The 110,124-nt window shown below is 24.9% G+C and carries 100 protein-coding genes, 6 tRNA genes and 1 pseudogene (1 of these 107 cut by a window edge); 44 read left to right on the forward strand and 63 right to left on the reverse strand.

Annotation, left to right across the window (positions count from 1 at the left end):
* From leuS to rpoN, 6 genes are all read left to right on the forward strand, one after another.
* A protein-coding gene (gene leuS, locus BGIGA_RS02515) for a leucine--tRNA ligase (RefSeq protein WP_014726802.1) crosses the window boundary here: on the forward strand, nt 1–1,222 show its end. Its footprint begins 1,568 nt before the window's first position; the window shows 1,222 of its 2,790 coding nt (coding positions 1,569–2,790); its start codon lies off the left edge, out of view; it ends in the stop codon at nt 1,220–1,222.
* Between the two features lie 167 nt (nt 1,223–1,389).
* Complete coding sequence (locus BGIGA_RS02520) at nt 1,390–2,820, forward strand: Glu/Leu/Phe/Val dehydrogenase (RefSeq protein WP_014726803.1); 1,431 nt, start codon at nt 1,390–1,392, stop codon at nt 2,818–2,820.
* Nucleotides 2,821–2,859: 39 nt separating this feature from the next.
* Nucleotides 2,860–3,576 (forward strand): UMP kinase, encoded by a 717-nt coding sequence (gene pyrH / locus BGIGA_RS02525; protein ID WP_014726804.1) that lies wholly within the window; start codon nt 2,860–2,862, stop codon nt 3,574–3,576.
* 4 nt (nt 3,577–3,580) lie between these two features.
* Entirely contained in the window at nt 3,581–4,135 is a 555-nt protein-coding gene (frr, locus tag BGIGA_RS02530) for a ribosome recycling factor (protein ID WP_014726805.1), read from the forward strand.
* A 1-nt stretch (nt 4,136) separates the two neighbouring features.
* On the forward strand, nt 4,137–5,546 hold the full coding sequence (gene asnS, locus BGIGA_RS02535) for an asparagine--tRNA ligase (RefSeq protein WP_014726806.1): 1,410 nt from the start codon (nt 4,137–4,139) through the stop codon (nt 5,544–5,546).
* Between the two features lie 5 nt (nt 5,547–5,551).
* Nucleotides 5,552–6,988 (forward strand): RNA polymerase factor sigma-54, encoded by a 1,437-nt coding sequence (rpoN, locus tag BGIGA_RS02540; protein ID WP_014726807.1) that lies wholly within the window; start codon nt 5,552–5,554, stop codon nt 6,986–6,988.
* Here rpoN and BGIGA_RS02545 read toward each other — a convergent pair.
* From BGIGA_RS02545 to BGIGA_RS02570, 6 genes are all read right to left on the reverse strand, one after another.
* On the reverse strand, nt 6,983–8,341 hold the full coding sequence (locus BGIGA_RS02545) for an aldehyde dehydrogenase family protein (RefSeq protein ID WP_014726808.1): 1,359 nt from the start codon (nt 8,339–8,341) through the stop codon (nt 6,983–6,985). The genes rpoN and BGIGA_RS02545 overlap by 6 nt on opposite strands.
* A gap of 12 nt (nt 8,342–8,353) precedes the next feature.
* Nucleotides 8,354–8,797, reverse strand: coding sequence for a SufE family protein (locus tag BGIGA_RS02550; protein ID WP_014726809.1), 444 nt, complete (start codon nt 8,795–8,797; stop codon nt 8,354–8,356).
* Between the two features lie 40 nt (nt 8,798–8,837).
* Nucleotides 8,838–11,114, reverse strand: a complete 2,277-nt coding sequence (gene metE / locus BGIGA_RS02555) for a 5-methyltetrahydropteroyltriglutamate--homocysteine S-methyltransferase (RefSeq protein ID WP_014726810.1) — start codon at nt 11,112–11,114, stop codon at nt 8,838–8,840.
* Between the two features lie 101 nt (nt 11,115–11,215).
* Nucleotides 11,216–12,406 carry a putative sugar nucleotidyl transferase gene (locus tag BGIGA_RS02560; protein ID WP_014726811.1) on the reverse strand — a complete coding sequence of 397 codons (1,191 nt, stop codon included), beginning with the start codon at nt 12,404–12,406 and terminating at the stop codon, nt 11,216–11,218.
* A gap of 6 nt (nt 12,407–12,412) precedes the next feature.
* Nucleotides 12,413–12,667: a type B 50S ribosomal protein L31 gene (locus tag BGIGA_RS02565; RefSeq protein WP_014726812.1), complete on the reverse strand. Its 255-nt coding sequence runs from the start codon at nt 12,665–12,667 to the stop codon at nt 12,413–12,415.
* Nucleotides 12,636–13,772 (reverse strand): 3-oxoacyl-ACP synthase III family protein, encoded by a 1,137-nt coding sequence (locus tag BGIGA_RS02570; RefSeq protein WP_014726813.1) that lies wholly within the window; start codon nt 13,770–13,772, stop codon nt 12,636–12,638. The genes BGIGA_RS02565 and BGIGA_RS02570 overlap by 32 nt, the downstream gene beginning before the upstream one ends.
* Nucleotides 13,773–13,883: 111 nt before the next feature.
* Here BGIGA_RS02570 and ubiE point away from each other — a divergent pair, with 111 nt between their 5' ends.
* The 5 genes from ubiE (at nt 13,884) to BGIGA_RS02595 (ending at nt 19,603) form a co-directional block, all read left to right on the forward strand.
* On the forward strand, nt 13,884–14,642 hold the full coding sequence (ubiE, locus tag BGIGA_RS02575; protein ID WP_014726814.1) for a bifunctional demethylmenaquinone methyltransferase/2-methoxy-6-polyprenyl-1,4-benzoquinol methylase UbiE: 759 nt from the start codon (nt 13,884–13,886) through the stop codon (nt 14,640–14,642).
* A 20-nt stretch (nt 14,643–14,662) separates the two neighbouring features.
* Nucleotides 14,663–16,183, forward strand: coding sequence for a GH3 auxin-responsive promoter family protein (locus tag BGIGA_RS02580; protein WP_014726815.1), 1,521 nt, complete (start codon nt 14,663–14,665; stop codon nt 16,181–16,183).
* Nucleotides 16,184–16,213: 30 nt separating this feature from the next.
* Nucleotides 16,214–16,477, forward strand: coding sequence for a 30S ribosomal protein S15 (gene rpsO, locus BGIGA_RS02585; RefSeq protein ID WP_014726816.1), 264 nt, complete (start codon nt 16,214–16,216; stop codon nt 16,475–16,477).
* Between the two features lie 106 nt (nt 16,478–16,583).
* On the forward strand, nt 16,584–18,743 hold the full coding sequence (locus BGIGA_RS02590) for a polyribonucleotide nucleotidyltransferase (protein WP_014726817.1): 2,160 nt from the start codon (nt 16,584–16,586) through the stop codon (nt 18,741–18,743).
* Complete coding sequence (locus BGIGA_RS02595; protein WP_014726818.1) at nt 18,740–19,603, forward strand: RNA polymerase sigma factor RpoD/SigA; 864 nt, start codon at nt 18,740–18,742, stop codon at nt 19,601–19,603. The genes BGIGA_RS02590 and BGIGA_RS02595 overlap by 4 nt, the downstream gene beginning before the upstream one ends.
* A gap of 8 nt (nt 19,604–19,611) precedes the next feature.
* On the opposite strand, the gene BGIGA_RS02600 is transcribed toward BGIGA_RS02595, so the two are convergent.
* From BGIGA_RS02600 to BGIGA_RS02610, 3 genes are all read right to left on the reverse strand, one after another.
* A tRNA-Arg gene (locus BGIGA_RS02600) sits at nt 19,612–19,686 on the reverse strand.
* A gap of 29 nt (nt 19,687–19,715) precedes the next feature.
* Nucleotides 19,716–20,474, reverse strand: a complete 759-nt coding sequence (tpiA, locus tag BGIGA_RS02605; protein ID WP_014726819.1) for a triose-phosphate isomerase — start codon at nt 20,472–20,474, stop codon at nt 19,716–19,718.
* A gap of 49 nt (nt 20,475–20,523) precedes the next feature.
* Nucleotides 20,524–21,015 (reverse strand): DUF1599 domain-containing protein, encoded by a 492-nt coding sequence (locus tag BGIGA_RS02610; protein ID WP_014726820.1) that lies wholly within the window; start codon nt 21,013–21,015, stop codon nt 20,524–20,526.
* A 44-nt stretch (nt 21,016–21,059) separates the two neighbouring features.
* On the opposite strand from BGIGA_RS02610, the gene folP reads away from it, so the two are divergent.
* The 5 genes from folP to BGIGA_RS02635 all read left to right on the forward strand — a co-directional run bounded on the left by folP (nt 21,060) and on the right by BGIGA_RS02635 (nt 26,275).
* Nucleotides 21,060–21,893 carry a dihydropteroate synthase gene (folP, locus tag BGIGA_RS02615; protein WP_014726821.1) on the forward strand — a complete coding sequence of 278 codons (834 nt, stop codon included), beginning with the start codon at nt 21,060–21,062 and terminating at the stop codon, nt 21,891–21,893.
* A 22-nt stretch (nt 21,894–21,915) separates the two neighbouring features.
* The gene (locus tag BGIGA_RS02620) at nt 21,916–22,707 is read left to right on the forward strand and encodes a diadenylate cyclase (RefSeq protein ID WP_014726822.1); all 792 of its coding nucleotides are present in this window, start codon (nt 21,916–21,918) and stop codon (nt 22,705–22,707) included.
* An 8-nt stretch (nt 22,708–22,715) separates the two neighbouring features.
* Nucleotides 22,716–24,020 carry a UDP-N-acetylmuramoyl-tripeptide--D-alanyl-D-alanine ligase gene (murF, locus tag BGIGA_RS02625; RefSeq protein WP_014726823.1) on the forward strand — a complete coding sequence of 435 codons (1,305 nt, stop codon included), beginning with the start codon at nt 22,716–22,718 and terminating at the stop codon, nt 24,018–24,020.
* A gap of 92 nt (nt 24,021–24,112) precedes the next feature.
* On the forward strand, nt 24,113–25,117 hold the full coding sequence (pdhA, locus tag BGIGA_RS02630; RefSeq protein WP_014726824.1) for a pyruvate dehydrogenase (acetyl-transferring) E1 component subunit alpha: 1,005 nt from the start codon (nt 24,113–24,115) through the stop codon (nt 25,115–25,117).
* Nucleotides 25,118–25,135: 18 nt separating this feature from the next.
* Nucleotides 25,136–26,275, forward strand: a complete 1,140-nt coding sequence (locus BGIGA_RS02635; RefSeq protein WP_014726825.1) for a dihydrolipoamide acetyltransferase family protein — start codon at nt 25,136–25,138, stop codon at nt 26,273–26,275.
* On the opposite strand, the gene BGIGA_RS02640 is transcribed toward BGIGA_RS02635, so the two are convergent.
* Both BGIGA_RS02640 and BGIGA_RS02645 read right to left on the reverse strand, forming a co-directional pair.
* Nucleotides 26,267–26,977 (reverse strand): DUF475 domain-containing protein, encoded by a 711-nt coding sequence (locus tag BGIGA_RS02640; protein WP_014726826.1) that lies wholly within the window; start codon nt 26,975–26,977, stop codon nt 26,267–26,269. The genes BGIGA_RS02635 and BGIGA_RS02640 overlap by 9 nt on opposite strands.
* Before the next feature lie 11 nt (nt 26,978–26,988).
* Nucleotides 26,989–28,806: an ABC transporter ATP-binding protein gene (locus BGIGA_RS02645; protein ID WP_014726827.1), complete on the reverse strand. Its 1,818-nt coding sequence runs from the start codon at nt 28,804–28,806 to the stop codon at nt 26,989–26,991.
* Between the two features lie 113 nt (nt 28,807–28,919).
* On the opposite strand from BGIGA_RS02645, the gene secD reads away from it, so the two are divergent.
* Nucleotides 28,920–31,649, forward strand: a complete 2,730-nt coding sequence (secD, locus tag BGIGA_RS02650) for a protein translocase subunit SecD (protein WP_014726828.1) — start codon at nt 28,920–28,922, stop codon at nt 31,647–31,649.
* Nucleotides 31,646–31,912 carry a twin-arginine translocase TatA/TatE family subunit gene (locus BGIGA_RS02655; protein WP_014726829.1) on the forward strand — a complete coding sequence of 89 codons (267 nt, stop codon included), beginning with the start codon at nt 31,646–31,648 and terminating at the stop codon, nt 31,910–31,912. Before secD ends, BGIGA_RS02655 begins: the two co-directional genes overlap by 4 nt.
* An 8-nt stretch (nt 31,913–31,920) precedes the next feature.
* Here the strand turns inward: BGIGA_RS02655 and BGIGA_RS02660 are convergent, their stop codons facing one another.
* Genes BGIGA_RS02660 through BGIGA_RS02670 form a run of 3 tightly spaced genes read right to left on the reverse strand, consistent with a single transcriptional unit; the run spans nt 31,921 to nt 35,783 of the window.
* Nucleotides 31,921–34,044, reverse strand: a complete 2,124-nt coding sequence (locus BGIGA_RS02660) for a SurA N-terminal domain-containing protein (protein ID WP_014726830.1) — start codon at nt 34,042–34,044, stop codon at nt 31,921–31,923.
* A 1-nt stretch (nt 34,045) separates the two neighbouring features.
* Nucleotides 34,046–35,311 (reverse strand): hemolysin family protein, encoded by a 1,266-nt coding sequence (locus BGIGA_RS02665; RefSeq protein WP_014726831.1) that lies wholly within the window; start codon nt 35,309–35,311, stop codon nt 34,046–34,048.
* A 1-nt stretch (nt 35,312) separates the two neighbouring features.
* Complete coding sequence (locus tag BGIGA_RS02670; RefSeq protein ID WP_014726832.1) at nt 35,313–35,783, reverse strand: hypothetical protein; 471 nt, start codon at nt 35,781–35,783, stop codon at nt 35,313–35,315.
* A 107-nt stretch (nt 35,784–35,890) separates the two neighbouring features.
* Between BGIGA_RS02670 and BGIGA_RS02675 the strand changes: the two genes are divergently transcribed.
* Nucleotides 35,891–35,963: transfer RNA gene (locus tag BGIGA_RS02675), tRNA-Phe, on the forward strand.
* 13 nt (nt 35,964–35,976) lie between these two features.
* On the opposite strand, the gene BGIGA_RS02680 is transcribed toward BGIGA_RS02675, so the two are convergent.
* From BGIGA_RS02680 to BGIGA_RS02695, 4 genes are all read right to left on the reverse strand, one after another.
* A complete protein-coding gene (locus BGIGA_RS02680) occupies nt 35,977–36,483 on the reverse strand; it encodes an OmpH family outer membrane protein (protein ID WP_014726833.1) in 507 nt (168 codons plus the stop codon).
* A gap of 22 nt (nt 36,484–36,505) precedes the next feature.
* Complete coding sequence (locus BGIGA_RS02685) at nt 36,506–38,986, reverse strand: outer membrane protein assembly factor (protein ID WP_238526735.1); 2,481 nt, start codon at nt 38,984–38,986, stop codon at nt 36,506–36,508.
* Between the two features lie 63 nt (nt 38,987–39,049).
* Nucleotides 39,050–39,781, reverse strand: coding sequence for an isoprenyl transferase (locus BGIGA_RS02690; protein WP_014726835.1), 732 nt, complete (start codon nt 39,779–39,781; stop codon nt 39,050–39,052).
* Nucleotides 39,782–39,841: 60 nt separating this feature from the next.
* The gene (locus tag BGIGA_RS02695; RefSeq protein ID WP_014726836.1) at nt 39,842–40,738 is read right to left on the reverse strand and encodes an NAD kinase; all 897 of its coding nucleotides are present in this window, start codon (nt 40,736–40,738) and stop codon (nt 39,842–39,844) included.
* A 123-nt stretch (nt 40,739–40,861) separates the two neighbouring features.
* Here BGIGA_RS02695 and BGIGA_RS02700 point away from each other — a divergent pair, with 123 nt between their 5' ends.
* From BGIGA_RS02700 to BGIGA_RS02710, 3 genes are read left to right on the forward strand one after another with little or no spacing between them, the layout of a single operon-like run.
* Nucleotides 40,862–41,776 (forward strand): mevalonate kinase, encoded by a 915-nt coding sequence (locus BGIGA_RS02700; protein ID WP_014726837.1) that lies wholly within the window; start codon nt 40,862–40,864, stop codon nt 41,774–41,776.
* A gap of 16 nt (nt 41,777–41,792) precedes the next feature.
* Nucleotides 41,793–42,527 carry a pseudouridine synthase gene (locus BGIGA_RS02705; protein ID WP_014726838.1) on the forward strand — a complete coding sequence of 245 codons (735 nt, stop codon included), beginning with the start codon at nt 41,793–41,795 and terminating at the stop codon, nt 42,525–42,527.
* Nucleotides 42,505–42,930 (forward strand): type II 3-dehydroquinate dehydratase, encoded by a 426-nt coding sequence (locus BGIGA_RS02710; protein WP_014726839.1) that lies wholly within the window; start codon nt 42,505–42,507, stop codon nt 42,928–42,930. The genes BGIGA_RS02705 and BGIGA_RS02710 overlap by 23 nt, the downstream gene beginning before the upstream one ends.
* Here the strand turns inward: BGIGA_RS02710 and yihA are convergent.
* The 5 genes from yihA to BGIGA_RS02735 are packed head-to-tail and all read right to left on the reverse strand — an operon-like array spanning nt 42,897 to nt 46,597.
* Nucleotides 42,897–43,532, reverse strand: a complete 636-nt coding sequence (yihA, locus tag BGIGA_RS02715) for a ribosome biogenesis GTP-binding protein YihA/YsxC (protein ID WP_014726840.1) — start codon at nt 43,530–43,532, stop codon at nt 42,897–42,899. The genes BGIGA_RS02710 and yihA overlap by 34 nt on opposite strands.
* Nucleotides 43,507–44,295 (reverse strand): alpha/beta fold hydrolase, encoded by a 789-nt coding sequence (locus BGIGA_RS02720; protein ID WP_014726841.1) that lies wholly within the window; start codon nt 44,293–44,295, stop codon nt 43,507–43,509. Before BGIGA_RS02720 ends, yihA begins: the two co-directional genes overlap by 26 nt.
* Before the next feature lie 14 nt (nt 44,296–44,309).
* Nucleotides 44,310–45,041: a ribonuclease III family protein gene (locus BGIGA_RS02725; protein ID WP_014726842.1), complete on the reverse strand. Its 732-nt coding sequence runs from the start codon at nt 45,039–45,041 to the stop codon at nt 44,310–44,312.
* Entirely contained in the window at nt 45,031–46,284 is a 1,254-nt protein-coding gene (gene fabF / locus BGIGA_RS02730) for a beta-ketoacyl-ACP synthase II (protein WP_041178353.1), read from the reverse strand. The genes BGIGA_RS02725 and fabF overlap by 11 nt, the downstream gene beginning before the upstream one ends.
* Nucleotides 46,285–46,324: 40 nt before the next feature.
* Nucleotides 46,325–46,597 (reverse strand): acyl carrier protein, encoded by a 273-nt coding sequence (locus tag BGIGA_RS02735; protein ID WP_014726844.1) that lies wholly within the window; start codon nt 46,595–46,597, stop codon nt 46,325–46,327.
* An 88-nt stretch (nt 46,598–46,685) separates the two neighbouring features.
* Here BGIGA_RS02735 and BGIGA_RS02740 point away from each other — a divergent pair, with 88 nt between their 5' ends.
* Entirely contained in the window at nt 46,686–48,275 is a 1,590-nt protein-coding gene (locus BGIGA_RS02740; RefSeq protein WP_014726845.1) for a phosphoenolpyruvate carboxykinase (ATP), read from the forward strand.
* A gap of 14 nt (nt 48,276–48,289) precedes the next feature.
* On the opposite strand, the gene BGIGA_RS02745 is transcribed toward BGIGA_RS02740, so the two are convergent.
* Nucleotides 48,290–48,889 (reverse strand): riboflavin synthase, encoded by a 600-nt coding sequence (locus BGIGA_RS02745; RefSeq protein ID WP_014726846.1) that lies wholly within the window; start codon nt 48,887–48,889, stop codon nt 48,290–48,292.
* Between the two features lie 39 nt (nt 48,890–48,928).
* Here BGIGA_RS02745 and pdxA point away from each other — a divergent pair, with 39 nt between their 5' ends.
* Nucleotides 48,929–49,969 (forward strand): 4-hydroxythreonine-4-phosphate dehydrogenase PdxA, encoded by a 1,041-nt coding sequence (gene pdxA, locus BGIGA_RS02750; RefSeq protein ID WP_014726847.1) that lies wholly within the window; start codon nt 48,929–48,931, stop codon nt 49,967–49,969.
* Here the strand turns inward: pdxA and BGIGA_RS02755 are convergent.
* Nucleotides 49,964–50,203: a F0F1 ATP synthase subunit epsilon gene (locus BGIGA_RS02755; protein ID WP_014726848.1), complete on the reverse strand. Its 240-nt coding sequence runs from the start codon at nt 50,201–50,203 to the stop codon at nt 49,964–49,966. The genes pdxA and BGIGA_RS02755 overlap by 6 nt on opposite strands.
* Nucleotides 50,204–50,225: 22 nt before the next feature.
* Nucleotides 50,226–51,746 (reverse strand): F0F1 ATP synthase subunit beta, encoded by a 1,521-nt coding sequence (gene atpD / locus BGIGA_RS02760; protein WP_014726849.1) that lies wholly within the window; start codon nt 51,744–51,746, stop codon nt 50,226–50,228.
* A 73-nt stretch (nt 51,747–51,819) separates the two neighbouring features.
* Here atpD and BGIGA_RS02765 point away from each other — a divergent pair, with 73 nt between their 5' ends.
* Nucleotides 51,820–52,761 (forward strand): bifunctional riboflavin kinase/FAD synthetase, encoded by a 942-nt coding sequence (locus BGIGA_RS02765; protein WP_014726850.1) that lies wholly within the window; start codon nt 51,820–51,822, stop codon nt 52,759–52,761.
* Nucleotides 52,742–55,363, forward strand: coding sequence for a PD-(D/E)XK nuclease family protein (locus tag BGIGA_RS02770; protein ID WP_014726851.1), 2,622 nt, complete (start codon nt 52,742–52,744; stop codon nt 55,361–55,363). Before BGIGA_RS02765 ends, BGIGA_RS02770 begins: the two co-directional genes overlap by 20 nt.
* Here BGIGA_RS02770 and leuB read toward each other — a convergent pair.
* Genes leuB through BGIGA_RS02790 form a run of 4 tightly spaced genes read right to left on the reverse strand, consistent with a single transcriptional unit; the run spans nt 55,357 to nt 59,591 of the window.
* Nucleotides 55,357–56,415, reverse strand: coding sequence for a 3-isopropylmalate dehydrogenase (gene leuB, locus BGIGA_RS02775; protein ID WP_014726852.1), 1,059 nt, complete (start codon nt 56,413–56,415; stop codon nt 55,357–55,359). The genes BGIGA_RS02770 and leuB overlap by 7 nt on opposite strands.
* Nucleotides 56,412–57,011: a 3-isopropylmalate dehydratase small subunit gene (leuD, locus tag BGIGA_RS02780; protein ID WP_014726853.1), complete on the reverse strand. Its 600-nt coding sequence runs from the start codon at nt 57,009–57,011 to the stop codon at nt 56,412–56,414. The genes leuB and leuD overlap by 4 nt, the downstream gene beginning before the upstream one ends.
* Nucleotides 56,986–58,386 (reverse strand): 3-isopropylmalate dehydratase large subunit, encoded by a 1,401-nt coding sequence (gene leuC / locus BGIGA_RS02785; RefSeq protein WP_014726854.1) that lies wholly within the window; start codon nt 58,384–58,386, stop codon nt 56,986–56,988. Before leuC ends, leuD begins: the two co-directional genes overlap by 26 nt.
* Nucleotides 58,387–58,388: 2 nt before the next feature.
* Nucleotides 58,389–59,591: a 2-isopropylmalate synthase gene (locus tag BGIGA_RS02790; RefSeq protein WP_014726855.1), complete on the reverse strand. Its 1,203-nt coding sequence runs from the start codon at nt 59,589–59,591 to the stop codon at nt 58,389–58,391.
* Between the two features lie 144 nt (nt 59,592–59,735).
* On the opposite strand from BGIGA_RS02790, the gene BGIGA_RS02795 reads away from it, so the two are divergent.
* Both BGIGA_RS02795 and tyrS read left to right on the forward strand, forming a co-directional pair.
* A complete protein-coding gene (locus BGIGA_RS02795; RefSeq protein WP_014726856.1) occupies nt 59,736–61,298 on the forward strand; it encodes a hypothetical protein in 1,563 nt (520 codons plus the stop codon).
* A 429-nt stretch (nt 61,299–61,727) separates the two neighbouring features.
* Nucleotides 61,728–63,008 (forward strand): tyrosine--tRNA ligase, encoded by a 1,281-nt coding sequence (gene tyrS / locus BGIGA_RS02805; RefSeq protein ID WP_014726858.1) that lies wholly within the window; start codon nt 61,728–61,730, stop codon nt 63,006–63,008.
* Between the two features lie 2 nt (nt 63,009–63,010).
* Here tyrS and era read toward each other — a convergent pair.
* Nucleotides 63,011–63,897 (reverse strand): annotated as a pseudogene (gene era / locus BGIGA_RS02810) (GTPase Era).
* Nucleotides 63,898–63,911: 14 nt separating this feature from the next.
* Complete coding sequence (gene clpB / locus BGIGA_RS02815) at nt 63,912–66,536, reverse strand: ATP-dependent chaperone ClpB (RefSeq protein WP_014726859.1); 2,625 nt, start codon at nt 66,534–66,536, stop codon at nt 63,912–63,914.
* A 104-nt stretch (nt 66,537–66,640) separates the two neighbouring features.
* Between clpB and prfB the strand changes: the two genes are divergently transcribed.
* From prfB to menD, 6 genes are read left to right on the forward strand one after another with little or no spacing between them, the layout of a single operon-like run.
* Nucleotides 66,641–67,738: a peptide chain release factor 2 gene (prfB, locus tag BGIGA_RS02820; RefSeq protein WP_014726860.1), complete on the forward strand. Its 1,098-nt coding sequence runs from the start codon at nt 66,641–66,643 to the stop codon at nt 67,736–67,738.
* Nucleotides 67,739–67,746: 8 nt separating this feature from the next.
* Entirely contained in the window at nt 67,747–69,138 is a 1,392-nt protein-coding gene (locus tag BGIGA_RS02825; RefSeq protein WP_014726861.1) for a decarboxylase, read from the forward strand.
* Nucleotides 69,135–70,013, forward strand: a complete 879-nt coding sequence (speB, locus tag BGIGA_RS02830; RefSeq protein ID WP_014726862.1) for an agmatinase — start codon at nt 69,135–69,137, stop codon at nt 70,011–70,013. The genes BGIGA_RS02825 and speB overlap by 4 nt, the downstream gene beginning before the upstream one ends.
* Before the next feature lie 6 nt (nt 70,014–70,019).
* The gene (gene cmk, locus BGIGA_RS02835) at nt 70,020–70,715 is read left to right on the forward strand and encodes a (d)CMP kinase (protein ID WP_014726863.1); all 696 of its coding nucleotides are present in this window, start codon (nt 70,020–70,022) and stop codon (nt 70,713–70,715) included.
* The gene (fabG, locus tag BGIGA_RS02840; protein ID WP_014726864.1) at nt 70,712–71,446 is read left to right on the forward strand and encodes a 3-oxoacyl-[acyl-carrier-protein] reductase; all 735 of its coding nucleotides are present in this window, start codon (nt 70,712–70,714) and stop codon (nt 71,444–71,446) included. Before cmk ends, fabG begins: the two co-directional genes overlap by 4 nt.
* A gap of 7 nt (nt 71,447–71,453) precedes the next feature.
* The gene (gene menD, locus BGIGA_RS02845) at nt 71,454–73,133 is read left to right on the forward strand and encodes a 2-succinyl-5-enolpyruvyl-6-hydroxy-3-cyclohexene-1-carboxylic-acid synthase (protein ID WP_014726865.1); all 1,680 of its coding nucleotides are present in this window, start codon (nt 71,454–71,456) and stop codon (nt 73,131–73,133) included.
* On the opposite strand, the gene BGIGA_RS02850 is transcribed toward menD, so the two are convergent.
* The 3 genes from BGIGA_RS02850 to BGIGA_RS02860 form a co-directional block, all read right to left on the reverse strand.
* On the reverse strand, nt 73,122–73,643 hold the full coding sequence (locus BGIGA_RS02850; protein ID WP_014726866.1) for a vancomycin high temperature exclusion protein: 522 nt from the start codon (nt 73,641–73,643) through the stop codon (nt 73,122–73,124). The two genes, menD and BGIGA_RS02850, sit on opposite strands and share 12 nt — an antisense overlap.
* Before the next feature lie 71 nt (nt 73,644–73,714).
* A complete protein-coding gene (gene secA / locus BGIGA_RS02855; RefSeq protein WP_014726867.1) occupies nt 73,715–77,011 on the reverse strand; it encodes a preprotein translocase subunit SecA in 3,297 nt (1,098 codons plus the stop codon).
* Between the two features lie 35 nt (nt 77,012–77,046).
* Entirely contained in the window at nt 77,047–77,280 is a 234-nt protein-coding gene (locus tag BGIGA_RS02860) for a DUF2795 domain-containing protein (protein ID WP_014726868.1), read from the reverse strand.
* Nucleotides 77,281–77,411: 131 nt separating this feature from the next.
* On the opposite strand from BGIGA_RS02860, the gene fmt reads away from it, so the two are divergent.
* Entirely contained in the window at nt 77,412–78,380 is a 969-nt protein-coding gene (gene fmt / locus BGIGA_RS02865) for a methionyl-tRNA formyltransferase (protein WP_014726869.1), read from the forward strand.
* A gap of 101 nt (nt 78,381–78,481) precedes the next feature.
* Nucleotides 78,482–78,748, forward strand: a complete 267-nt coding sequence (locus tag BGIGA_RS02870; RefSeq protein ID WP_014726870.1) for an HU family DNA-binding protein — start codon at nt 78,482–78,484, stop codon at nt 78,746–78,748.
* 55 nt (nt 78,749–78,803) lie between these two features.
* Here BGIGA_RS02870 and pdxH read toward each other — a convergent pair whose 3' ends face one another.
* Nucleotides 78,804–79,451 carry a pyridoxamine 5'-phosphate oxidase gene (gene pdxH / locus BGIGA_RS02875; RefSeq protein WP_014726871.1) on the reverse strand — a complete coding sequence of 216 codons (648 nt, stop codon included), beginning with the start codon at nt 79,449–79,451 and terminating at the stop codon, nt 78,804–78,806.
* Nucleotides 79,452–79,549: 98 nt separating this feature from the next.
* Here pdxH and BGIGA_RS02880 point away from each other — a divergent pair.
* From BGIGA_RS02880 to pheT, 3 genes are all read left to right on the forward strand, one after another.
* Nucleotides 79,550–79,623 (forward strand) — tRNA-Met (locus BGIGA_RS02880).
* Between the two features lie 33 nt (nt 79,624–79,656).
* Entirely contained in the window at nt 79,657–80,796 is a 1,140-nt protein-coding gene (locus BGIGA_RS02885) for a DNA polymerase III subunit beta (protein ID WP_014726872.1), read from the forward strand.
* On the forward strand, nt 80,793–82,874 hold the full coding sequence (gene pheT / locus BGIGA_RS02890; protein ID WP_014726873.1) for a phenylalanine--tRNA ligase subunit beta: 2,082 nt from the start codon (nt 80,793–80,795) through the stop codon (nt 82,872–82,874). Before BGIGA_RS02885 ends, pheT begins: the two co-directional genes overlap by 4 nt.
* On the opposite strand, the gene BGIGA_RS02895 is transcribed toward pheT, so the two are convergent.
* Nucleotides 82,857–84,290, reverse strand: a complete 1,434-nt coding sequence (locus BGIGA_RS02895) for a glycine--tRNA ligase (protein WP_014726874.1) — start codon at nt 84,288–84,290, stop codon at nt 82,857–82,859. The two genes, pheT and BGIGA_RS02895, sit on opposite strands and share 18 nt — an antisense overlap.
* 5 nt (nt 84,291–84,295) lie before the next feature.
* A complete protein-coding gene (gene trxB, locus BGIGA_RS02900) occupies nt 84,296–85,246 on the reverse strand; it encodes a thioredoxin-disulfide reductase (protein ID WP_014726875.1) in 951 nt (316 codons plus the stop codon).
* 74 nt (nt 85,247–85,320) lie between these two features.
* On the opposite strand from trxB, the gene BGIGA_RS02905 reads away from it, so the two are divergent.
* The gene (locus tag BGIGA_RS02905; protein ID WP_014726876.1) at nt 85,321–85,755 is read left to right on the forward strand and encodes a type I restriction enzyme HsdR N-terminal domain-containing protein; all 435 of its coding nucleotides are present in this window, start codon (nt 85,321–85,323) and stop codon (nt 85,753–85,755) included.
* Nucleotides 85,756–85,771: 16 nt separating this feature from the next.
* Here the strand turns inward: BGIGA_RS02905 and gap are convergent, their stop codons facing one another.
* The 7 genes from gap to BGIGA_RS02940 form a co-directional block, all read right to left on the reverse strand.
* Nucleotides 85,772–86,776: a type I glyceraldehyde-3-phosphate dehydrogenase gene (gene gap / locus BGIGA_RS02910; RefSeq protein ID WP_014726877.1), complete on the reverse strand. Its 1,005-nt coding sequence runs from the start codon at nt 86,774–86,776 to the stop codon at nt 85,772–85,774.
* 26 nt (nt 86,777–86,802) lie between these two features.
* On the reverse strand, nt 86,803–88,593 hold the full coding sequence (gene lepA, locus BGIGA_RS02915; protein WP_041178398.1) for a translation elongation factor 4: 1,791 nt from the start codon (nt 88,591–88,593) through the stop codon (nt 86,803–86,805).
* Nucleotides 88,594–88,628: 35 nt separating this feature from the next.
* Nucleotides 88,629–88,701 (reverse strand) — tRNA-Arg (locus BGIGA_RS02920).
* Between the two features lie 4 nt (nt 88,702–88,705).
* The gene (gene pth, locus BGIGA_RS02925; RefSeq protein ID WP_014726879.1) at nt 88,706–89,296 is read right to left on the reverse strand and encodes an aminoacyl-tRNA hydrolase; all 591 of its coding nucleotides are present in this window, start codon (nt 89,294–89,296) and stop codon (nt 88,706–88,708) included.
* Entirely contained in the window at nt 89,293–90,177 is an 885-nt protein-coding gene (gene sucD, locus BGIGA_RS02930) for a succinate--CoA ligase subunit alpha (protein WP_014726880.1), read from the reverse strand. The genes pth and sucD overlap by 4 nt, the downstream gene beginning before the upstream one ends.
* Before the next feature lie 9 nt (nt 90,178–90,186).
* Complete coding sequence (locus BGIGA_RS02935; RefSeq protein WP_041178399.1) at nt 90,187–90,777, reverse strand: elongation factor P; 591 nt, start codon at nt 90,775–90,777, stop codon at nt 90,187–90,189.
* Nucleotides 90,778–90,781: 4 nt separating this feature from the next.
* Nucleotides 90,782–92,128 carry a bifunctional UDP-3-O-[3-hydroxymyristoyl] N-acetylglucosamine deacetylase/3-hydroxyacyl-ACP dehydratase gene (locus BGIGA_RS02940; RefSeq protein ID WP_014726882.1) on the reverse strand — a complete coding sequence of 449 codons (1,347 nt, stop codon included), beginning with the start codon at nt 92,126–92,128 and terminating at the stop codon, nt 90,782–90,784.
* Between the two features lie 311 nt (nt 92,129–92,439).
* Between BGIGA_RS02940 and rpmH the strand changes: the two genes are divergently transcribed.
* A complete protein-coding gene (rpmH, locus tag BGIGA_RS02950; RefSeq protein WP_014726883.1) occupies nt 92,440–92,589 on the forward strand; it encodes a 50S ribosomal protein L34 in 150 nt (49 codons plus the stop codon).
* A 2-nt stretch (nt 92,590–92,591) separates the two neighbouring features.
* On the opposite strand, the gene BGIGA_RS02955 is transcribed toward rpmH, so the two are convergent.
* Nucleotides 92,592–93,761: a M14 family zinc carboxypeptidase gene (locus tag BGIGA_RS02955; protein ID WP_014726884.1), complete on the reverse strand. Its 1,170-nt coding sequence runs from the start codon at nt 93,759–93,761 to the stop codon at nt 92,592–92,594.
* Nucleotides 93,762–93,918: 157 nt separating this feature from the next.
* Here BGIGA_RS02955 and BGIGA_RS02960 point away from each other — a divergent pair, with 157 nt between their 5' ends.
* The gene (locus tag BGIGA_RS02960; RefSeq protein ID WP_014726885.1) at nt 93,919–94,716 is read left to right on the forward strand and encodes a CPBP family intramembrane glutamic endopeptidase; all 798 of its coding nucleotides are present in this window, start codon (nt 93,919–93,921) and stop codon (nt 94,714–94,716) included.
* A 54-nt stretch (nt 94,717–94,770) separates the two neighbouring features.
* Complete coding sequence (locus BGIGA_RS02965; RefSeq protein WP_041178355.1) at nt 94,771–95,688, forward strand: ribonuclease Z; 918 nt, start codon at nt 94,771–94,773, stop codon at nt 95,686–95,688.
* On the opposite strand, the gene BGIGA_RS02970 is transcribed toward BGIGA_RS02965, so the two are convergent.
* Together BGIGA_RS02970 and BGIGA_RS02975 are read right to left on the reverse strand one after the other, a co-directional pair.
* The gene (locus BGIGA_RS02970; RefSeq protein ID WP_014726887.1) at nt 95,679–96,872 is read right to left on the reverse strand and encodes an ABC transporter permease; all 1,194 of its coding nucleotides are present in this window, start codon (nt 96,870–96,872) and stop codon (nt 95,679–95,681) included. The two genes, BGIGA_RS02965 and BGIGA_RS02970, sit on opposite strands and share 10 nt — an antisense overlap.
* Before the next feature lie 3 nt (nt 96,873–96,875).
* Nucleotides 96,876–97,196, reverse strand: a complete 321-nt coding sequence (locus tag BGIGA_RS02975) for a ribosome-binding factor A (RefSeq protein WP_014726888.1) — start codon at nt 97,194–97,196, stop codon at nt 96,876–96,878.
* Between the two features lie 81 nt (nt 97,197–97,277).
* Between BGIGA_RS02975 and BGIGA_RS02980 the strand changes: the two genes are divergently transcribed.
* Nucleotides 97,278–97,351, forward strand: a tRNA-Ile gene (locus BGIGA_RS02980).
* Nucleotides 97,352–97,365: 14 nt separating this feature from the next.
* Here BGIGA_RS02980 and BGIGA_RS02985 read toward each other — a convergent pair.
* The 15 genes from BGIGA_RS02985 to BGIGA_RS03050 all read right to left on the reverse strand — a co-directional run bounded on the left by BGIGA_RS02985 (nt 97,366) and on the right by BGIGA_RS03050 (nt 109,956).
* Nucleotides 97,366–97,440 (reverse strand) — tRNA-Arg (locus BGIGA_RS02985).
* Nucleotides 97,431–97,694, reverse strand: a complete 264-nt coding sequence (rpmA, locus tag BGIGA_RS03135) for a 50S ribosomal protein L27 (RefSeq protein ID WP_014726889.1) — start codon at nt 97,692–97,694, stop codon at nt 97,431–97,433. The genes BGIGA_RS02985 and rpmA overlap by 10 nt, the downstream gene beginning before the upstream one ends.
* Before the next feature lies 1 nt (nt 97,695).
* On the reverse strand, nt 97,696–98,028 hold the full coding sequence (gene rplU / locus BGIGA_RS02990; RefSeq protein WP_014726890.1) for a 50S ribosomal protein L21: 333 nt from the start codon (nt 98,026–98,028) through the stop codon (nt 97,696–97,698).
* Between the two features lie 7 nt (nt 98,029–98,035).
* Nucleotides 98,036–99,274: an aminotransferase class V-fold PLP-dependent enzyme gene (locus tag BGIGA_RS02995; RefSeq protein WP_014726891.1), complete on the reverse strand. Its 1,239-nt coding sequence runs from the start codon at nt 99,272–99,274 to the stop codon at nt 98,036–98,038.
* Between the two features lie 5 nt (nt 99,275–99,279).
* Nucleotides 99,280–100,572: a Fe-S cluster assembly protein SufD gene (sufD, locus tag BGIGA_RS03000; protein ID WP_014726892.1), complete on the reverse strand. Its 1,293-nt coding sequence runs from the start codon at nt 100,570–100,572 to the stop codon at nt 99,280–99,282.
* Nucleotides 100,573–100,594: 22 nt separating this feature from the next.
* Nucleotides 100,595–101,341: a Fe-S cluster assembly ATPase SufC gene (gene sufC, locus BGIGA_RS03005; RefSeq protein ID WP_014726893.1), complete on the reverse strand. Its 747-nt coding sequence runs from the start codon at nt 101,339–101,341 to the stop codon at nt 100,595–100,597.
* Nucleotides 101,342–101,382: 41 nt separating this feature from the next.
* The gene (sufB, locus tag BGIGA_RS03010; RefSeq protein WP_014726894.1) at nt 101,383–102,825 is read right to left on the reverse strand and encodes a Fe-S cluster assembly protein SufB; all 1,443 of its coding nucleotides are present in this window, start codon (nt 102,823–102,825) and stop codon (nt 101,383–101,385) included.
* The gene (locus BGIGA_RS03015; protein ID WP_014726895.1) at nt 102,826–103,155 is read right to left on the reverse strand and encodes an iron-sulfur cluster assembly accessory protein; all 330 of its coding nucleotides are present in this window, start codon (nt 103,153–103,155) and stop codon (nt 102,826–102,828) included.
* Between the two features lie 66 nt (nt 103,156–103,221).
* Nucleotides 103,222–103,707, reverse strand: coding sequence for a DUF192 domain-containing protein (locus BGIGA_RS03020; RefSeq protein ID WP_238526736.1), 486 nt, complete (start codon nt 103,705–103,707; stop codon nt 103,222–103,224).
* A 38-nt stretch (nt 103,708–103,745) separates the two neighbouring features.
* Nucleotides 103,746–104,627 carry a prolipoprotein diacylglyceryl transferase gene (lgt, locus tag BGIGA_RS03025; RefSeq protein WP_014726897.1) on the reverse strand — a complete coding sequence of 294 codons (882 nt, stop codon included), beginning with the start codon at nt 104,625–104,627 and terminating at the stop codon, nt 103,746–103,748.
* Between the two features lie 13 nt (nt 104,628–104,640).
* Nucleotides 104,641–104,859 carry a membrane protein insertion efficiency factor YidD gene (gene yidD, locus BGIGA_RS03030; RefSeq protein ID WP_014726898.1) on the reverse strand — a complete coding sequence of 73 codons (219 nt, stop codon included), beginning with the start codon at nt 104,857–104,859 and terminating at the stop codon, nt 104,641–104,643.
* An 8-nt stretch (nt 104,860–104,867) separates the two neighbouring features.
* The gene (locus BGIGA_RS03035) at nt 104,868–107,147 is read right to left on the reverse strand and encodes an aconitate hydratase (RefSeq protein ID WP_014726899.1); all 2,280 of its coding nucleotides are present in this window, start codon (nt 107,145–107,147) and stop codon (nt 104,868–104,870) included.
* 31 nt (nt 107,148–107,178) lie between these two features.
* On the reverse strand, nt 107,179–107,955 hold the full coding sequence (locus tag BGIGA_RS03040) for an alpha/beta fold hydrolase (protein WP_014726900.1): 777 nt from the start codon (nt 107,953–107,955) through the stop codon (nt 107,179–107,181).
* Nucleotides 107,939–108,679, reverse strand: coding sequence for a pyridoxine 5'-phosphate synthase (locus tag BGIGA_RS03045; protein WP_014726901.1), 741 nt, complete (start codon nt 108,677–108,679; stop codon nt 107,939–107,941). The genes BGIGA_RS03040 and BGIGA_RS03045 overlap by 17 nt, the downstream gene beginning before the upstream one ends.
* Nucleotides 108,673–109,956: a mechanosensitive ion channel family protein gene (locus BGIGA_RS03050; protein ID WP_014726902.1), complete on the reverse strand. Its 1,284-nt coding sequence runs from the start codon at nt 109,954–109,956 to the stop codon at nt 108,673–108,675. The genes BGIGA_RS03045 and BGIGA_RS03050 overlap by 7 nt, the downstream gene beginning before the upstream one ends.
* Nucleotides 109,957–110,124 lie beyond the last annotated feature (168 nt).

A 110,124-nucleotide genomic window follows, 5' to 3' on the forward strand; every position in this document is an offset into this window, starting at 1 on the left:
TATGAAGATAGTTCCTAATACTCTTATTGATCATAAACATGTATTTCCTATAGAAACAAGTACAATGCCTAGTTGGGCAGGATCTAGTTGGTATTTTCTTAGATATATGGACGCGCATAATAATCAATTTTTTCTTGATAAAAGAAAAGAAAATTATTGGAAAAATGTTGATTTATATATTGGTGGATCTGAACATAGTACAGGTCATTTGATTTATGCCAGATTTTTTCATAAATTTTTATTGGATAGAGGATGGATAACTACTGAGGAACCTTTCAAAAAAATATTGAATCAAGGAATGATTTTGAGTTATTCTGCTATTATACTGAAAGTGATAGGAGAAAATATCTTTGTATCTTATGGATTAAAAAATAAAAAACACGCATATTCTTCTTTACAAGAAGTATATGTGGATCTATCTTTAATTAAAGATAACAATGAATTAGATATTAACAGGTTTAAAAAATTTAGACCAGAATTTTATTCATCTATTTTTATTTTTGAAAAAGGGTCTTTTCTTTGTAAAAGAAAATTGGAAAAAATGTCAAAATCAAAATATAATGTAATAAATCCTGATGATATTTATGAAAAATATGGATCAGATATATTTCGTGTTTATGAAATGTTTTTAGGACCTATTCATCAATCTAAACCTTGGAACGAAGAAAAAATAAATGGAATAAAAAACTTTATAAATAAATTTTGGTGTTTATTTCATAAAAATAATATTTTTCAAGTCAATGAAAAAAATCCAACATTTCAAGAATTTCAAATTTTACATCGTACTATAAAAAAAATACAAAATAAAATACAATCTTTTTCTTGGAATACATCTATTAGTTTATTAATGATGATGACTAATCAATTAACTGTATTAAAATGTAATAAAAGAAAAATACTAGAGCCTTTGGTTCAATTGCTAGCTCCATTTGCTCCTCATATATCTGAAGAATTATGGTATAAACTGGGAAAAAGAAAATCTATCATATTTTACAATATTCCAGCTTTTAATACAAAATATATAGTAGAAAATGAAATAACATATCCGATTATGTTTAATGGAAAATTAAAATTTTTAGAAAAATTTGATTCGAATACATCAATTGATGAAATCAAAAATAAAATATTGAGTCATCCTAAAACAAAATTTTTTTTGAAAAAAAAGATTTTTAAAAAGTTAATTTTAATCCCTAAAAAAGTAATAAACATTTTATTTAAATAAATTTTTGTTTTAAATGATCTCATATTTTACTATTGCATAGTACAATATTTTAATTCTTATTTTGATAAAATTGAAATTTATAATACATAAAACGTAGATTTGTACTAAATAATGTAGCATTTATTTTTGTATTTTTCATTCTATAGAAATGTGTAAAAACTTTTTTTATGTCAAAAAACCAAAATAAAACTGGTGCATATAGTTTTTTTAATTGTATAGAAAAAAATTTTGATAAAGCTGCACGATTTCTTTCTTCTATTGAAAAAGGTCTTTTAGAACAAATTAAAGCTTGTAATGCTGTATATCGAATGCATTTTCCTGTGAAAATAGGAAAAGAAATTAGAGTCATTGAAGCATATAGAGTTCAACATTCTCATCATAAACTTCCTTGTAAAGGAGGGATTCGATATAGTATTAAAGTGAATCAAGATGAAGTCATGACTTTAGCTGCTTTAATGACCTATAAGTGTGCTATAGTAGATGTTCCTTTTGGAGGGGCTAAAGGTGGTATAAAAATTGATCCACAAACTATATCTACAGATAATATAGAAAAAATAACACGACGTTATACCTCTGAATTGATTAAAAAAAATTTCATTGGACCAGGAATAGATGTTCCAGCTCCTGATTATGGAACTGGAGAGAGAGAAATGAGTTGGATTTTTGATACTTTTTTATCACTTCGTTCTGGAGACGTAGACGCATTGGCTTGTGTTACAGGTAAACCCGTTTCTCAAGGAGGAGTAAGAGGAAGAAAAGAAGCTACAGGATTAGGGGTTTTTTATGGAATAAGAGAATTGTGTCATGTCAAAGAGGATATGTATTCTGTTGGTCTTGATGTAGGATTAGTGGGTAAAAAAATTATTATACAAGGCCTAGGAAATGTAGGATATCACGCTGCCACTTTTTTTCATGAATCAGGTGCTATTATCATAGCTTTAGCAGAACGGGAAGGAGCAATTTATAACGAAAAAGGATTAAATGTATCCAAAGTTTTTTCACATTTAAAAAACACTGGATCCATATTAAATTTTCCAGAATCAAAAAATATAGAGAATACAGAAAAGGCTTTAGAATTAGAATGTGATATATTAATACCAGCAGCTTTAGAAAATGTAATCCATAAAAATAATGCAAATCGTATTAAGGCTAAAATTATTGGTGAAGCAGCAAATGGCCCTATCACTCCTGAAGCTGATGAAATATTAGAGAAAAAAGGAGTAATTATTGTTCCTGATATTTATTTGAATGCAGGAGGAGTTACTGTTTCTTATTTTGAATGGTTGAAAAATTTAAGTCATGTCCGTTATGGACGGATGGAAAAAAAATTTAGCGAAAACATGAATGCAGAATTGTTGCAAGTTATAGAAACGATATGCAATAAAAAAATTTCAACAGAAGAAAAAAAAATTATTTTAAGAGGACCAAGAGAAATAGATTTAGTTCGTAGCGGATTAGAAGATACAATGATCAATGGATTCCACAAAATTCGTGATTTAAAAAAATCATCAAAAATAGAAAACATGCGTACTGCAGCATTTGTATTAGCTATAAATAAAATTATAGATTCTTATGAAAAACTAGGAATTTTTCCATAATATACTTTATTCTGAAAAAACGATAAAAATATATTTTTCATGAAGTACAAAAGATCATTATTGAAATTAAGTGGAGAATCTCTTATGGGAGAGAACGAATTTGGACTTCATTCTCCTCGTCTTCAACAATATGCTGAAGAAGTAAAAAAAGTAGTAGATATGGGAGCTCAAGTCGCTATAGTAATTGGAGGGGGGAATATATTTAGAGGTTTTTCTAGAATCAAAGAAAAAGCTATAAATCGGATCGAAGGAGATTATATGGGAATGTTAGCTACCGTTATTAACGGAATAGCCTTTCAATCGTATTTAGAAAATGTAGGAATATGTACCTATATTCAAACAGCTATTAGAATGGATGAAATTGCAGAACCTTTTGGAAAAGATAGAGCGATCCATCACCTTGAAAAAGGTAGAGTTGTAATATTTGTAGCAGGATTAGGAAATCCTTATTTCACAACAGATACAGCTGCAGTTTTACGTGCAATAGAAATAAAAGCTGATGTATTATTAAAAGGAACTAGAGTAGATGGAATCTACACAACGGATCCAGAAAAAGATAAATATGCTAAAAAATTTAAAAACATATCTTTTGATATGGCATATAAAATGAGAATTAAAGTAATGGATCAAACAGCTTTTATTTTAGGAAATGAAAATGATTTACCAATTATTATTTTTGATATTAACAGAAAAGGAAATTTTAAAAAAGTAATTTCTGGAGAAGAAATAGGAACTATGGTTTCTAAAAAAAAATAAAATTATGGATGAATTAAACGATATTTTTTTCTCTTGTAAAAAAGATATGGAAAAAATTTTGAAACAACTGAAAAAAGAAATTCATCGTGTTAGATTAGGCAGTAAATCTGTGTCTTCTTTTTTAGAAAAAATAAAAATAAAATGTTATGGAACTTTTTTTCCACTTATAGAAGTGGCCAATATTTCTATTATAGATAATATGAATATATCTATTCATCCTTGGGATCGTTCTATTATTTCAGATATAGACAAAGCTATTATTGATGCTAATTTAGGTTTTATGCCCACAAATAAAGGAGATTCTATTCATATACATTTGCCTGTAATTACAGAAGAAAATAGAAAAAATTTCATGAAAAAAATTAAGTTGCAAACAGAACATGCTAAAGTATTTGTGAGAAAAATTAGAAAAAAAAATAATCAACATATAAAAAAATTAAAAATATCAGAAGATGTTTCTAAAATCGGAGAAAATCGTATACAAAAAATAACGAATGAATACATACAAAAAATAGAAAATTTTTTTCTTCATAAAGAGAAAGAAATACTGAAAATATAAAATGGTAAAAAAATATTCAGTAAAAGAATTACTAAATAAAGAGAAATTATTCATAAATAAAAAAGTATTGGTTGAAGGATGGATCCGTTCTTTTCGTTATTCTATTTTCATCACTTTGAATGATGGATCTACAGTTAAAAACTTACAAATTATTTTATCCAATAAATTAGAAAAAAAAATTATAAAAAAAATAACAATTGGAAGTTCAATTAGAGTTATAGGAATAGTAAAAAAAAGTATTGGGACAAAACAATGTATTGAACTCCAATCTTTAGATATAATTATATATGAATCAATAAATACAGAAATTCTTCAAAAGTCAATCTTACAACCTAAAAAGCACAGTTTGGAAAAACTTCGTGAACAAGCTCATTTACGTTTTAGAACAAACATTTTTAGTTGCATTATGCGAATTCGTCATCATATAGCCTTTTGTATCCATAAATATTTTCATGAACATGGTTTTTTTTATCTTCATACTCCAATTATTACTACTTCAAATTGTGAGGGAACTGGAAAAATGTTTCAAATTACAACCATGGATTTTAAAAGTAAAACAATAGATTATAAAAAAGATTTTTTTAAATGTAAAACTTATCTAAGTGTATCTGGACAATTAGAAGCGGAAACCGCTTCTTTAGGATTAGGAAGAGTGTATACTTTTGGTCCTGTGTTTAGAGCAGAAAATTCCAATACTTCACGACATTTATCGGAATTTTGGATGATTGAACCAGAAATTGCTTTTTATCATCTAGAAGAAAATATCAATTTGGCTGAAGATTTTTTAAAGTTTATTATCAAATACATTGTTGAAAATAGCATGGAAGATTTAGTTTTTTTAAATCAATATTTGGAAAAATATAATCGAAAAAAAGACAATTTCCTTTTAGAAAAATTAGAACTTATCTTAAAATTTCCATTTAAAAAAATTAGTTATACAGAAGCTGTAAAAATTCTTGATCAAGAAGAAAAGGAAAAAAATATAAAATTTTTACATCCAATTATTTGGGGAATGGATTTACAATCAGAACATGAACAATATTTAGTAGATAAATATTTTAAAATTCCTGTAATTATATTTGATTATCCTTGTAACATTAAAGCTTTTTATATGCGTATGAATGATGATGGAAAAACTGTTAGAGCTATGGATATTTTATTTCCTGAAATAGGAGAAATTATTGGAGGATCTCAAAGAGAAGAACGTTATGATATATTATTACAACGGATGAAAGATACAAATACTGATCAAAACAAACTTTGGTGGTATTTAGATACACGTCGTTTTGGTTCTGTTCCTCATAGTGGTTTTGGGTTGGGTTTTGATCGTTTAGTTCAATTTATTACAGGAATGAATAATATTCGTGACGTGATCCCATTTCCAAGAACTCCAAACCACGCAGAATTTTAAAAAACATGTTAAAACAACAATTATTGCAAAAAGGACAACATAAACTTTCTCCACAACAAATAAGATTAATGAAATTAGTTCAATTATCTACTTTAGATTTTGAACAAAAAGTTCAACAAGAATTGGAAGAAAATCCGGCTTTAGAAGAAGAAAATTATTCGGAATTAGAAGAGAATTCAGATATATTAGAAAATGAGATCAATATCACAGAAGATCAAAATCAATCTGTAGATACATCACCTGAAATAAATGATGAAATAGAAGATGTTCAAATCAATAATCAAAATTATACTATGAAAAAGTATATTCCTATTATTTCTGGAATTTCTTTTCAAGAATATTTAAAAAATCAATTGCATACATTTCGTTTAAATGAAAAAGATTTATTAATTGCTGATTTTATATTAGGAAATATAGATGACGATGGTTATATTAGAAGAAAAATTCCATCTATAGCGGATGATATTTTTCTGATACTTGGGATGTCTGTTTCGACAGAAATAATAGAAAAATTACTTATAAATTACATACAAAAATTAGATCCTATAGGTGTAGGATCCAGAAATCTACAGGAATGTTTACTGATTCAATTAGAGAAAAAAAAAATCACTCAAGAAATTTTTTTATCAAAAAAAATTATACAAAATCATTTTGAATTTTTTGTAAAAAAACATTATCATAAATTGCAGAAAAGGTTGGGTGTTACAAAGAAAAATCTACGAAAAGCTATTGATCAAATCAAAAAATTAAATCCTAAACCAGGTAAAATTTATTCAGATAATACTAAAAATTTCGATCATATTATTCCGGATTTCGATATTTATATTTCAGATGAAAAATTAGAACTTTCTCTAAATCATAGAAATATTCCAGAATTAAAAGTATCATCTTTATATTTAGATATGTTAAAATCCTATAAATCAGTAAAAAATATAAAAAAAAATGAAAAAACAATTGTTTTTTTAAAACAAAAAATTGATTCAGCAAAATGGTTTGTAGATGCCATTAAGCAACGTCAAAATACGTTGATGATCACAATGAATGCTATTATGGATTATCAAAAAGAATATTTTCTAACTGGAGATCCAGTTAAAATAAAACCTATGATTTTAAAAAATATTTCCCAAAAAATTGGAGTTGGGGTTTCCACTGTTTCACGTGTAGCTAACAGTAAATATGTTAATACACCATATGGAACTTTTCTAATAAAAAGTTTTTTTTCTGAGAAGATGATAAACCAAGAAGGAGAAGAAATCTCCTCCATTGAAATAAAAAAACTTTTAAAAGAATCAATAGATAAAGAAAATAAAAAAAAACCTCTTACCGATGAAAAATTATCCAAAATACTCAAAAAAAAAGGTTATTTAGTAGCTAGAAGAACTGTTTCAAAATATAGAAATCAAATGCATATTCCTGTTGCAAGGATGCGAAAAAATTTATGATTTATTTATAATTACAGTTTTCCAATTCGAAAATTCTTTTATAGATAAAGATGATAATTCTCTACCATATCCAGATTTCTTTACACCTCCAAAAGGAAAACGTGGGTCTGATTTTACTATTTCATTAATAAAAACCATACCAGTATCTATTTTTTTTGATATTTCTTCTGCTTTTTCTAAATCTTTCGTCCAAATAGAAGCTCCTAGTCCGTATAAAGTATCATTGATAATATCAGGAATTATTTTTTCTTGGGAAAAAGAAAAAATAATTCCTATTGGACCAAATATTTCTTCTTTCTTTACTATACAATTATCATATTCTACCCTTAATAAAGAAGGAGAAAAAAAATTACCATCTTTGGTTATTTCTAAACATATTTTTCCTCCATTTATAATAATATCCTTGTATTGCTGATACAATTTTTCGGATAAATCATAACGAGAAATATAACCTATTTTAGTTGATTCATCATATAAATTTCCTCTTTGATATGTTTTCATTTCTTGTATAACTGCATCTATAAAATCATCTATTATAGTTTTGTCTACAATAAATCTTTTTGCAGAAATACATGTTTGACCTGTGTTATTTAATCTAGATTCTGTAGCTAATTTTGCTATTTTTTCTATATTTTCCACATCTTTCATTACTACAAAAGCGTCATTTCCTCCTAATTCTAAAATAGATTTTTTAATGTATTTTCCAGATAATGATCCTATAATGCTTCCAATTAAAGCACTTCCTGTAAAAGTCACTCCTTGTATGACAGGATGAGCTATAACAGGTTCTATTTTATTAACATCTATTAATAAAATTTGAAAAACTCCTTTAGGAAAACCAGATTCTAAAAATATTTTTTCTAAAATAAGAGAAGATCCTGTTGTATTAAAAGCTGGCTTAATGAGAATTACATTTCCCAATAACAAATTGGGAATAGTTGACCTGATCGTTTGCCAAATAGGATAATTCCAAGGCATAATTCCTAGTATAGCGCCTAAAGATTCAAATTTTACATAAGAAAATTCATATTCGGTATGAATTTTTTTCATAAAAATAGATTCTTTTAATTCACAATAATGTTTACACAAATCAATACTTTTATTGACTTCTGCATAAGATTGAGTAATAGGCTTTCCCATTTCTTGAGTAATGGAGTAAGCTATAATGTCTATAGATTTTTGCATACAAAAATATAGTTTCATTAAACATTGAACTTTATAATTAAAGGAAAAATTTTTCCATTTCATGTATGCATGATGAGCTTCAGACAATTTGATATTAATATCTTTATTAGATAATAAATAATAAGTTTTTAATACATTATCATCTACAGGATTAATAGTTTGAAACATCTCATTTTTTTTTTAAATTCGTCCATTCAAGCTAACAGAAATTTTTGCATTAAAAGCTATGGCGTAAAATTTTATTTTTTTTAAAAATAAAAGCATCCCATTAGCTCTAATAGGAGATAAAAAAGTTTGAAATCCGATTTCATAAATAAAATTAACATTAGAAGAAATAATTTCAAAAGGAAATAATCCTGAATATACTCGAATCATAAGAGCGGCCATTCCTTTAGGTAATAATGCGTCACTATCTGCTTCAAAAAAAATACGTGATCCATTAAATTTAGCTTCTAACCAAACTTTGGATTGACACCCATGAATTAATTTATCTTTAGATCTAAATTCAGGTGATTTTTTAGATAATTTTTTTCCTAAATCTATCAAATATTCATATTTTTCCTCCCAATTTTTAAGAATTTTAAATTCCTTTTTTATGATTTCTTCTTTTTTATGTAAAGTCATTTCCAAATTTTTATATCAACAATGAAAATATACATTTTTCTTATTTTTTTAATTTGAGTCTAGCCATTTTCGCTGCTTTTGTCATATTGTGAAGTGATATCAATACTTCCTTCCATTTCCTAGTTTTTAGACCACAATCTGGATTGACCCAAATATTTTTGATAGGTAATTTTTTTGAAGCTTTTTCTATTAAGTAAAATATCTCTTTTATAGTAGGAATTCTTGGAGAATGAATATCATATACACCTGGCCCTATTTCATTAGGATAAGAAAAAACTGAAAAGGCTTTTAATAACTCCATTTTAGATCTAGAAGTCTCCATAGTAATAACGTCTGCATCCATATCTGCTATATATTCAAATATATCGTTAAATTCACTATAACACATATGTGTGTGTATTTGAGTTTCATCTTTCACTCCGCTTGAAGAAATACGAAAAGCTTTAATAGACCAGTCAAAATAAGATTTCCAATTCTTTTTTTTCAAAGGTAATCCTTCTCTTAGGGCAGGTTCATCGATTTGAATAATTTGAATTCCAGATTTTTCTAAGGACAAAACTTCTTTTCGAATAGACCAAGCTATTTGGTAAGCCGTATGAGAAATAGGTTGATCATTTCTAACAAAAGACCATTGTAAAATGGTAACAGGACCAGTTAGCATCCCTTTCATTAATTTTTTTGTTTGAGATTGAGCAAAACATATCCATTCAACAGTCATATTGTCAAGACGATCTACATCTCCATAAATAACAGGAGGTTTAACACAACGGCTTCCATAACTTTGTACCCATCCATTATCAGTAGAAAGAATTCCTTTTAGTTTTTCTGAAAAATATTCCACCATATCAGTTCTTTCAAATTCACCATGAACTAACACATCTAAATCTATTTCTTCTTGCTTTTTAATAACATCTACAATAAAATTTTTAATTTTATTATCATATTCTTCTTGACTTAGTTCTTTTTTTCGAAATTTATTTCGCAAATTACGTATTTCTTTTGTTTGAGGAAAAGATCCTATAGTAGTAGTAGGAAATAAAGGAAGATGGAATTTTTCTTTTTGTTTTTTTTGTCTAATATAAAAATGATTATCTCTTTGTACATCTTTATCTGTTATTGTTATATTTTTAACTCTTTCCTTTATTTTATGATCACAAAAAACAGAAGAGTTAATAGATAAAATACTTTTATTTCCTTTGACTATTTTTTCTAAATCATTCAATTCATAAATTTTTTGTTTTGCGAAAGACATTCTGTTTTTTATATCTATATGAATAGAATGCTCATATTCTAGATCTATAGGAACATGCAAAAGAGAACAATTAGGTGCAATCATAATTCTATCTTCTCCTATAAATTCTATTGCTTTTTCTATCTTTTGAATAGAATTAAGATAATTGTTTTTCCATATATTTCTTCCATCGATAAGGCCCAAAGACAAAATCATTTTTGATTCTCTTGAAAAAAAAGAAAGTATTTTTTCCAATTGATCTGAATCTTCTACTAAATCTATATGTAAAGCTTTAACAGATATATTTTGAAAAAGAGATATATTTTCTGATATACCATCAAAATAAGAAGTTAACATAATATTAATTCCAGAACAAAATTTAGATATTTCATCATAAGCATATTTAAAAACTTCTTTCTCTTTTTCAGACATATCTAAAACTAAAATAGGTTCATCTAATTGAATCCAATTCACTCCTTCGTTTTTTAGTTTTTTAATGATTTTTATATAAATAGGAATAATATTTTCTACCAAATCCATCCTATTAAAGGATTTTTCTTTTTCTTTTCCTAAAAATAAATAAGATATAGGTCCAATGAATACAGGTTTAATTTTTTTGTAAGATTTCAATATTTTTTTAGATTCCTCTAATTCATCAAAAATTTTATTCGAAAAAATAGAAAATTTTTGATTTTTATCAAACTCTGGAACAATATAATGATAATTAGTATTAAACCATTTTGTCATTTCCATAGCTTTAATATCCCATTCATTTTTTTGAAATCCTCTAGCCATAGAAAAATACAGATCAATATTATTATGAATTATTGGAATAGAAAGATAAGATTCTGAAATAACGCCTAATAATAATGACATATCTAGAACATGATCATAAAAGCTAAAATCATTGCATGGAATTAAATCTAGATCAGCATTTTCTTGCGTTTTCCAATTTTCCATTCTTATTTTTTTTCCCACTTCAAACAAAGCATTAGAATCTATTTTGTTTGACCAATAAGCTTCACAAGCTTTTTTTAACTCTCTTCGTATCCCTATGCGAGGATAACCCAAATTATGTTTCAGCATAAAAACTTTTTATTATTTAAATTTTGTTTCCATTCATACATCTCATACATCATATCCATACATACAATAATATACTATGTAATATGATAAATAAAAATTAACTAAATATCCGATATTTGATATAAATATTCCAAAATTTTTTTGTCTAGAACAGAGAAATTTTTATTTCTTCTATTCATCACAATTTCAGCTGTTTCACAAACTTTATTTAAAGGAATTCTTTTTTTACTTTGAATTCCTCCCAAAAAGAAAGAAGGAATATATCTAGGAGGAAATCCATATCCAAAAATATTATCACTAACACCTACGATCGTCGCTGTATTAAATTGAGTATTTATTGCTGATTTTGAATGATCTCCCATTATTACCCCAAAAAATTGCAAATTAGTAGAACTAAAAATTTTTTTTTCATAATTCCAAACTGTTACTTTTTTATAATCATTTCTTAAATTAGATATATTAGTTCCAGCTCCTAAATTACACCACTCTCCCAAAATAGAATTTCCTAAAAATCCATCATGAACCTTATTGGAATAAGAAAAAATCACAGAATTAAAAATTTCTCCTCCTATTTTACAAAAAGGGGCTATAGTTGTTCCTCCATATATTTTTGATCCTACATTCAGGATAGCGTTTTTTCCAATTGATACGGGGCCCCTGATGACGGATCCTTCCATAATTAAAACTCCTTTTTCAATATATATAGGCCCATATTGGGCATTTAATACAATATTATTTGCTTTTATATCTTCTTCTAAAAATATTTTATCCTTACAAATAACATGATTGTTTCCCAACAAAGAAAAAGATTTTTTACCCTTTGTAAAAAATATAAAATCTTTTTTTAAGACCGTTTCATTATTTATAAATATATCCCATGGATATTGAATATGAATAATTTGTTTTACACAATATGTTTTTTTATATTTTTTTGAAAATAAAGAAAGAATATTTTCTTCTTCCAAAGAAAAATTCTTTTTTATAGCAATCATTTTTTCTTTAAAAAAAATGGTCTCGTTTTCTTTTAAAAAAGAAAGAATTTGAATTAATTCTTCATTAGGAAGAAATGAAGAATTAATTAACAATATATTTTCAAAAAATGAATACTCTTTTTTTGAAAATTTATCCGATAGAAATGGTTGTGTAATAACACAATCCACATTTTTTCCAATATATTTTTCCCATCTTTCTTTTATTGAAAACAATCCCAATCTGATTTCTGAGACAGGTCTAGTAAGTGTTATCGGAAATAATTTATTCCATTCTATTCCATCATATAATATAAAATTCATATGAATTTATAATTTTTTATATTTTTCATATTTTTTCTTAAATTTCTCTGCGGGACCTGTTTTTCCTAGGAACCTTTTTTCTCCGGTAAAAAAGGGATGTGAATAACTAGATATTTCCATTTTGTATAATGGATAATTATTTCCATCTATATGAATAGAATCTTTTGTTATGACTGTTGATTTACAAATAATCATGTTTTCATTATTAATATCTTTAAAAACAACAGGTCTATAATTTTCTGGATGTATTTTTTTTTTCATATTTATTTTTTTTGTTTGGAAAACGGTAAATCATTCCATTAATATTCATTCCAGCACCTAAGGAAGCCATGAGAATGATATCTCCAGGTTTAATCTCATGAGGCGGCATTTCTCCTTTCAGAATTAAATCTAATAAAGTAGGTACAGTAGCAACAGAAGAATTTCCAAATTTTTGTATTGTCATTGGCATAATTTTCGACAAAAAATCTTTATTAAAAGATGTATAATTATATAATTTCAACAATCTTTTTAAAATAGCATAATCCATTTTAGCATTAGCTTGATGAATAAGAATTTTTTTAATATCCTTAAGATGTAAATTAGCATGATCAAGTATATTTTTTAGCATATTTGGAACTTCTGTTAATGCATATTCATAAATTCTCCTCCCATTCATTCTAATATTCATCATTGATTTTTTATAATTAGGATTTAAAGAAGGACCATTTGTTAAATAATATAATTCTTCATTATTATTACATTGAGTATCATAATGAATAATTCCATGTTTTTCGTCTTCTAAATATTCTATAGCAGATAAAACAGCCGCTCCTGCTCCATCGGAAAAAATCATGGAATTTCTATCATGCGGATCTATAACTTTAGATAAAGTTTCAGAACTGGTAATCAATATGTTTTTAGCATGTTTAGATCGCAAAAGTTGATCGGCAAGAATCATTCCTTCTATCCATCCTGTACAACCAAAAATCATATCATATGGTCTACATTTTTTATTTTGTATTTTAAGTTTATTTTTTACTTTAGCCGCTATAGATGGCATAAAATCAGACTGATAAGAAATAGGATGAATATCTCCATAATTGTGAGCCGATATGATATAATCTATATCCTCTTGATAAATTTTAGAATTTTTTAAAGCTCTTTTTGCTGCAATAGTCGCAATATCAGAATTAAATAATCCTTTATTTATATATCTCCTTTCCTCTATTTCTGTAATTTTTTTAAATTTATTAATAATTTTTTCATTGGATTTTTCAATTTTTGATCCTTTTTTGTCGTAAAATTTATGTTTCAAAAAATGATCTTTTTTTATAATTTTTTTTGGTAAATAATGACCTGTTCCTGTAATGATTGATCGAATCATTTATTGATTTAATAAATTTAATGAAAAAGTAAAAAATAAAATTTTTAATTAAAAATAATGAAAAACCATTTTTTATTCATATTTTTCTGAATTTTAAAGTAAATTCTAAAAATGAAAAAAGATTCTGATTCTCTTTATTCTAAAGAAAAAAAATTGAAAAACATGTTTGATCATATTGCTCATAAATACGATTTAATCAATCGCATATTATCTTTTGGAATAGATTTGATATGGAGAAAAAAAACAATTCATTTATTATGCAAATTTAACAAAAAAAAAGTTCAAAAAATACTAGATTTAGCTACTGGAACTGGAGATATAGCTATTCTATTAGCTAATAAGTTTAAACACGCTTTTATTACGGGATTAGATCCATCTGATAAAATGATAAAAATAGCTAAACAAAAAATAAAAAATAATTTCTTTGAAAAAAGAGTTCAAATCATTCAAGGATATTCGCAAAACATTCCGTTTCAAAATGAAACTTTTGATATAGTTACCATCGCTTTTGGAATAAGAAATTTTCAATACATTCATGATTCTGTTAGAGAAATATACAGAATATTAAAACCTTCAGGAATTTTAGTAATTTTAGAATTTTCTAAACCTTCTAACTATTGGATAAAAAAAATTTATTATTTTTATTTTCACTTAGTAAAAAAAATAGGGAATTTTATATCTAAAAATCATTTTGCTTACAATTATTTGAAGGAATCTATATTGTCTTTTCCCTATTGCAACAGAAAAATGAATAAACTTTTAAAATATCATAAATTTGATACAATTCACATACAAAAACTAACATTTGGAATTGTTTCTCTTTACTTTTTTAAAAAAAAAAATGATAAAATTCATTTTTACAATATTTAAAACTAAAATATTTTTTCATAATGATCAAGTATTTATCTGGATATTTTACATCTACTTTTCTTAAAAGAAGAATTAAAAATATAGAGTTTTTTATGCGTTATCCAATAGAAATACAAAATCAATTAATCAATCAATTAATATTGTATGCAAAAAATACAGAATTCGGAAAAAAATATGGATTTTGTGACATCAAAAAATATAAGCAATTCTCAGAAAGAATTCCTATATGTAAATATACTGATTTACAAAATGTTATAAATAGAATTCGTAAAGGAGAAAAAAATGTATTATGGCCAGGAGAAGTCAAATGGTTTGCCAAATCCTCTGGAACTACTAACGAAAGAAGTAAATACATTCCTGTAACCAAATTATCAATGAATGCATGTCATTATAAAGCAGGAAAAGATATGTTATCCATTTATATTCATAATCATCCCAAAACAAAAATTTTTTTTGGAAAAGCCGTTCGTTTAGGAGGAAGTTACGAACTGCATAGAAAATATAATACATTTTATGGAGATTTATCTTCCATTTTAATTCAAAATATGCCTTTTTGGGTTGAAAATATTTGTGTTCCTAGAAAAAAAATAGCTTTAATGAGTGAATGGGAGAAAAAATTAGAAAACATAGTGAAAGAAACAGGAATAAAAGATGTTAGAATTTTATTAGGTGTTTGTTCTTGGTTATTGATTTTTTTAAACAAATTATTGAAAAAATTTGAAAAAAAAAAAATCGATGAAATATGGCCTAATATAGAGGTTATTTTTCATGGAGGAGTAAGTTTAAAACCTTATATTTATCAATATAAAAAATTATTTGATAAATCTATAAACTACTATGATGTATACAGTGCTTCAGAAGGTTTTTTCGCCATACAAGATCAACAAAATGTTGAAGATCTTCTGTTATTATTAAATCATGGTATATTTTATGAATTTATTCCTACAGAAGAAATAGATAATGCTGATCCTAAAATATTTTCTATTGAACAAGTAAAATTGAACAAAAATTATGCCCTTGTTATTTCTACTAATGCAGGATTATGGAGATATATAGTTGGAGATACTGTAAGATTTACTAGTTTATCTCCATATCGAATTTCCATTTCAGGAAGAACCACTCATTACATAAATTCTTTTGGGGAAGAATTAATTGTAGAAAATGCAGAAAAAGCTTTAAATAAAGCTTGCATGAAAACAAATTCTATGATTCATGAATATACTGCAGGACCTGTATATATGAATAAAGAAAATTCTGGAGCTCATGAATGGATTATAGAATTTAAAAAACGTCCAAAAAATTTATGTGACTTTAGAAATATTTTGGATCATGAATTAAAATCTTTGAATTCAGACTATGAAGTTAAACGATATAAAAATATGATTTTGGGTCCTCCTATTATATATGTAGCCAGAAATGGTTTATTTTATGATTGGTTAAAAAAAAATAAAAAATTAGGAGGACAAAATAAAATTCCTCGTTTATCCAATGATAGAAGATATATAAACTCTATTTTGGATATGGAAAAAAATAAAGACTAGTTTCAAAAAAATATTTTTAACTTTATTATTATGACAGTAGAAAAGAAAAAAGAAATATTTAAAACTTATGGAAGTTCTGTTTACGATACAGGATCATCTAAAGCTCAGGTTGCTTTATTTACTTATAGGATCAATCATTTAAACAATCATCTCAAAAACAATAAAAAGGATTTTAACACAGAAAGAGCTTTGGTAAAAATGGTGGGGAAAAGAAAAAAATTGCTAAAATATATAGAAAAGCATGATATTGATAGTTACAAAAATATAATTCAACATTTAGGATTAAGAAAATAAATATAATGAATATATTTCTTTACTGTCCTGTAACTACATACACTTACTAACTTAACTAAACTATAACTATATAAACTACAACTACTATATAATAGAAAATAAAAATATGCCAGATATAGTAAAAGAAACCATACATATGAAAGATGGTCGTACTATTATTATAGAAACAGGAAGATTAGCAAAACAAGCCGATGGATCAGTTATAGTACGTGTCAAAAATACAATGCTTTTGGCTACTGTGGTCGTTTCCAATGAAAAAAAAAACGAAACAAATTTTTTGCCTTTAACAGTGGATTATAGAGAAAAATATTCTGCAGGAGGTAAAATTCCTGGAGGGTTTATAAAAAGAGAAGGAAGACCTTCTGATGAAGAAATTTTGACAATGAGATTAGTTGATCGTGTTTTAAGGCCAACATTTCCAGATTGTTTTAATAGAGAAATACAAATTATGATTTCGTTACTTTCATATGACAAAACGGTTTTACCAGATGGTCTAGCTGGATTGGCCGCGTCAACAGCTTTATCAATAGCAGGAATTCCTTTTGATGGACCGATATCAGAAGTACGTATTATACGTTTAAACGGAAAATTTATTATTAATCCTAGTTTAGATCAGTTAAAAGAAGCGGATATAGATTTGATAGTAGGAGCTTCCAATCATTCTATTATTATGATAGAAGGAGAAATGAAAGAAATAAAAGAAAATGAATTTTTAGAAACAATAATTACAGCTCATCAAGCTATAAAACCACAAATAGAAGCTCAAATTCGTTTGGTTGATAAATTATCGAAAAATCGTATAATTTTCGTTGAAAATAAAGAATCAATAAATTCTTATCAAGAAAATAAAATATTAAAAAAAGAACTTTTCATATTTTCATATGAAAAAATTGAAAAAATTTATAAAAATTTTTTAAATAAAAAAACTAGATCTATTCAAGAAAAGATTGTATTAAATGATTTTAAAAAAAAGTTTTTAACAGAAGAAAAAATAGAGGAAAAAAAAGTTATTATTGACCATTTTTTTGAGGAAATTATAAAAAAAATAACTAGAAATTTAATTTTAAAGAAAGGAGTCCGATTGGATGGGAGAAATAATAAAGAAATACGTACAATATCTAGTTTCGTTGATTACTTACCTGGAGTACATGGTTCTGCATTATTTTCAAGAGGAGAAACTCAGTCTTTAACTACCGTCACGTTAGGATCGTCATTAGATGCAAATAGGATTGATAATGTTATTATGGAAAATCAGGAGAAATTTTATTTACATTATAATTTTCCACCTTTTTCTACAGGAGAAATTCGTTCTATTAGAGGAGTTTCTAGACGTGAAGTGGGGCATGGAAATTTAGCTCAACGTGCATTGAAAAATATTATACCTAATAATCCATATACCATTCGTGTTGTTTCGGATATTCTAGAATCTAATGGATCGTCTTCTATGGCTACAGTTTGCGCGGCTAGTTTAGCATTAATGGATGCTGGAATCCCTATAAAAAATCCTGTTTCCGGAATTGCTATGGGATTGTTTATGGAAAAAGAAAAAAAAGTAATCGTATCAGATATAATGGGAGAAGAAGATCATTTTGGAGATTTAGATTTCAAAATAACAGGAACTAAATTTGGAATGACAGCTTGTCAAATGGATGTAAAAAAAATGCAAGGAGTAACATACGATCTTTTGAATCAGATTTTAATGCAAGCTTTAGAAGGTCGTCTTTTTATTTTAAAAAAAATGTTAGAAACTTTACCTAAATATAGGAAAAAAATGAAGCCTAATACTCCAAAAATATATACTTTTAATATTCCTAAAGATTTTATAGGTTTAGTTATAGGCCCTGGTGGAAAAGTTATTCAAGAGATACAATCATATACAAATACAAATATCTTAATTGAAGAAAAAGGAGACTTGGGTTACATTGAGATCATCGGAAAAGATGATGAAAAAATAGAGAAAGCTATTAACAGAATTAAAAAAATTGCTTTTGTCCCTGAATTAGGAAAAGTTTATAAAGCAAAAGTAAAATCTATAAAAGATTTTGGTGCTTTTGTGGAAATTTCTAAAGGGGTAGAAGGGTTGTTGCATATTTCAGAGATAGGATGGAAAAGATTAAATAATATAGAAGAAGAATTGCATATAGGAGATATTATTGACGTTAAATTTATGGGGATGGATGAAAAAAATAAAAAAATGAAACTATCTAGAAAAATACTTTTACCTCGTCCTGGTAAAAAAAATGAACAAAAAGAAAAAAAAATATGAGACAACTTAAAATTACTAAACAAGTAACAAATCGTGAATCCGAGTCATTGGATAAGTATCTTCATGAAATAGGTAAAATTCCATTATTAACTCCAGAAGAAGAAGTAGAATACGCTCGTAGAGCAAGAGAAGGGGATGCTACTGCCATAGATAAACTTGTCAACGCCAACTTACGTTTTGTTGTTTCTGTTGCTAAACAATATCAAAATCAGGGATTAAGTTTATGTGATTTAATTAATGAAGGAAATTTAGGTTTGATAAAAGGAATATTACGTTTTGATGAAACAAGAGGATTTAAATGCATTTCCTATGTTGTTTGGTGGATTAGACAAGCAATTTTACAGGCTATTGCTGAACAATCACGTTCTATTAGACAACCTACAAATAAATTAGCTTTATTAAATAAAATACTGAAAACTCTTGCTCAATTAGAGCAAGAATTGCAAAGAACTCCTTCTGCAAGAGAAATTGCAGAATATTTAGATATGAACGAAAAAGATGTAGAAGATTCTATAAAAAATTCAGGAAGACATGTTTCAATGGATGCCCCATTAATAGAAGGAGAAGATTCAAATTTATATGATTTGGTTAGATCTGATGAATCTCCTCGTCCAGATGAACATTTGGAAAAAGAATCTTTACGAAAAGATATAAAAAGAATTTTAGAAACTTTGAGTGAAAGAGAACGTCGTGTTATTATTTTACATTTTGGATTAAATGGATCACCTCCTATGACTTTAGAGGAAGTAGGACAATTTTGCGATTTGACAAGAGAACGTGTTCGACAAATTGAAAGTATAGCTTTAAAAAGATTAAAACATTCTTCTAGAAGTAAAATCTTAAAACCTTATTTAGGATAAAAAACATAAGACCTCGAAGGGATTCGAACCCATAACCTTCTGATCCGTAATCAGATGCTCTATCCAAATTAAGCTACGAGGCCAAATACTTATACAAGTCTATATACTTATGTTATGATTGAACTATTTTCAAGAATTTTTCAAGTTTAAGAGATGAGTTTCCTATCAGACCTCCATCTATATCTTTTTGATAAAAAAAATCTTTTGCATTAATATCATTAAGACTTCCTCCATACAAAATAGATATTTTGTTAGAAATACTTTCTCCATATTTTTCTAAAAATAAATTACGAATAAATTTATGCATAGTTTGAGCTTGTTCAAATGTAGCAGTTTTTCCTGTTCCAATTGCCCATATAGGTTCGTATGCGATATAAAAAGATTTTATCTTATCTGAAGAACATTGAAAAACAGTTTCTTTTAATTGATGTTTCACTATATGAAATTGTTGATCATTAGATCTTTCATAAAACGATTCTCCTACACAAAAAATAATATTTAGATCATATTTTAATGCTATTTTTATCTTTTCTGATAAAACATTATTTTCTTCAAAAAAAAATTCTCTGCGTTCACTATGTCCTAATATAACATTTTTAACTCCTATAGATTTTAACATATAAGCTGATACTTCTCCTGTATAGGAACCTTTATCCTTATGATGTATATTTTGAGCCGCAATATTTAAATTTGTACCTTGTAAAATCTGATTTGAAATATGTAAAAAAGGAAAAGAGGGTGCTAAAATAATTTCTTTATTATGATTTATTTTTCTTTCAAAAACAATTTTTAATAAATTTCTGATAAAAAAAGTTGTTTCATGAAAATCATAATTCATTTTCCAATTTGCGATGAAAACCTTTTTTCTCATTTTTTTTCACGAGAATATTTGCAAATATAAATATAAAAATTGTTTTTTTTTAAAAATTTTTTTTTAACAAAAAAATGGTTTCAACTACTATTTCAAAACAAAACTTTTCTAATTCTTCGAATAAAATTTTTTCTTTATTATTTTTTAAATATGAAATATTTTCTATAATATTATTTATGGAAAATTTATCTAAAGTTTTATTTGTACAATCTATATAATTTTTTATTTTTTTTAGTTTTTTATTATAGATTAAAATTACATCATTGTGTGATATTTCATGAAAATTTGATTTAAAAAAAATATCTAATTTTATTAAAATAATTATTAAATAATTTACAATATCTATATACGTATCTGTTATTTTTTCTTCTTTAATTTTTTGATATCCTTTTGATTGAATATTTTTTATACGGATTGTTTTAATCAAAATTTGATCTATTATAGAATAATTATGAAAAAATTTCCATGATAATCCATAATCTTTTAATTTTTCTAAAAAAAGTTTTCTACATTTTTGAATAACAAAATCAGTAAGATTCATGTCATTTAATTTTTTTTAAACAAATTACAATAAATAGTTTTTCAATGATAATTAATTGTGCAGGTTCTTTATTGCATTTAAAAGAACCCAAAATAATGGGAATCGTAAATTTAACTCCTGATTCATTTTATGATGGAGGAAAATTATGTTCTGAATATAAAATATTACAACATATAGAAACTTTATTAAATGAAGGTTCTGATTTTATAGATATTGGAGGTTGTTCTACTAGACCGGGATCCAAATCAGTAACAGAAAAAGAAGAAATTAAAAGAGTCATAAAACCTATTCGTATTATAATAAAAAATTTTCCAAATATTAGAATATCCATAGATACCTTTCGCAGTGAAGTAGCTAGAATAGCAGTAGAAGAAGGCGTCATCATGATAAATGATATATCAGGAGGGAAATTTGATAAAAATATGTTCCCTTTGTTAGGGAAACTTAAAATTCCATATGTATTAAATCATATGATAGGAATTCCTGAAAACATGCAAAAAAATACATATTATCATGAAAATATAATAACAGAAATAAATAATTTTTTTTCTGAAAGAATTTACTATTTAAAAAAATATGGAATTCAAGATATCATTTTAGATCCTGGATTTGGTTTTGGAAAAACACTAGAACAAAATTTTAAATTATTAAAACACTTATCTTTATTAGGATTTCAAGATTATCCAATTTTAGTTGGTATTTCCAGAAAATCCATGATAAAATTTATTTTAAAAACTTCTTACGAAGAATCGTTAAATGCAACTTCCATAATTCATACTATAGCACTTTTAAACGGATCCAAATTTTTACGTGTACATGATGTTAAAGAAGCTGTTGAATGCATTAAATTAGTGCAATATTACAAAAAAATTTTATAATTCACTAATACTTGTATTATTTTTGCGTAAAGCTTTTTTTTCATTATTACATTTATTGAAAATTTCTTTCATTGATATTTTAGATATTTTTTTAGTAACCATTATTCTATTTCAAATATACAGATTGGTTTACAGAACTGCTGCTTTAAATATTTTTTACGGGATCATTGCAACTTTTATTTTCTGGAAAATAGTAGAAATTTATCAAATGAAACTCCTTAGCATAGTTATAAGTGCCTTTTTTAAAGGAGGTTTTTTAGCTTTAATCATTGTATTTCAACCAGAAATTAGAAAATTTTTACTCATAGTAGGAAGCAGGATATTTTTCAAAAAATTTATATTTTCCATTTTTAAAAAATCAGGAGTATCAATTAAAACTGAAACTATAGATAGCATTGTAAATGCTTGTGCTATTTTTTCCGGAGATAAAACAGGAGTTTTAATAGTTATTCAACTACATCAAGATTTAAAAGAATTTATACAAAATGGAGATGAAATGGATGCTAAAGTGAATATTTCTATTTTAGAAAGTATTTTTTATAAAAACAGTCCATTACATGATGGAGCTGTAGTGATTACAGGAAATAAAATAATAAAAACAAGAGCAATTCTTCCTGTTTCTTACAATAAAGAAATTCCATCTCGTTTAGGATTACGACATAGAGCTGCCATTGGTTTATCTGAAAAAACAGATGCTATATGTCTTGTTATATCCGAAGAAACAGGTTACATATCTTATATAAAAGATCAAAAAAGAACTGTTATTACTAACATTAATAATTTAAAAATGAAACTTGAAGAAGATTTACTTTAATTATTATTATGAATATTCAAAATATATATCAATTGTATTCTATTTCTTCTGGTATAGAAATCAACAGTAAAAAAGTTAAAAAAGGATCTATTTTTGTAGCTTTGAAAGGAAAAAATTTTGATGGAAATCAATTTGCATATGAAGCAATTTTAAATGGAGCGTTATTATCTATCGTCGATAATAAAAAATATGTTTTTTGCAAAAAAATTATTTATGTATACAATACATTATATTTTCTACACGAATTAGCAATATATCATAGATATAGATTCCATCATATCCCTATTATCGCTATAACAGGAAGTAATGGAAAAACTACTACAAAAGAGCTAACAACAGCTATTCTTTCTAAGAAATATAAAAAAAAAGTTCATTGTACCAAGAATAATTTAAATAATCATATAGGTGTTCCATTAACTATACTTTCCATGCCCATGGATACAAAAATATGTGTTATGGAAATTGGAGCTAATCATGAAAAAGAAATAGAAAAAATGTGTGATATTATTAGGCCAGATTATGGATATATTTCTAATTTTGGAAAAGCTCATTTAGAAGGATTTAAAAATATAGAAGGAATCATCCGTAGTAAATTAGAGTTATATGATTTTTTAAAGAAAAATAAAAAGATAGTATTTATAAATGGAGATGATCCTATCCAATTATCTAATAGTACGGGAATGAACAGATATATTTTTTCAGAAAAACATAAAAAAAAAAAATCGGATATAAACATTAAATACTTATGGGAAAAAAATAGTCTTAAATCTACTTTATATATTAAAAATATAAAAATTGTTTCTCCTTTAATAGGAAACTATAATTTATATAATATAGCTTCTGCTATAACTATTGGAACGTATTTCAAAGTCCCTTTAAAAAAAATAAAAGAAGCAGTAGAAGAATATGTTCCTAGTAATTATCGTTCTCAAATTTTGAAAAAAAATAATATAAAAATTATTATAGATTGTTATAATGCAAATCCAACTAGTATGATCGAGGCTCTTACCTTTTTAAATAACATAGAAGGAGTAAAAATCGTTATATTAGGAGACATGTTAGAATTAGGATTATTTTCTAACGATGAACATGAAAAAATTATTTCTTTTATAAAAAAAAGTAATATTAATATTGCTTTTCTAATCGGAAATATTTTTTTTAATACTAAAAAAACTTCCTACAAAATCAAAAAATTTATTAACAAAAATAAATTTTTTGAATGTATTAAAAAATATTCTATTCAAAAAACGGATTATATTCTTATCAAAGGATCTAGAAAAATGGCATTGGAAAGTATTATTGATTTAATTTAAATTCTTTTTTCTTTGTGTTCTTTGTGCATATTGTTTGCATATTGAATTTGAAAGATTAAATTTGTATTTATTTCATAAAAAATTTTTTTTTAATGAAAGAAATTACCACAGTAACCTATCTAAAGTGGTTTAAGGATATGTCTTTTTGGAGAAAATTTGAGGACAAATGTCGTTCTTTATACCTAAAACAAAAAATTAGAGGGTTTTTGCATTTGTATAATGGGCAAGAAGCGATACCTGCTGGATTAACTCATGCAATGGATTTATCTAAGGATAAAATTATAACCGCTTACAGATGTCATATTTTACCTATTTCTATGGGAGTTGATCCAAAAAAAGTAATGGCTGAACTTTTAGGAAAAAAAACAGGAACTTCTCATGGTATGGGTGGATCTATGCATATTTTTAGCAGAAAACATCGTTTTTATGGAGGACATGGAATTGTCGGCGGACAAATCCCGTTAGGAGCAGGAATTGCTTTTGCTGATAAATATTTTAATAGAAAAGCAGTGACTATCACAATTATGGGAGATGGAGCTGTTAGACAAGGTTCTTTACATGAAACGTTTAATATGACTATGATATGGAAACTTCCTGTTGTTTTTATATGTGAAAATAATAAATATGCTATGGGAACTTCCGTAAAAAGAAGTAGCAATATAGAAGAAATTTATAACATAGGGAAATCATATGATATGCCTTCTTATCCTGTTGATGGAATGGATCCAGAAAAAATAGCACAAGCAGCATATATCGCTATAGAAAGAGCTCGAAAAGGAGAAGGTGCTACTTTTTTAGAAATTAAGACATATAGATATAGAGGTCATTCTATGTCTGATTCTGAGTTATATCGTAGTAAAGAAGAAGTTTTTTTTTACAAAAAAAAAGATCCCATTTTAAAACTAAAAAATATTATTATACAAAATAAATGGGAAACTGTAGAAAATTTAAATGCAATAGAAAATAAAGTGAAAAAAGAAGTAGAATCCTGTGTTGAATTTGCAGAAAATTCAGATTTTCCTTCTTTAGAAGATATGTATAATATAGTTTATCACGAAAAAAATTATCCTTTTTTAGACAAAGTTTTACCTTCATAAAATAAAATTAAAATAATAATGGCAGAAATAATATCTATGCCCCAATTAAGTGATACAATGAAAGAAGGAACTGTAATCAAATGGAATAAAAAAATAGGGGAAAAAGTTTCAGAAGGGGATATTTTGGCTGAAATAGAAACTGATAAAGCTACCCAAGATTTTGAGATAGATGTTAGTGGAATTTTACTTTTTATCGGAGTAAAAGAGGGAGAAACCACTCGTGTAAATGATGTATTAGCAATTATAGGAAATGAAGGGGAAGATATCAGTCATATAATTTCTAAATTAGAATCTAAAAAAATAGAACAAGAGGATCAAAAAAAAAATAACGAAAAAATATTTATCTCTCCTATAGCAAAAAGAATGGCAAAAAAAATGGGTATTTCTATAAATAAAATAAAGGGAAGCGGAGAATATGGAAGGATTATTAAAAAAGACATAGAATTTTATGAAAAACAAAACCTAGATAAAATAGAAGCCCAAAATACTATTCATTCTTCTATTAGAAAAAAAATAGCAGAACATTTGACTTATTCCAAATTCTCAGCTCCACATTATTATTTGTTTAGTGAAATTAATGCGGATAAATTAATTGAATTTCGAAAAAATTTAAATGATAAATTTCCCTTAGAAGAAAAAATATCATTCAATGACATCATTATCAAAGCTGTGGCTCAATCTTTAAAAAAACATCCTGATATAAATGTATCATGGAACGATGAAAAAATTATAATACATCCACATATTCATATTGGTATTGCTGTGGCTATAAAAGACGGATTAATTGTACCAGTTATTAAAAATGCAGATCAAAAATCATTGCTACAAATTTCCAAAGAAATTAAGGATAAAGCATCTCGTTCAAAATTAAAAAAAATACAACCGGAAGAAATAGAAAATAGTACTTTCACCGTTTCAAATTTAGGAATGTATGGAATAGAATCTTTTACTTCTATTATAAATACACCTAATACATCTATATTATCTGTAGGATCTATTATGATTCGTCCTATCGTGAAAAATTATAAAATTGATATAGGAAATATCATGAAAATTACATTATCTTGTGATCATCGAATTATAGACGGAGCTAAAGGAAGTGAATATATTCATTCTCTTAAAAATTTTTTAGAAGATCCTATTACTATATTATTTTAATTTATTTATGGCTTTTTTTATCCATGATAAAAAAATGGGAAATATGAATACTAAAAAAGTTAATACAGAAAATGTTTTTTCTGAAAAAAAAAACGAGTAAGGAATATGTTTTTTTGAAAAAAAAATGAGCTTGATTCCGAGAATAATAATTACTAAAAAAGCAGAATGTTTTAATTCTGTAAATTTATCCATTAATTGGACAAAAAACTGTGCAATTAATCTTATCGATAGAATTCCTATACACACACCTAAAAAAATTAATATCAAATTTTCTGATAAAGCAACAGAAGCAAAAATATTATCAATAGAAAAAGCTAAATCCATCATTTCTATCGTGAAAAGAACTTTCCAAAAAGAATTTTGTGTTTTTTTATTTTTATAACTATTTGATATGAAATTTTTTTTCAAAAAATGATTTAATCCTATAAAAATCAAATAAATACCTCCTAATGGTTTTAACCACCATATTTTTATTAGTATGGAAGTAAATAATAGACACAAACCTCGGAAAAAATAAGCACCGATAATTCCATATTTTATAGCTTTTTTTCTATCTTTTTTTTTAAGATTTATAATCATAGAAGCTAATACCGCGGCATTATCTATAGACAAAATACTTTCTATGAAAAATAAATTTACTATAATAGAAATAGATAAAAGAGGATGATGAATAATTTCTGTAAAATATTTTTCAATATTCATTTTTAAAAACTTTATAGAGCCATTAACTTACTATAAGTCCCTTTTTTTGAAATTAGAGAATTATGTTTTCCTTGTTCTATAATTTTTCCTTTTTCTAATACTATAATATGATCTGCTTTTTGTATAATAAAAGAAGATAGTTTATGTGTTATTATAAGATATGTTCTATTTTTCATCATTTCATTTAAAGCTTTTTGAACTGTAATTTCAGACTCTGTATCTAAAAATGAAGTTGCTTCATCTAAAATCATAATTGGAGGATCTTTAAATACAGCTCTAGCTATGCTTATACTTTGTTTTTGTCCTAAGGATAATTTATTGCCGTTATATCCTATAATTGTATCATATCCTTTTGGGAGTTTTTTTATAAAACTATGTGCATTAGCAATTTTAGCAGCTTCTATTACAGAATGTTTCGACATTTTTTTTTCTGATCCTAATACTATATTATTAAAAACAGAATCATTAAAAAGAACTGGTTCTTGAGTTACTATTCCTAATAATTTTCTATAATCTTTAATTTTTAAATCTTTAATATTAGTTCCATCTACAGTAATTTCTCCATATGTTGCATCATAAAAATTAGCAACCAAATTAGCAATAGTAGATTTTCCACTACCTGATCTTCCGACTAAAACTACAGTTTCCCCTTTCTTTAAAGAAAAACTTAAATTTTGTATCAATATCAATTGATTATGAATAAATGATACATTGCGAAATAAAATTTCATTTTCAAAATGAAAAATAGATTTATATTTAATTTTATCATTTGATACACATTTAGTATTCAATATTTCTACAATTCGTTCTGCCGCGGCTTTTCCTTTTTGAATATTAGATATAGAATTAACTAAACTTTTCGCTGGATTAATAATTTGGAAAAATAGTCCTATAAAAGGAAAAAGTATTTCTGGGCCCATTCCTTTTTTTTCCAAAAAAAGTTTTCCACCATACCAAATAATTAAAATCATAGTAATAGAACCTAACAATTCGCTTATAGGAGAAGCTAATTCTTTTTTTCTGTTAACACGAGATGAAAGTACTTTTTGATATTCAGATACTTGTTCAAAACGTTTTTGCATTTGATTTTCAGCATTAAAAATATTTATAATTTTAGTAGAATTTAAAGTTTCTTCTATAACAGAAAATAATTTTCCTAATTGATTTTGAGCTCCTCTTGCATCTTTTTTCAAATTATTTCCTATAATAGATAAAAATATTCCCATTAAAGGAAGCAATAAAAAAGCAAATAGAGTTAATTTATAATTCATAAAAAATAAGGTCAGTAAATGGAAAGTAACCATTATAGGAGAACTGATCAAATTAGCTAAAGAACTAACAATAGAAACTTCAATTTCATTAACATCATTAGATAATCTAGACATTAAATCTCCATTTCTCTTATTTGAAAAAAAAATTATGGGTAAAGAAAGTATTTTTTTGTGAAAATCGTTTCGAATATTTCGAACTATAGAAGTTTTTATTCCTATTAGGAAATATTCTGACAAATATCGAAAAATATTTCGAATGAAAAAAAGTAAAATAATGAAAATACAAAATATAGCTAAAGTGTTTATTTTTCCATATTTATCTGATAATGTTTTTATATAATCATGAAAATATTTGATGATAAAATCAAAAGATACATTAAAAAAAAATGTTGTTTTATTTTTGTATTCAGAATATTCAAATAAAATACTCAATATAGGTGAAATAGATATTATGGATATAACTGAAAATAAAGAATATAAAAAATTACATAATATATTAATAATATAATGATATTTGTAGGGCTTTGAATAAGCTAAAATTTTTTCAAGTGCATTCATTTAATTTAATTCATCCTAATAAAGATAATTATAAAAATTTTTTAATCTTTTGACAAAAGAATAATTTCACATATAATAACATATAAATTTTTATCTAAATCAATAGAAAAAAAATGCATGTAAGAAACTTTTTTACAATTTTTGTAACCTTAATATTGACCACAATTTGTTTATATTACATATCATATAGCATATATTCCGAAAAAAAAAGTAATAAAAAAACTTTAAATCTAGGATTAGATTTAAAAGGAGGGATCAGTATGATTTTAGATGTATCTGAAAAAGATTTATTAAGGAAACTTTCTGAAAATTCGCAAAATTATTTTTTTACAAAAGCATTAGAAAAAGCAGATATTAAAAAAAAAGAAAATCCAAATATAGATTATTTATCATTTTTCATCAATTTTTTAAATCAAGAAATTAAAAATAAAAAATTAAATATAAATCTATCTTCTCCAAATTTATTTGGAAATAAATCAAATATTGAAAATATTAATTCTAATAGTTCTGATTTAGAAGTAGAAAAATTTTTAAAAAAAAAAATAGAATCATCTATAATTTCTATTCAGAACATTTTAAGATCTAGAATAGATAGATTTGGAATTATACAGCCTAATATTCAAAAAATAAAAAATTCTAATCGAATTTTAATAGAATTATCTGACATAAAAAATATAGATAGAATAAAAAACATTTTAGAAAAAAAAGCGGAATTACATTTTTTTGAAACTTATAGTTTTCAAGAAATTATTTCATACTTTGAAACAATAAATAAATTTTATAATAAAAAATTTCACGGAAAAAAATCTTTTATAGATTTTTTGAATCTCACTCATATTAAATCTCCAAATTTAGTTGGATTAGTTCATATAAAATATAAAAAAATCATTTCTGATTTTTTAAACTCTATGGTAGCTAAAAATTCTTTACCATATCATTTACATGATGTAAAATTTTTGTGGGGATATAAAAAAAATTTAGATAATTTTTTGCAATTATTTGCTGTAAAAATACATGATGAAGAAGTATCTCATTCTTTGAATGGAGACATGGTAACTCATGCTTATAAATCTTTTGGTCCTTTAAATGAAATATTTATAAATATAAAAATGAATCAAGAAGGAACCAAAAAATGGAAAATATTCACAGAAAAAAATATGGGAAAAAGCATTGCAATAGTACTTGATGATTTAGTTTATGCTGCTCCCGTCGTAAATTCAGTCATTCCAAATGGAATGTCTCAAATATATGGACATTTTTCAACACAAGAATCTAATGATTTAATAAATGTATTAAATACAGGAGAATTGCCTACCTCTGTAAAAATTATTCAAACTGACATCATGGGACCTTATTTAGGAAAAGAATCTATTCGAAGGGGAATTATATCTTTTTTCATAGCCTTACTTTTTATATTTATTTGGATGTTTTTTTACTACTCAATTCCAGGATTATATGCTGATGTTATCTTATTTTTTAATCTCATATTTATTTTTGGTATTCTCATTTCTATGAATGCAGTGTTAACTTTTCCTGGGATTGCTGGAATTATACTCACATTAGCAATGTCCATGGATACTAATATTATTATTTATGAAAAAATTAAAGAAAATATTAGAAATAATATTTCCATATTAACATCTATTAATAATAGTTACACATTACAGGGAGCCTTATCTTCTATTATAGATGGACAAATGACAACTTTATTATGTGGAGTTATTTTATTTTATTTTGGAATAGGACCAATTCGAGGTTTTTCTACTACCTTAATTATTGGAATTCTTATATCTATGTTTACTTCTATTTTTTTAGGAAGATTATTTTTAGAATGGCATTTAAAAAAATATAAAAAAATTTCTTTTCGAAATTTGAATCAAATGAAAAACATGCAATGTGATTTTTTATCCAAAAGGAAATGGGTTTATATGATTTCTTGTATTCTTATAATTCTTAGTATATTTTCTTTTTTATTCAAAGGATTCAATCTGGGATTAGACTTTGTTGGAGGCCGTTCTTATGTAATTCTTTTTGATCGTAAAATGGTTCCTGAAAAAATTTCAGAAATTTTATCAAAAACATTTACAGAAAACGGAAAACCTTCCTTTCCTAGAGTAGGAACATTCGGAGATGAAAATCAACTCAAAATAGTAACCAAATACAAAATTTTTGAAGAAAACAATCAAGTAGATGAAGTTGTTTTAAAAAAAATGTTTATAGCTTTAAAAGCTTTTTTTCCTATAAATTTTGATAACTTTAAAAATATAAAAAAAGATAAGTCATTAGGCATTTTATCTTTTGAAAAAGTTGGCCCTATAGTAGCTAAAAATATGATTCATAAAGCTTTTATTTCTATTATAATTTCTTTAATAGGAATTTTTACATACATCTTTATAAGATTCAATAAATGGCAATTTGGATTAGGTGCAGTAATTTCTTTAATACATGATTCAATTATTGTACTTGGAATATTTTCTTTTTTTCACGAAAAATTCCCTATTCTAGAAATAGATCAAACTTTTATAGCTGCTTTATTAACGATAATAGGTTATTCTATAAATGATACCGTAATTGTATATGATAAAATTAGAAATATTTCAAAAAAAACATCATTCATGATGAAAGAAACCATAAATCAAGGAATCTGTAGTTCTCTTACCAGAACCATAAATACTTCTTTTATCACTTTATTAGTAATTTCTATTATTTTCTTATTTGGAGGAAAAGTTATTCATAGTTTTATGTTAGCTTTATTTATTGGAATTAGTGTTGGAACTTATTCCTCTATATTCATAGCTCCATCCATAGTATATGATTGTTATAAAAAAAGTGTAAAAAAATGAAAAATTTTTTATTTATTAGTATAGAAGAAAGTTTTTTTATCATTATTATAGCTATACTTGTTTTTGGGCCTAAAAAAATACCAGATATAGCTCGTGGATTAGGAGAAGGAATCCGATATTTAAAAAACGCTAAAACAAAAATTAAAAATGAAATTATTAAAAATAATATTGATCAACCTGTGAAAAAAAAAGAAATTTCTGATTATGAAAAAAAAAAAGGAAACAAACATATGCCTCCTTATTCTATAAAACGAAATAATTAAATATTATATTACATATTTTTTCTATAATCTTTAATATCAGATTTCTCAATTAACATATTTCCTATTTTTTCTAAAATATTTTTTCTTAAGTCAGTATTCAAAGATTCTGTTTCTGAAGAAAAATAAGAAAGCTTTTTATATGTATTAAAACGTTTTAATGGTCTTACAAAAAAAATACCCTTATCTCCCAAAATTGGTTTAGAAGTTTCATATAATTTTGAAGAAAAAACATATCCTACTACTTTAGGTTCTTTATGATTTTCAATTATAGATTGATAAAAATTAATTTTGCAAGATTTATTTATTTTTTTAGAAAAATGAAAAGCTATTTCTTCTAAATTTTTATACTTATTTTTTGTTATATTATATAAATAATGATCTATTTTTTTATTCATTAGAAAAGGGATGATATGATTTTTTATTTTTTCAATAGGAAATCCTTTTTTTTGAATTTTAGATAAAAAAACTATAATATAATCTTTATTTGAAGTATAAAAAATATTTATATCTCCTTCTTTTCTATTTTTTTCGTAAGACCAATTTATAATTTCTTTGTCCAATTCTGTATTTAAATCATCAATATTCCATTGATAGTTTTTTATTTCTTTCAAAAAAATGGTTTCATACCTTTTTTTTCTTGCATTATTAATAAATGTATTAAGACTTGAGTTTTTATTCTCTTTCAAAAATTGAACAACTTTCTGATAAAGAATATCTTCTGTTTTTTTTGATGGAATCAGTGTTTTTATTATTATGGCAAATTGATAAGTAGGTTTGAGATCTTTAACTTCGTCAATTCTAATAATATGGTATCCAAATTTAGTTTCCGTCAAACCTATTGTTCCTTTTTTGTTTTTTGAAGAAAAAAAATCAAATGATCCCTTAAATGCTTCATTTTGTTCTTCATATTTAATCCATCCTAAACTTCCTTTATTTTTTTTTGCATTAGTGACATCATCAGATTTTTTCGATACTAATAAATTAAATTTATTAGGATTTTTTATTACAATATCATATATTGTTTTAGCTATTTTTTTAGCTTTTTTTTTAGTTCTATTATTAGAAAAACGTATGGAATCTTTATGAGAAATCAATATATTACTAGATAAAACAGTGTTATATACCATTTTTTTTCCAGTTAGTTTTGCCATAATATAAATATTATTGTCTTTAATCGGACCAAACATACTTCCAACTTTATTTTTTTTATTCAAAAAATGTTGTAAAACAACAGGGAGATTTTTTTTTAAATAAAAATTTGAATCAAAAGGTTTTTCAGATTGATTAGAAACAATTGCAAAATTATGATTGGAAAGTTTAAATTTTTTAAATAATTTTTCTATTTCAGAATCCATGTTTTTTTCATCATATAATGATGGATGAGAACGAAAAATTACAAAGCTAAGATTTCTCAAATTTTCTTTTTTATAAAGAAATTTATTTTTTTTAATATAATCATAAATATCATGACTTTTTATTTTTTTATATTTTTCTTCTATTTCTGAATAAGGAATAAATACATAATCAATGACAGAAAATGAATTTTTATCTCTATAATTTAATTTAGCTTCTAAAAAAGATGTATTTAGTCCATACATCAACATTTCTACATATTTTTTTGCAATTATTCTTTTTGGAAGACTATTTTTTTCATAAGACCAAATATTTTTTTCTACTTCTATTTTAGGATTAAAATTCAGAGGTAATTTTTCTAAATTTCTTAAATACAATCTAAATTTTTTCATATCCATTTTTCCTTTTTCATCTTGAAAATCAATTATTTTACTATATATAGATTGCTTTTCTATTGCTTTCCAAAAATCTTTTTCTGTACTTTGTATTCCTAATTTTCTAGCTTGTTGATTCAATACTTTTTCATGAACTAATAATTTCCAAGCATCATTTTTTAAAAAATAATCAGGCTCATTTTCACGAAATCGTTTCAAAAATTGAAAACAATCAAGATATTCTTTTAAAAAAATGGGATCTCCATTTACTTTTCCAACAATAGTGGAATTTTCAGTAAAAAATTTCAGAATAATATTAGGATCTAATATAAAGAATATCAAGAAAATGCTTATGAGAAAGAAAATTATCCATGTATTTTTTCTTATTTTTTCTAAAAAACTCATTTTAAAATTTCTTTTTAAGAAAGACTTCTTCTATTTTATTTTTGGATACTTTTTTAATTTCAATATAAAAATTGTTATTGATAACAATTTGATCTCCATTTTTTGGAATATCCCCTGTATAAGTAACTATCAAACCTCCCAAAGTTTCATATTTATCAGATTTAGGAAGACATAAATTATATTTAGCATTAATAAAATCAATTTCTAAACGTGCAGAAAATAAAAATTCATGATCATTTAATTTATAATCCAGTAATGAATTTTCATCATGTTCATCCCTTATATCTCCAAGAAATTCTTCTAAAAGATCTTCTATAGTAATCATTCCTGCTGTTCCACCATACTCATCCAAAACTATAGCAATACTTCTTTTTTTTTTAATTAAAAGATCCATGATTTCTCTAACAGGTGTTGTAACATAAACTAATTCTACTGATCTAATTATAGACTCAATATTTTTTGGTTTTTTCAATAATTCTAAATAATGAATATAACCTATAATGTTATCTATATTTTTTTTAAAAATTACTATTTTAGATAATCCACTTTCAGTAAAAATATTTCTAACATTATCTATAGAAGAAAAGTCAGAAGAAACTATTTCCTTTCTAGGAACCATACATTCCCGTGCTTTTTTTTCAGAAAAATCCAAAGCTTTATGAAAAATTTCAATTTCAGATTCTATAAATTCTTTTCCTTTTACATTTCTATCTATATTTTCTGATAAAAAGTAAATTAAATCTTCTTTATCAAAAAATTTTTTTTTATCATTTTCTTGTTCTCCTAAAATTTTTAAAAAAACATTAGAAATCCAAATAATAGAGTTCGTAATAGGATAAAATATTGTATATATTATATATACAGGAATAATGAATAAACTCAATAATTCATTTGAATATACACTGAATATTATTTTTGGTATAAATTCTCCAATAATTAAAATAATAGTAGCAGAAAAAACTGTTTCTAACAAAATTATCCATAAAGAATTATCTAAAAATTCTTTTGGAAAAACAGACAAAAATAATTTTCCCATATAAATACCATATATAACTAAAGAAATGGTGTTACCAATTAGCATTGTTGTGATAAATTTTTTAGAATTACTAATACTTTTTGAAAGTAGTTTAGAATGAAAAGATCCCTTTTTTTTTTCTTTTTCTAATTCTATTTTAAACAAACTAGAAGAAATAAAAGCCATCTCCATTCCAGAAAAAAAAGCAGACACAAGTATAGTGATAAAAACTATACTAGTATAAAAAATCATATTATTTAATAGGAAAAGTTCCACTAATATTTTTTAGTCTAATTTTTTTTAAATTTTCAGAAGCTTCTATCCCATTCGTTGCATGTAGTATAATTCCATATGAATTAGATATAATTGTATATTTTTTATTAAAAATTTTTTTATTTTTTCTATCCCAGAAAATCTCATCCGTTTTCAAAAAATATCCTTCATAACTTACTATTTTAATATTTCCTTTTATGTGATAAAATACTTTATCAATTGATTTTACCCAGTCAGCTTTAATATAAGTATATTTGTTAGTGTTTTTATTATTATAAATGAATAAATTCAATCCATTCGGAAATAAAGTGTAAGAAATATATTCTTTAATAACTGGAGAATAAATAATGAATTTCAATAATCCTTTTTCTTTATAAAAAAAACTTGTTTTAATAAAAATATTTTTAGGCACTTCTTTCCTGTTTTTTTTTGTTAAAGGTTCTCTGTTCATGTTTACACAACAACAAAATAGAAAAAAAAATAAGAAAAAAATATGATAATAAAATTTATTCCTGATTATTTTATTTTTTATTTATTGTACTTTTGTTTTTGTGTTTTGGTATCTTAGCTCAGTTGGTAGAGCAAAGGACTGAAAATCCTTGTGTCCCCGGTTCGATTCCGGGAGATACCATTCACTTTTCTATCTATTTGACTCCCAATTCTTTTTTAACCTCTTCAGTTATGTCTTCTCCTTTATTCACTAATACTCCTTTTCCAGGACTACAATCATCAACTCTTATAATATCTTTGTCTTTATCTATTACTTTATGAATAGCCTTCTCTATTTTCTTATATATAGGATTTAATAGTTTATTTTGATTTTTAGTCAAATCATCTGCAGCTGCTTTTTGGTAAGCATGAGCTCTTGCTTGTAAAATTTCTAGTTCTTTTTTAAGAATTGGATTTTTATTTTTTTGAAATTTTTCTGCTTTCTTATGGAATTCTTTTGCTAATTTGTCTAATATATTTTCATGAACTCTACTAATTCTATCTAATTCTTTTTGAGCAGTAGAAAATTCTGGCATTTTCTCTATCAAAGCCATGCTATTAATACAAACTATTTTATCACGACATTCTTTATTCTTAGAATATGAATATCCAAAAAATAAAAATAGAAATAATAAAAAATAAAAAATTGTGTTTTTTTTCATATGATTTTTTTATATTATTGTCTTACAAGTCTTTTCCTACTATAAAATGTGTTTTCCATTTTGATTTGTTTAAACCATGAACTATATCATTGTCTATAGGATATCCAAAATCTATTCCTAAAAAACCTATTGGAGGCCAAAATAAACGAAATCCAAATCCAAAAGATTTATTCAATGTATTTAATTTTTGATAAGAATCACTAATATTTCCTCCTTCCAGAAAATAAATTGTCCAAATTTTTAAATTTGATAAATTTTTAATTAAATAACGAATTTCAAAAACAAGTTTGTTATAAATTTTTCCTCCATTATTAAAAATTGGATGTTTAAAAGAATATCCTCTTAATGGAATAAGATCTTTATTATATAATTTTAATCCTGATAAATTATTATGCACTCCACCCATATAAAATTTTTGAAACGGAAGTAATTCTTTTGAATGGTTATATTGTCCCAAATAACCTAATTCCCCTCCTATTTTCAATATCATGTTATCCATAATTTTATGATACCTAAATAGAATTATTTTCAATTTAAAATACTCCATCCATTCATGATTTCTATTATTTTTTAAAATTACGGAATATGGAAGAGTAAATATACTGTTCAATTGCATTTTTGATCCTCGAAATGGAAAAATGATATTTGGTTCTGTAGAAACCCTTTTAAATGAAATTAAATAGCTCAGATTATTGAATTTATGCTTTTGATATAAGTTTTCAAAGGTTTTTTTTTGATAAATGAATTGTTCGTAATTTAAAGATGTCAAAATTTTTGAATAAGGATCCAAAAAAATTAAAAACTTATTTAAGTTTACAGAAAACTCTATTTTTTCTAAAAATTTCTTTTCTTCAATTTTTATATCCTTGTTGGAATCCTTAGTCTCTTTATATATTTGAGATAAAAAATCTAAATCCTCTTCGTTTTTTATTTTTTTTATTGAATATTGACTTTGCAAAGTCATAGAAGTAGGATTGTTTTTTTCTATCCAAGGTTCTGTAAAAGAAAATCCATAAGATGTAAAATCTTTTCCTAATTGACTATGAATAACTAATTTTTGACCATCTCCTTGAGGAATAGGTTTCCATAAATTCCACTTTAAAATATTTTTAAAAGAAAAATTTCCAATATTTAATTTAAAATTCCCAATAACTTTTCTAATATCTTTTCCTCCAAACCCTCCATGAAATTGAAATTCATTAGTATTTTTTTCTACAACATGCCATTCTATATCTATAGATTCATTTTTTTCATTTGGCTTAAGTTCATGATATATTTTTTCAAAAAAATTTAGATTTTCTAAATTTAATAAACTATGTTTAATTTTATTAATAGAAAAAATATCTCCCGGATAAGTTTTCAATTCTCTTCGAATAACATGATCTTTAGTTATTAAATTTCCTGATATGATGACTTTATTTATATATACAGGTTTATTTTCTTCTATTCGAATTTCAAGATCTATTTTTTCATCTAAAATTCTTTTTTCTGTAAAAGTAATATTAACAAATAAGTATCCTAAATTTAAATAAGAATATAAAATACTCTTGGGATCAGAAGAATTAAAAATATTATTTTTAATACCAATTTGATTATATATGTCCCCCTTTTTGTAAAAGAAAATTTCATTTAAAAAATCTGTTTTTAATTTTTTATTTCCTAATATATTAACGTCTCCTAAAAAATATTTTTTCCCTTCTATAATTTTTATTTTGATTCCGTAATTTCCTGATTTTTTTATCCATACAGAATCTAAGAATACTTGAATATCAATAAATCCCATAGATTTGTATTTATTTATAATATTTTTTAAATCTTTTTTTATATTCTCTTGAACAAAGAGAGATTTTTGAATTTTGGAAATTATGGGATAAAAATTTCTTTTAGTTGTTATCATTAAGGAATGTAATTCCTTCTCTTGAAGAACTTGATTTCCATCAAATAATATTTCTTCTATTTCAATTTTTTTTCCTTTATTTATATATAAATATAATACATTTTTGTTTTGATTTCTATTTATTTCACTTTTTATATTAATTTCATGATACCCTTTTTTTGTATAATATTCTTGTATATCATTTTTTACAATTTGAATCAAATCACCAGAAATTTTGTCTCCAATTTTTATTTTTTTTATTATATCCTTAGGAAGTTGATCTTCTTTTATTCCTTTTATTTTTATTTCATGAATTTCTTCCAAATCTTCCAATTCAAAAAATAATTGAATTTCATTTTTATGTATATTCTTTTTATGAATGGATATGTTTTTAAAAAGATTACTTTTCCACAACTTTTTTATAGCATTATCCGTTTTTATTCCATAAACATCAATTGATTCTCCAGGATAAATCCCTGATAATTTAGAAATAAAATGACTATCATATTTAGTTTTTCCTATAATATGTATTTCTTTTACAATAAAATCAGAATTTTCTTCATAATTATTTGTAACAGAATAATTTTCATTACGAACAAAAAATGAGTATCCCTGTTGTATTTGCATTATTATTATGAATAAATAAAAAATGCTGTTGATAAAAATATTTTTTTTCATGAATTCAAAAAATTATTCTATGTTTCCAAAACGACGTTTTCTTTTTTGATAATTTATTATAGCTTCGAAAAAATCTTTTTTTCGAAAATCAGGCCATAAAATATTTGTAAAATATAGTTCTGCATAAGCAGACTGCCAAAGTAAAAAATTACTAATACGTTGTTCTCCACTTGTTCTAATGATTAAATCTACATCTGGTAAATCTTTAGTATATAAATGATTTTGAAAAAAAGAACAATCTATATCTTTTAATGAAAACAGACCATTGTATATTTTTTTAGCTATATTTTTTGTTGCTCTTAAAATTTCTTCTTTAGCACTATAACTCAATGCTAAAATCAAAGTACCAGATGTATTATGTTTTGTTTTTTTTATAAAAAAACATAGTTCTTTTTGAATGACTTTAGAAAATCTTTCCACTTCTCCTATAGTCATAATTTTAACATTTTTTTCATGAATTTCTTCTAAATGAATTTTTAAATTAGTATGAAATAAATGCATTAAATTATCTATTTCCTGTTTAGGTCTATTCCAATTTTCTGAAGAAAATACATATAAAGTTATATAAGGAATTCCCAATTCTTTACATCCATTTATAGTGTCTCTTACAGATTGTCTTGCTTTTTCATGACCAAATGTTCTTATTTTTCCTCTTTTTTGAGCCCAACGACCATTTCCATCCATTATAATAGCAACATGATGAGGGATGTTCTTATAATCTATTTTATCTAATAATTTTTTCATACAAAAATCATAAATACATTTTTTACAAAAATTACAAAAATAAAAATAAAGATTTTTTTTTCACATTTCATTTCGTTGATCCATTCCCCATAAAAGTTTTTCTCTCAATGTTTGATAATATGTATTTCTTTCTTCTTGAATAAGATATATGTAAAAAGGAGCTTTCTGAATATGTAATTTATTATCCTGATTTAAATTTAAAGAAGTTAATCTTGTATCCATAGATAAAGAATATGATTTTACACGACTATGTATTTTTAAATAAATTTTTTGATGATCCGATATGATTAATGGACGTGAGAATAAATTATGTGGAGATATAGGTGTTAAAACAAAATTTTTATTTTCAGGACTAATAATAGGTCCTCCACAACTTAGAGAATATCCAGTAGATCCAGTAGGGGTAGAAATAATTAAACCATCTGCCCAATAAGAAGTCAAAAATTCATTATCTATATAAGCATCTATAGTGATCATAGATACCGTTTCTTTTCTAAGAATAACAATTTCATTTAATGCAAAATTAAAAAATCTTTGATGATCTTTTATAGAAGTTTCCAACGATAATAAACTTCTAGGCATTATATGAAGTTTTTTATTAAAAATTTTATCTATCTTTTTTATAAAAACGTCTTTATTAAAAGTAGCTAAAAAACCTAAATTCCCTGTATTCACTCCAACTATAGGAATTCCAGAATCTCTGATGAATGTAATTGCGGACAATATAGTTCCATCTCCTCCAAAAGTAAACATTAAACTAAAATCTTTAGTTAATTCTTTATAATGAGAAAACACAGGAATATTTAAATTCCTGAATTCTTCAAAAGAAGACAAAACATTAAAAAATGATTTTTCCATATAGATTTCTATAGAATGACTAGATGCATAGCCCATGAATTGATTTAAATATGGTATGTTTTTTTTAAAAAATTTTTGTCCATACACGGCTATTTTCATTGTTATAATTTTCTTTTGGGAAAATTACGAAATTATATATTAATCAATCATATACACAAATAAAAATAAATAGTTTTATTAAATTTGTTTTTTTGAACACAAAAAAAGCATAATTCACACAACATGAAAGAATCTTTGTTTCCCGCAAAAATACTACTATTTGGAGAATATGGAATTTTGAAAAATGCAAGTGGACTTTCTATTCCTCATAATATTTACAAAGGAACCTTAAAAATTCATACTGAGTTTAATCAAAAAGTTTTATGTTCCAATTACAAAATCGGAAAATTTTATAATTTCTTACTAAAAAAAAAACTCATTTCAACGAAACTTGATTTAAATCAATTACATGAAGATATACAAAGAGGTCTATTTTTTCATTCGAATATTCCTAAGGGATATGGATTAGGGAGTTCTGGAGCATTAGTTGCCGCAATTTATGATAAATACGCAAAAGATAAATTGAAAGGTATAAAAAAAAATATCATAATATTAAAAAAAATATTCAGTCAAATGGAGTCTTTTTTTCATGGAAAAAGTTCAGGTATAGATCCTTTAATTTCTTATTTAAATAAACCTTTACTCATTCGATCTGAAACAGATATTTCTGTAATAGATATACCAACCAAAAAAAATAAAGGAAAAGGAGCTATTTTTCTATTAAATTCTGGAATTTCTAGAAATTCTAATTCTATGATAAAAATTTTTTTTAGAAAATTAAAACATGAAAGTTTTCAAATTCTTCTTATAGAATTTATAAAATATAATGAAAAATGCATTGAAGCTTTTCTAAAAGAAGATTTTAACATTTTGTTAAAAAATGTTAGACGGTTGTCTATTTGGGTTTTTAATCATTTACGTTCCATGATTTCCAAAAATTTTTTGAAAATATGGGATGATGGGATCTATAATAATATTTATTATTTAAAATTGTGTGGTTCTGGAGGAGGAGGTTTTATTTTAGGATTTACACCAAATTATAATTTATCCAGAAAAAAATTGTATAAATATACAATGGAAGTCCTTTTTCGTTTTTAATTTATTTCATTTTTTTATGTATCACAAAATTAGATTAAATCATTACTTGTCCGATGCAGGAATTTCTTCCAGAAGAAAAGCGGATAAACTTATTCAATCTGGAGCAATAGAAGTAAATGGGAAACCTGTATTCAAATTAGGAACTATTATTCGGACAGATGATATTGTTAAATTTCATGGATCAAAAGTAAAATCTAAAAATAAAATTTATATACTCATTAACAAACCTAAAGGTTTTATCACTACAACACGAGATCAATTTAATAGACAAACAGTAATGAATTTAATTCCATGTTTATTTGAATATAGAATTTATCCTGTAGGAAGATTAGATTGTTCTACTACAGGAGTTTTACTTCTAACAAATGATGGATATACAGCTGAAAAATTGACTCATCCTAAGTATCATGTAAAAAAAATATATCGTGTATCACTAAATAAAAAAATTAAAAATGAAGATTTAGATAAAATAAAAAAAGGAAAAATTTATCTAAAAGAAGGAAAAGTAAAAGTCATTTTTGTAAGAAAAATAAGAAATGCTAAAAATCAAATAGAAATAGGATTGGATATAGGATGGAATAGAGTCATTAAACGAATTTTCAAAAAATTAGATTATCAAGTTGTTAGATTAGATCGTATAAATTTTGGTGGACTTTCAAAAAAAAATCTAAAAATAGGAGATTGGTGTTTTTTAAAAACAAAAGAAATAGAAAATATTACTAAAAAATATGAAAAAAATAATCATTATTAATGGTCCTAATTTAAATCTTTTAGGAATCAGGGAACCTGAATTATACGGAAATGAAAATTTTTTAGATTATCTTAATAAATTAAAAAAAAAAAAAATATTTTCTGATATAAAAATTATTTATTATCAAAATAATAGTGAAGGAAAAATTATAGATATCCTACACTCTGTAGGATTCAAGTCAGATGGAATTGTACTCAATGCAGGAGCTTATACTCATACTTCTATAGGAATAGCTGATGCTATAAAATCTATACATTCTCCTGTTATAGAAGTTCATATTTCTAACATTTATTCCAGAGAATCTTTTAGAAGAAAGTCTTTTCTTTCTCCTGTTTGTTACGGAACAATTTTTGGATTTGGATTAAAATCTTATGAATTAGGAATAATGAGTTTTTTCTTATGATTCTGATCTTGATAAGAATCATTTAGTTTTTTGATATATTGAATCAAATTATTAATTCCATATTTATTTTTTGCGGATACTTTAAACCATATAGGCATATAAAATCCATTTTTCTCAATTTCCTTAATACATAAAGAAATATTTTGATCAACAAATCTATGATTTTTTAATTTATCCGTTTTTGTAAAAACAATGCAAAAATGTGTTTTTATATCATTTAGTTTTTGTATAAAATATAAATCTATTTTCTGGATAATAAATCTGCTATCTATCAATAAAAATAAATAAGTGATATTTTTTTTATGAAAAATATAATTTTTAATTAATTTTTGCGTTTTTTTTTTATCTCTTTTTACAGAAAAAAATCCATATCCTGGTAAATCTACCAAATACCATTTATGATTTATTAAAAAATAATTCATGCATTGTGTTCTTCCAGGGGAAGAAGAAACTTTAGCTATTTTTTTTTTAGCTATGCTATTTATTAAACTAGATTTTCCAACATTAGAACGGCCTATAAAAGCATATTCAGGAAAATTATGAACAAATAATTGATTCATATTTTTTAAACTTACTTTAAATTTTACAGAAGTAATCTTCATAATTAAAATCAAATTTAGAAAGCCATTTTTCTAATATTTCTATAAATATTTTTGGATGTTCCATCATAGGAACATGTCCACATTTATCTATCCAATGTAATTCCGAATGAGGTAATAATCTATGAAATTCTTTTGCGATTTCTGGAGGAGTGACATGATCTTGTTTCCCCCAAATTAAACAAATAGGTTGTTGAATCACAGATAAATCTTTAGACATATTATATTTCATAGCACTTTTTGCAATATATAAAGTTTTAATTCCTTTTTTTTTATCATTTACAATATGAAAAACCTCATCTACTAATTCTTTAGTAGCTATATTAGGATCATAAAATACTTCTTGTGACTTTTTTCTAATATATTCATAATTTTCTCTTTTAGGAAAAGCATATCCAAAAGCTTTTTCAAATAAACCTGAACTTCCTGTTAAAACGACAGAATGTACTAAATCTATTCTTTTTTTTGCTATGATTAAAGCAATGTGTCCTCCAAGAGAATTTCCTATTAAAGTTGCTTTTTTAATTCCTATTTCCATTAAAAATTTGGTTATATATTTGGATATGTTATAAATATTAGTCAATAACAATGGCATATTATAAAGAGGCAATGAAGGAATAATGACTTTATAACCTTTTTTTGGAAAAAAATCTAAAAGAGCTTTAAAGTTGCTCAATCCACCCATTAATCCATGAAGAAGAATCAAAGGATGACCTTTCCCTTTTTTTATATAAGAAAATTTTTTTTCTTTATTAAGATTAAACATAACATCATACTATTTTAAGTATTTTTTTTGTACAGTTTCTGAACTATAAAATAAGCTTCTTTAGCAGCTATTTCTTCTGATTTTTTTTTAGAATAACCTCTTCCTTTAGTTTTAATTCCACATTCTGATATTGTAAATTCAGACAAATAAATGATTTTATTTTGATTTTTATCTTCTCTAAAAGTTTTAAAATTTATAAAAAATTTATTTTTTTGAGACCATTCGATAATCCATACTTTATAACTGAAAATTTCATTTTGTAACTTTTCAATATTTACATGAGTATGTAGAATTTTTTTATGTACAAAATCTTCACATTCTTGATATCCCACTTCAAAATAAATAAATCCTATTAAAGCTTCAAGTATATTTCCAAGTGTATTGTCAGATATCATAGATTTATCGAAAAAAATGTCTTCAATCGTTAGTTTTTTAGATATTTCATTTAAATTTCTTCTACATACAATTTTAGATCGTATTTGAGTTAATTCCCCTTCTTTTTTTTCAGGAAATCTTTTACACAAAAAATATGATATTATAGAATTTAATACAGCATCTCCCAAAAACTCTAATCTTTGAAAATTAAGATAATAATTTTGATTAAAATTTCTTTTATAAAAACTATATATGAATACTTCCTTTAAAAATACCGTATTTTTTGGACAAAACCCTAATATTTTTATCAATTTACCTACTAATACAGAATAGTCATTTTTTTCAAAAAAAGTACTATTTTCAGATAACATTTTTAAATAAAATACAAACATTATGTCCTCCAAAACCAAAAGTATTGCATAGACTAATTTTAACTTCTTTTTTTATTGCTTGATTCGGAGTTAAATTAATTTTTGAATCTATATTTTGATCTATATGGAATAAATTTATAGTTGGAGGAATAATCCCTTTTCTTAAAGGAAGAATAGAAGCAATTGCTTCTATTGCCCCAGCAGCACCTAATAAATGTCCAGTCATAGATTTTGTAGAATTAATATCTATATTATGTATATTATCATGAAATACTTCTTGAATTGCTTTTATCTCTGCAAGATCTCCTAATTTAGTAGATGTTCCATGAGAATTAATATGATCAACTTCTTTATATTCAATACCTGCATCTTTTATAGCTGATTTCATAGCTAAAACAATTCCTTTTCCTTCCGGATGGGGAGTTGTAATATGATAAGCGTCTCCAGACATTCCTACTCCTGCAATTTCAGCATATATATTTGCTCCTCTGTTTTTAGCGTGTTGATATTCTTCAAGAACAAGACATCCTGCTCCTTCTCCTAATACAAAACCATCTCTGTTTTCGTCAAAAGGACGTGATGCTGTTTTATAATCTTCATTTCTGGTCGATAATGCATGTAAAGCATTAAAACCACCTACTCCACTTTGTGTTATGGCGGCCTCAGATCCTCCAGTGATCATAATATCAGTTTTCCCTAAACAGATTAAATGATAAGCATCTACTATTGCATTAGAAGATGAAGCGCAAGCAGATACCGTTGCATAATTCGGTCCATGAAGACCATAATTCATAGAAATAACCCCAGCAGTAATATCTATTAGCATTTTAGGAATAAAAAACGGACTAAATTTAGGATATTTTCCTCCACGTACATAATCGGAAATAGACTCTTCTAAATTTAAAAGACCTCCAATTCCAGAAGCCCATATGACCCCTATTCTTTCTCTTTTTTCTTTTGAAAAATCGATTCCACTATTTTTTATCGCTTCTTCAGAAGCGATAATGCCATATTGTGCACAAGGGTCCAATTTTCTAATTTCTTTTTTTTTAAAAAAAATACTTGGATCATAATTCTTCAATTCACAAGCAAATTTAGTCTTATATTTTTTAGTATCGAAATAAGTAATGGGACCACAACCATTTTTTCCGAAAACAAGAGAACTCCAATACTCCTCTACAGTATTCCCTATAGGAGTAATAGAACCGATGCCAGTAATCACTACTTTTTTTAATTCCTCCATATTCATTCATACATAATACATAAAAAAAATGTCTGTCTAATCAGTTTTTTTTTTTTTCTGTATTTTCTTTCTTTTTCTCCATCAAAAGATTTTCTATAGCTTGTATAGCTTCACCTACTGTTGTGATTTTTTCAGCTTTTTCATCTGAAATACTTATATTAAATTCTTTTTCAAACTCCATAATGAGTTCTACTATATCTAGTGAATCTGCTCCTAAATCATTGGTAAAACTAGCAGTAGGAGTGATGTCACTTTCTTCTACACTCAATTTCTCTACAATAAGAGCATTGACTTTGGATGCAATATCAGACATAGATTCATAATTTTTTTTATGATACAAAATTAGTAAACTTTTGTAAATCATATATAAATTTGCTTCACGTATAAATAGAACATGATATATGATCTCTTTTTCTCTTTCTCTAAAAAATTATGGAATTTTGAATTCTTCATATAATTGGCAATTAACCCCTGAAAAACTACAAAAAATCATTATTCAAAAAAAAATGGGAGTTGAAACAAAATCAGGCGTTATATCCATAAATACAGGGGTCTTCACTGGAAGGTCTCCTGAAGATAGATTTATTGTAAAAGATAATATTACAGAACAAAAAGTTTGGTGGAATGAAAAATTTAATCAATCTTTTGATTCAAAAAAGTTTGATTGTTTATATCAAAAAATGGCCCGATATTTATCAGGAAAAACATTATATATTCGAGATGGATATCTTTGTTCCGATAAACGTTATCAATTAAATGTTCGTTCTATTAGTGAATATCCATGGTCTGATCTATTTATTCATAATCTTTTTTTAAGATTTCAAAAAATGGAAAAAATTTTTCCAGATTGGTTATTATTATGTGCTCCAGGATTTCAGGCTAATCCCATAAAAGATGGAACACGAAACAAAAATTTTTCTATATTAAATTTTTCTAAAAAAATAATCCTTATTGGAGGGTCAGGATATACAGGTGAAATTAAAAAATCTATATTTTCTGTTCTAAATTTTATACTTCCTATGTATAGGAATGTTTTTCCTATGCATTGCGCCGCAAATGTAGGAAAATATAAAAAAGATACGGCTCTTTTTTTTGGATTATCCGGAACAGGAAAAACTACAATTTCTAATGATATCAATAGAAATTTAGTTGGGGATGATGAACATGGATGGACTTGTGATAACATTGTTTTTAACTTCGAAGGAGGATGTTATGCTAAAATATTAGGCATTTCTCAAAATAACGAACCTATGATTTATCATGCTATAAAAAAAGGAGCTATGTTAGAAAATGTAATTTTAAAAAAACAAACTAGAGAAGTAGATTTTTTAGATGATACCATTACTCAAAATATGAGAATTAGTTATCCCATTAATTTTATAAAAAATATAGAAAAAAAGTTATTGTCTTCTAACATAAAAAATATTTTTTTTCTAACTTATGACGCTTTTGGGGTTTTACCGCCTATATCTAAACTTAATAAAGCACAATCTTCTTATTATTTTTTATTGGGATATACTTCTAAAGTAGCTGGTACTGAATTAAATATAAAAAAACCAAAAGCAACTTTTTCTTCTTGTTTTGGAGCTCCATTTATGCCTTTACATCCCGTTCAATATACAAAAATGTTAATGGAAAAATTAGATGAGACTGAAATCAATGTTTGGATGGTTAACACCGGATTGATATCGGGAGGTTATTCATTTGGATATCGTATTAAATTAGATGATACACGTAAAATCGTAAAAAATGCTTTGGATGGAGTTCTATCAAAAGTTCCTTATGAAAAATATCCTATTTTTAATTTTAAAATACCAAAATATTGTCCTGGAGTCTCTTCTAATATATTGAATCCTAAAAATTCATGGAAAAATAAAAAAATGTATCAAAATCAAGTAAAAATACTTGCAAAAAAATTTATTCAACATTTTGATATATATAAACAATACATAAACAAAAATATCTCGTCTGGAGAACCTATTTTAGAATAGGTGATTTATCTATTTTATTTTTGATAATATAGCTGTATAGATTTTTTAATATATTTTCCTAAAATATCAAATTCTATATTTACAATATCACCTATTTTCATCAAGTGTAGGTTTGTTTTATCATAAGTGTAAGGAAGAATAGATACATTAAATATATATTTATGGCATGTTATTATAGTAAGACTTATTCCATTAATAGCAATAGAACCTTTTTCTACAACTGCAGAATCCAATTTTTTTTTAGATTTAAAAAAAAATAACCAGCTTCCATTTCTATTTTCAATTTTAATAATCATAGCAATCGTATCTACATGTCCTTGAACTATATGTCCATTCAATCTTTTATGTAACGTAATGCCTCTTTCTAAATTCACTTCATCTTTAATTTTTAAAAAATTTAAATTAGTACATAATAAAGTTTCTTCAGAAGCTATGACTGTATAAGTTTTTTTATTGATATTCATAATACTTAAACAAATTCCATTATGACAAATACTTTGATTGATTTGAATTTCGTTATCCAGAAATGGGTTATCGAAAGTTATATGAAGATTATTTTTATCACGATTTAATTTATGCACTTTTGCCGTGCATTCCACGATCCCAGTAAACATATTTATAGTTTCTTCAAATTTTAGTATTATTATAATAATATGAATTATAGAAAAAAAAAAATAAAAGTGGGATTCACCACAGGTGATATTAACGGAATAGGAATAGAAATTTTTTTGAAAGTATGTTGTAAAAAAAAACTTTTAGATTTTTTTACTCCAATATTATTTGGATCTACTAAACTATGTTTTTATTATAAGAAAATTTTAAATATGGAAATTAATAATATACGAGAAGTAAGAAATTTTAAAGAAGTTGTTGATTATAAAATCAATGTATTTAATATATGGAAAGAAGATATTAAATTTGAATCTATAAAAATCAATCATCCCGAATCAGGAAGATATCCCTTTTCATCTTTGAAAAAAGCTGTAAAAGCCTTAAAAGAAGGAAAAATAGATGTACTTGTAACTGCTCCAGTTAATAAAAAATGCATGAATTTCAAAAATTTTTCATTTGTTGGTCATACTGAATATTTACAAAATGTTTTAGAAGGAGAATCCTTAATGTTTATGATTCATGACATTTTAAAAATTGCTTTAGTCACTAATCATTTAGCTTTGAAAAAAGTAAGTTCAGAGTTAAATATAAAAAAAATAATAAAATCAATTAAAATTTTACGTAAATCTCTCCTCATAGATTTTTCTATAGAAAAACCTAAAATTGCAGTTTTAGGATGTAATCCGCATTCAAGTGATAATGGATTAATAGGAAATGAAGAAAGAACAAAAATTAAACCAGCTGTTGATAACTTATTTCAAAAAAAAGGATGGTTAGTTTTTGGCCCTTATTCTTCAGATAGTTTTTTTGGAAATCAAAGCTATCGTAATTTTGACGCAATTTTAGCTATGTATCATGATCAAGGATTAATTCCTTTTAAAACCCTAACTTTTCATCAGGGAGTAAATTTTACAGCTGGTCTTTCTCATATTCGAACATCTCCTGACCATGGAGTTGCTTATGATATAGCTAAAAAAGGAATTGCCAATGAAAATTCATTTGAAGAAGCGATTTTTAGTGCTATAAAAATATTCAAAAATAGAAAAGAATATATGAAATTCAGTTTCAAAAAATTATCATAGAATTACAATCACCATGTTTTTTTTTACTTGTAAAAATCCACCTTTTATTTTAATTTCCTTTTTTCCATTTTTTTTTTCATCTAATTCTAATTTTATAGAACCACTTTTTAATATAGATATGAATGAAGCATGATTTTTTAATACTTGAAAATATCCATGATATCCAGGTGCTATAACAGAAGTTATATCTCCTTGATACAAAATTTTATGAGAGCTAACAATTTTTATTATCATAAGTTAGTTAATTGTTAATTTGTTAATTAATGATCGATAACATTTTTTTTCCACTTTCTATAACTTGTTCAATTGTTCCTTTTAAATTAAAAGCCGCTTCTGGAACTCCATCTAACTTTCCATCTATTATCAAATTAAATCCTTTTATAGTATCTTCAATTTTTACAAATTCTCCTTCTATTCCCGTAAATTGTTTCGCCACATGAAACGGTTGAGATAAAAAACGTTGAACACGTCTAGCTCTAGAAACTATTAATTTATCTTCTTCACTTAATTCTTCTACACCGAGAATAGCTATAATATCTTGTAAAGAATTATATTTTTGCAAAATTTCTTTCACTCTTTGTGCACAATTATAATGATTTTCGTCTATAATCTCTGGAGATAAAATACGTGAAGTAGAATCTAAAGGATCTACTGCAGGATAAATTCCTAAAGATGCAATTTTTCTGGAAAGAACAGTTGTTGCATCCAAATGCGAAAATGTAATAGCAGGGGCTGGATCGGTTAAATCATCTGCAGGAACATAAACCGCTTGCACGGAAGTTATAGACCCTGTTTTTGTAGATGTTATTCTTTCCTGCATAGCTCCCATTTCAGATGATAAAGTAGGTTGATATCCTACTGAGGAAGGGATTCTTCCTAATAATGCTGAAACTTCTGATCCTGCCTGAGTAAAACGAAATATATTATCTATAAAAAACAATACATCTTGTCCTTTTTTTCCTTTTTCTTCTAAATATTGATCTCTATAATATTCAGCTAAGGTTAACCCTGATAAAGCAACTCTTGCTCTAGCTCCAGGAGGTTCGTTCATTTGACCAAAAACAAAAGTAGCTTTGGATTCTTTCAAAGATTCTTTATCCACTGTAGAAATATCCCAATATCCTTTTTTCATAGATTCCATAAAAGATTTTCCATATTTTATAATTCCAGATTCCAACATTTCTCTTAATAAATCGTTCCCTTCTCTAGATCTTTCTCCAACTCCTGCAAAAACAGATGGTCCTCCATGTATTTTTGCTACATTATTGATTAACTCTTGTATCAATACAGTTTTTCCAACCCCTGCTCCACCAAATAATCCAATTTTACCTCCTTTAGGATAAGGTTCAATTAAATCTATAACTTTAATTCCTGTATACAAAATTTCTGTTTCAGTAGATAAATCTACAAATGCAGGAGATTCTCTGTGAATCGGTTTAGTTTGAGATCTATCAATATCTCCTAATCCATCTATACAATTTCCTAAAACATTAAAAACCCTACCATTAATAGACTCCCCGACAGGAACACAAATTGGTTGATCTAATGCATAAACTTCTTGACCTCTTTGCAATCCGTCCGTTACTTCCATAGAAATGCAACGAACATTATTTCCTCCCATATGTTGTTGAACTTCCAATATGATTTTATTATCTTTAGATAAATGGACTTCCATCGCATCATAAATTTTAGGAAGATAAGACCCTTCTTGAAAAGAAACATCAATAACTGGTCCTATAATTTGAGTAATTATTCCCTTAAATTTTTTTTTATTCATTATGCATCTCTTTTTTTTTAATATTTATACAATTACATTTGCACTTGTAAATGTAAGAGAAAAGATAAAAATTTTGAAAATTTATTCATTGATTGATGAATTTTCTTCTTTGTGTCCATGTGTATTTACACTTGGAATTTTTGATGGTGTTCATATAGGTCATCAAAAAATTATTAAAAATTTAATTTTAAAATCTCAAAAAAAATATTGTTCCGTTCTGCTCACTTTTTATCCACATCCAAAAGAAATTTTAAATTATGATAAAAAATTTTTTTATTTAAATACTCTTTCTGAAAGAATATATAACTTAAAAAAAACAGGAGTAGAACACTTGATTATTCATCCTTTTACTGAAAATTTTTCAAAATTAAGAACAAAAGATTTTTTAAAAAAAATTTTACATCCTAAATATAAAATTAGGAAAGTCATTACTGGATACGATTCCCATATAGGAAAAAAAAGAGTAAATTCTTACGAAGAATTTCAAAAACTATCCCATATTTATGGAGTAAAAGTTTATCAAATAAATCCTTACAAATTAAGAAAAAAAATAGTTAGTTCTACTCACATACGTGAATCCCTTTTATTAGGAAATATACAATGGGCAAACCAAGCTTTGGGATATTATTATACATTATCTGGTAATGTCATACAAGGAAAAGGAATAGGAAGAATGATGAATTTTCCTACAGCAAATCTAAAAGTAAACTCTAAAAAATTGATTCCTAAAAAAGGTGTTTATGCTGTAAAAATTAATTATTCAAATAATATATATTTGGGAATGTTAAATATAGGAATCAACCCTACCATAGAAAAAAAAAATAAAAGAATCAAGATAGAAGTTCATATCTTCAATTTTTTTGAAAATATATATGGAAAAAAAATAGATATTTTAATGATTCACATAATACGTGAAGAAAAAAAATTTAACTCTATTCAAGAATTAAAAAAACAAATATGTATAGATAAAATGAATATACAAAAATTTTTTTCTCGTGAAAAAACAAATCGATAGAATTATAAAATATATTTTGGAAAACTTGAATCATAAAATTATTTTTATATCGAAAAATTCTATTATTATAGAATACATAAAAAACAAATACAGTTCTAAATTTAGTTCAAAAACTAAATTTTTTCCAATAGAAAAATTTTTAGAAAAAATTTCTGGACTAAAAATTTTAGATAATTATTCAATACTACTTTACTTTTTTTCTCTTTTAAAAAAAGATGATTTTACAGAAAAAAAATTTCATGATTTTTTTAGTTGGGGCCCTAAAATATTAAATGATTTTCAGAATTTAGATTTTAATTTAGTTAATATTGAACATTTTTTTTCTTCTATTATTTCTACAGAAAAGATAAATAAATGGAATCTAGATTTTTTAGAACAAAAAAAATTTTTTTTTTGGGAAAAAATTCATGAATACTATTATATTTTGCAATCTCAACTCCTAAAAAAAGGAATGGCTTATCATGGAATGCTTTTTAAAACAGCAATTTCTCGTTTAGATTCCTTTTTATATCAAAATTTTAATATAAAAATTGTATTATTTCTTGTTGAAGAAATTGCATTTAATGAATGTGAAAAACTTTTTACTAAAAAAATTATTAAACAAGGATTAGTTTATGATTTATGTGAAAAAAATAGAAATTTTATAAATTCTAAAACATGTTTGCAATATGATAATTTAAAAATTATTGGAGTTTCAAAAGAAATAGAACAAGTAAAAATTGTAAAAAATATCATATGTAAATTAATAAAAAAAAATAAAAAACCTGAAAAAATACTATTAATACCAGGAGATAATTATTTAACTATTCCATTAGCTAATTCTATAAAAAAATTAGGAATTAATATATCTTTTGATATTGATTATTCATTAAATAATATTCCTATTTATTATACTTTTTATTATATATTTCAATTACTGTTAACAAAAAATAAATTCAAAAAATTTACTAGAAAAGATGTTATAAAAGTATTATCCAATGGATATATTCAAAAATTTTTCTTGAAAAGAAATTCAGTATTAAAAAAATTGAATGTAGAAAATGATTCTGATTTTGTTTGTGAATACGTAATAAAAAAACATTTATGCAGAAATGACTTGTGGATTATTTTTAGAATTCAAACTGATAATATAAAAATGATTCTTATAAGTATCATTAGCTTTATTAGAAAATTTAAGAAATTTCTTATTACGAAGAGAAAAAAACATTTTTTGGAATTGGAATTTATTTTTAAACTAGAAACTTATATCCAAAAATTAAGAATAATAATTAGAAAAAATAAAAGCTTATCTATAGGAATCAATGATATATTCAACATATATGAACAATTAACTCATACAGAAAATATACGATACATACAAAAAAATAAAAGAGGATTACATATAATAGGTTTTACAGACATTTTTTTTGACAATTTTGATCTTGTAATTATAACATCTTTCAATGAAGGAATCATTCCTCCAAATCATAAAGAAAATTCTTTCATTCCTTTTAGTATATGTAAAAAATTTAAGATTAATAATTACAATGAAAATTTTTATTTTCATCATTTAACGAGAATTATTCAATTTTCAAAACAAACATATTTAATATATAAAGATCAACCAGATGAAATTAATTCTGGAGAAAAAAGTCGTTTTATTTATAGAATAGAAATGAATTCTAAAATTTCAACAGAAAAAATAAATAAAACATTTTTTTCTATAAATTCAAAAATACGACCTATTGTAATTGATAAGACAAAATCTATAATTCAATGTTTACATGAATTGATCCATAAAGGGCTATCCCCTTCTTCCATTCATTTATACAATTATAATCCTCTTTTATTCTATTACAAGAAAATACTTAAGTTAAATGATCCAGAAAAAATGTCTTACAAAAAAAAAATAGGGAATATAATTCATAAAACATTAAAAATTTTGTATGATCCCATTAAAAAAAATTTTATAACTCTCGATTGTATTCATAAAATGAAAAAAAATTATGAATCTATTATAAAAAAAGTTTTTTTAGAAAGAAAAGAAATTATTGAAGGAAATAATATGTTTTTTTATTATGTTATAAAAAATTATGTAGAAAATTTCATTTCATGGGATGAAAAATTTGTTAAAAACGGACATAAAATTCTGATCAAAGAAATAGAAAGAAAAGTCTCTGCAATATTAAATATTGGATCCAATAAAGTAAACTTGCACGGTATTATAGATCGTATAGATGAGTATGATGGAACCCCTCGTATTCTTGATTACAAAATAGGATATTCAAAAATTAAAGAGATCAACATTTCTTTAAAAAATATTGAAAACATTTTTTATGATACCAATTATACGAAGACCATGCAATTGCTTATTTATGTTTATTTATGGTTTAAATCTTCCATATTCAAAGGGTGTAATAAAAATCCTCCTATCATAGGAATTGTTTCTCCCAAAATGAATGGAGATATATTACAAGTTCCCATCAACATTTTTCGTATTCACAAAAATCAAAAAAAAAATATAACATATGCAGATTATAAAATAAACGTTCTTCCATTCCTTATTAAAAGAATTTCTGATATACTAGATCCTAGTATTCCTATTATAGAAAAAATTTATTGATTCATAATATATTTTTTTATATAATCGCCTACTTCTTCAGTAGTAGAAGATAATTTTGAATCAATAATATCTGGTGTACAGATTTTTTTTTCAATAGAATTTTTAACAGCTTTTTCTAAAATATTTTTTTCTTTATGCATACCAAAATACTCTAACATCATAGAACCTGAAAGGATACATCCCAAAGGATTTGCAATATTTTTTCCTTTTGCTTTAGGATAAGATCCATGTATAGGTTCAAACATGGATTTATCATATCCTATAGAAGCCGAAGGTAATAGGCCTAAAGAACTTGTTAAAATACTAGATTCATCTGAAAGAATATCACCAAACATATTATCCGTTAAAATAATATCAAATTTTTTGGGATTCATAATAATTTGCATAGCTGCGTTGTCTACATATAAAAAATCAAGATCGACATCTGGATAATCCATCGATATTTTTTTAATGACTTCTCTCCATAATCTAGAAGTTTCTAATACATTAGCTTTGTCCACTAATGTTACTTTTTTTTTACGAGAAACAGCTGCTTTAAAAGCCATTTCACCAATTCTTTCTATTTCTTCTTTAGAATAAACACAATAATCATAAGCTTTTTCTCCGTTTTTACAACGACCTTTTTTTCCAAAATAAATTCCACCTGTTAATTCTCGATATATAATGAAATTCACTTCATGTAAGAATTCTTTTTTTATAGGAGATTTCTCTAATTTTGGGAATACCACTATGGGACGAATGTTACAATATAAATTCATTCTTTTTCTAAGTTTTAATAATCCATCTTCAGGTCTATTTCCTATTGGATTATGATCATATTTTGGGTCTCCTATACTACCAAATAAAACAGCATCTGATTTTAAACAATTGTCTATAGTTTCTTTTGGCATCGGATCTCCTAGTTTTTCTATGGCTTTAGATCCAGCTAAAACGTTTTTATAATGAAAATCATGACCATATTTTATGGTTATGGAATTTAAAACTTTTATAGTCTGTTTCATAACCTCAGGTCCTATTCCATCTCCTTCTATTACAGAAATATTTTTTATCATATTAAAAAAAATTTTCTATTTTTTTCAAAAATTTCTACATGATCTTTAATAGAAATCAAAAAATCTATATCATCATATCCATTTATAAAACAATTTTTTTTGTATGGATGTATATGAAATTTATCAAATTCTCCTGTTTTTAGGATTGTAACTTTTTGATTCATTAAATCAACTTTTATTTTAATCTTCGGATTTTTTTCAACTGTATTAAATAATTTTTTTAAAAAATATTCAGATATTTCTACAGTTAATAATCCATTGTTTAATGCATTTTCCTTAAAAATATCAGCAAAAAAGCTAGATATTATCACCCTAAATCCATAATCAAAAATAGCCCATACAGCATGTTCACGACTGGATCCACATCCGAAATTTCTTCCTGATAAAAGAATTTTTCCACTAAAATTACAATCATTTAATACAAAATCTTTATTTAAGGAGCCATTTTTTTGATAACGCCAGTCCATAAAAAGATTTTTTCCAGACTCTTCACGTTTAATTTCTTTCAAAAAACGAGCAGGAATAATTTGATCTGTATCAACATCTTCTATAGATAATGGAATCGCCTGACTAATTAACATTGTAAATTTTTTCATGAATATATTTATTAATGTCTACAATTTTGCCTTCAATAGCTATAATAGCCGCACTTAAAGGGCTTGCAAGTAAAGTACGAGATCCTGGACCCTGTCTTCCCTCAAAATTTCTATTAGATGTGGAAATACAATATTCTCCTGAAGGAATCTTATCTTCATTCATTCCTAAACAAGCAGAACATCCTGGTTGACGAAAATTAAATCCAGAATTTTTAAAAATCTTATCTAATCCTTCTATTTTAGCTTGTTTCACAACTTGATTTGATCCTGGTACAATCATTGCTTGTACATGATCTGCTTTTTTCTTTCCTTTTATTATAGAAGCTACCAATCTTAAATCTTCTATTCTAGAATTGGTGCAACTTCCTATAAAAATGTAATTAATTCTCTTTCCTATTAAAGATTCCCCTAATGAAAAACCCATGTAATCCATTGATTTAGAATCTATATTCGATTTTGGAATCCTTTCAGATATTTTTATTGACATTCCAGGATTTGTTCCAAAAGTTATCATAGGTTCAATATCTTCAACATTTAATATATATTCCTGATCAAATATTGTATTGTCATCTGTTCTCAAAGATTTCCAATATTCTATGATTTTTTTTATTTTTTTTTTAAACTTCTGTATGTTTTTACATTTTTTTATATAATCAAAAGTAATTTGATCTGGAGCTATTAATCCCCCTTTTGCTCCCATTTCAATACTCATATTACAAATGGTCATTCTTCCTTCCATGCTCATTTTTTTAATAATAGAACCTGTATATTCTACAAAATATCCAACTCCAGCATTCACTCCTAATTTTGATATGATATATAAAATGACATCTTTAGGGGTCACTCCTTTTCTTAAATTTCCATTTAATTGAATTTTCATTTGTTTAGGTTTGGATAACAACAAACATTGACTAGCCATAACCATGGCTACTTGACTGGTCCCAATTCCAAAAGCTATACATCCAAAAGCTCCATGAGTCGAAGTATGACTATCTCCACAAACTATTGTCATTCCCGGTAAAGTATGACCTAATTCAGGACCAATTACATGAACAATTCCATTATTTTTATCTCCTAATCCATATAATGTGATTCCAAATTTATTACAATTCTCTGTTAATAGGTTTATTTGTTTTCTAGACAAAGAATCTGAAATAGGTAAATGTTGATTAATTGTAGGCACGTTATGGTCTGCCGTTGCTATAATTTGATTGGGTCTAAAAACGGATAAATTTCTTCTTTTTATCTCTATAAAAGCTTGAGGACTTGTCACTTCATGTATATAATGTTTATCTATATAAAGAACATATATTTCATTTTCTAATTTTTTAATAACATGTGACTCCCAAATTTTATCAAACAATGATTTTGGCATTTTTATACAACATTTATTCTTCTATTATTCGTATTAGAATGCAATATTTTTATATTATTAGCTTTTTCTAATATTACTTTTAATTCCATATCAGTAATTTCTTTTTTTTCGTCTGCATATTTTAAAAAAATAGAATAAACCAAATCTAAAGAATTCTTGTTTAAAAAATATCCCAATTTTTTATAACGATAAGCTAAAGCTGCTCTTCCACTTCTAGCTGTAAGAATTATGGAAGATTGATTTATTCCAACATCTTCTGGATTAATACTTTCATAAGTTTCTCTTTTTTTAATGATTCCATCTTGATGAATTCCAGAAGAATGAGAAAAAGCGTTAATCCCTACTATAGCTTTATTTGCTTGTATTTTCATTCCTGTACATTTTGAGACTAAATCGCTTGTAGAAAAAATTAATTTTGTATTAATATTAGTAAATAAATTTAAATAAGAATTTTGCTTAATAATCATGACAATTTCTTCTAGAGAAGTGTTTCCCGCTCTTTCTCCAATTCCATTAATAGTACATTCTACTTGTTCCGCTCCATTTATGATTCCAGCTAATGAATTAGCTGTTGCTAATCCTAAGTCATTATGACAGTGAGTAGATAATATAATTTTATGAATCCCTTTCACATTTTCCTTTAAAAAACGGATTTTATTACCATATTCTTCTGGGAGACAATATCCTGTAGTATCAGGAATATTAATGACTGTTGCTCCATACTTGATCACATTTTCACAAACTTTTGCTAAAAATTCATTTTCTGTACGTCCTGCATCTTCAGCATAAAATTCTACATCTTCTACAAATTTTTTTGCATATTTTACCGCATGTACAGCTCTTTCTATAATTTTTTCTGGAGTACTATTAAATTTATAACGAATATGACAATTGGAAGTTCCAATTCCAGTGTGTATTCTAGGTCTTTTAGCCCATTTTAGGGCAACACCTGCTGTTTCTATATCTTTTTCTACGGCTCTAGATAAGGCACAAATTATAGACCGTGAAACGGCCTTTCCAATATCTTGAACTGATTGATAATCTCCTGGACTTGATGTAGGGAATCCAGCTTCTATCACATCTACTCCTAAAGTTTCCAATTTTTTAGCTATTCTTATTTTTTCTTTAGCATTTAATTTACATCCTGGAGCCTGTTCTCCATCTCGCAAAGATGTATCAAAAATTTGTATTTTCTTTTTTTCCATATCATTTCATTGGATTATTTTCGTCAAAACTATTTTTTCCAAAAAGAAAATAGAAATAAATTGTGAGAATCTTTACAATATCTAATTAACAAAATTATTTTATATTATTCTATTAATCAAATTAAACATCATTATAAAATTACAATGCCTAATTATAATAATAAATCAGATCATCTTTTTTTGTTAATTCAAACTTTATCAAAATCCGAAAAGAGAAATTTTAGAATTTATGCAAATCGTATAAAACAAAATAAAGATGCTAAGTTTATAAAATTATTTGAAATCATGAGCAAAATGAATTCTTACAATGAAGAAAAAATATTAAAAAACACACCTATAAAAAAAGAACAACTATCTAATATTAAAGCTCATTTATATAAACAAATTTTAATTAGTCTTAAAAAACTACAACATATTGTAGAAAACCATGATATACAAATACGTGAATATTTAGATTTTGCTAAAATTTTATATAACAAAGGCTTGTATCTTCAAAGCTTAAAATTATTAGGAAAAGCAAAAATTATTGCTAGATGTTATGAATTTAATACTATTCTACTAGAATTAGTTGAATTTGAAAAAATGATAGAATCCCAACATATAACTAGGAGTCTTTATTCTAGATCTGGAGAATTATACGCAGAATCAAATGAATTAATTGAAAAAATCCAATGTAATAATGCATTATCAAGCCTTTCTTTAGAATTGTATGGTTTATATTTAAAAGTAGGATATGTAAGAAATGAAAAAGATAAAATATTTATAGAAACATATTTTCGTACAAACCTTCCAAAATTTGATATTGATCGACTTAGTTTTTACGAAAAATTATTTTTGTATCAGGCTCAAGTATGGTATCATTATATTCGACAAGATTTCGTTATGTGTTACAGATCTTCTTATAAATGGGTAGAATTGTTTCAAAATCATACAAAAGCAAAAAAAATAGCTCCTGTTCGATATTTAAAAGGATATCATTATTTGTTAGACACTTTATTTTATTTGAATCATTATTCAAAATTTATTCGTGTGTTTAAACAATTTGAACAAGAAGTACAAAATAAAGAAATACTGATAAATGGAAACACGAAAATATTAATTTTTATGTATACATATACTAATCGTATCAACAAACATTATATGGAAGGAAGCTTTTCGGAAGGAGTTAAAAAAGTAATTCCACCATTATTTATAGAATTTAATAAAATTTTTAATCGTTTGGATTCCCATTATATTATGATTCTTTATTATAAAATTGCTTGTTTATATTTTGGGAGCGGAGATAATGAAAATACTATTCGGTATTTGTCAAAAATTATGGAAAATAAAAAAAAAAACTTACGACAAGATTTACAATGTTTTGCAAGACTATTACACTTAATAGCTTGCTACGAAAGTGGCTTAGATGAAAATATGGATCAGAAAATTCAATCCGCATATAAATTCTTTATTCAAATGGATGATTGGTACATTGTGCAAAAAAAAATTATTCATTTTTTTAAGAATTTAGGAAATGTATATCCACATCAAATTAAAAATCAATTTAAAAAATTAAGAGATAAATTAGTTAAATATTACGATCATCCTTATGAAAAAAGGACTTTTTTATATTTAGATATTATTTCTTGGTTAAATTCAAAAATAGAAAATAAATCTGTAGAATCAATTATAAAAGAAAAATTTTTAAGAACAATCAAAAATAATTGAAATAAAATTGTTTAATTCAATAAAAATATAACTCTAAAAAAAAGAGTCATAAAATATGAAAAAATAAAATGAATTAAAGCTTTCAATAAAAATGAAGAAGAGAAATTTGAAAGATCATAAGAATCAAAAATTGAATAAAAAAAAATAAGAACACTAAAAAATAATCTCATTGTATCACATAACATATAAATATATGTAGTGAATTTACATCTATTTTTTGTTGTAAATAAACAAAAAAGAAAAAACAAACTATTTACAGGAAATGAAAAAACATATATTTTTAATATGAAAATAAAATATATTTTAAAGAAAAAAATACTAAAAATCATGTGTATCAAACTGAAAAAAAAAGTGAATAAATTGTATATTGCAATTTTTTTTATCATGACCAAATGATTTAAAATTACTAATTGTTATTTTTTTTTTTATATGAAAAATAAAGATATTATTGATGAACTCTCATGGAGAGGTTTAATTAAAAACAAAGTTCCTGGGATAGAAAATCAATTAAAAAAACCTACAACTATGTATATAGGTTTTGATCCAACATCTGATTCTTTGCACCTAGGAAGTCTTTTACCTATTATTATATTAATTCATTTTCAAAAAAAAGGACACAAATCTTTAGCATTAATTGGTGAAGCAACAGGTTTTATAGGAGATCCTTCCGATAAGAAAGATAAGAGAATCTTTTTAAGTAAAAAAAATCTACAAAATAATACGGAATCTATAAAGAATCAAATATCTAGATTTTTAAAGTTTTATTCAGAAAAAATAGAATTGTTAAATAATTTCGATTGGATTCGAAATATTTATTTCATAGATTTTATTCGTGAAATAGGAAAACATTTTTCTGTAAATTATATGATATCTAAAGATTCTGTAAAAAAAAGAATTAATAATAAAAAAAACGGAATATCCTTCACTGAATTTTCTTATTCTCTTATACAAGGATATGATTTTTTGTATTTAAATCAAGTAAAAAATTGTCAATTGCAAGTAGGAGGATCTGATCAATGGGGAAATATCACAACAGGGATTGAATTGATTAGAAAAAAAACAGGAAAAAAAGCGTATGGAATCACTTTTCCTTTAATAATAAAACCTAATGGAATTAAATTTGGTAAAAGTGAAAAAGAAGAAAATATATGGCTAGATAAAAATAAAACATCTCCATACAAATTTTATCAGTTTTGGATGAATATTTCTGATTTTGAAATTGAAAAATACATAAAAATATATACTTTTTTTTCAAAAGAAGAAATTGAAAATTTAATTTATAAACATAGAAAATATCCAAATAAAAGATTATTACAGAGAAAATTGGCTAATGAAATAACTGAATGGATTCATGGAAATGAAATTGTAAAAAAAGTAATAGAAATCACAAATATATTATTTGAAAAAAAAAATGAATCCTTTCAATTGTTAGATGATAAAACTTTCATTTCTATATACAACCATATTCCACATATGCTTATATCTTGTGATGAATTTGATAAAGGAATTTTTTTATTAGATCTTTTAAAAAGAAGTAGTTTTTTCTCTTCAAAAAGTGAAGCAAATCGTGCTTTAAAAGCAAACTCAATTCACTTAAATAAAATTCTTGTGAAAGAAAATATTATGATTCAAAAAGAAAACATAATAGGAAAAAAATATATTTTATTCCAATTTGGAAAAAAAGAATTTTTTATTATAAAAATTGAATGAATTTAATATCCAAAATATTTCAATTTTTTATAATTATATCGCCAATTTTTACAAACTTCTACATTGAATTTTAATTCAATATTTTTTTTAAAAAAAAGTTCTATGCTTTTTATAGAAAACAACTTCAATTTATTAATTGCATGTCCTTTCTCTCCTATTAATATTCCTTTTTGAGAATCTCGTTCTACATATATAGAAGATAATATATATATAAAAGTATTTTTATCTTTAAAACATTTCGTATATATTTCTACGGAATAAGGAATTTCTTTTTTATATAAAAAAAATATTTTCTCTCTAATTATTTCATTTACAAAAAAACGTTCAGATTTATTACTTAAATAATCTTTTGGATAAAAAGGTGGATGTTTAGATAATAAAGATCTAATTTTATTCATTAATAGATCTTGATTCATTTTTTTTAATGCAGATATTGGTAATATTTCTGAATCAGGAAATAATTTATGCCAATAATTAATGGTATAATATAATGTGTTTTCTCCACATTGTGTTCCTATTTTATCTATTTTATTAATCAATATAATAATGGGAACATTTTTATTTTTTTTTTTATATGATTGAATATTGAAACATCTTCTGGTTTTCCTATCTCTGTAATGAATAAAATAATGTCTGCATCTTCTAACGATTTTTCTACATATTGCATCATAATTTTTTGCATAGGATAAATAGGATCAATTATTCCTGGTGTATCCGAAAATATAATTTGAAAATCAGATCTATTAATGATTCCCAATATTCTATGACGAGTTGTTTGTGGTTTATGTGTTATGATAGAAAGTCTTTCTCCTACAAGAGAATTCATTAAAGTAGACTTTCCTACATTAGGAGATCCTATAATATTAACAAAACCGGACTTATGAATCATTTATTTATTACGATTTAAATGTTAATGTTTTCAATTTTTTCTGATTTTCTAAATACAATTCCTTGTTCTTTGAAAAAATCTATTAAAATTTTATGATTTTTTTGTATTTTACCTATTATAATTTCCTTAGAAAGATTATTTAAAATATCATGTTGAATAACTCTTTTTAAAGGTCTAGCTCCAAAATGAGGATCGTATCCTTTTTCAGACAAATATTCTATAGCTTCATTCGTTGATTCTATACAAATATTTTTTTTATTATATAGTATTTCTCCTAATTTTTTCATTTGCAATTTAACAATGTCTCTTATTTCTTTTCTAGAAAGAGGTTTAAACAAGATAATTTCGTCTATACGGTTAATAAATTCAGGTCTAACAATATTTTTTAATAAATCTATTAAAGTTTTTTTTGTAGTCTCCATTCTATTATAAGAAATTTTTTTATCCAAATTATCCTGAAGAACATCTGATCCTATATTCGAAGTCATAATAATAATAGTGTTTGTAAAATTAACTATTCTTCCTTTATTATCAGTTAATCTTCCATCATCCAATATTTGTAGTAGGATATTAAATACATCTGAATGAGCTTTTTCTATTTCATCTAACAAAATAACACTATAAGGACGTCTACGTATAGCTTCTGTTAACTGTCCACTTTCATCGTAACCTATATATCCGGGAGGTGCTCCTATTAATCGGCTTACAGAATGACGTTCTTGATATTCGCTCATATCTATACGAACCATATTATTATCATCATCAAACAAATATTCTGCTAAAGTTTTAGCTAATTCCGTTTTTCCTACCCCTGTATTTCCCATAAACAGAAAAGATCCTATAGGTTTTTTTTCATCTTGTATTCCTGCCCTAGAACGTCGTATAGCATTGGCGATAGATTGAATCGCATGATTTTGTCCTACAACTCTTCTGTGTAATTTTTTTTCCAAAAATAATAATTTTTCTCTTTCACTTTGTAACATTTTAGTTACCGGAATTCCAGTCCATTTAGAGACAACTTGAGCAATATCTTCTCTACAAACTTCTTCTTGTATCATTTTATGCCCTTTATCTTCTTGTTTTTTTAACTCATTTTCTAACGCTTTTACTTTTTTTTCTTCTTCTTTTATTTTTCCATATCTTAATTCTGCAACCCTACCATAATCGCCTGATCTTTCTGCTTGTTCTGCTTCAAATTTATAATTTTCTATTTTATCTTTAGCTTTTTGAATCCCTTCAACTAAATCTTTTTCATTTTGCCACTGATCTTGCAACTGCATTTTTTTTTCATTCAATTTAAATAATTCTTTTTTTAAAGGAATTAATTGTTTTTCGTCATTTTCTCTTTTTAAAGCTTCTATTTGTATTTCCATATGCATAATTTTTCTGTGTAATACATCCAATTCTTCTGGTTTTGAATTGATTTCCATTCTTAACTTAGAAGCAGCTTCATCCACAAGATCTATAGCTTTATCTGGTAAAAAACGTTCATTAATATAACGTTTAGATAATTCTACAGCAGCTATAATAGATTCATCTTTTATTCTTACTTTATGATGACTTTCATATTTTTCTTTAATTCCACGTAATATAGATATTGCATCATCGATAGAAGGCTCATCTACGTATACTTGTTGAAATCTTCTTTCTAAAGCTTTATCTATTCTAAAGTATTTTTGATATTCATTTAAAGTGGTAGCTCCTATCGCTCTAAGTTCTCCTCTAGCTAATGCTGGTTTTAAAATGTTTGCGGCATCCATAGCTCCTTCCCCACCTCCTGCCCCAACTAAAGTGTGAATTTCATCAATAAATAAAATCACTTCTCCATCTAAAGATGTTACTTCTTTTATTACGGCTTTAAGCCTTTCTTCAAATTCTCCTTTATATTTAGCTCCTGCAATTAGAGAAGCCATATCCAAAGAAAATACTTTTTTATTTTTTAAATTATCAGGAATATCTCCACTAATAATACGATGAGCTAACCCTTCAGCAATAGCTGTTTTACCAACTCCGGCATCACCAATCAATATTGGATTATTTTTTGTTCTTCTAGATAATATTTGTAAAACTCTACGTATTTCTTCATCACGTCCAATAACAGGATCTAATTTTCCTTTATAAACCCATTCATTGAGATTTTTTGCATATTTATCCAAAGCATTATACATATTTTCTGCTGTAGAAGAAATCACTTTTCCGCTTTTTTTTCTTATGTTTTCAATAACTTTTTTTATTTTCTTTTCTGTTATTCCTTGATCTCTCAATAATTGCGAAGTAAGATCAAAACTCATAAAAATTCCATAAAAAATATGCTCTACAGAAATAAATTCGTCTTTTAATGTGTCCGCATAATTTTCTGCTATATTCAACATTTTTGTTACATGTAAATTGAAATGTTGAGTAAAAGGATCACTCATAATTTTTGGATAAGAGGAAATAATCCGATCTAATCCAAAAATTATTGATTGAGAATTTACTTGCAATTTTTTAAAAAAAAAAGAAATTATATTTTCTTCAATTTTCAAAATTGATTTTAAAATATGAGCATTTTCGATAGATTGTTGATTATTTTTTAAGGCAATATGTTGCGCTTCTTGTATTACTTCTTGTGACTTGATCGTTAACTTATTATAATTCATATAATAATATTATAAAATGAAGTTTATATTTTTATAATATAAAAAAAATTTTTGATCAACATAGTTGTTAAAACTAATTATTTCAAAATATTTATTTTCGCACTATGATAAAAAAAGAAGAAATACAATCTATTTCAGAAAAAATTCATAAAATTTATGATATACTAAAAATAGATAAAATACAGAAATATATAGAAGAAAAAACATCAAATCCTAATTATTGGAAAAATTATAAAAAATCTCAAAAATTTATAAAAAATATGCATAATATGAAAACATGCATAAAAGATTTTACGGAATTGAAAAATTCTTTTGAAGAATTAGAAATCATATTTTCTCTTTCTAAAGAAGAAAATTTAGAAAAAGAATTTGAAATTCAATTGTATAAAACTAAAAAATTACTTTCAAATATTGAGTTAAAAAATATTCTTTCTGAAAAAGAAGATTCTTTCAATGCTATACTCCAAATATCTTCTGGAGCTGGAGGGACTGAAAGTTGTGATTGGACTTCTATGTTAATGAGAATGTATTCCATGTGGGCAGAAAAAAAAAATTTTTTAGTTAAGAAAATTCACCATGTATCCGGAGATATAACTGGTATTAAATCTATTACTTTAGAAATAGATGGAATTTATGCTTTTGGTTATTTGAAAGGAGAAAATGGAGTACATAGGTTGATCCGAATTTCTCCGTTTGATAGTAATTCAAAACGTCATACCTCTTTTTCTTCTGTATATGTTTATCCTATGATAAATGATGATATTAATATAGATATTAAAATGTCAGATATACAATGGGAAACTTTTCGTTCTAGTGGATCAGGAGGTCAAAATGTCAATAAAGTAGAAACAGGAGTAAGATTACGTCATCATCCTACAGGAATTACCATAGAAAATACAGAATTCCGTTCTCAAATACAAAATAGACAAAAAGCTTTACAGTTGTTGAAATCTAGATTATTTGAAATGGAAATGATGAAAAGAAATGAAAAAAAAGAAAAAATAGAATCTACAAAAAAAAAAATTGAATGGGGTTCTCAAATCAGAAATTACATTCTGCATCCTTATAAATTAGTAAAAGATTTAAGAACTGGTTATGAAACCACACAAATTCAATCAGTTATGGATGGAGAAATAGATATTTTTTTAAAAAAATTTTTAATATATAATAGAGAAAATAAAAATACAATTTCATTATCTTAAGTTTTTCAATGAAAATCCGTTATTATGATCTTATAGATCAAACTTTTGATTTTCCCAATGAGGAATTTTCTATAAAAAATAATTTTTTAGAATTTCACGGAATTCCATTAATGGATCTTATAAAAAAATATGGAACTCCATTAAAGTTTACATATTTACCGAAAATATCTAAAAATATACGAAAAGCCAGAAAATGGTTTGAAAAAGCAATTCATTCCAATCAATATAATAACAAATATACTTATTGTTATTGTACAAAAAGTTCTCATTTTTCTTTTGTGTTAGAAGAAGCTCTGAAAAATAATATTAGTATTGAAACTTCATATGCTTATGATATAGAAATAGTAAAAAATCTTTATAAAAAAGGAAAAACAACTAAAAATATTGAAGTTATATGCAATGGATTTAAACCCAAAAATTATATTGAAAACATATCAGAACTTATTAATAACGGGTTCTATAATACAATACCAATATTAGACAATTCCGAAGAATTAGAAAAATTAAGTTTAGTTATTAATTATCCTTTTAAATTAGGTATACGTATAGCTTCTGAAGAGGAACCTAAATTTGAATTTTATACTTCTAGATTAGGAATTGGATATAAAGATATTATTGTTTTTTATTTAAATAAAATAAAAAATAATCCTAAAGTGGAATTAAAAATGTTACATTTTTTCATAAATACAGGAATAAAAGATACCGCTTATTATTGGAATGAACTTTTCAAATGCTTACATATTTATGCTAAACTAAAAAAAATAGCACCAGAATTAGAAATTTTGAACATAGGAGGAGGTTTTCCTATTAAAACATCTATGTCTTTTAAGTATAATTATGAATACATGACCAATGAAATTGTTTATCAGATAAAAAAATTTTGTCAAGAAGAAAATATTTCAGAACCTCATATTTACACAGAATTTGGAGCTTATACAGTAGGAGAAAGTGGAGGAATTTTATATAAAATACTTAATCAAAAACGTCAAAATGATAGAGAAAAATGGAATATGATAGATAGCTCTTTCATGACAACGCTTCCTGACACTTGGGCAATAAGTCGTAGATTTATTATGATGGCAATCAATCGTTGGAATGATTGTTATGAAAGGGTTTTTTTAGGAGGATTAACATGTGATAGTGATGATTATTATAATTCAGAACAACATATGAATGCAATATATCTTCCTTGTTTTCATCAAAAAATACCGCTTTATATTGGATTTTTTAATACTGGAGCTTATCAAGATACAATTAGCGGATATGGTGGAGTGCATCATTGTTTAATTCCTCAACCTATTCATATATTGATAGATCATGACGAAAAAGAAAATTTTGTATACAAAATTTTTCGTCAATCACAAAGTCCAGAAGAAATTCTAAAAATATTAGGATATTGAAATTTCATTATAGAAATAAAAAAAAAACTTTTGCGGGAATTCCTAAAAAGTACGCCACACTTGATCAATCTAAAACGGTGCTTATTCCAGTTCCATATGATTATACTCAAACATGGAAAAAAGGGGCTAAGAAAGGACCTAAAGCTTTTTTATCTGCCGCAGAACATATGGAATTATATGATATTGAAACCAATTCAGAAGTATATAAAAAAGGAATTTTTCTTGTTCCCTATATTATAAATTCTTCAGTTTCCACAAAAAAAATGATTGAAAAAGTATATAATGTTACAAAAAAATTTCTTTCTAAAGAGAAATTCATAACATTTATAGGAGGAGATCATTCTATATCAATAGGAAGTATTAGAGCTTTTGGAGAAAAATATACAAATTTAAGCATTCTTCATATGGACGCGCATACAGATTTGCGTCCTATGTATAAAGGAAGTCCTTATAATCACGCTTGTTCCATGTATGAAGCTTCCAAAAAATATCCTTTAATACAAATAGGAATTCGTAGTATGGATATAATGGAGAAAAAATATATTCAAAAAGAAAATATATTTTATATGCATAAAATTTATCAAAATGATTTATGGATGCAAAATGCTATTCATAAATTATCTAATAATGTATTTATCAGTATAGATATAGATGTTTTTGATCCTAGTATCGCCCCTTCTACAGGTACTCCAGAACCAGGAGGGTTATCTTGGTACACAACTTTAAAATTTTTGAAAAAAGTTTTTAATAAAAAAAATGTAATAGGATTTGATATTGTTGAACTTTTACCTAATAAAAATGAATCTTCTACAGATTTTCTAGCTGTAAAACTTTACTATAAATTATTATCATATAAACATGTAAATGTAAATTAATTATATATGAATCAAAAAATCATTATAACTATAGATGGTTATTCTTCATCAGGAAAAAGTACTTTAGCAAAAAAAATTTCTAAAAAACTAAAATATAAATATATAGATAGTGGCGCTCTGTATAGAAGTGTAGCTTTACTTGCTATTCGAAAAAAAATTTTTTATAGTGATTTGTGGAATACAAAAAATTTTATTCCTATTTTGAAAGAAACAAACTTAAAATTTAAATGGAATCAAAAATATAGTCAAACAGATATTTTTTTAAATGGGGAAAATATTCAACATAAGATTAGATCAAAACAAGTAACAAATAAAGTTAGTTTAATAGCTCAAATTCCAGAAATTAGAGAAAGATTGACTCTTATGCAAAGAAACATTGGAAAAAATAAAGGAATCGTTATAGATGGAAGAGATGCAGGTCACTATGTTTTTCCTAAATCAGAGTTAAAGATATTTATGAAAGGATCTATAGAGATTCGTTCTTACAGAAGATATCAAGATCTAAAAAAAATAGGAGAAAAAGTTTCTTATGAAGAAGTAAGAAAAAATCTAATTCATAGAGATATGATGGATATTTCACGAAATATTTCTCCACTTAAAAAGTCTGTAGATTCTATAGAAATAGATAATACATTTCTAAGTATAGAAGAACAATTAAATCTTATTTTTAAATTTATAAATAAAAGGACCTCCATCATATGAAATTATTAAATGGAAAAATAGCTGTAGTTACAGGAGGGTCAGGGGATATAGGTCAATCTATAGTCAAAACTTTTGTACAACATGGGGCTAATGTTATTTTTACATTTTTTTCCTCAATAAAGAAAGCAAAAGAATTAGAATTGAAATTCAAAAATCTCGTAGAAGCGTATAAAATAGATCTTTCAGATTTTAATTCATCAAAAAATTTAGTGCAAAAAGTTATAAAAAAATATGGGAGTATAGATATATTAGTGAATAATGCAGGGATTATAAAAGATAAGTTTTTGCTTAAAATTTCGAAAAAAGATTGGGATTATGTTATTAAAACTAATCTATATTCTATATTTAATTTAACTAAACATGCTATTTATCCTATGATGAAACAAAAAAAAGGAAGCATTATTAATATGAGTTCTGTTGTAGGATTAACAGGTAATATTGGACAATCTAATTATGCAGCATCTAAAGCAGGAATTATTGGATTCACAAAATCAATAGCCAGAGAATTAGGAAAAAAAAACATCCGTTGTAATGCCATAGCTCCTGGATATATCGTAACAAAAATGAATTCTCATTTTATACCTAAAATTAAAGAAAATTGGATAAAAAGTATTCCATTAAAAAGAGCAGGAACTCCTCAAGATGTAGCGAACTCGACTTTATTTCTCGCTTCAGATTTATCAAATTATATTACTGGAACTGTGTTAAATGTAAACGGAGGATTAATTTAAATTATAAATGTTATCAAATAAAAAAATTGTACAAAGTTTAGGTGAGATTTTAAAAGCAAAATCTATATTTAATATAATTATATCTCCAGGATCTAGAAATGCTCCAATCATTATACATTTTACTCAACACAAAAATTTTAAAACTTATAGTGTCGTAGACGAACGATGTGCTGCTTTTTTTGCTTTAGGAATTGCTCAACAAATAAGAAAACCTGTAGTTATTAGTTGTACTTCTGGATCTGCTGTTGTAAATTGTTATTCTGCAATAACGGAGGCTTTTTATCAAAGTATTCCCCTTATTTTAGTCACTGCAGATAGACCAAAAAGAATTATAGATGTATTTGAAGGCCAATCCATTCATCAGGAAAATATTTTTCAAAAACATGTAGAAACTTCTATTCAATTAACAGAAGATGAATCTGAATCAGGAATATGGTACAATGATAGATTGATGAATCAATCAATAAATAAGTGTATTTTAAAAAATAAACCTATACATATTAATATTCCATTTTCGGAACCACTTTATAATACCACAAATTATTTACAAGTAAAACCTAAAATCATAAAAACTATACCTGTTAAAAATTATATCGAAACTTGTAATTATAAAAAAGAACAGTATATATGGAAAAAATATGAAAAAAAAATGATCTTATTAGGATTGTATTACCCAGGAAATAAAAAGAAGATGGAAAATATTTTAAGAAAATTAAGCTTGGATCCTTCTATTGTCATTTTTACAGAAACTACATCTCATGTATATGGAAAACTTTTTTTCTCCAGTATAGAAAAATTGATTTTTAATATGAATCCTAAAAAATGGATGAGTTTAAAGCCTCATATTTTATTAACCATCGGAATAAATATTATATCAAAAAAAATAAAATTTTTTTTAAGAAAATATCCTCCTATATATCATTGGCATATAGGGGAACATTACGAATGTTATCCGGATACCTATTATAGGTTAACTACTTATTGGCCTATCAATCCAGAATTATTTTTAAAAATTTTTTGTAATTATAATAATACTGTTTCAGATTACAGGAAAAAATGGGAAAAATTGAGAAAAGAAAAAATAAAAAAACACAAATTTTTTTTAAAAAAAGAAAAAAGTTTTTCAGATTTAAAAGTTATATTTTCTGTATTTAAAGCTATACCTAATAATACAGTTTTACAATTAGGAAATAGCATGATTGTAAGATATTATCAACTTTTTGATGAAAAAAAATATTCTATTAAATCTTATTGTAATCGAGGTACTTCAGGAATAGATGGATGTGTTTCAACGGCTGTAGGTTCTGCTATGATAATAAAAAAAACTGTTACATTGATTGTTGGAGATATTAGTTTTTTTTACGACAGTAATGCTTTATGGAATAATTATATTCCAAAAAACTTTCGTATTATACTTATTAATAATGGAGGAGGAAATATTTTTAGATTTATTTCAGAAAAAAAACTTCCAGAAAAAATATTTAATTTTTTTGAAACAAAACATATCTTTTCTGCAAAAAAGATATGCGAAATGCATAATTGGAAATACAAAAAAGTATCCGATCAACATGCTTTAAAAAATAGTTTATCATTTTTTTGGAAAAAATCAAATCACCCTTTTTTATTGGAAATCAATACTAAAAAATCAAATAATGCTAAAATTTTGAAAAAATATTTACGATCCTGAATATGAAATAATATCCCATAAAGCTTTAATCCTTGCAAAAATTTCTCTAAATTGTATTTTACTGTCAAAAGTGAAGCTTTTGGCATTAAATCCAATTACATCTAATCCCAAACAATTTCCAATAAAAATAGCTCTTTCATTGTGAAACTTTTGAGATATAATCGTAAATTTTTTTTTGTGAAAAATTTTATAAACTCTAACAATAGAATGTAAAGTATTAATTCCATAAAAATCTTCATATATAAAATGAGAAGGAATCCCTTTTTTAATTAATTCCTTTTTCATCATTTTTGGTTCATTATAGTTTTTTTCTCTATTATCTCCACTTACAATGACATAACGTATTTTTTTATGAATAAAAAGTGAATAAGCTGCATCTATTCTATATTTAAAATAAGCGTTAATTCCTCCTCCATGTAAATATTTAGAAGTCCCTAAAACTACACCAAACGTATTATATGGAATATAATTAATTGAATCGTAATTTTTTTTTAGAGACCAATAGCTCATTACAATATAACAAAATGTAATAAATAAAATAATAAGAAAAAATGTACGTTTTATTTGTCCAATCTAACTAACTAAAAAGAATCATCTTCTATAACCCATTCTCCTTTTTCTAAAAAAAATTCTATCTGTTTGAATTTAATATTTTTAGTTTCTCCCGTAATTAAATTACGAATATTAATTCTATTGTTTCTCCCTAATTTTTTTTTATCTTTTCCTTTCCTGAGATTTGTTTTCAAATTATTATTTTTTTTTGGTAAACACAAGATATCTCCTCTTATGATAACGGATTTAAGTAAGAAAGAAACAATTTTTTTGTTTATATCATAAACTCTTTCTTGAAATAAATTAAAAGCATTTTGTTTATAAACAATAAGAGGATCTTTTTGTTCAAAAACAGCATTTTGTACAGAATATCGTAAACTATCCATTTCACGTAAATGTTCTTTCCATTTTTCATCCATGAAACATAATATGGTCTTTCTTTCAAATATAGATAATAAAGATTTACCTTTTGTATTATAGAAATCTATCAAATCTGATCCAATAACTATATTTTTAGACCCATCTGTTAAAACAATTCGTATTTGATAAAATTCATGATTTTTTTTATCAACATCGACAATGTGAGATATAATAGATTTTATGTCGTGATCAATCATTTTGATCTTCTTTTTTTCATAAAAATTCATAATTAAATCATGAAGTTTGTTGACAGAATTACGTTCTTTATTAGAAAAAAAATCATTTTCTTGTAGTGGAAATTTAATACCAAAAATATGAATAAATTCATATTCCAAATTTTTGAAATCATTTAGAGATTTGTTAACATTTATCATCACATCTAACAAAATATAGATCATGTTAGAAATGTCTAAACTCAATTCATTTCCACACAATGCATTTCTTCGTTTTTTGTAAATAAATTCTCTTTGTTTATTAATAACATCATCATAGTCTAATAAACGTTTTCGTATACTGAAATTATTGTCCTCTATTTTTTTTTGTGCTTTTTCAATAGATTTGGTTAACAAAGGATGTTGTATTATGTCCCCTTCTTTATGTCCAAATCGATCCATTAACTTAGAAAGTCTTTCTGAATCAATAAATAAACGAATCAAATTATCTTCTAAAGACACATAAAATTGAGAACTTCCTGGATCGCCTTGACGACCTGATCTTCCTCTTAATTGATTATCTACTCTTCTGGAATCATGTCTTTCAGTTCCTAAAACGGACAATCCTCCATTTTTAATGACTTCTCTTGATAGTTTAATATCTGTTCCGCGACCTGCCATATTAGTTGCTATGGTGACAGATCCAGGATATCCTGCTTTTGCTATGATTTCCGCTTCTTTTTCATGTAATTTAGCATTTAAAACATTATGTGGTATTTTCATAAATTTTAAAGCTCTACTTAGAAACTCTGAAATTTCAACAGAAGTTGTTCCAACAAGAACGGGACGTTTTTCATTTTTAGATAAAAAAATAATTTTTTCTATAATAGCATTATATTTTTCTCGTTTAGTTTTAAAAACAAGATCTTGCAAATCTTTTCTTTGTATTTTTTTATGTGTAGGAATTACGACCACATCTAATTTGTATATATGCCAAAACTCTCCAGATTCTGTTTCTGCTGTTCCTGTCATTCCAGATATTTTCCTATACATTCTAAAATAATTTTGTAAAGTGATTGTAGCAAAAGTCTGACTTGAAGATTCAATTTCTACATTTTCTTTCGCTTCTATAGCTTGATGCAACCCATCAGAATAACGTCTTCCTTCCATAATCCGACCCGTTTGTTCATCTACTATTTTCACTTTTCCTCCTAAAACAACATAATCTACATCTATTTCAAATAAAGTAAAAGCTTTAAGTAACTGATTTATAGTATGAATTCTTTGTGATTTTATAGAAAAATTTTTCAAAAGTTTTTCCTTCTCTTTTGTTTCTTTTTCTTTAGAAAAATTTTTTTTCTCTAACTCCGTTAGTTCAAGATTCACATCTGGTAAAACGAAAAAACCTATATCTTTCACATTTTTTGATAAAAATTCAATTCCTTTATCTGTTAATTCTACAGTATTATTTTTTTCATCAATAACAAAATAAAGATCTTTATCTACTTTATACATTTCTCTTCCATAATCTTGCAAATACTGGCTTTCGATTTTTTGTAGAATTAAACGCATATTATCTTCACTCAAAAATTTTATTAAAGATTTTTTTTTGGGTAATCCACGATGTGCTTGAAATAATTTAAATCCACCTAATTTTTTTTCTCCATTTTTGATTAAATTTTTTGCTTCCTGCAAAAAATTATTAACGATAACGTTTTGTTTGTTAACTAAAGTTTTTACTTTTTCTTTAAATAATTCAAATTCTTCCTTATTATCTTTTTTAGGATCAACAGGGCCTGATATAATTAAAGGAGTTCGTGCTTCATCTATCAACACAGAATCTATTTCATCTATAATAGCATAATTTAATTCTCTCTGGACTAATTCTTCTTTAGAACAAGCCATATTATCACGTAAATAATCAAAAACAAATTCATTGTTTGTTCCATAAGTAATATCTGCTTGATAAGCTTTTTTACGCATATATACATCAGAAGATGAATAATTATCAATACAATCAACTTTTAATCCATGAAATTCCATTAAAGGAGCCATCCAACTTGTATCTCTTCTAGATAAATAATTATTTACTGTAACAATATGCACTCCTCTTCCAGATAAAGCATTTAAATAAGCCGACAAAGTCGCTACAAAAGTTTTTCCTTCTCCTGTAGCCATTTCAGATATTTTTCCTTGATGTAAGACCACTCCTCCCATAAGCTGAACATCATAATGAACCATATCCCAAATTATATTTTTTCCATATGCATCCCACTCATTCTTCCAAATGGCTTGATTTCCGTTCAAATGAACATAAGACTTTATTTTGGATAATTCTTCATCAAAAGAAGTATATTTTACGATAAGTTGTTTCTTTTCTTTCAAACGTTTTGCTGTTTCTTTAATTATAGAAAAAGCTTGAGGTAAAATGTTTATTAATACTTTTTGTTCTATTTTATAACATTCCTCTTGAATATTTTCTACACTTGAGTATATTTTTTCTAGAACGCTAATAGAACAAAATTTATCTTGTATTTTTTTTAATAATTTTTTTTCTTCTTCATGAAATTTTTTTGTAGATTCTTGTATAATTTTTTTTAAATCTTGAGTTTTATTTCTTAATTCGTCGTCAGATAATAAGAATATTTTTTTCTCTTCTTTTTTGATTTGAATTAAAAATTCATTAACCTCTTTAAGGTCTCTATCATTTTTATTTACTAATAATTTATTTAAAATTTTTCTTATAAAACTCATTAAAGTAAGAAATATAATCGGTCATACAAAAAAATTTAAAGTTCATATTCATCTCTATTCCAATAAAAATCTTCGTCATCACGTGGATAATCTGCCCATATGTCTTCCATAGATTCAAAAACTTCTCCTTCCCCATTTTCTAATTGTTGAAGATTTTCAACAACTTCTAAAGGAGCTCCTGTACGAATAGCAAAATCAATCAATTCTTCTTTTGTAGCAGGCCAAGGCGCGTCTTCTAAATGAGAAGCTAATTCTAAAGTCCAATACATATTATTTTAAATTATTAAAAAATAAAAAATGATATTTTATTTTTATATATTTGATTTTCAAAAATCAATGAACTTTTTCATAATAAAAATCACAAGATAAAATTAGTGAATTTAAATTACAAATAAATTACATGAAAAAGTTTCCAAAAATTGTATTCATAGGATCAAATCATTTTTCTCTTTATTCTTTAAAAGAATTATGTATAAAACAATACAATATTATAGGAATTATAACAAGCCCTGATAATCAATTTTTTAAGAATCAAGGGGAAAAAGCATTTACTCCTGTAAAAATATACGCATTACAAAATAATATTCCCTTCTTACAACCTAAAAATCTGTTGAATTATTCTTTTTTAGAAAATTTAAAAAAATGGAATGCAGATATACAAATTGTTGTATCTTTTAGAATTTTACCTAAAGAAATATGGAATTTGCCTAGAATGGGATCTTTTAATTTACACGCATCTCTTCTCCCACAATATAGAGGAGCAGCTCCTATTAATTGGGTAATTATTAATGGAGAAGATAAAACGGGATTGACTACTTTTTTCATAAAAGAAAAAATAGACTCTGGAGAAATTATTTTACAAAAAGAAATTAAAATAAGAAAAGAAGAAACTGCAGGAGAATTGGAGAATAAATTAAAAATTATAAGTGGTTCTATGGTGATTCAAACTTTAGAAAATATTTTATTTAATAAAATAAAACTTGTTTCTCAAAAAAATATTGATTCTTCTTTATTAAAATATGCTCCAAAAATATCGACCAATGATTGTAGAATACAATGGGAAAATCCTTCTATAGAATCTATTTACAATAAAATAAGAGGATTAAGCCCTCATCCTACTGCATGGACATTGTTATTTTTTAATGAAAAAAAATTTGTTAGATTTAAAATCTTTGTTGTTGAAAAAATACGAAAAATACATACTTTTCCAATTGGTTTTATATTCATCATTTCATCTTATGAAATGCAAATTTCCGTTAAAGAAGGTTTTATCTCTATTATTGAAGGACAAATAGAGGGAAAAAAAAGAATGCATATTAAAAATTTAATTAATGGATTGAAAATAAGAGAAAATCTTTTTGTTCAATAAAAATATTGTTGATTTATCCTTTATATATATATTTGCTATTCTATTGCTATTGTTAATTATAATATTATTTTATAGTTAATTAAAATTAAATTTCATTATTCATGAACAAAACAGAATTAGTTAATTCAATAGCTGAAAAAACTGGAATAACAAAAATAAAAGCTAAAAACGTTACAGATGCATTCATTGAAACTGTAGTTGAATCTTTAAAAAAAGGTGATAAGGTCACTTTGGTAGGATTCGGAACCTTTTCTGTAGTAGAAAGACATCCTAGAAATGGAGTAAATCCTAGAACAGGAAAAAAAATACATATTCCAGGTAAAAAAGTAGCCAAATTTAAAATAGGAGCAGAATTAACAAAATTGTGACTTTTAATTTTAAAAAGATAAAGTTTGTTTTCTTCAAACTTTATCTTTTATTTTTTTATGGAGATAATCGATGAAAGATCCATTTTTTTTTATTTTCTAAAATATAAATAATCCGATCGTGAAGTCTATTAGGTTGCCCTTGCCAAAATTCCATTTTATATGGTTTTACAATATATCCTCCCCAATAAAAAGGACGTTTTATAGTTTTTTTATTGAAAAAATTATTCCATTTTTTATATTGTTTCAACAAATATTCTTTAGATGAAATAATCATACTTTGTCTAGAAACCCAACTTCCAATTTGATTTCCTCTAGGTCTATTATGAAAATATTCATCTGATTTTTTTCTTTTAATTTTTGATGTCATTCCTTTAATAATAATTTGTCTTTCCATATTTTTCCAATAAAAAGAAATACATACTTTTGGTATATTTTGAATTGCTCTCCCTTTCAAACTATAATAATTTGTATAAAAAATGAATCCATCTTCTGAGTATTCTTTTAACAAAACGATTCTAGTTTCTGGACCTCCATCTTCTCCTATAGTAGAAATAGACATAGCGTTAATTTCTTCGTTTTTTTTATGAAAAGATTTTTCTTGTTGAAACCAATTATCAAATAAATGAAAAGGTTTTTTTGGAACTTCAGATTCCAATAAGGAATTTTTTTCATAATTCTTTCTAAAACGATTCAAATCGACCATATATTATAATATTGATATAAAACAAAAATATACTAACTTTAGTTATCGATTGTATAAAAAAAACCTATAGTAGTGTATGGATAATAAAAATATACATCGGCGTGATAGCTCAGTTGGTTAGAGCATTGGATTCATAACCCAAAGGCCGGGGGTTCAAATCCCCCTCACGCTATCTATCTAAAAAAATAAAACAACACTACAGAATATGTATTTTTCTGTTTATAGTTGCTCTTTATTAAAGAAGTTATATATTTTATATAAAAGTATAAATATAAATATCTCAAATTCAATTATTTTTGAAATTTTAAAAAAAAATCAATTACAAATTATATGGAGATTAGATTCAAAAAACATAATTTATACAAATGTTAAGATATGTACTAAAAAATACACCAAAGAAAAAATAATTGTATCTATCAAATTTATGATAGATGTTCTAAGTACGTTTTCAAATGAAAAACTTTTCATAAAAAAGAAAGAAAATACACTTAACATTTATTCTCAACATGGAACTTATGAAGTTCCTATTCATGATTTTGATTCAAAAAATCATAAGAATATCCTTATGATATGGAGAAGTAAAAATTATTCTTTTATAAAAATTTATTCTAATATACTTTTAAGAGTCTTAAACAAAACTTTATTTCTTCTTGAAAGAGAAGAATTAGAATTGAAGCCTATACTAAATGGAGTATTTTTTAAATTTTTTCCTAATGAAGCCAATTTTATAGCAACAGATACTTATAGACTCGTCAAGTATACTGTAAAAAATTTTAAAACAGATCAAAATGTACAATTCACTATATCTAGAAAATATCTTTACATCATCAGGGAAATTTTGAAAAAAGAAAAAAAAAGTAATATCATTATTGAATATTGTGATAAAAAGAATATCATTTTCCGTTTTAAAAATTATATTTTTTCATGTCAACAAATTCATGAAGAATATCCAGATTATCATTCTATCATTCCTCATAATCATAAATGTAATACATCTATCGTTATCAACAAATTTTTATTTTTAAATACTATTAAAAGAGCTTCTATTTTTAGAATAAATTTTATTGATTTTCATTTTAGTCATAATAAATTAAAAATTTTCGATCAAAAAACGATTAATACTCCTATTTCAGAAATTAAATGTCAAATTGTTCAAAACAATTTGAAAAGTTTAAAAATAGGTTTTAATTCTAAATTTTTAATTGAAATTTTATCTTATTTAAATGAAGATTTTGTTTATTTTGAACTCTATGATAGAATGGGAGTTATAAGACCCTTCTCCTTATATAATAAGGAAAAAGAAGAGTCCATTTTTACATTGATCATGTCTACAATAAAAATATGAAAATATCATTGAACTGGCTGAATAAATATGTATTTCCTCTTAATATGGATGAAAACGAAATATCAAACATATTAGCTGATATTGGACTGCCTGTAAAAGGAATCAATAACGTGAATAAGGATTTTATTTTGGATGTGGAAGTGACCCCTAATCGTACAGATGCTATGAGTCATTATGGAATAGCTCGTGATTTATACGCAGTTTTGAAATTTAAAGGACATAAAGTTCATTTGGTCAAACCAATAATAAATGAAGAAAATAACAATAAATCCCATATTCAAATTTTTGTAAAAACACAACACGAAAAATGTATTATAAGATATTCTGGTATATTGATTTATGAAATAAAAATAGAACCATCTCCATATTGGTTAATTTCAAGATTAAAATCTATAGGCATAAAATCTATAAATAATATAATAGACATAATGCATTTTGTTATGCATGAATTGGGACAACCTATTCATATTTTCGATATGGATCAAATCAAGAATGGAAAAATTATAATAAAAAATGCGGAAAAAAATACATATTTTAAATCTTCAGATAATATTATAAGACAACTTGATGAAGAAGATTTAGTTATTTGTGATGCTGTAAAACCATTATCTATAGCTGGAATGATGAATCATGTAAAATCCAATATCCATATTGGAACCAAAAATATTTTTATTGGAAGTGCTTGTTTTAATCCTACTATTATACGGAATATTAGAAAAAAACATTTTCTAAAAATAGAAACACAACATCTTTTTGATAAAGATATGGATCCCAATCAAACTGTCTATGCTTTACAAAGAACAGCTTTTTTGATAAGAAAAATCATAAAAAATAAAATAATATGTTCTAATGTCGTTGATTTTTATCCTCATCCTATATTATTTTCAAAAATAAAACTTCGTTATAATAAAATTGTTAATATTATAGGAAAAAAAATATCTATAAAAAAAATTAAAAAAATTTTGTCATTATTAGAAATTATAATTGATTCCGAAAATGATAAACATTTATTTATTAGCGTCCCTTCTTATCGAACAGATGTTCAAAGAGAAATAGATGTAATTGAAGAAATATTACGAATTTATGGGATTCGTAATATTCCGATATATCATAACATAAAAATTTATACACTTCCTAAATTCTCTTACAAAACAGAATATAAAATACAACAAACACTTTTTGAACAATTAATTTGTTATGGGTTTCAAGAAATTATTTCTTCTACTATGATAAATGAAAAGAAATATTCTTTCTTACTTAATTCTTTTTTTAAAAGAAAAGAAATTAAAGTTCTTAATCCAGTAAATAAAAGTTACAAATTTATGCGCTCTAGTTTATTATCTAGTATGATAGATTGCATAGAATATAATTATAAGAATAATAGAATCGAAAATAATATGAAGTTTTTTGAATTAGGAAAAATATATTATGAAATAAATAATAAATTTTTAGAAAAAACCTATCTTGGAATAGTGATTTCGCAAAAAGAAAAAACTGAATATAAACCTTTTTTTTATTTAAAAGGAATCATAGAACAAATTTTTCAAAAAAGTGGTATATTCAACTATACTCAAGTGCTTTCCAAACATCCATTATTGGAAAATGTCATTTCTATATTGTACAATCATAAAAATTTAGTTGAAATAGGAAAATTTCAAAATAATGTTTTAAAAAGAAAAATTTTAACAAGAAATGAAATATTTTATGCAGAAATTGATTGGGAATATTTAATATCTATTATTCAAGAAAAAAAAATAATTTATGTTCCATTTTCAAAATATCCTACTTCAAGGAGAGATTTATCTTTATTAGTAGATAAAACTATTGCATTCGAAAAAATAAATCAACTAATCAAAAAAAAAGAAAATCATATAATTAAAAAAATTAAAATATATGATTTATATGAAGGGATAAATTTACCTACATCAAAAAAATCTTATACTATAAGTTTCTTTTTTGAAAGCAAAAAAGAAACATTAACTGATCAAATTATTAATAATTCAATGAAAGAAATTGAATTTTTTTTGAAGAAAGAATTAAAAGCTGAAATAAGAAAAAAATTATATAAAATGAGATAAGTTTTTCAAAACTTTTTTTAATCCAGTTTCTTGTTCGATAATTTTTGATATTTCTTTTATGTGAATTCTTTTTTGTTTCATGCTATCTCTGTTCCTCATGGTTACTGTATCTGTTTTTATAGTATCGTAATCTACAGTAAAACAAAATGGAGTTCCTATAGCGTCTTGTCTTCTATATAATTTTCCAATAGATTCTTTTTGATCATAAACTAATCTATGATGGATTTTTATATCATTAAATATTTTTTTTGCAATTTCTGGTAATCCATCTTTTTTAACTAATGGAAATATAGCAGCTTTAATCGGAGATAAATAATAAGGGAGTTTTAACACTGTACGAGTTTTTCCATTTTTTAATTTTTCCTTTTTTAAAGAAGAAGAAAATATAGCTAAGAAAATACGATCTAGTCCTAAAGATGTTTCTATAACATAAGGAAAATAATTTCTTTCTGATTCAAAAATTCTTAATTTTTTTTTTGATAAAAATTCATGATTTTTTAAATCAAAATCTCTACGAGAATGAATTCCTTCTATTTCTTGAAATCCAAAAGGAAAATAAAATTCTATATCTGATCCTGCACTAGCATAATGAGCTAAATGATTGTGATCACATAATTTATAATATTTTTCATCTCCTAAATTTAATTCTAAATGCCATTTTAATCGTATTTTCTTCCAATACTCATACCACTTGATTTCTTCTTCAGGAAGAATAAAAAATTGCATTTCCATTTGTTCAAACTCCCGCATCCTAAATATAAATTTTCTTGCAAAAATTTCATTTCTAAACGATTTTCCTATTTGTGCGATTCCAAATGGAATTTTCATTCTATTAGATTTTATAATATTCTGAAAATTAGAAAATATGCCTTGAGCTGTTTCAGGACGAAGATATAAATCTTTTTCATTTTTCATTTTAAACATCATATTGAAACAACGAATTTTTGTCCAATTTTTTGTTTTATAAACAGGATCACAAATGTTCAATTCATCAATTAAAACCTTTATATCTGCTAAATCTTTTTTTTTCAAAGATTTATATAAACGAGATAATATTTCTTTTTTTTTTTCGGGATCATTTAAAAATTTTTTTTCTATATATTCTTGAATTAAAATTTCAGGACGATATCTTTTTTTAGAATCTTTGTTATCAATTAATAACTCGTTAAATTTATCAACATGACCAGATGCTTTCCAAACATCAGAATGCATAAGAATAGAAGAATCTATTCCAACTATGTTTTCATGAAGTTGAGTCATTGACTTCCACCAAAATTCTTTAATATTATTTTTTAACTCCACTCCATATGGGCCATAATCATAAATAGCACTTAATCCTCCATAAATTTCGCTAGAAGGAAAAATAAAACCGTAAATTTTTGCATGAGAAATTAAAAAATCAAAAAAATGTTTCATATTATTTATGTTTGTAATAAATAATATTTTTCCAAATCTAATGCAGCCATACATCCAGTTCCAGCAGAAGTTATAGCTTGACGATAATCAGGATCTTGCACATCTCCTGCCGCAAAAACTCCAGGTTTACTAGTTATAGTTTTCCCTTTTTCTACAATAATATATCCTTTTTCATTCAAATCTAATTCATTTTTAAAAATTTCTGTATTAGGCGTATGACCAATCGCAATAAATAAACCACTAATCAAAATAGTTCGATTTTTTTTATTTTTTTTATTAAAAATTTTAATCCCTTCCAAGAAATTACCTCCAATAATTTCTGTTACATTAGAATAAAATAAAATATTGATATTTTTTTTTTTTAAAATACGACATTGTAAAATTTTAGATGCTTTAAAATAATCTTTTCTAACTATTAAATATACTTTTCTACAAATTTTTGCTAAATAACTTGCTTCTTCTAAGGCAGAATCTCCACCTCCTATTACTGCAACATCTTTTTCTTTATGAAAAAAACCATCACAAGTCGCACAAAAAGAAACTCCTAATCCAAGAAATTTTTTTTCTTTATTAATTCCTAAAAATTTAGGCCTAGAACCTGTTGCAATAATTAATCCTCTACTTTCTATACATTTTTTTTGATCAAAAAAAATGCGATGTATTCCTCCTTTTTTATTAGATAAAATAACACGATTCACAGATTCATTGATTATTTTAGTATTAAAACGTTCTGCTTGCATTCTACAATTCTTCATAAAATCGATTCCATTAATTCCTTCAGGAAATCCAAGATAATTATCCACATCAGTAGTAGTAGTCAATTGTCCTCCTGGTTGAAATCCTGTAAAAAGAAGAGGATTCATATCAGCTCTTGCCGTATATATAGCCGCAGAGTAACCAGCAGGACCAGATCCAATAATTACACAATTTTGTGTTTTTTTTTTGTTGAATAACATAAAAACATTTATTAATCTTAATAAAGAATTCTATAATACTATACTAATATTATTCTAATTTCATAAATTAAATTATGTATTGTTTAAATTTTTTTATAGAAAAACATTTACTTTTAAAAAAAGTAAAAAACAGAATTCATGTATTTTGCGTAATTAGAAAAAGATTTTATCTCTTTACTCAAGAAGAAATGATACGTCAATATATAATTTTTTTATTAAAACAAGTAAAAAATTATAAAAATTCCAATATATGGGTAGAATATCCTTTGAAAATAAATAAATTAAACAAACGATTAGATATTTTGGTTCAATTTAACAAAGAACCACATATACTCATTGAATGTAAAACTCCAAAAATTCCTATTACGCAAAAAACTTTTGATCAAATTTCTATATATAATAAAACGATTAAAGCTCCATTTTTAATGATAAGTAATGGAATAAAAAATTTCATTTTTCAAGTAGATAAGTCCAATAAAAAATTTTCATTTTTAAAATACATTCCATAACTACATATTATTATACTTACAAATCATGCATATAATCAATAAGATCTAATAATTTGGTAGAATAACCAACTTCATTATCGTACCAAGATACAATTTTTAAAAAATTCGAATTTAACATAAGACTAGAATTTGCATCAAAAATAGAAATTCTTTCATCTCCTATAAAATCTGATGAAACAACAGCATCTTCCGTATATCCTAATATACCTTTTAATGTAGTTTTAGAAGCTTCTTTCATACAACATTTAACTTTATCAAAATTTGTACTAGTTTTTAGATTAACTGTAAAATCCAAAACAGACACATCAGCAACAGGAACTCTAAAAGACATTCCTGTCAATTTACCATTTAAACTAGGAATAATTTTTCCTACGGCATTGGCCGCACCTGTTGATGCTGGAATGATATTAAGCAATGAAGATCTTCCTCCCCTCCAATCTTTATCAGAAATAGAATCAACAACTTTTTGAGTTGCAGTAGAGGCATGTATAGTTGTCATAAATCCTTTAGATATTCCAAAATTATCATTTAAAACTTTAACAATTGGAGAGAGACAATTTGTTGTGCAAGAAGCATTAGATACAATATTTTGATCTTTTTTCATATTTTCATGATTGACTCCCATGACAAACATAGGAATATTATCTTTAGGAGGAGCTGATAAAATCACTTTCTTCGCACCTGATTTTAAATGCGCATTAGCTAAATCTTTTGTTAAAAAAAGGCCAGTAGATTCAACAACATATTCTATATTCAAATTTCCCCAATTTAGTTTTTCAGGATATTTTTCATTAGTGACCTTTATTCGTTTTTCATTTAATATTAGATAATTATTATCTTCAATACGAACATTTCCTTTAAAATTTCCATGAATGGAATCATATTTTAACATATAAGCTAAATATTCTATAGAAACTAAATCGTTAATAGATACTACTTTAATATCCTTTCTATTTAAAGCCGTTAATAAAACCAATTTTCCTATTCTTCCAATTCCATTAATTCCTATTTTTATAGACATATTCAATAATTTTGATTGTTATAAAATTAATTTTTAACTTTCAAAAAAGTTATAAAAGTAGATGATGGGATTTCTACTTTTCCTATTTTACGCATTTTTTTCTTTCCTTTCTTTTGTTTTTCCAAAAGTTTTCTTTTTCTGGTAATATCCCCTCCATAACATTTATCTGTAACATTTTTTCTTAAAGCTTTAATAGTTTCTCTTGCTACAATTCTTCCAGATATAGAAACTTGAATAGGAATACTAAATTGATGTTTTGGAATTAATACAGATAACTCTTTACATATTTTTCTAGCCAAAAAAATAGCTTTAGTTTTATGAACTAAAATAGAGAAAGATTCTATTTTTTCTCGATTAATCAATACCGTAATTTTTTTTAAATCCGAACTTTTATAATCAATAAATTTATAATCAAAAGAAGCATACCCATTAGAAATGGTTTTTAACTTATCATAAAAATCAAATATAATTTCAGACAAAGGTATTTCAAATGTAATCTTTACTCTTTCTGAAGTTAGATAATTATGAGTTCCAATCATAACGCCTCGTCTTTCTATACACAATGACATTACGTTTCCTATGTAAATATTTTTAGTTATAATAGATACTAAAACATATGGTTCTTCCACTTTTTTTAAGTGTTCCATTTCCGGAAAATCTGAAGGATTATTAATTAAAACTTTTTTATCATTTTTCATATAAATTCTATAGGAAACGTTAGGAATAGTAAGTATTACAGAAATATCATATTCACGTTCTAAACGATCTCTCACAACTTCCATATGAAGAAATCCTAAAAATCCACAACGAAAACCAAATCCTAATGCTGGAGAAGATTCAGGACTAAAAGAAAGTGCGGAATCATTTAATTGCAATTTCTCTATAGAAGAACGTAATTCTTCATATTTATTGGAGTTTACAGGATAAATACTAGCGAAAACCATAGGTTTAAATTCTTCAAATTTTTGTATTGCTTTTGTAGCTGGTTTATCAGCATCTGTTATTGTGTCACCTACTTTTACTTCATTTGTATTTTTTATCCCAGAAACAACATATCCAACATCTCCTGTATTAATTTTATTTTTTGAAATACGTTTTATCTTCAAAGTCCCTATATCATAAGCATGATATACTTTCCCTGTAGACATAAATCGTAATTTTTGTCCTTTTCGTATACAACCATTTTTTATTCTAAATAATACTTCAATTCCTTTAAATGGATTATACGAAGAATCAAAAATCATAGCTTGTAAAGGGCCTTTTGGATCTCCTTTTGGTGCAGGAATACGTGTTATTATTTGATTTAAAACATTATTAATTCCTAGTCCAATTTTTGCACTAACAGAAATAATATCTTCTATTTTACATCCCACTAATTCTATAATCTCTTTCATTACGTCTTTGTGAATGGAATCCCATAAATCAATTTTGTTCAAAACGGGAATAATAACTAGATGATTCTTTAATGCTAAAGAAAGATTCGATATTGTTTGTGCTTGCACACTTTTTGTACAATCTACAACAAGTAAAGCTCCTTCACAAGCAGCAATAGAACGCGATACTTCATATGAAAAATCTACGTGTCCGGGTGTATCTATTAAATTAAGAATGTATATTTTATTATTATGTTTATATTCCATTTGAACAGCATGACTTTTAATAGTGATTCCACGTTCTCTTTCTAAATCCATATCATCTAATAGCTGATTTCGGTTTCCTTCTGAAACTGTTTTTGTGAATTCTAACAAACGATCAGCCAACGTACTTTTACCGTGATCTATGTGCGCAATAATACAAAAATTACGAATGTTATGAATCATAATTGATTGAGTTAAAAAAATAGTCAAATAAATAACCTTGAAGGGAATCGAACCCATACCATAGGAATCGGAATCCTATATTCTATCCTATTAAACTACAAGGCTATTTTTATTTTATTGTACGATTAAACATATTCATCGTTTTTTGTAGTCCATTTTTTACAAATGAAAAAATTATTTTTATCCCTATATCTAATCTAGAAAATATAAAGTCTATTTCTTCATTTTTCCAATTCTCTAATACATAAGATTTTTTGTCAAAATGACTTTTATTAATACCAAAACGAAGACGTGCATAATGAGATGTTCCTATTTCTTTTTCAATATTTTTCAATCCATTATGGCCTCCACTTCCTCCTTTACCTTTTAAACGAAAATCACCAAAATTTAAATAAATATCATCAGATATTATAAGAATATTTTTTAATATAATTTTTTCTTTTATCATCCAATATTTAACAGCTATACCACTATGATTTATATAAGTGGAAGGTTTTAAAAAAAAAAGTAATTTATCATCATAAATGAATTCAGAAATCAAACCTAGTTTTTTTTTTGAAAAAGAAAAAAAATATTTATTAGATATTTGATCCAAAATCATAAATCCTAAATTATGTCTAGTTCTTTTGTATAAATATCCTGGATTTCCTAATCCAATTATCAAAAATTTTTTTATGCTATGTGAATGAGTATAACTCATACTGATGAATGAAGAACTTCATACACGGTATTTCCTATATTATCTGGAGATTTTACAATATGTATTCCATTTTTTTCCATGATTTTCATTTTTTCCTGTGCTGTCTCTATTTCTTTTTCTATAATAGCTCCAGCATGTCCCATTGTTTTTCCTTTTGGAGCCGTTTGTCCAGCTATAAAACCTATCACAGGTTTCTTATTTTTCAATTTTTTCATCCATTCAGCCGCTTCAACTTCTAATCGCCCTCCTATCTCTCCAATCATAACAATACATTCTGTTTCTGAATCATGCAAAAATAGTTTCATAACTTCTTTTATATTCATTCCAATAATAGAATCTCCTCCTATCCCAATAGCAGTGGAAATACCACACCCTAATTTTACAATTTGATCTGCTGCTTCATAAGTTAGAGTTCCTGATCTAGAAATAATACCTACATTTCCTTTTTTTTTAAAAATTGAATTAGGCATTATTCCTACTTTTGATTTTTCTGGAGAAATAATTCCAGGACAATTTGGTCCTATTAAACAAGATTTTTTTCCTTTTAAAAAATGCTTGACTCGAATCATATCTGAAACAGGAATTCCTTCTGTTATACAAACAATAACTTGTATATTCATGTAAATAGATTCTAAAATAGCATCAGAAGCAAAAGCAGAAGGAACAAAAATTACGCTAACATTTCCTCCTGTTTGATTTACTGCTTCTTCAATAGTATTAAAAATTGGAACACCTAAATACATATGACCTCCTTTCCCTGGTGTTATTCCTCCCACTATGGAAGTACCATAATTTATCATTTGTTCAGTATGAAATAATCCTTCTTTTCCAGTTAATCCTTGTACAAGGACTTTTATGTTTTCATCTATCAAAATACTCATGATAATTAACTAATTTTTTTTATTACAAATAATTTTTCTAACTCTTTCTATATAAGATTTATTTTCTATATTTATTTTAACAAATTCTCCTATGTCGATAAAAGAAGGGACTAATAATCTAGTTCCTGTTTCTAAAACGGCTATTTTATTACTATTATTAATAGTATCTCCTTTTTTAACTGATTCTGTATGTTCCACTTTAAAAATAACTGTGGAAGGCATTTTTAAAAATAAGAAAATCTTTTCTTTTTCATTCTTCACATGAAAAAAAATCTTTACTTTCATTCCTTCTTTTAAAAACTCTATATTTGTATTTTTTATTAATTTTATTTCTATTTGTATTTGATCATAAGTTCTCTCATTCATAAAATAAAAAATATTTATTTCTTTATATAAATATCTATATGAATCAAATTCTATTTGAACTTTTTTCAATTTATGTTTTGCTGAAAAATTGTTTTCTAAAACATGACCTGTTATCAAATTTTTCAACTTTGTTCTAAAAAAAGCATATCCTTTTCCTGGTTTTACATGAAGAAAATCAATAATTTTATAGATTTCTTCATTCCATTGTATATACAAACCTTTTCTAATATTCATTGAATTAAAATTTGTCATAATTCTTAACTATTTTTGCAACAACTTCTGCTTCTACTACAAGTTTGTTGTTAACAAAACCTTTTCCTTTCATAAAAACAATTCCTCTTTTCATAGTTTCTAACAAACAAACTTGAAGAATAATTATATCTCCAGGAACTATTTTATGTTTAAATTTTACTTTATCTATTTTTAAAAAATAGGTAGAATATAATTCAGGATGATTTAATTTATTTAACACAAGGATCCCTCCAACTTGTGCAATCGCTTCTATTTGTAAGACTCCAGGCATAATTGGTTCTCTAGGAAAATGTCCTATAAAAAAAGATTCATTCATTGTTACATTTTTAATTCCTACAATACTATTTTCTGTTAAATCTATAATTTTATCTACTAAAAGAAATGGAGGTTTATGAGGTAAAATTTTCATAATATTTCTTATGTCTAAAATAGGTTTCTTTTTTAAATCAAATTCAGGAATATCATTTTTTTTAAATATTTGAATCTTATTCATTAATTCCTTTAAAAATTGCATAATGATATAATTATCTGGATTATAAAAAATGAATTTACCTTTTAATTTAGTTCCCAATAAAGTTATAAAACCTATAATATCTAAAAGAAAATGTTCAGCTATTTCATTAAATTTAAATACTTGTTGATCTTGATAAAAAAATGTATTATGCAAAAAAGAATACGTGGAATTTTCTTTCATTTTTTGAAATTTTTTTTTCAAAAAATCAACTTCTTTTTTTTGTTTTTTTTCTTTGTAAAGAAGACAAAAAATTCTTGAACTTGCAATTTTTTGAAATTGATATAAATGTTTAAAAATAGCGTTTTGTGTATATTTATAATTTAAATCTATAACGGTCATGATTTCAAGTTTACTATCAGGTAAAACTATAATTTCTCCTCCTGTTTCTTTTTTATTTTTATAAGAAATGATTTTCGTTATTGAATAATATTTTCTTATTTCGCTCTGTTCTATAATTCCTACTTTCTTAATTGCTTCTACAAAAAATTTAGAAGAACCATCCATTATAGGAATTTCAATATTATCTAATTCTATGATCACATTATCTAAATCCATACCTGTTAAAGCTGCTAAAACATGTTCAGTCGTATAAATTTTGAATCCATTTTTCTCCAAAATGATACCTTTATCTATACTTTCCTTTATGAAAAAAGAATAATGAGCTTCAATACAAGGTTTTTCTTTTATATCTGTTCTAATAAAAATAAATCCTGTATGGATTTGAGCAGGTTTAAAAGTAATAGTTACTTTTTCTTTAGTATATAAACCCAATCCTTGTAAAGAAATTTTTCCTGCAATAGTTTTTTGCTTTTCAAGCATATATTAATACTTTATTCTTTATTACTTAATAACTTAATAAATTTAAAATCATACTAGATATAAATTTTTTGAAAAAAAAATACGAGAAAAATAAAAACTTTATGTAATTTATGTTCTATGCTTGTTATTTTTTTATGTCATGAGTTTTTCAAAACGTATGATTTTCTTTTTTACAGGTTTTATCGTTGGTGTTTTGATATTACTTTTTTTTTCTTACACTTTTAAAAAAAGATTACTGAATATAAAAAAGAAAAAAATAGTAGAAAAAAAAGACGAAAAATATTTTTCTAAAAAAACAAACGGAAAAAAATATGAAAAGAACTTATCAACCATCAAATAGAAAAAAAGTAAATGTTCATGGATTCATGAAAAGAATGAATACAAAAACAGGTCGTATAATTATATATAGAAGAAGAAAAAAAGGAAGAAAAAAACTTACAGTGTCTAATTTCAAAAAATAAAATCACAAAATTTTGAAACGTTCTATATTTCCAATTTCAGGAAAACTTTCTCCCTTTTCTCCATAAAATTTTTTACCCATAACTATAGATTCCTCATAGGCAAAAAAATTGGATAAATCTCCTATGTCTACTATTTTTGTAAAAATGGAAAGATTTTTTTTTGTAAAATCAAATTTTTCAAAATTCATTAGTCCTATGTCTACTAAAAATTTATTTTTATTTTTTTGTATCTCTACCTTTCTATAAATCTTATCTAATAATATGTTTTTATTTTCTGGAATGGATAAATAAGATTCATAATTTTTCTCAATATTTTCTCTTTTATAAGAAATAAAATAAATACCCGCAAAAATAGATAATGCACTATATTTTCTAATGATTTCTTTTTTTAAATCTTTAGGATAATTTCCTGATTCAATTAAAACACAAGGATAGCCTAATTTTTGTAGCCTATCTCCAGTCGCTGTAGGATATAATTCATCAGAAAATCTACCTATTGATCCTATATCAGGTAAAATTTTATAAAGTTCTTTTACAATAAAATTTATCACTCCCATAGATTTCTTTCTACTTATAGAATAAATATTTTTTTTTATAGAAATAGAAGGAGATAAAAAAGACAAAAGAGCAGGATTAAAGTTTTTATTCCCAACATTGTAAATACTTCTTTGATCATGTAAATTAAATAATATATTAGGATTACTTTTTTTTACTTCCTGAAATAAAATTTGTATTTCTGGAGATTGTAAACGAATAGCATCTCTATTTAAGTCTACATTTATAGCGTTTCTTCTTTTAAATATTTCAGATCCATCAGGATTTAACATAGGAATAAATAAAATAGTTAAATTTTTTTTTAAAAATTTAACTAAATCACAATTTTTTTCTTTTAAAAAAAAATGAAAAATATCAAACATGGATTTTGTTCCTGTACTTTCATTTCCATGCATTTGAGACCATATCAATATTTTGATTTTTCCTATTCCCCACTTCATTTTGAAAATTTTCCTTTTTTCTATAGACCATCCTATAGGAACAATAGAGCATATATTTTTATACTTATTTATAACTTGCAATAAGTCAGAGTATCTAAAAATTTTTGAATAACCAATGCTCCTATCTTTAAAAAATTCATAATTATGAAATATAGACAAAATATCAAAAAACAACATAATAACTTTATATTACAGAAAATTCTACTGTTCATGATCAAGAACAAAATTGTTATTATCTTTCAAAAAGATAAAATAAACTTTTACTAAATTAAAAGATTTTTATAAAACGAAATCATGAAGAAAAAAAAGAAAAGATGAATTTTTAACATTTATTATGAAGAATTATTTTAAAATAAATTATATAGAATCAATTTTATTAATAGGAGCATTTACTGCTTTAAATTTTTTCAATGTAATACTTAGAAAAGTATTGATTTATATTAGTTTACCTGAAAGTATGATGTTTTCTATATCATATACTCTTCCTTTCATTTTTTTATTCATTTTTATATCTCATCAAGTTCAAAAAAAAAATATGATCATAGATTTAACCATGAAATTCTCTCCATGGTATATTTATTTTATTATCTTTTGTATGATGTTTTGTATGATCATTATCAATGAATATATTTCTTCACTAGTTCCAAAAGAAGGGCCCATATTAGGGAATCTGTACAAAGAAATTGAAGAATTTTTAAAAGAAGAAATGAAGAATCCCATTCCTTTTTTCTCTACTACAGTATTGTTAGCTCCTATATGCGAAGAAGTTCTTTTTAGAGGAATTATTTTAAATGGAATGTTAAAAAATAAAATTCATCCTATTAAAGCTATTTTATTTTCTTCATTTTTATTTGGATTAACTCATATGAATCCATGGCAATTTGTAGGAGGGATTATCATTGGAAGTTTTATAGGATTCATTTATTTTATAACTTCTTCTATAATAGATTGTATATTACTACATATTTTTAATAATGCTTTTGCTATATTCACTATGTTTTTTTTTATGAATATGAAAGATCCTATTTTATCAAAAAAGGTTAATATGAATATTGGATTAATCTTAATAATATCTTTCATGATAATAATTAGTGGCGGTATCTTTCTTTTAAGAAAGAAGAAAAAAATCTAACTATTACACATGAATTGAATTATTATATAAAAATTTATTGAAAAACCTTTCATGATGAAAAAACCTTCATTAACTATTTTGGGATGTCATTCTTCTATCCCTACAAATAGGTTTCACCCCACTGCTCAAGTGTTGGAAATAAAAGGCTTTTCTTTTCTTATTGATTGTGGAGAAGGAACTCAAGTTCAATTAAGAAAAGCAAAAATAAAATTTAATAGAATAATACACATATTCATATCTCATTTACATGGAGATCATTTTTTTGGGTTAATTGGATTGTTATCTACATTCCATTTATTGGGAAGAGAAAATTCAGTTAGTATTTACGCTCCAAAAGGATTGAAAGAAATTATAGATGTCCATTTTAAATGGTCTTACACTAAACTTAAATATTGTATAGATCATATAGAATTATCATCTAAAAAATTAGAAAAAATCATGGAAAATGACAAAATAGAAGTTTTTTCCATTCCATTAAAACATAGAATTTATGCAAATGGATTTCTTTTTAAAGAAAAACCTAGTAATAGAAAATTAAACATGGAAGAAATTAAAAAAATACCCGATATTAAAATCGTGGATTATCCTGATTTAAAATTAGGAAAAGATTTTAAAACTTATGATGGGAGAATTATTCCTAATTATAAATTAACATTTGATCCACCCAAAATATTGTCTTACGCTTTTTGTTCAGATACTTCCTTTTATTTACCTATAATTGATCATATAAAATATGTAGACTTATTGTATCATGAATCTACTTTTTTAAAAACAGAAGAAAAAAGAGCAATTAATACAGGTCATTCTACAGCAAATCAAGCCGCACACATAGCTAAAGAAGCTAAAGTAAAAAAATTATTGTTAGGACACTATTCAAACAGATTTCCTAATATTAAAGAATTTGAAAAAGAAGCAAAAAAAATATTCTTTAATGTAGAAGCATCAGAACCTCTAAAAACGTATTATCTATAATAAATCATGTTATTGATTCTTTTTAAAGAAAAAAAAGATATGATCAATCCTATTATTATAATAATACATATAACCATATAAGAATCTTCTATTGTTATTTTAATGGGAAAAGGGATTATTTTTGCTATTTTAAATATTTTATATTTTTCTTGTATAAAAGAAATAATATAAGATATAAACAAGCCACTTAAACAACCAAAAATAGTAATGATTAATCCCATATAAAAAAATATCATTTTAATTCTATATAAAGAAAAACCTATACTCCATAATGTAAAAAGTTCCTTAATTTTATCTAATTGTAAAATGAAAATAGCACTAAATAAATTAAATCCAGTGATTAGTGTTATTAATGTAAATAAAAAATAAATAAATATTTTTTCTGTATTTATAACTTTATGTAAAATTATTTCTTTTTCTGTACGTGTAATGATTTTAAATTTTGGTCCTAATTTTTTTATTAAAATATTTTTCAAATTATGGATATCGGCTTTATCATGAATTTTAATTTCCAATGTATGGAAAACTTTTTTTTTTATTGTATTCTGAAGTTCATGTAGATTACAAAATAAATATTTTTTATCCATTTTAGGACTGAAATGAAAGACTCCTTTGATAAAAACTTTTTTTTTCATAAGAAATGAATCAAAAGCATTTTTTTGATAATCTAAAATAAGGATTTGTAAAGGATTATTTTTTATAGAGGAGAATAACATTGGAAAATATGAAATCATAGAAGACCACCCTACATATATAGATAAAAAATCAGATTTATTATTTTTTAAATTTATTTTTTTGAATTTATTCATTACTTTTTCATATTCCATATCTACTCCTTTTAAAGTAATAAAATATTCATGATTATTATAATACAGAAAAACTTGTTTTTCCATAATTTTAGAACAAGCTAAAATTCCTTGTATAGATTTTATTTTTTTTGTTAAAATATTATCATCAATAAAAAAATCTTTTTCATTTAAACAGGAAATTGTAATATCAGAATAATGAATTTGATAAAATTTTTTATTTAAGTACTCTAATCCAGAAAAAACAAATAAAATTGTAGACAAAGAAAATGTAGATACTCCAATTGATAAAATTGATAAAAAAACAATAATATTAACGATGTTTATTTTTTTTTTAGAAAAAAAATAACGTATAGATATATAAAAAGAAGTTGTCAAAAACTAAATTATTTGTATAGCTGGAAAAAAATCCAATTTTGGAATTTTTTTTACACGATATCTTAATCTCTTAGAAAGCAACTTTCTATAAAATCTAGATTTAGAACGGATAGATTTCAATATATTTTTATCTAAAAAAGGATAAATACTAATATATACTTTTATTAAATTCATATCAGGAGTAATACATATCTTCATCAAAGTCACTAAAAATTTATTTTCACTTTGACTATAAAAAATTTCCTCATTAAGTATTTCTGCTATTTCCATAAAAAATATTGAAGATAATTTCTCATTTCTAATCAAACTCATTTCTTTCATCATAATTTAAAAATATAAAATGAAAAAAAAATTTGTAACAGGAAAAATAATGTTGTAAAATTGCACAGTTTACGTTTTTATTTGGGTCCCATAGCTCAATTGGTTAGAGCACCTGACTCATAATCAGGGGGTCGCTGGTTCAAATCCAGCTGGGACCATTTATTTTTTTTTGTAACCGGAGTGGGATTTGAACCCACAACTTACAGTTTAGGAAACTGTCGTTCTATCCTGATTGAACTATCCAGTTTTCGTATTATTTACAGAAACAATTGATTTATTTTTTTTTCCCTTTTTAAAAGAAACATAGCCATTTTTTATAGCGTATAAAGTATGATCTTTTCCTATTCCTACATTTCTTCCAGGATGATGTTTCGTTCCTCGCTGACGAACTATGATATTCCCAGAATTTACGTATTGGTCCCCATATATTTTAATACCTAATCTTCTTCCTATTGAATCTCTTCCATTTCTAGAACTTCCAGAACCTTTTTTATGAGCCATATTATTTTTTTTCTTGTTTTTTTTCTAAAAAAGATATTATTTTGATTTTTGAAAATAAAGGTCTAAATCCATTTTTTACCTGATATCCTTTTCTTCTTTTTTTCTTAAAAATAATAATCTTTTTTCCTTTTACATGTTGTAAAACTTCTATTTTTACGTTTATTTCTTCTAAAAAAGGATTTCCTAAAAAAAGTTCTCCTTCTTTATGAAACAAAAAAACTTGATCCAATAATATTATTTCTCCCACATTTGAAGAAACATGAGGAACATAAATATATTGATTTTCAATAAGTTTAAATTGTTTATTTTTTATATTAGCAATAGCATATGTCATAATAATCTTAATTCTTTAACAATATTTTTTTTGCCTTTAAAATACATTCAAATAAGTAATCTATTTCTTTAAAAGTATTATATACAGAAAAACTAATACGAATCATTCCTGACACTTTAAAAAAATTCATAAGAGGTTGTGCACATAAATGTCCAGTTCTAACCGCAATTCCTAAACGATCTAAAACACTACCTACATCAAAACAATGTAACTCATCTAAGTTAAAAGAAATAATACTAGATTTTTTAGATAAATCACTGATGTTTCCATATAATTGAATTCCATCTATAGAACTTAAACGTTGAATTGCGTATTTCAAAAGTTTTTTTTTATAAGATTGAATATTTGATATACCTATTTTTTTTACGAAATCTATAGCAGATCCCCATACAATAATTCCTTCTATATTTGGAGTACCTGCTTCAAATTTAAACGGTAAATCTGAATAAGTTGTATTATCAAAACTTACATTTTTAATCATTTCTCCTCCAAATTGATAAGGATTTAACTTTTCTAATATTTTTTTTTTTCCATATAATATACCAATGCCAGTAGGTCCATACATTTTATGAGCAGAAAAAACATAAAAATCAACATTTAATTTTTGAACGTTCAAATCTAAGTTTGAAGGAACTTGAGCTCCATCAATTAGAACTAAAGACCCATATTCATGAGCTTTTTCAATAATATATTTAACAGGATTAATAATACCTAAAACATTAGATATATGACTAATAGATACTATTTTTGTTCTTTTTGAAATTAAAGATTCAAAGTCTTGTAATTTTAAAAAACCATTTTTATAAATGGATATTATTTTTAAAATAGCTCCTTTTTTTTTACAAAGAATCTGCCATGGAACAATGTTTGAATGATGTTCAATACAAGAAATAATAATTTCATCTCCTTTTTTTATAAAATCGTCCATACTAGAAACGACCAAATTAATCGATTCTGTAGTTCCTTTCGTAAATATAATTTCATAAGAATGTCTTGCATGAATAAACTCTTGAATTTTTTTTCTGACATTTTCTACATATAGAGTCGCTTTATTACTAAGATAATGAACCCCTCTATGAACATTAGAATTTATGGTATAGTAATAGTTCTGGGAAGCTTGAATAACCTGTAAAGGTTTTTGAGTTGTAGCCGCATTATCTACGTAAACTAAAGGATTAGAATATATTTTTTCTTTTAAAATAGGAAATTGATTTCTTATTTCCTGTATTTCTTTTTCTGAAAACATATATTTTATAAATGTTTATTTAATTTTTCCCTGATTTTTTTATGTATAAATTTTTTCAATTCAAAAATATGAATTGGAACTAACATTTCCTCTAAAAAAGAAAATAACAATAACATTTTAGCTTTTTTTTCAGAAATTCCTCTTGATTGAAGATAAAATAATTCAGATTCTTGAATATTACCTACGGTACAACCATGTGAACATTTTACATATTCAGAATATATTTTTAATTGAGGTTTGGTATATATACATGCTTCGTTAGAAAGAATAATATTATGATTTTTTTGAAAAGCATTTATTTCTTTTATAAATTCATTAACTATTATTTTTCCATTAAAAATTCCCTTAGATTTTTCACATAAAATATTTTTGTACAATTGAAAACTATAAGAATCTGAACATAAATGATCTATCAAAGTATGATGATCCACTAATTGTTTTCCTGATAAAATAGAAATTCCATATAAATAAGAATAAGTTTTTTTTCCATTAGAATAAAAATTCAAATTATTTCTTATAAAATTTCCTTGAAGAGAAAAAGTATAAACGGTACATTTACTATTATTTTTTTGTTTTAAAAATGTATTATCTATTATAGAAGTTTCTACTAAATCATTTTGTATTTTATAGTAATCAATTACACTACAATCCATAGCATAAATTTCGCTAACAGAATTAATAAAAGCGAAATGTTTCCTTAAACACTTATAATGTTCTATAATTTTAACAGAAGAATGTTCTCCTATCACAATCAAATTTCTGTTATTTAACATAATTTTAGATTCAATACCTGTAGAAATATGCAATATTTCTATAGGATTTTCTAAAATAACATTATTAGGAATATAAATATATGCTCCATCTTTTGAGAAAATTGTATTTAACGTATAAAATGCATCATATTTACATGACAATTTTCCATAAAAATTTCTAATTTCATTATCTTTTAGTGATGCTATATTTGATAAAATAATATTTTCTGCATGAACATAAGAAAGATCAGGATTATATTTTCCATCTATAAAAATTAAAATCAAAGATTTTTCTTTTTTAAGAAAAGTTAATTCTTCTACTTTTTCACGTTCTATACTTTCTATTTTTACATTATTGTAAATAAGATCATAATCTTGGTTAATAATTGATTCAATGTCCGTATTTTTCCATTCTTCGTTTATGGAATAAGGAAATCCTTTTTTATGGAAAAAGTCAGTATGTTGCTGTTGCAAAAAAGATATGTAAGAGTTTTCTTTTTTTTTAAAATTATTAATCAATAAAGTTATTTTTTCTTTTAATTGCATTTATAAATAATTCTTTTACACTTTATTTTTTCACTATCCAATCATATCCTTTTTGTTCTAATTTTTCAGCTAATTTTTGATTTCCTGATTGAACAATTTTTCCATTGTATAGAACATGTATAATATAGTCTGAAAAAATATGATCTAATAATCTTTTATAATGAGTAATAATTAAAACAGAATTTTTATCATTTCTAAAAGCATTAATTCCTTTAGCTACTATACGTAAAGCATCTATATCTAACCCTGAATCAACTTCATCTAAAATAGATAATAAAGGATTCAACATCATCATTTGAAATATTTCATTACGTTTTTTTTCTCCTCCCGAAAACCCTTCGTTCAAAGAACGATAAAAAAAATTTTTTTCAATGTTTAATAAAGAAGACTTTTCTTTTATTTTAAATAAAATATCTTTAGCCGACATTTTTTTTACATTTCTTGCTTCAAGAATAGAATTAACCGCTGTTTTAATAAAATTAACAATGGAAACTCCTGGTATTTCTATTGGATGTTGAAAAGAAAGAAAAATACCTAAATGAGCTCTTTCTTCTGGTGAAAAATTTTTTAAATTTTTATTCATAAAATAAATATTCCCTTCAGTTATTTTATACTCTTTTTTTCCTGCTATTATAGAAGCAAGAGTACTTTTTCCAGAACCATTAGGTCCCATAATAACATGACTTTCTCCTGCATTTATTTTTAAATTAATTCCTTTAAGAACCTTTTTGTTTTCTATAGAAGCATGTAAGTTTTCTATATATAACATAATTTTTATTATTATCCTTATCCATCCATATACAATTAATCTTAACCTACAGATCCTTCCAAAGAAATTTCCAAAAGTTTTTGAGCTTCTACTGCAAATTCCATGGGAAGTTTTTTCAAAACTTCATTGCTAAAACCATGTACAATTATAGAAATGGCTTTTTCTACATTTATTCCTCTTTGATTACAGTAAAAAATTTGATCCTCTCCAATTTTTGAAGTAGTCGCCTCATGTTCGACTTTAGAAGTCGAATTATATACATGAATATATGGAAATGTGTGTGCCCCACATTGATTACCAATTAATAAAGAATCACATTGAGAAAAATTTCGAGAACAAATTGCTTGAGGAACTATTTTCACCAATCCTCTATAGTTATTTTGAGCTTTTCCAGCGGATATCCCTTTTGATATAATAATACTTTTAGTATGTTTTCCTATATGTATCATTTTAGTTCCCGTATCTGCTTGTTGATAATCTTTAGTTAAAGCTAAAGAATAAAAATTTCCCATGGAAAAATCTCCTTTAAGAATACAAGATGGATATTTCCAGGTAATTGAAGAACCAGTTTCCACTTGGATCCAAGATATTTTTGCTTCTTTTTCACATAATCCACGTTTTGTTACAAAATTAAAAATTCCACCTTCTCCTCTTTGATTTCCAGGAAACCAATTTTGAACAGTAGAATATTTAATTTCAGCTTTTTCCAAGGCTATAATTTCTACTACAGCTGCGTGTAATTGATTTTCTTTTCTTTGTGGAGCCGTGCATCCTTCCAAATAACTGACATAGGAATCTTGATCTGCAATAATTAAGGTCCTTTCAAATTGACCCGTTTGATTTTCATTAATACGAAAATATGTGGATAATTCCATGGGACAACGGACTCCCTTTGGGATATAACAGAAAGAACCATCTGAAAATACAGCTGAGTTCAGAGCCGCATAAAAATTATCTTTTTTTGAAACAACTGAACCTAAATATTTTTTTACAATATCTGGATATTTTTTTAAAGCTTCATTAATAGAACAAAATATAATCCCTTTATCTTTCAATTTTTTCTGAAACGTAGTTACTAAAGAAACGGAATCTAATACGATATCTGTTGCAACACCTGAAAGAATTTTCCTTTCTTCTATAGGGACTCCTAATTTATTGAACGTATTTATTAATTCTGGATCTATTTTTTCGAAATTATTTAAATCTATTTTTTTTTTGGGAGCAGAATAATAACTTATATTTTGAAAATCTGGAACCTGGTATTTTATATTAGCCCATTTAGGAGGGGTCATTTTTTTCCATATGTTATAAGATTCTAATCTCCAGTCCAACATCCATCCAGGTTCCTTTTTTTCTTCTGTTATTTTACGAATAACGTCTTCATTTAATCCCACTGGGATTTTATATGATTCTATTGGAGTATAAAATCCGTACTTGTATTCAGATTTTGTAAAATTTTTCAGTATTTTATTACTTTTTTTCATTTATGATGAAAAACTTTTTCCACATCCACAAGTATGTTTTGCTTTAGGATTATTAAAATAAAACCCTTTTCCATCTAATCCATCTGAATATTCTAATGTAGTTCCTTCCAAATAAGGAATACTATTTTGATTAACAAGTATTTTCATTTCTTTATGTTTAAAAAGTTGATCTCCTTTTTGTTTTTCTTTATCAAAAGTTAATTCATAAGACATACCTGAACACCCTCCATGTTTCACTCCCAATCTAACGAAAGAAACATCATGAGAAAGGCCTTCTTTTTTCATAATAGAAATTAATTTATTTTTAGCTTTTTCAGATATAAAAACCATAACGTTTATAATTTTGTAATCATACAAAGACAAGATAAAGATAATTTTTTTTTACATGATTAATTTTTAAATTTTAAAAGTAATTTTTGTTATTCCTTTTTTTATTCCCCATTTACTAACCATTCCTGCATTAATTTCTAAAATATATTTTATTGTATTTGAAGGTAAGTTTATAGTCTCTATATCTTTCATAGGACTTACATTTTGATTCACGAAAACTATAGTATCAAATTGATTTATATACACAATATCTAAAGGAATCCGTACATCTCTCATATCTATTTGTTTATACTCCTCTTGATTTTTCAATAAAAATAACATGCCTTTATTTTCTTTCAAAGAAGACCTATATTTTAATCCATTTATTTTTTCTGTATCTCTATACGCTAATTCAACATCTATTTTTTTTATGATATGATTGTTATTTTTCATATATAGTTCTCCATCTTTAATAAACTCTATTTCCAACATATTTCCAATATCTAAAAACATATCAGAATCGTAACAAATTTTTTCAGAAGATTTTATAAAAAAACATATTACTATTACCATAAAATAAAAAAAAATATTTATTTTTCTTATTTTCATATTCATAATGAAAAAAAATACTTTTTAATTCTTGATAAATTAAGAAGAAAAAATCCAAAAAGAATGAAAGGAAGACTGAGCCATTGTCCTGTATTAAGAGATAAAAAGTTAATAAATTCTTCTCCTTGTGGTTCTTTTATAAATTCTAGTAAAAAACGAACAGACCAAAGTATAATAAAAAAAATTCCGGATAAAAATCCATCATAATTTTTACCTATTCTATACAAATACCAAAGAAATAAAAAAATTATTAGATAACTAATAGATTCATAAATTTGTGCAGGATGTCTGGGAATTATTTCTCCATATTCTGTATCCATTTGCAAAAATTTTACCGCCCAAGGTAATTTTTCATTACATGGTTTTCCTACTATTTCAGAATTAAAAAAATTTCCTATTCTAATAAAAACAGCAGATATTGATACAGGAAGACATAATCTATCACATAGCCAAATAAAAGATTTTTCATTTAGGATTGTTTTACTATAAAAAAAACTAGATAAAATAATTCCTATAGTGGCACCATGGCTAGATAAACCTCTATAACCAATAAATTCATAACCTTTTATAAATCCTAATAAAAAATTATGGTTATTTTCTTTAATAGGGAGGAAAGCTTCAATCCAATGATCTGAAAAATATGATAAATCATAAAATAAAACTTGACCTAATCTTGCACCCAAAAGAGTTCCAAAAAAAGTATATATAAATAAAGGATCCAAATATTTTTTATGTATATTATCATTTTGATAAATATATTTCATAATATACCATCCAAATGAAAAAGAAATCACAAACATTAGACTATAAATATGGATAAAAAACCCTTTCCACAAACTAAATTTGTGAACGGGATCCCAGTTAATATATCCTAATATTTTCATAGCAAATATTATTTTATTTTGTTCCATCATAGCCATATGGGCCCCAAGGATTACATTTAATGATTCTTATTATACTTATGAAGATAGCTTTAAAAAAATGAAATTTTTTTAAAGCTAAAATCATGTAATTTGAACAAGTTGGTACATATCTGCAATTATTTCCTATCCATGGAGAGATCCCTATTTGATATAATCTAATAATTTTTATAAAAAAAGTTCTTATGATTTTCATTATGATATCTATTGGTTTTTAATGAAATTTAAGGAAGAACCTGCTTTAAACCATTGAAGTTGTTTTTCATTATAAGAATGATGAACTATAATTTTTTCTTTATATCCATTTTTATGGATTAACTCTACTTCAATATTTTTATTGTTAGAACATATATTTTTTATATAAAAATGAAACACATCTTCTTCTTGAATTTTGTTATAGTCATCAGAATTTAAAAAAGTTAAAGCTAAAATTCCTTGTTTTTTCAAATTAGTTTCATGAATTCTGGAGAAAGATTTCACAAGAACTACACGTACTCCTAAAAAACGAGGTTCCATCGCCGCATGTTCTCTTGAAGATCCTTCTCCATAATTGTCTTCTCCTACAATCAAGGTTTGTATATTTCTATATTTATAGAATTTAGCAACATCATAAACAGTTTCATAACTGTTTTTTATAACATTTTTTATTTTATTTTTTTCATGATTGAAAGCGTTTATGGCTCCCATTAATAAATTTTCGGAAATCTTCTCAAGATGACCTCTATATTTTAACCATGGGCCAGCCATTGAAATATGATCTGTCGTACATTTTCCTTTAATTTTAATTAAAAGTTTGATATTAAGAAAATGATTTCCATTCCATGCTAAAAATGGAGATAAAATCTGTAACCTTTTAGAATTTTTTTCTATCACCACAGATAAATTTTTTCTATTTTTTTTTTTTGAAAAAATTTCATATCCTAATTCTTCTATATTAAAATTCTTTTCAATAATTTCTATTGATTTAGGTTCTTCAAATCTTACATACTCCCCTATTTCATTTTTTAACATATCTGTTCTAGGATCAAATGTTAAATCTCCAGAAAAAATTAAAGCAGTTACAATTTCTGGAGAAGCTATAAAAGCATGTGTTTTTGGATTTCCATCATTTCGAGACGCAAAATTTCTATTAAAAGTATGAATAATTGTATTTTTAACATTTTTTTGATTTCCTTTTCTAACCCATTGTCCAATACAAGGACCACAAGCATTAGAAAATATTTTGGCTCCAATATTTTTTAAAATAGATAAAAATCCTTTCTCTTTCATAAGAGAATAAACTTTTTTTGAACCCGGAGATACCATATATTCTGAATAAGTTTTCAATTTTTTCTTTTTTGCTTGCTGAATGATTGATATGACTTTTGAAAAGTCTTCATAAGAAGAATTTGTGCATGAACCGATTAATCCTACTTCAATTTTGGTAGGCCAATGATTTTTAGCTGCTTCCTTTTTCATTTTAGAAATAGGAGTTGCTATATCTGGAGTGAAAGGACCATTTATATGTGGTTCTAAAACATTTAAATCTATTTTTATTACCTTATCATAATAATTATATGGGTTTTGATAAACTTCTGGATCTGCTTTTAAAAAATATTTTATTTTTTCTGACATTATAGAGATCTGATCTCTACCGTTTTTATTCAAAAAATCTCTCATACTAGCATCATAAGGAAATAAAGATGCGGTAGCTCCGATTTCTGCTCCCATATTACATATAGTCGCTTTTCCAACACAAGAAATGCTATCAATTCCTTTTCCAAAATATTCAATAATATGATTTGTAGCTCCTGAAACTCCAATCATTCCAGATAATTTTAATATCACATCTTTAGGAGAAGTCCATCCATTAATTTTTCCGATCAAATGAACTCCAATTATTTTAGGAAATTTCAATTCTAAAAGCGATCCAGACATCACTTCTGCAGCATCAGACCCTCCAACTCCTATTGCCAGCATACCTAATCCTCCTGCATTAGGAGTATGAGAATCCGTTCCTATAATCATACCTCCAGGAAATGCATAATTTTCTAAAACGACCTGATGAATGATTCCTGATCCAGGTCCCCAAAAATCTATTCCATATTTATGAGATGCAGATCTCAAAAAATCGTAGATTTCTTTATTTTTTTCTATAGCATTTTTTAAATCTAAATCTGATCCATATTTAGCAGATATGAGATGATCACAATGAATAGAAGTAGGAATACATGTTTCATACTTTTGGGTTTGCATAAATTGAAGTAATGTCATTTGAGCTGTAGCATCTTGCATTACAATACGATCTGGTAAAAAATCCATATAATATTTATCTCTAAATCTTCTAATACATTTCAAATTGTCTTTTATACTTTTTTCACATAAATGAGAATACAATATTTTTTCCGAATAAGTCATAGGATGATCTATGACATTTCGAATTTTTTCAATTCTATATAAAAAATTTGTATAAAAATATCGAATTATATCAAGATCAAAAACCATAAATTTTTATTTTAAAATATACATATATAAATTACGTTTTGTTTAAAAAAACACTTATTTTTTTATAAAATTCAGTAGGATTATCGACATGAATCCAATGATCAGATTTTTTAACAGTACAAATTTTAGATTTCGGAAATAATTTTTCTATATAATTATAATCTTTATAAAGAATATAATTTGAATATTCTCCTCGCAAAAATAGTGTAGGACCATGGTATAACCCATTTTTTATATCTTGATAAATTAAAGAATCATAATTTTTTTCAATGTTTGATAAAGAAAAAGAAAAACATAATTTCCCATTTTTTTGTCTTTTGGTACATTTAGAAAAAAATGATCTGATTTTTATATCAGAGATCCATGTTTTTAAAAAACCGTCTAGATCTTTCCTAGTATTAATAATATTAAAATCTATCTTTTTCAAAAAATGTATTAATTTTTTTTGATTTCTATTAGTAATATTATTAGCTTTAGGACTAATATCCACAATTATCAATTTTTTTGGAATCATAGGGTATTTTATAGAAAACTTCATAACAGCTCTTCCTCCCATAGAATGTCCTAATAGTATAGGATGATCTAATTCATAATAAGAGATATATTCTAATATATCTTTTGATATAATATCATAATTCATTTTTTCTGAAAAAAAACTATTCCCATGATTTCTAATATCTAATAAATGAATTTGATAAAATTTATAAAATTCTTTAGCAAAAGAAGTCCAATTTTCTCCGTTTCCAAATAAACCATGAAGAACCAAAATAGGATAACCAGATCCGTAAATCTTAGAATATAGTATCATTTTGTTTATTCTTTATAATTTTTTTCAAATAACTTTGTATTGTATTTTCTAATCCCATGTATATAGATTCATGAATTAAAGCATGTCCAATTGACACCTCTGATATATTTGGTATTTTTTCAATTAAAAAAGAAATATTATCTAGATTTAAATCATGTCCTGCATTAATAAACATATGGTGAGCTACAATAGCTTTCGCTGTATTAATATAAGGATCAATGCAATTCCATTTTTTATTAGCATATCCTGTAGCAAAATATCCAGTATATAACTCTATTCTATCTGATCCTGTTTTAGCTGCATATGAAACTAATTCCGGTTTTGGATCTAAAAAAATAGAAGTACGAATTCCACAATTTTTTAATTTTTTAATTTTATTTGTTAAAAAATCTTGATATAAAAAAGTGTTCCATCCAGAATTAGATGTTATAGCTTCATAAGGATCAGGAACTAAAGTCACTTGTGCTGGTTTCACATCCAATACTAATTTCATAAATTTTTCAGTAGGATTTCCTTCTACGTTTAATTCTGTAGAAATTACAGAACTGATATCATAAACATCTTTATATGTAATATGTCTTTCATCAGGACGTGGATGTACAGTAATTCCATGACTACCAAAACTTTGAACATCTATTGCTACCTGCAAAACATTGGGAATATTCCCTCCTCTTGCATTTCTTAATGTTGCTATTTTATTTAAATTCACACTTAATTTTACCATTTTTTTAAAATTTCTTTTTTAGTCACTTGTGTTACTTCTAAATCAAATTCTTTGGCCGCTGTTAATAAATGATCGAAAACGCTCGCTTGTATCTTTTCATATTTAATGGATTCAGAAGTATTTGTGAAACAATATAATTCTATTGGTAAACCATAAGGAGTCGGCTCTAAATGTCTAACCATTAAAGTTTCTGATTGTGATATTTTTGGATGTCGAGACAAATATTCCAACGCATACTGACGAAAAAGACCAATATTTGTTAATCTTCTTCCATTAATATTTACACTTATGTCAATATTTTTTTCTTTATTAAAAATATCTATTTCTTTTTGTTTTTTTTGTATATAATTGTTTATTAAATAAACATGTTGAAATTTCTTTAAACTATCTGAATTATAAAAATGGAAAGATTGAATATTGAACAAGATAGATCTTTTGATTCTACGTATATTTTTTTGACGCATAAATTCAAAATTAGTAACAGCTGTAGAAATTAAATCATAAGTAGGAACACTAGTAATAGTTTTATCAAAATTTTCTATTTTTGCTGAAGTTAAATTGATTTCAGTAACCGTTCCTTCTATATTATATTTAGGAATTCTAATCCAATCTCCTACTTTTATCATTTTTGTGGAAGCCATTTGTACTCCTGAAACAAATCCTAATATTGTATCTCTAAATACTAATATCACAAATGCAGTTATTGCTCCTAAACTGGTTAAAACAGTAATAAGATCATTTTTTGTTATAATCGCAATAATAACTAAAAAACAGAATATGATAGATATAATTTTCAGTAACTGTGAAAAAGAACGGACTGCTATAGTTTGATGATTGTTTTCACTTGTAGCAATTCTCATAATAGAGTTCACTACTCGAATTAAAAATTGTAAAACAATTAAAACAAATAATATATCAAATATTTTTTCTAAATAAATGATAATAGTATGATAGCTTTTAAAAAATGGTTCAATTAATATTAACCCAATAGATAATGGAAAAAAATGTGCTAAACTATCAAACACTTTATTTTCATATAAAATATTATCCCATATAAAATGAGTAGAACTAACGATTCTCCTGCCTATAAAACGAACACCTCTATTAAAAATGAATTCTAGAATTATTAAAAATATAGTAAAAAATAACATTTTACCAATTATAATAATAGTTATAGTCCCCCATTTTTTAAGGTCCATATTATGTACGGAATCATAAATTCCTTGAATTTGAAAAATAATTATTATTATTTTTTCAATAAAAACTTTACAACACATAAAACAAAATTCTTTCTACTATGAAAATGGAATAATTAACTGTATTTTGAGTTATTTTTAATAAATAATTTTTTAGATTTTTATATGTTTTGTAGATTGAATAAAATAATATATTGAGTTTCTTTTTGAAAGATAAAAATTTTAACTCAATTTTTAAATTTTAAATTT

Source organism: Blattabacterium sp. (Blaberus giganteus), from assembly GCF_000262715.1.
In the GTDB taxonomy this organism is placed as follows: Bacteria; Bacteroidota; Bacteroidia; order Flavobacteriales; family Blattabacteriaceae; genus Blattabacterium.

Coding starts and splice junctions, on each gene's coding strand:
- BGIGA_RS02520 (WP_014726803.1), top strand. CDS start 1,390: ATGTCAAAAAACCAAAATAAAACTGGTGCATATAGTTTTTTTAATTGT.
- pyrH (WP_014726804.1), top strand. CDS start 2,860: ATGAAGTACAAAAGATCATTATTGAAATTAAGTGGAGAATCTCTTATG.
- frr (WP_014726805.1), top strand. CDS start 3,581: ATGGATGAATTAAACGATATTTTTTTCTCTTGTAAAAAAGATATGGAA.
- asnS (WP_014726806.1), top strand. CDS start 4,137: ATGGTAAAAAAATATTCAGTAAAAGAATTACTAAATAAAGAGAAATTA.
- rpoN (WP_014726807.1), top strand. CDS start 5,552: ATGTTAAAACAACAATTATTGCAAAAAGGACAACATAAACTTTCTCCA.
- BGIGA_RS02545 (WP_014726808.1), bottom strand. CDS start 8,341: ATGTTTCAAACTATTAATCCTGTAGATGATAATGTATTAAAAACTTAT.
- BGIGA_RS02550 (WP_014726809.1), bottom strand. CDS start 8,797: ATGACTTTACATAAAAAAGAAGAAATCATAAAAAAGGAATTTAAAATT.
- metE (WP_014726810.1), bottom strand. CDS start 11,114: ATGCTGAAACATAATTTGGGTTATCCTCGCATAGGGATACGAAGAGAG.
- BGIGA_RS02560 (WP_014726811.1), bottom strand. CDS start 12,406: ATGAATTTTATATTATATGATGGAATAGAATGGAATAAATTATTTCCG.
- BGIGA_RS02565 (WP_014726812.1), bottom strand. CDS start 12,667: ATGAAAAAAAAAATACATCCAGAAAATTATAGACCTGTTGTTTTTAAA.
- BGIGA_RS02570 (WP_014726813.1), bottom strand. CDS start 13,772: ATGATTCGATCAATCATTACAGGAACAGGTCATTATTTACCAAAAAAA.
- ubiE (WP_014726814.1), top strand. CDS start 13,884: ATGAAAAAAGATTCTGATTCTCTTTATTCTAAAGAAAAAAAATTGAAA.
- BGIGA_RS02580 (WP_014726815.1), top strand. CDS start 14,663: ATGATCAAGTATTTATCTGGATATTTTACATCTACTTTTCTTAAAAGA.
- rpsO (WP_014726816.1), top strand. CDS start 16,214: ATGACAGTAGAAAAGAAAAAAGAAATATTTAAAACTTATGGAAGTTCT.
- BGIGA_RS02590 (WP_014726817.1), top strand. CDS start 16,584: ATGCCAGATATAGTAAAAGAAACCATACATATGAAAGATGGTCGTACT.
- BGIGA_RS02595 (WP_014726818.1), top strand. CDS start 18,740: ATGAGACAACTTAAAATTACTAAACAAGTAACAAATCGTGAATCCGAG.
- tpiA (WP_014726819.1), bottom strand. CDS start 20,474: ATGAGAAAAAAGGTTTTCATCGCAAATTGGAAAATGAATTATGATTTT.
- BGIGA_RS02610 (WP_014726820.1), bottom strand. CDS start 21,015: ATGAATCTTACTGATTTTGTTATTCAAAAATGTAGAAAACTTTTTTTA.
- folP (WP_014726821.1), top strand. CDS start 21,060: ATGATAATTAATTGTGCAGGTTCTTTATTGCATTTAAAAGAACCCAAA.
- murF (WP_014726823.1), top strand. CDS start 22,716: ATGAATATTCAAAATATATATCAATTGTATTCTATTTCTTCTGGTATA.
- pdhA (WP_014726824.1), top strand. CDS start 24,113: ATGAAAGAAATTACCACAGTAACCTATCTAAAGTGGTTTAAGGATATG.
- BGIGA_RS02635 (WP_014726825.1), top strand. CDS start 25,136: ATGGCAGAAATAATATCTATGCCCCAATTAAGTGATACAATGAAAGAA.
- BGIGA_RS02640 (WP_014726826.1), bottom strand. CDS start 26,977: ATGAATATTGAAAAATATTTTACAGAAATTATTCATCATCCTCTTTTA.
- BGIGA_RS02645 (WP_014726827.1), bottom strand. CDS start 28,806: ATGAATGCACTTGAAAAAATTTTAGCTTATTCAAAGCCCTACAAATAT.
- secD (WP_014726828.1), top strand. CDS start 28,920: ATGCATGTAAGAAACTTTTTTACAATTTTTGTAACCTTAATATTGACC.
- BGIGA_RS02655 (WP_014726829.1), top strand. CDS start 31,646: ATGAAAAATTTTTTATTTATTAGTATAGAAGAAAGTTTTTTTATCATT.
- BGIGA_RS02660 (WP_014726830.1), bottom strand. CDS start 34,044: ATGAGTTTTTTAGAAAAAATAAGAAAAAATACATGGATAATTTTCTTT.
- BGIGA_RS02665 (WP_014726831.1), bottom strand. CDS start 35,311: ATGATTTTTTATACTAGTATAGTTTTTATCACTATACTTGTGTCTGCT.
- BGIGA_RS02670 (WP_014726832.1), bottom strand. CDS start 35,783: ATGAACAGAGAACCTTTAACAAAAAAAAACAGGAAAGAAGTGCCTAAA.
- BGIGA_RS02680 (WP_014726833.1), bottom strand. CDS start 36,483: ATGAAAAAAAACACAATTTTTTATTTTTTATTATTTCTATTTTTATTT.
- BGIGA_RS02685 (WP_238526735.1), bottom strand. CDS start 38,986: ATGCAAATACAACAGGGATACTCATTTTTTGTTCGTAATGAAAATTAT.
- BGIGA_RS02690 (WP_014726835.1), bottom strand. CDS start 39,781: ATGAAAAAATTATTAGATAAAATAGATTATAAGAACATCCCTCATCAT.
- BGIGA_RS02695 (WP_014726836.1), bottom strand. CDS start 40,738: ATGAAAATAGCCGTGTATGGACAAAAATTTTTTAAAAAAAACATACCA.
- BGIGA_RS02700 (WP_014726837.1), top strand. CDS start 40,862: ATGAAAGAATCTTTGTTTCCCGCAAAAATACTACTATTTGGAGAATAT.
- BGIGA_RS02705 (WP_014726838.1), top strand. CDS start 41,793: ATGTATCACAAAATTAGATTAAATCATTACTTGTCCGATGCAGGAATT.
- BGIGA_RS02710 (WP_014726839.1), top strand. CDS start 42,505: ATGAAAAAAATAATCATTATTAATGGTCCTAATTTAAATCTTTTAGGA.
- yihA (WP_014726840.1), bottom strand. CDS start 43,532: ATGAAGATTACTTCTGTAAAATTTAAAGTAAGTTTAAAAAATATGAAT.
- BGIGA_RS02720 (WP_014726841.1), bottom strand. CDS start 44,295: ATGTTTAATCTTAATAAAGAAAAAAAATTTTCTTATATAAAAAAAGGG.
- BGIGA_RS02725 (WP_014726842.1), bottom strand. CDS start 45,041: ATGTTATCTGAAAATAGTACTTTTTTTGAAAAAAATGACTATTCTGTA.
- fabF (WP_041178353.1), bottom strand. CDS start 46,284: ATGGAGGAATTAAAAAAAGTAGTGATTACTGGCATCGGTTCTATTACT.
- BGIGA_RS02735 (WP_014726844.1), bottom strand. CDS start 46,597: ATGTCTGATATTGCATCCAAAGTCAATGCTCTTATTGTAGAGAAATTG.
- BGIGA_RS02740 (WP_014726845.1), top strand. CDS start 46,686: ATGATCTCTTTTTCTCTTTCTCTAAAAAATTATGGAATTTTGAATTCT.
- BGIGA_RS02745 (WP_014726846.1), bottom strand. CDS start 48,889: ATGTTTACTGGGATCGTGGAATGCACGGCAAAAGTGCATAAATTAAAT.
- pdxA (WP_014726847.1), top strand. CDS start 48,929: ATGAATTATAGAAAAAAAAAAATAAAAGTGGGATTCACCACAGGTGAT.
- BGIGA_RS02755 (WP_014726848.1), bottom strand. CDS start 50,203: ATGATAATAAAAATTGTTAGCTCTCATAAAATTTTGTATCAAGGAGAT.
- atpD (WP_014726849.1), bottom strand. CDS start 51,746: ATGAATAAAAAAAAATTTAAGGGAATAATTACTCAAATTATAGGACCA.
- leuB (WP_014726852.1), bottom strand. CDS start 56,415: ATGATAAAAAATATTTCTGTAATAGAAGGAGATGGAATAGGACCTGAG.
- leuD (WP_014726853.1), bottom strand. CDS start 57,011: ATGAAAAAATTTACAATGTTAATTAGTCAGGCGATTCCATTATCTATA.
- leuC (WP_014726854.1), bottom strand. CDS start 58,386: ATGCCAAAATCATTGTTTGATAAAATTTGGGAGTCACATGTTATTAAA.
- BGIGA_RS02790 (WP_014726855.1), bottom strand. CDS start 59,591: ATGGAAAAAAAGAAAATACAAATTTTTGATACATCTTTGCGAGATGGA.
- BGIGA_RS02795 (WP_014726856.1), top strand. CDS start 59,736: ATGCCTAATTATAATAATAAATCAGATCATCTTTTTTTGTTAATTCAA.
- tyrS (WP_014726858.1), top strand. CDS start 61,728: ATGAAAAATAAAGATATTATTGATGAACTCTCATGGAGAGGTTTAATT.
- clpB (WP_014726859.1), bottom strand. CDS start 66,536: ATGAATTATAATAAGTTAACGATCAAGTCACAAGAAGTAATACAAGAA.
- prfB (WP_014726860.1), top strand. CDS start 66,641: ATGATAAAAAAAGAAGAAATACAATCTATTTCAGAAAAAATTCATAAA.
- BGIGA_RS02825 (WP_014726861.1), top strand. CDS start 67,747: ATGAAAATCCGTTATTATGATCTTATAGATCAAACTTTTGATTTTCCC.
- cmk (WP_014726863.1), top strand. CDS start 70,020: ATGAATCAAAAAATCATTATAACTATAGATGGTTATTCTTCATCAGGA.
- fabG (WP_014726864.1), top strand. CDS start 70,712: ATGAAATTATTAAATGGAAAAATAGCTGTAGTTACAGGAGGGTCAGGG.
- menD (WP_014726865.1), top strand. CDS start 71,454: ATGTTATCAAATAAAAAAATTGTACAAAGTTTAGGTGAGATTTTAAAA.
- BGIGA_RS02850 (WP_014726866.1), bottom strand. CDS start 73,643: ATGAGCTATTGGTCTCTAAAAAAAAATTACGATTCAATTAATTATATT.
- secA (WP_014726867.1), bottom strand. CDS start 77,011: ATGAGTTTTATAAGAAAAATTTTAAATAAATTATTAGTAAATAAAAAT.
- BGIGA_RS02860 (WP_014726868.1), bottom strand. CDS start 77,280: ATGTATTGGACTTTAGAATTAGCTTCTCATTTAGAAGACGCGCCTTGG.
- fmt (WP_014726869.1), top strand. CDS start 77,412: ATGAAAAAGTTTCCAAAAATTGTATTCATAGGATCAAATCATTTTTCT.
- BGIGA_RS02870 (WP_014726870.1), top strand. CDS start 78,482: ATGAACAAAACAGAATTAGTTAATTCAATAGCTGAAAAAACTGGAATA.
- pdxH (WP_014726871.1), bottom strand. CDS start 79,451: ATGGTCGATTTGAATCGTTTTAGAAAGAATTATGAAAAAAATTCCTTA.
- BGIGA_RS02885 (WP_014726872.1), top strand. CDS start 79,657: ATGTATTTTTCTGTTTATAGTTGCTCTTTATTAAAGAAGTTATATATT.
- pheT (WP_014726873.1), top strand. CDS start 80,793: ATGAAAATATCATTGAACTGGCTGAATAAATATGTATTTCCTCTTAAT.
- BGIGA_RS02895 (WP_014726874.1), bottom strand. CDS start 84,290: ATGAAACATTTTTTTGATTTTTTAATTTCTCATGCAAAAATTTACGGT.
- trxB (WP_014726875.1), bottom strand. CDS start 85,246: ATGTTATTCAACAAAAAAAAAACACAAAATTGTGTAATTATTGGATCT.
- BGIGA_RS02905 (WP_014726876.1), top strand. CDS start 85,321: ATGTATTGTTTAAATTTTTTTATAGAAAAACATTTACTTTTAAAAAAA.
- gap (WP_014726877.1), bottom strand. CDS start 86,776: ATGTCTATAAAAATAGGAATTAATGGAATTGGAAGAATAGGAAAATTG.
- pth (WP_014726879.1), bottom strand. CDS start 89,296: ATGAGTTATACTCATTCACATAGCATAAAAAAATTTTTGATAATTGGA.
- sucD (WP_014726880.1), bottom strand. CDS start 90,177: ATGAGTATTTTGATAGATGAAAACATAAAAGTCCTTGTACAAGGATTA.
- BGIGA_RS02935 (WP_041178399.1), bottom strand. CDS start 90,777: ATGAATATTAGAAAAGGTTTGTATATACAATGGAATGAAGAAATCTAT.
- BGIGA_RS02940 (WP_014726882.1), bottom strand. CDS start 92,128: ATGCTTGAAAAGCAAAAAACTATTGCAGGAAAAATTTCTTTACAAGGA.
- rpmH (WP_014726883.1), top strand. CDS start 92,440: ATGAAAAGAACTTATCAACCATCAAATAGAAAAAAAGTAAATGTTCAT.
- BGIGA_RS02955 (WP_014726884.1), bottom strand. CDS start 93,761: ATGTTGTTTTTTGATATTTTGTCTATATTTCATAATTATGAATTTTTT.
- BGIGA_RS02960 (WP_014726885.1), top strand. CDS start 93,919: ATGAAGAATTATTTTAAAATAAATTATATAGAATCAATTTTATTAATA.
- BGIGA_RS02965 (WP_041178355.1), top strand. CDS start 94,771: ATGAAAAAACCTTCATTAACTATTTTGGGATGTCATTCTTCTATCCCT.
- BGIGA_RS02975 (WP_014726888.1), bottom strand. CDS start 97,196: ATGATGAAAGAAATGAGTTTGATTAGAAATGAGAAATTATCTTCAATA.
- rpmA (WP_014726889.1), bottom strand. CDS start 97,694: ATGGCTCATAAAAAAGGTTCTGGAAGTTCTAGAAATGGAAGAGATTCA.
- rplU (WP_014726890.1), bottom strand. CDS start 98,028: ATGACATATGCTATTGCTAATATAAAAAATAAACAATTTAAACTTATT.
- BGIGA_RS02995 (WP_014726891.1), bottom strand. CDS start 99,274: ATGTTTTCAGAAAAAGAAATACAGGAAATAAGAAATCAATTTCCTATT.
- sufD (WP_014726892.1), bottom strand. CDS start 100,572: ATGCAATTAAAAGAAAAAATAACTTTATTGATTAATAATTTTAAAAAA.
- sufC (WP_014726893.1), bottom strand. CDS start 101,341: ATGTTATATATAGAAAACTTACATGCTTCTATAGAAAACAAAAAGGTT.
- sufB (WP_014726894.1), bottom strand. CDS start 102,825: ATGAAAAAAAGTAATAAAATACTGAAAAATTTTACAAAATCTGAATAC.
- BGIGA_RS03015 (WP_014726895.1), bottom strand. CDS start 103,155: ATGGTTTTTATATCTGAAAAAGCTAAAAATAAATTAATTTCTATTATG.
- BGIGA_RS03020 (WP_238526736.1), bottom strand. CDS start 103,707: ATGGTAATAGTAATATGTTTTTTTATAAAATCTTCTGAAAAAATTTGT.
- lgt (WP_014726897.1), bottom strand. CDS start 104,627: ATGAAAATATTAGGATATATTAACTGGGATCCCGTTCACAAATTTAGT.
- yidD (WP_014726898.1), bottom strand. CDS start 104,859: ATGAAAATCATAAGAACTTTTTTTATAAAAATTATTAGATTATATCAA.
- BGIGA_RS03035 (WP_014726899.1), bottom strand. CDS start 107,147: ATGGTTTTTGATCTTGATATAATTCGATATTTTTATACAAATTTTTTA.
- BGIGA_RS03040 (WP_014726900.1), bottom strand. CDS start 107,955: ATGATACTATATTCTAAGATTTACGGATCTGGTTATCCTATTTTGGTT.
- BGIGA_RS03045 (WP_014726901.1), bottom strand. CDS start 108,679: ATGGTAAAATTAAGTGTGAATTTAAATAAAATAGCAACATTAAGAAAT.
- BGIGA_RS03050 (WP_014726902.1), bottom strand. CDS start 109,956: ATGTGTTGTAAAGTTTTTATTGAAAAAATAATAATAATTATTTTTCAA.